Genomic DNA, 114,315 nt, shown 5'->3' with positions numbered 1-114,315 from the left:
GCGATCCACGTCGTCCGATCCGGACGGGTACCGACCCAGGTGCAGCATCCCCGGATGCGGGTGTCCGTTGGCGACGACCACGCCCGGCTCCAGGTGGGTGGCGGGCAACCAGACGCAGACCGGGTGCACCCGGTCGAAGAGCCGCAGCGCCGCGGGCTCGTTGGCCACCCCGTTCTGCGCGGTGAACAGCGGCAGCCGTTCGGCGGCCGTCCCGCCACCGTCCACCGGGGCGTCCGCCCAGACGGCCAGCGCGGCCGGGGTGTCCTGGGACTTGACGGTGAGGACCAGCACCGTGTCGGCCGGCAACGGCCGCTCCCCCGGCCCGTCGACGGCCGGGCCGCGCCAGGCCACCGGGCCGTCCGGGGTACGCAGGGTCAACCCGTCCCGCCGGATCGCGTCCAGGTGCGCGCCGCGGGCCACCAGCGTCACGTCGTGGCCCGCCTCGCTCAGCCGTACGCCGATGGTGCCGCCGACCGCGCCCGCCCCGATGATCACGTAGTGCACCCGCTCATTCTGCCGGTGCACTCCGACACCGCGAGGTGGACGAGCCGGCGGTGCCCGGCCGGCGGGGCAGCGCGGTGAGGCCGGCGCCGGTCAGCGAGCTGCTCGCTCAGCGGGGTGCTCGGCGGTCAGCGGGTGAGGCCGGCGTCGGTGAGGATCGGACCGGCGAGCAGGGCGGCGCCGACGACGAGGGCGGCCAGGTTGACCAGGCCGAAGACGGTCACCCAGAAGAACGCCGGGAAGGGTGTCAGGTGGGCGAGCTGGTCGGCGTCGGACTCCGGCATCCGGCCCCGGCTGCGCAGCCGCTGCAACTCGAAGACCGGGCGTACGCCACCGAGGAGCAGGAACCACACGCCGGTCCAGGCGAACGCGGCCTGCACCTGCGGCGAGGCGTACCAGGAGACGGCGAGCACCACCCCGCCGGTGACCAGCAGGGACAGCACGCCGAAGACGTTGCGGACCAGCACCAGCATGGCCAGCAGCAGCGCCACCGCGACCCAGAGCAGCAGGGTGATCCGGTTGCCGCCGAGCAGCCATGCCCCGGCGAGGCCGACCAGCGAGGGCGCGACGTAGCCGGCCAGCAGCGTGAGGATCATCCCCGGGCCGCTGGGGCGGCCGGCGGAGAGGGTCAGGCCGGAGGTGTCCGAGTGCAGCCGGATGCCGTGCAGCCGGCGCCCGGTGAGCAGCGCCAGCAGGGCGTGCCCGCCCTCGTGGGCGATGGTCACCGCGTTGCGGGCGACCCGCCAGGGCAGTCGGGTGGCGACCACCGCCAGCGCGACGACGGCGGTGAGCAGGACGAGCAGGGGCGGTGGGTCCGGCTGCGCGCTGAGGAGCTTGTCCCAGAGGTCACCGAGGCCGTCGATCGACACCATGGGCGGGGAGCCTACCTGCCTCGGTCGTGTCGTTCGACGGTCGTGATCTCGTATCGGGTGAGACTGACCGGGTGGCGATCGGATCGGGAGGTGAACGCCGGTGAGCGCGGCACCCCTGGAGCCTCACGTCGGCCTCTGGACTGAGGCCGACTACCTCGCCATGGGCGAGACCCCGAACCGGATCGAGTTGCTCGACGGCAGCCTGATCGTGAGCCCTGCTCCCAGCAAGCGTCACCAGTTGGTGTCGTGGAATCTCGTCGACAGCCTGCGCCCCGCCGCGCGACCCGAGGCCCTTCTGGTCTTCGAGGCGGTGAACGTCCGACTCGGGGTGGACCGGATTGTCATTCCGGACGTGGTCGTAGCGGACACGGACGACGAGGGCAACTTCGTGGAGGCGCGCGAGGTAGGGCTCGTCTGCGAGATCGTCTCGCCGGGCAACGCCGCCGCCGACCGCCTGGTCAAGATGCAGCTCTACGCGATTGCTCGGATCCCCTTCTATCTGCTGGTGGAGCAGGACGGTGAAGCGCATTCGCTGCGGCTGTACCGGCTCGACGGTGCGCACTATGTCCAGGACCAGGTGGCGAAGGCCGGCGAGACGCTGACCATCACCGAGCCGTTCCGCTGGCAGCTCGACCCGGCCTCGCTGCGCTGACGGGTATCGCCAACCAGACCGCCATCGATCGCCGCTGATGAAAATTTTCTCTATGACTCTTGCGCGTGGAGGCAGTTACCTCCAAAGATTGTCGTCAATCGATCGGCGTCCTGTGGAGGCATCCATGACCCGTACCAGGTTCTCGCTGCGCCGGCTGCTCGCCGCCGGCCTCACCGTCGTCGCCACCGCGGCGGCGGCCCTCGTCGCCACCGCCGGACCGGCGGCCGCGGCCACCGTCCCCGGCATCGACGTGTCGCGCTACCAGGGCACCATCAACTGGACCAGCGTCCGCAACGCCGGCATCCAGTTCGCCTTCATCAAGGCGACCGAGGGTACGAGCTACAAGGACCCGAACTTCAACGCCAACTACGTCAACTCCTACAACGCCGGGGTGATCCGGGGGGCGTACCACTTCGCTCGGCCGAACATCTCCTCCGGCGCCACCCAGGCCAACTACCTGGCCTCGAACGGCGGCGCGTGGTCGGCGGACAGCCGTACCCTCCCCGCGGCGCTGGACCTGGAAGCGAACCCGTACAGCGGCGGCTACTGCTACGGGTTGAGCACGACCGGCATGCGTAACTGGGTGCAGGACTTCCTGAACACCTACCGGTCCCGCACCGGCCGGTACGCGGTCATCTACACCACCACCAGCTTCTGGAACCAGTGCACCGGCAGCTGGACCGGCCCGTGGGCCAACCACCCGCTCTGGATCGCCCGCTGGTCGAGCAGCCCCGGCACCCTGCCCGCCGGCGCCCCGTTCTGGAGCTTCTGGCAGTACACCGACAGCGGCAGCGTCCCGGGGATCAGCGGCGGCGTCGACCGCAACTACTGGAACGGCGACCGGACCCGACTGATCGCGCTGGCCAACAACACCTGACCGGAGACGGACACAGGTCGGCGGCAGCGGGATCGGTCAGCGTAGGTCGATGACCGGTCCGGCTGCCGCCGTCGTCCTCCGTCGGATCAGGCCCTGCGTCGCGCGGTCACGGGCACCGGCACGGCGTCCTCGCCGGCCAGCTCGCCCCGCCGGGCGAGGCGCCAGGCGGCGACTCCGGCGGCGGTGACCGTCACGACGGTGAGCAGCGCGACCAGCACCGGCATCCCGGCACTGACCAGCAGCAGAGCGACGTCGCCGAGCGCGACCAGCATCCACAGCGCGAGCCGGGGACGAGCGTCCTTGCGTCGGTAACCCATGTCGTGCCTCCTTCCGTCGTCGAAGGACAGTTACCCCCTACGACGGAAGGTCATGCGAATCAACTTCGCACCGGTGCGAATCCCGTGGATCAGTTCACCCGGTCGGGCTTGAAGCCCTTGACGACCTGGTCGAAGTTGGCGAGGTTGGCCTGCCAGTCCTTCGCCGCCACCTCCCACCGGATCGCGTAACCCCGGTTGGTGGCGGTCGCGAAGCCCCGGTTGCGTACGTGGATCCGGGTGTTGTCCCGGGTCTCCAGCCACTCCCAGTCGGCGCAGGTCCGGTACCAGTCGCAGCGCTCGATGCTGAGGTACTGGTAGTTGCTGACCCGGCTCTTGCGGGCCGGTTCCTGCTGCTTCCAGTCGGCGACTGCGTCCTTCTTCGGCGAGGAGCCCCACTGGATCAGCATCTCGCCGACCCCGTTGCTCTGCCGGAAGACCGCCGTGTTGGAGTTGATCTGCCCACCGCGCCAGCCCGGTGGCAGCGGCACGAAGAAGGTCGGCCCCTCGTGCAGGGTCCAGCCGGCCGGCAGGGCGTTCGGGTCGGCGGACGGGCTCGCCGAGGGCGTCGGGCTGGGCGGCGCGGCGCTGCTCGTCGCGGGTGCCGGCGCGGCCGGCGCCGTGGTGGGGGCGGCCGTCGAGGGCGCCGCCGAGCTGCCCGAGCCGGCCCGCGGGGTGTCGTCCTTCGGGTCGTCGCCGCTGGTGAGCAGCGGCACGAGCACCGCGAGGCCGACCAGCAGCACCGCCACCAGGGCGCCGATCAGCAGGTTGCGCCGCTTGTGGTCACGCTTCGTCCCGTCGTACACCGAACCGGTGACGGGCTCGGCCGGCGCGGCCGGCGGGCTCACCGGGGCCGGCATGACGGAGGTGGGGTTGCTCGGCTTCGGCGGCTCGACCTTGCTGGTCGGCTCGGCGTCCGCCGACGGCGGGTCGACCTCCGCGGGGGGTGCGCTGTCAGCGCTCGCCGGCACCTTCGCGGTCGCGTCGTCGGTGGCGGTGGCCGCAGCGGCGGCCGCCCCCGCCGCGGCCTGCTCGGCGCGCGGCGCCGGCACCTTCGGCTCGGCGATCTCCTCGGCTGGTCGCGGCGCCGGCACCACCGGCGGTCGCGGTTCGCGCGGACCGTTCGGCCCCGGCCGGCGTACGCCATCGAGCAGCGAGATGCCCTTCGCGCGCTTGCCGCCGGCCCGGCGCAGCAGGCGCTCGGCCACCTCGGCGGTGATCCGGTCCTTCGGATCCTTGCGGAGCAGGCCGTTCAGGACCGGCTTAAGCGGCCCGGCGTTCTTCGGCGGCGGCAACGGTTCGGTGGCCAACGCCGCCAGCGTGGCGATCGCCGACGGCCGGGCGTACGGGGACTTGCCCTCCACGGCCGCGTAGAGCGTCGCGCCCAGCGACCAGAGGTCGGCCTCCGGGCCGGCGGTGCCGTCCTTCGCCCGCTCCGGCGCGATGTACGCGGGGGAACCGAGCACCATGCCGGTGCGGGTCACGTTCGGGTCGCCGGGGATGGTCGCCAGACCGAAATCGGTCAACACCACCCGGCCGTCGGTGCCGAGCAGCACGTTGCCCGGCTTGATGTCGCGGTGCATCACGCCGGCCTTGTGCGCCGCCTTCAACGCGCCGAGCACACCCAGCCCGATCTCCACCGCCTTGGCCGGCGACACCGGACCGTCCTCGGCGAGGGTGTCCTGCAAGGACTTCGACGCGACGTACTCCATGACGATCCACGGGTCGCCGTCGGTGCGCAGCACGTCGAAGATGCGGACGACGTTGACGTGGTTGAGCCGGGCGATGGCCCGGGCCTCGCGCAACGAACGCTCCCGCATCTCCCGACGCTCGTCGTCGGTGAGACTGGGCGGCGGGACCAGCTCCTTGATCGCCACGTCCCGGTGCAGCACCTCGTCGCGCGCCTTCCAGACGCGGCCCATGCCGCCCTGACCGAGCGGCGAAATGAGCCGGTACCGGTCGGCGACGAGTTGGGGAAGCGGGTTGGACATCGGTGAGACGGTACCCGGCGCCGACAATGGTCACACCGCCGGCACGCCACTGTGCGGGAAAGGTCAAGCTCCCGACGCGTACTCTGACGCCATGTCTGCCGAAGAGCCGCTGTTCCGGGTCGTCCGAGGTGTCCCCACCGCCGATGAACTGGCCGCGCTGGTGGGCGCGATCGTCGCCCGGTCCCGTCCGGTCGCCGCGCCCGCGCCGGTGCGGACCTCCGCCTGGGCCCGCAGCGCCCGACCGGCCGCCGCGACGCCCGCCGCCGGCCCCGGCGCGTGGCGCGCCTCTGGCCTCCCCCGCTGACCCTTCCCGGGGTACGGACCGGTTGAGCTGGGGATAAATCGTCGGGGCTGCCGAGATCGCGTCGCAGCCATTAACCTCACTCAGGGAAACGGCGCCGTGACGGTAGGGAGGGTCGATGATCCCCGAGGAGGACCGCCCAGTTTCCTGGCTGGGCGACTACGGCGGCATCGAGGCCGACATCCGCCAGATGCGGGAGTTCGCCGACCGGCTCCAGGCCGAGGTCGAACGGAACTACGCACCCCACCTGCGCTACATCGTCGACGACATGACGGCGGCCATCCCGAACCCGTGTGACGCCTTCATCGAGCTGGTGCAGTTCCTCCACGCGCACTGGGAGAACCAGCAGGCCACCAGCGACATGGTCCACGCGCTGGGTCAGGCGACCGGCCGACTCGCCAGCGCCGCCGGCACCATCGCCCAACGGTACGAGGGCGCCGACGCCTTCTCTTCCGCCCGCGTGGCCGACGTACGCCAGGCGCTCGCCGACCCGTACGCGGCCCTGCCCGGCCGGCAACCCGTGTTCCGTGACCCGACCGGCCCGGACGGCGGGCCGGTGGTGCTGCCGTGATCGAGAGGGGCAGCGGCCGCACGTCCGGCCTCACCGACTGGCAGCTGATGGACGTGCTCAGCATGTGGGCGTGTCTCCAGGACCACGACACCAGGGGGCACTGGAAGCAGGTCCAGGGCTGGCGGAAGGTCTGCGACCTCGCCCAGACCCACCTGGACCGGCTCCGGCAGTACCGACGCGGCCTGGCCGAAGCCTGGCCGCCGGAGACCAACACCGCCGCGCAGGCATACGTCGGCGAACTGGACGAGCTGATCGACCGGGTGCAGCGCACTCACGACGCCGCCGCCGCCAACTACGACGCGCTCTCCGCGGCCACCCGCGCCATCGACAGCGCCCGGCCCGAGCTGAAGCGGGTGTACGAGGAGTACGCCACCAAGCTCCAGCAGAAGCAGGGGTACGAGGCGACGGCCGCCGACCCCAAGGCGGTGACGGGCAACCGGGTCGTGAAACCGCCGGTGACCGAGGCGGAGCTGGAGCAGTTGAACGTACGGGCCCGGGGGATCATGTTCGGGCTCAGCGGAGAGCTACAGCAGGCACAGGTGATGCTCCAAAAACCACCGCCGACGCCGAAGCGGCTGCCGGGAATAGACCATGACAACCCTGACGTATACGGCTCACCTTCGCCTGCGCCAAATATTCCGCCGATAGTGCCGGTGCCAATAGCTTCATCCAGCACCTCATCTCCAGTTAAGCGGGCAAAAGAGTCAGCTCGAGCAGTTCCTTTGCCGACTGCCCCGAGCGCAGGGCCGGTACTTGGCGGGGTTGGACCTGGCCTTGCGCCACATCCCGCCAACCCGGGAACACCAGGTATCACGCCCTCAGCATCATCTGGGTTGTCTCCCAATCCGGGCGCCCCGCCCTCGTTTCCACCCCTGTCGGGCTCAGTCGGTCGCACTGGCTCGGCTTCACCTCCAAGTGGACGTCCCGGCCCCACGACTCGGTCAGGCTTTATCAACGCCGACGGTCTCCCGCACGGCACGTCTCCACGCCCAGTGCCACCCAGCGGTCTAATCGGAGGGCTCCCGGGGACGGGTCTCGGGCAAACAGGCGGCACCAATCCTCCGCGGCGTGTCAACCCCATTGGCGGCGTAATCGGAGGCGGCGGAGCAGGAACGGCACCAACGGGTTCCGCAGGTTCGCGCCCAGGCGGCGGAAAGACCAGCCAATTCGGAAGCATGCACGGCATGTCGCCGATCGGTGGGGCACCCGGGCAATCAACCAGCTCAGGCATCGGCGGTACGCCAGCGCGGCCAGGGCGCCGGGAGGGCTCGGGGGACGAATCGCGTCGTTGGGATCCCGATCATCCGTGGCAGACCGACGAGGGAGTAAACCCGGTCGTTCGCCCACCCGATGACGAGGGGCCCATTGACCCAGGACCAGCTATTGGCTTTGGTCGGTGATGAGGCACATCGGGCGGTTCCTACTAGGGGCACTTGTTCTCCCAGCCACTATCGCACTGAGCCAACCAGCTGTAGCCCAGGAAGTCCCAAATGGAGACGGCCGGGTGCGCGATGACCAATGGCATCTGCGGTATCTGCAAGTCCAGAAGGCCCACCTGATTAGCCGAGGGGCGGGAGCAGTAGTCGCGGTGCCAGACACGGGCGTTGCCCCGCACCCCGATTTGCGAAGAAATTTGCTTGCAGGAACCGACATGATTCGGAATGGAGGCGGCGACGGACGCCAAGACCAAGATAGTCATGGCACCGGCATGGCAGGGCTAATCGCCGCTCATGGTCGAGGGAATACTGGCGCGCTGGGCATCGCACCTGAGGCGAAGATATTGCCAATTCGCATCAAACAGAGCAACGAGCAAGGCAACCAAGACGACTTGATCTCTGGCATCAAGTATGCAGTAAGTCAAGGGGCAGATGTAATTAGCATCTCCGCAACGACTGACGCAAGTGCTGAGTTGCAGCAAGCTATAGCATCTGCCGTGCACGCCAACACCGTAATCGTCGCCGGGGCGGGCAACCAACCACGGCAACGCCACGTCGGCTTTCCTGCAGCCTATCCCGCCGTAATCGCCGTGGGAGGCGTGGACCGGGCCGGGGAACGCGCCAGCGTCGCCGTCACAGGCCCCGAGATTGATGTCGTCGCACCGGCCGTAGAGATCTACAGCACGAGCATCGATGGAAAGTATCGACAAGGGACCGGAACCTCCGATTCCACAGCGATCGTCGCCGGAGCCGTTGCACTCCTCCGCTCTAAATACCCCTACCTCCCGGCGGAAGAAATCGTGCATCGCCTCACGGCGACTGCGATCGACAAGGGTCCTCCTGGCCGAGATGACGAGTATGGCTATGGCGTCATCGACCTGGTAGCCGCCCTGACTACAGACGTACCCCCAATCGGCTTTGAGTCTCCGTCGGCGAGCCCACCCGCCGGCGGTGGGATGACCTCGACAGCGGTCGCGGCCTCCAGGGGCAGCGGGGATGGGGCGACCACACGTGGTCTCGTCACGCTCGCCGTGATCGTGGCGGCTGGCGGCGCTGCTTACGCACTGGTCAGGCGGCGCCGACGGGCCGATGATCCACCACCACGGATGAGCCGTTGAGCGGGGACGCCTTGCTGGTGGGACCTACTCAGTGATCAGCGGTCGGCTCTGGGGAGGGCGGACGGGTGTTCGGACGAGATCTCGGCGACGCCGAGCAGTGGGTGGCCGAGTGGTCCGCCTCGATTTCTGAGCGCGCTGAACGGACGCAGCGTCTGGCTAGCCGAGTCGCCGGAACCAGTGCCATGGCGAGTTCCCCGGACGGACTGGTCGAAGTCAGAGTGGACAGCGGCGGCGCTCTTTCCGGTCTTCACCTGGACAACCGGATCACTGGTTGGCCGGCCTCCCGAGTCGAAGCGCTGATCATAAGAACCATGCGTCAGGCCCAGGCAAAGCTTGTCGCAGAGGTGGCCGCCGCCGTCGCAGAAACGGTCGGCGCGGACACCGAGACAGGCCGGGCTGTGCTGGAGGGGTACTCGGGGCGCTTCGGGGTCGAGCCGGATGGGCCAGACCCGGATGGTGGCCGACGTGCAGGGTGATGCCCATCTCGGCGTTGATCCTCTAGCGCTGTGCCGTCACGCGCAAAATGTGGACCGCGTCGCTGAGACCGTGCAGCAGAGCCTCTCGGCGGCGCGGTCGGTGGGGCTCGGCGCCGAAGCCTACGGCCACCTGTGCGCCGCACTGCCGGCAATGCTCGCGCCACTACAACAAGCTGCGGAGCGGGCGCTACGAGAGTCGGCAAGTGCCATCGAAGAATCAACGGCAGCGCTACGGGTGATCGCTCGGCGTTACCAGGAGGCCGATGAGCAGGCAGCCGACCGCTTCGAGTCAACCCGGTGACCAGCCCGAACCCGCTCATGGTGGGACGGTCGGACAGCACTACCGGATGGTCGGGCATCGGCCTCGCAGAGGACATCGACCTGCTGGCTACCTCGTTCCGCAGCGGCTCGTGGATCGACGGTTCGATTGGTGGCTTCGCCGCCGGGATGGACGCCCTCGCGCTCGTCGTGGATCCGCTCGGCCAGCTCGTCTCGTGGGGCGTCGGTTGGCTGATCGAACATGTCAAACCCTTGTCAGACGCACTGGATTGGCTTGCCGGCGACCCCGATCAGATCAGCGCCTACGCCGCCACCTGGGCGAATGTCGCGGCAGCAATGCGTTCCTCGGCGGCGGACCTCAGGCTCTCGGTCGTCGGCGATCTGACCGGGTGGACCGGCGACGCCGCTGCCGGCTACCGGGCGCACGTCATGAAGGAGCAGGAAGCGCTGAGCACGTTGGGTGCCGGCGCCGAGGCGATGGCGACTATCACCACTGGCGCCGGGCTGGTCGTGGCCCTGGTGCGGGAGACGGTCCGAGACTTGATCGCCGATTTCGTCTCCGTACTTGCGGTGCGGCTGTGGGAGTGGTTGGCCCTCGCGGGCGGCACCCTGGGGGCGGCCACGCCTTGGGTCATCACCCAGGTCTCCACGCTGGCGGCTCGGTGGGCGGCGAAGATCGCCCGGCTGGTCACCGGCCTGCTCAACAGCCTGCGGCGGCTGGCGCCGACGCTTCGTCGCCTTGACGACATCCTGACTCAACTCGATCACCTGCTACGGGGTCTCGCTCGGCGCGACCCGACCAGCCCTGTGCCCCGCGGCGATCTGCACTCTCGGGGCGGCACGCGGACGAACAGGGACGTGCTCGACAACGGATCGGGTACGCCGATGACCGTCGAGAACGCCGAAGCTGTTGCCGCACGCCTGGGCATCGACCTACGAGGTATCGAGCTGCACCTCGTGAACGAGCCTGACGAGGTGCGGTATCTGGACTCGATGGAGGCGTGCGCCTACACGCCGACCGAGATGGCGGGTAGAGCCATTCGCCTCGGGCCTGCCAGTTTCGCTGACGAGGAAACCCTCGCCGTTACCATCGCTCACGAGTATCACCACGTCGTCCAGCTGAGGAACGGCGATCAGTTCCGCCGCACCTGGAGAGAGCTTGAGGACGAGGCGTACGCCGTCGAACCAGGTGCGTTGGAACGGTTCAGGGGAAGCAGATGAGTCAACTGATGTTCCGGGTCGATGAGGTGTTCGACCTGCCGGCGCGACAGGGCCTGGTGGTCTGCGGCACGATGCTCGCCGGCTCGTTGCAGGGGGTGCCGGACTTCGTGGACGAGTTGAGCGGGGAACGGCTCCGGGTCCTCGGCGTCGACTTCCCCACGCCGAGGACTCGACGAACCGGCCAACAACTTCTGGTCGTCGCCAGGGAAGATGCCGCCCTGGTCGCCCCCGGCCGCGTCTGGACGGCACCCTCGACTCCCGACGCATGATCTGATCTTTCTCATTAGCAAGCCCCCGAGCCAGCATCCCGACCGGCCTGCCCGGCTGGTCGTGCGCCCGGCCTGCACGCCAGCCGGTAACGTCGAAGGCGTGTCGAACTCCCTGCCCTTGCGCCTCGTCCTCGCCAGTCAGAGCCCCGCCCGTCGCAAGCTCCTCCAGGCCGCCGGTATCGAACCCGACGTGCTGGTCAGCGGGGTCGACGAGTCCCAGGTGACCGCCGACCGGGCCGAGGATCTCTGCCTGGAGTTGGCGAGGTTGAAGGCGTTGGCGGTGCTCGACCGGCTGCGTGCCACCCCGGACGAGCGGACTCTGGTGCTCGGGTGCGACTCGGTGCTCGCCTTCGACGGCGAGATCCTGGGCAAGCCGGCGGATGCCGCTGATGCGACGGAGCGCTGGCGGCGGATGCGGGGGCGCAGCGGGGTGCTGCACACCGGCCACTGCCTGGTCGATGTCGTTCACAAGGCCCGCGGGGAGGCGGTGGCCTCGACGACCGTGCACTTCGCCGACATCAGTGACGAGGAGATCGCCGCCTACGTGGCGACGGGCGAGCCGCTGGCGGTGGCGGGCGCGTTCACCATCGACGGGTTGGGTGGCGCGTTCCTCACCGGTATCGAGGGTGATCCGGGGACGGTGGTGGGGTTGAGCCTGCCGCTGCTGCGTCGTCTGCTGGCCGAGTTGGAGCTGAACATCACCGATCTGTGGACGAAGGTCGCGCCGGGGGGCCAGGAAGTCGAGCATCTCGGTTAGCGTCCGGTGATGACCTCGAAGTCGCCGCCGCTGACGCCGGAACTGCACGCCTATCTCGTCGCGCACGGATCACCGCCGGACGAGATCATGCGTGATCTGGCCGAGGAGACGATCGCGGTCCTACCCGACGAGGCCACGATGCAGGTGGCGCCGGAACAGGCCGCGTTCCTGACCTTCCTCACCCGGTTGCTGGGCGTACGGCAGGCGGTGGAGGTGGGCACCTTCACCGGGCTCTCCGCGCTGGCCATCGCCCGTGGGCTGCCCGACGAGGGCCGCCTGACCTGCTTCGACATCTCGGCGGAGTACACCGGCATCGCCCGGCGGTACTGGGCGCGGGCGGGGGTCGCCGACCGGATCGACCTGCGCATCGGGCCGGCCGCCGACGGGCTGCGCGAGCTGCCCCAGGAGCGCTACCTGGACTTCGCGTTCATCGACGCCGACAAGACCGGCTATCCGATCTACTGGGACGAGTTGGTTCCGCGGATGCGCCCGGGGGCGGTGATCGCGGTGGACAACACGCTCCGTGGTGGTCGGGTGATCGCCCCGCAGAACGCCGACGACCGGGCGATCGCCGCGTTCAACGACGACGTCCTGGCCGACGTCCGCGTCGACGCGGTCATGCTTCCCCTCGCCGACGGCGTCACCCTCGCCCGGGTCCGCTGACCGCCGGATCCACCCAGGGCGCCGATGCCGGCGGCGTCCGATACCAGCGATGAGTCGCGTTCAGGCGGTCCAGTAGTAGTCACCGGCCGGCAGGCTGGGCGGGGGAGCTGTGTCGAATGCGCGGATCTCCTCGCCGTCGACGATCACATAGCGGATACCACCGTGGTGGCTGAGCAGGTGCTCTTCCAGGTGGATCAGAGCCAGGCGATAGCGCGCGTCGGCCAGTGTCACGTCGGGCCCGAAGACTCCGGCGACGTCCTCCGCGCTCATTCCGCGGAGGTATCGCTCCACGTCGTCGTCCACCAGATGGAGAAACGCTTCGGGCACACCGGCGCGCGAATCCGCGGCGAACCAACCATCACCGACCTCGTCGAGGGCAACTCCGTTCCGACGAAGGTCGGCGATGATTCGCTGCGCGAGATGATCCATGATCGAGATTAACCTGCGGCCGGGCTCGCAAGCACACCTTCGATGGCCTGCGCCGGAGCGGAACACCCCGACCCGGCGCCACCGCGGCTGCGGCGAGTGGGCCGGTCAGACGGCGACGGGAACCGGGCGGTCGTCCGGCGCGGCCGCGTTCCGCAGCGCACGGCCGAGTCGCACGGTGAGCAGCACGGCCGCCGCGATGAAGCCGGGCAGCGCCAGGAAGGCCAGGTGGGGTCCGACCCCGTCGGCCACCGCGCCCAGCGCCACCGGCGCGATCCCGAAACCCACCCCCATCGAGTACGACGACCAGCCGGCCGCCTTGTCGGCGGCCGCTCCGGCGACGTTGAGCGCGATCGAGATCGCCAGGGGGTAGTGCAGCGCGTTGCCCAGTCCCAGCACCACCAGCCCGGTGACGGCGAGCCAGCCGACCGACGCCAGCCAGAAGATCGAGAACCCGGCCAGGGAGAGGGCGAGCGCGCCGAGCAGCAGCGGCACGGGCGGCCAGCGCAGGGCGATCCGGCCGCCGATCAGCCGGCCGAGGAACATCCCGCAGACGATGGCGGCGACCGCGGCCGACGCGGCGGCGGCGGTCATCCCGGCGTGCGAGCGCAGCACGTCGGCGGTCCACAGCGACAGGCAGACCTCGATCGAACCGGTCATCGCCATCAGCAGCCAGGCGATCCAGTACGCCCGCGGCAGCCGACCCGCCGCGGCCGGTCCGCCCACGCCGCCGGGCTGGACCGAGGTCGACGGGGTCGGCCCGACCCGGCCGGGGGTGACCGCCGGCCCGGTGACGCTCCCCCGCTCCGCCGAGGCCGCGAGGGGCACCCCGATTCGGCCGGCGGCCGGGGCGGCGGCGTCCGGCAGGCGTACGCGGAAGACGCGGGCGGCGAGCGCGACCAGCGCGATCAGCCCGACCTCGACGGCCATCACCGGTCGCCAGCCGAGGCCCGCGTCGACGCTGGCGCCGATCACCAGCGGGGCGAGGATGCCCATGCCGGCACCGACGGCGTTGGCCTCGGTGAGGGCGGCCGGCGCGGCGGCGCCGTGCCGGGCGGTGAGGACGACGGCCACGCCACTGATCACCATCATGCCGCCGGTCGCGATGACGGCGACCGTGGCGAGGGTGGCCGGCAGGGGGCGGAGCAGGCCGAATGCCGTGACACCGGCGGCGACCCCGGCCAGGCCGGCCCAGATCGCCGGGCCGCGGCCGATGAGGCGGGCGAGTGGCGCGAAGAGCGCTCCGCCGAGGATGGCGCCGACGGCGATGGCGGTGCTGTGCAGGCCGGCGACGGCGGCGCTGGTGCCCTGCTCGTCGCGGAGCAGCGGTACGACCGGGCCGAACCCGTAGAGGAAGAAGCCCCACAGCCCCAGTTGGGCGTAGGTCAGCCAGGTGATCCTGTCATGGGTGAGGCGGGGCACCGGCCTCACGCTACAAGCGCCGGACCGGTGCCCCGCCTTTGTGAGAGGCAACTCTCGCCGGGGCGGTGTCAGTGGGGGCCCGGCTCAGGCCGGGCCCCCGCTCCTCACCGGACGCTGCGGGCGAACTGGCGGGCGGCCCAGAACACGCCGGCGGCGGCGAGCACCGCGGTGATGGTGAGGCCCTGCCAGACCTTGTCGTCGCCGAGGTCACCGGCGAAGAGGGCCCGGGTGCCGTCGACCGCCCAGGAGAACGGGTTCCAGTTCGCGACGCCCTGCAACCATCCCGGGGCGAAGGTGAGCGGCAGCAGGATGCCGGAGAGCAGGAGCACCGGCTGGGCGACGGTGTTCATCAGCGGAGCGAGCGCGTCCTCGCTCTTGACCTTGAGCGCGACGCCGTACGAGACGGCCGAGGTCATCAGCGCGATCAGGGCGAGCATCAGGTACGCCAGGAGCAGGTCGCCGATGAAGACGCGCAGGTCGAACAGGAGCGCCAGCAGCGTGATGATGACGGCCTGGGCGATCAGCGAGACCACGTCCCGCAGGGAGCGGCCGAGCAGCAGGGCGAGCCGGCTGACCGGGGTGACCCGGGACCGTTCGATCACCCCGGCGCGCAGCTCGGCAATCAGGCCGAAGCCCTGGAACAGCCCACCGAAGATGGCCAGCAGCACCAGCAGGCCCGGTACGAAGATCTTGTAGGCGGCGGCCTGGGTGGGCGCGTTCAGGGCCGGCTTGAGCAGCGGGGCGAAGAGCAGCAGGTACATCACCGGCTGGAAGACACCGACGAAGACCCAGACCGGGTTGCGCAGCAGCAGCTGGAGCTGGCGCTCGAAGATCAGCCAGGTGTCGCGGGCGAGTTTCATGAGGTTCTCTCCGTAATCTCAGGACTCGCGCAGCGAGCGGCCGGTCTTGGTGAGGAAGACGTCGTCGAGGCTGGGTCGGTGCAGCTCGATCGAGCGCAGGTCGATGCCGCCCTGGTCGAGCCGGCGGAGGAGCTGCGGGATGACGGTGGCGCCCTCGTCGACGTAGAGGCGCAGGCCGCCCTCGTCGACGGTCTCCAGCTTGTTGACGTACTCCTCGCCGTCGAGCAGCTTGGCGGCCTGCGGGGTGGCGGCGAGGTCCAGGCCGACCAGCACCACGTCGCCGGAGATCTCCCGCTTTAGTGCGGTCGGGGTGCCCTCGGCGACCACCTCGCCGTTGTCCATGATCGCGATGCGGTCGCAGAGCGCGTCGGCCTCGTCCAGGTAGTGCGTGGTGATGAAGACGGTCATCCCCTCGGTGCGCAGCCGCCGGATCTCGTCCCACATGTGCGCGCGGCTCTGCGGGTCGAGGCCGGTGGTCGGCTCGTCGAGGAAGACGACCTTCGGCTCGTGGATGATGCCGAGGGCGATCTCCACCCGCCTGCGCTGCCCGCCGGAGTACGTCTTGCACTTGCGGTCGGCGTACTCGGTGAGCTGGAAGGCGTCCAGCGCGCGGGCGGCCCGGCGGTGGGCGTCGGCCTTGCCGATGCCGTACATCCGGGCGTGCAGGACCAGCTCCTCGCGGGCGGTGGACTCGTCCCAGGTGCTGCCGCCCTGGGGTACGTAGCCGATCCGCCGGCGCACCTCGGCCGGGTCCTTGCGCAGGTCGGCGCCGGCGATGCTGGCCTCGCCGCCGTCCGGCTCGATCAGTGTGGCGAGCATCCGCAGGGTGGTGGTCTTGCCGGCGCCGTTGGGGCCGAGGAAACCGAAGATCTCCCCCTCGGCGACGTCGAGGTCGACCCCGCGCACGGCGTCGACCGTCTTCGTCTCCCGACCCTGGCGGGAGCGGAACGACTTCCGCAGCCCTCTGGTCTCGATCATTTCTGCTCCTGGTCGTCCGGGCCGGACGCGCCGGCCGTCTGCCCCCTGGGGCGACGCCGGACGGCGTGCTCCCCCGTTGTGCCGCGAGCAGGCTAACGCGATATAGCTTTTATGGTCAACGTTGATTATTGCGCGTCGGGTCGGCTGGCCGGCTCACCGTCCGGAAAGCCCGACCAACCCTCCGCCCCGACCAGTCCAGCAGGCAGGTACGACACCCCGGACTCGATTCGCTCAGCGATCCGCTCGCACCAGCCGATCTCCGCCTCGGCGCGGGCCGCCCAGAGCTCGAACATCCAGGCCACGTGCACCGGCTTGGTGTCGCGCATCCAGTCCGAGTCCACCGAGGCCCGCATCGACTCGACGCCGGCCCGCAGCAGGTTGGCCCGGTTGCGCAGGGCGGCCGCCGCCTCCTCGCGGGGCATCGCGGGCAGGAAGGAGAAGGCGGCCACGAAGGGGTCCGGCGTCTCGTGCAGCTGCCACCAGTGCCCCCGCAGCAGAGTCTCGAACTCCTCCTCGCCCTTCGGTGTGACCTCGTAACTGGTCCGCGCCGGCCGGGCGCCGACCTGCTCGGTGGCGACCGCCCGCAGCAGCCCCTCGTCGGCGAGCTTGCGCAACCCGTGGTAGATCGAGCCGGGCTGCACGTTGGCCCACTTGTCGGCGTTCCAACTGAGCAGCTCGCGGCGCACGTCGTAGCCGTGCACCGGCTGCATCCAGCGCACCAGGCCGAGAATCATCATCCGAGTCGCAGACACCGGGCAAGCGTAATAACCAAACTTGACTAGGGCCCGGTGCGACAGTGCCACATCCCACACTGAGCGATCGTTAGGGCGATCAGAGTGGCCGATACACTCCCGGTCAACGACCCCGGGAGGAGCCACAAGGTGCGCAAGGTACTCATCGCCAACCGCGGAGAGATCGCCGTCCGCGTCATCCGCGCCTGCCGCGACGCCGGCCTGGGCAGCGTCGCCGTCTACGCGGACTCGGACCGGGACGCCCTGCACGCCACCCTCGCCGACGAGGCGTACGCCCTCGGCGGCGACACGGCGGCGGAGAGCTACCTGCGCATCGACAAGCTCATCGACATCGCCGCGAAGGCGGGCGCGGACGCGGTCCACCCCGGCTACGGCTTCCTCTCCGAGAACGCCGACTTCGCCCAGGCCGTCATCGACGCCGGGCTGACCTGGATCGGCCCCACCCCACAGGCCATCCGCGACCTGGGCGACAAGGTGACCGCCCGGCACATCGCCCAGCGCGCCGGCGCTCCCCTGGTCCCCGGCACCCCCGACCCGGTCGGCAGCCCCGACGAGGTGATCGCGTTCGCGGTCGACCACGGCCTGCCGGTGGCCATCAAGGCCGCCTTCGGCGGCGGCGGGCGCGGGCTCAAGGTGGCCCGCACCATAGAGGAGATCCCGCACCTGTTCGAGTCGGCCACCCGCGAGGCGGTCGCCGCGTTCGGCCGGGGCGAGTGCTTCGTCGAGCGGTACCTGGACAAGCCCCGCCACGTCGAGGCGCAGGTCCTCGCCGACCAGCACGGCAACGTGGTCGTGGTCGGCACCCGGGACTGCTCGCTCCAGCGCCGGCACCAGAAGCTGGTCGAGGAGGCCCCGGCGCCGTTCCTCACCGAGGCGCAGCGCGCCCAGATCCACGACAGCGCCAAGGCGATCTGCCGGGAGGCCGGCTACCACGGCGCCGGCACCGTCGAATACCTGGTCGGCGTCGACGGCACCATCTCCTTCCTGGAGGTCAACACCCGGCTCCAGGTCGAGCACCCGGTCACCGAGGAGACCGCCGGCATCGACCTGGTCCGCGAGCAGTTCCGGATCGCCGACGGCGAGAAGCTGCGGCTGGCCGAGGACCCCACCCCGCGCGGGCACTCCATCGAGTTCCGGATCAACGGCGAGGACCCGGGGCGCAACTTCCTGCCCGCCCCGGGCACCGTCACCGCGCTGCGGCTGCCCACCGGTCCGGGCGTCCGGGTCGACACCGGCATCTCGGCCGGCGACGTGATCGGCGGCAACTTCGACTCGTTGCTGGCCAAGGTGATCATCACCGGCGAGACACGGGCCGAGGCGATCGAGCGGGCCCGCCGCGCGCTCGACGAGATGGTCGTCGAGGGCATGGCCACGGCGCTGCCGTTCCACCGGCTCGTGGTGCGGGACGAGGCGTTCACCGCCGAGCCGTTCACCGTGCACACCCGGTGGATCGAGACCGAGTTCGACAACACCGTGCCGCCGTTCACCGCCGCCGCCGGCGCCGCCGAGGCGCCGGCCGAGCGCGAGACCGTCGTGGTCGAGGTGGGTGGCAAGCGGCTGGAGGTGACCCTGCCCGCCGGCCTCGGCGCGGGTACGGCCACCGCCGCGCCCGCCGCCAAGAAGCCGGGCCGCCGGGGTGGCGGCGCCAAGGCCGGCGCGGCGGTCAGCGGTGACACGCTCACCTCCCCCATGCAGGGCACCCTCGTGAAGATCGCGGTCGCCGACGGGGACACCGTCGCCGAGGGCGACCTGGTGGTGGTGCTGGAGGCGATGAAGATGGAGCAGCCGCTGCACGCCCACAAGGCCGGCACGGTCAGCGGCCTCTCCGCCGAGGTCGGCGCGGTGATCACCGCCGGCGCGGCGATCTGCACCATCGCCTGACCCCGGTCCCCCGTCCTCCCCGGCACGCCGGGGAGGACGGCGGCAGCACGAGCGACCTGCCTCCGAGTCACGTTCCTGCCCCTCCGGCGCGTCCTTCGCCACTCAGGCCGGGTGCCCACCGAACGCCCCCATCCACCCCGCTGCCGACGGCTCGGCGGGCCGGGGCGGGGTGGTTTGGGCCACCAGCGACGGCGGAGTGGGCCGGGAGCAGGAATGATTGCCAGGTGCGGTTCCTTCATGGCGCGGTCCCCGCGCACGACCTGACCTACAACGACGTCTTCATGGCGCCGGCCCGCTCCGAGGTGGGCTCGCGACTCGACGTCGACCTGGCCACCAGCGACGGTACGGGCACCACCATCCCGCTGGTGGTCTCCAACATGACGGCGGTGTCCGGCCGGCGGATGGCCGAGACCGTCGCCCGGCGCGGTGCGATCGCGGTCATCCCGCAGGACATCCCGATCGAGGTGGTGGCCAACGTGGTCACCTGGGTCAAGCAGCGGCACCTGGTGCACGACACCCCGATCACGCTCGGCCCGACCGACACCGTCGGCGACGCGATCCACCTGCTGCCGAAGCGGTCGCACGGCGCGGTGATCGTGGTCGACGACGCGGGCCGCCCGGTCGGGGTGGTCACCGAGGCGGACACCGTCGGGGTGGACCGGTTCGCCCAGCTCCGGCACGTGATGTCCACCGAACTGCACACCGTTTCGGCGGACGCGGACCCGCGTACCGGTTTCGACCGGCTCTCCGCGGGCCGCCGCCGGCTGGCCCCGGTGGTGGACGCGGACGGCCGCCTGGTCGGGGTGCTGACCCGGCAGGGCGCGCTGCGCGCCACCCTCTACAAGCCGGCCCTGGACGACCGGGGCCGCCTGCGGGTCGCCGCCGCCGTGGGCATCAACGGCGACGTGACCGGCAAGGCCGAGGCGCTGCTGGCCGCCGGGGTGGACACCCTGGTGGTGGACACCGCGCACGGCCACCAGGAGCGGATGATCTCCGCGCTGCGGGCGGTCCGCAAGCTCGACCCGGGCGTCCCGGTGGCGGCCGGCAACGTGGTCACCGCCGAGGGGGTACGCGACCTGGTGGAGGCGGGCGCGGACATCGTCAAGGTCGGGGTCGGACCGGGCGCGATGTGCACCACGCGGATGATGACCGGGGTCGGCCGGCCGCAGTTCTCCGCGGTGCTGGACTGCTCGGCCGCGGCCCGCGAGCTGGGGCGGCACGTCTGGGCCGACGGTGGCGTACGGCACCCGCGTGACGTGGCGCTGGCGCTGGCGGCCGGGGCCTCGAACGTGATGATCGGCTCCTGGTTCGCCGGCACCTACGAGTCCCCCGGTGACCTCTACACCGAGCCGGACGGCCGGCGCTACAAGGAGAGCTTCGGCATGGCCTCGGCGCGGGCGGTCAGCGCGCGTACCGCCGAGGACAGCGCGTTCGACCGGGCCCGGAAGGCGATCTTCGAGGAGGGCATCTCCTCGGCCCGGATGTACCTGGACCCGACCCGCCCCGGCGTCGAGGACCTGATCGACGAGATCATCTCCGGGGTGCGCAGCGCCTTCACCTACGCGGGCGCGCGCAACCTGGACGAGTTCCACGAGCGGGCCCTGGTCGGCGTGCAGAGCGCCGCCGGCTACACCGAGGGGATGCCCCTGCCCACCAGTTGGTGACAGGCCCGCCCCGGTGCCTCCTGCCGAAGTTGTCACCGTGGGGGCGTCTCTGAACTCGGGTACGAACAAGTTGGCGGCTGGCGGACCGGCTCGGGGCGACAGCTCTACCTGTCGAAGTAGCCCACGTTCGGCGGTGCCCCCCGGCGGGCCCACCCGAGGAATCGCGGATACAGGTCCATCGGGTCGGGCGGCTTCGGGCAGATCCGGGTGAGGTCTTCGCTCGCCTCGGACATCAGCCCGGCGAGGTCGAGCGCCATGGTCTTCCGGTCCCCGTGGTACTCCACGAGCAGGTTCAGTCGGGCGTTCCCGCACGGCCAGGGATGAGCGCAGGCCGCGCAGATCCAGATCGGTTTGACGGGTGCGTGCCGCTGCACTTCGGCCTCCCGGGTGGGGTCGGTTTCTGCGGCACCCCGATCCACCAGGGTCTGCCTCGACCGGGCCGAGGGCACCGCGCAATCCACCTCACACCTCGCCCCACCCCCCCCGTCAATATGGGCAGGCCAGATAAGGCGCGCAAATATGGGTAGGTCTTCCTGTGCCTACCGTCGTGCGCATGGGTGAGGTGCCGGGTCCACTCGTCGGGCCAGCGGAGATCATGGACATGCTCGGGGTGAGCCGGTCGCGGTTCCGCCAAATCGCCATGCAGCCGCACTTCCCTCGTCCATTCCAGACCCTGCAAGCCGGTTCGGTCTGGCTACGGTCCGAGGTCGAGGCGTACATCCGGGATCACCGCCGCCCCCGCCCACCAGCGGACGACGAGGAGTAGAGCGGACGAGGCAGCCGGGACGGTCGAGCTCCATCCGGCCTCGGGTCAGTGGGGGGCGGCGGGGGCGGGTGCGGGCCGGCCGATCGGGGCGGCGTAGGTCCCGGGGCGGTCCCTCGGCAGGCGGGCGCAGGCGATCAGGCCGATCAGCAGGAAGCCGGCGGCGGAGAAGGCCGCGTACCGGGTGGCCTGGGAGAAGGCGATCTTGGCCTCCTCGGCGACCGGCGCCGTACGCGGATCGCCGGCCAGGCCGCCGATGGCCGCGCCGGCGCTCTCCCGCACCGCCGTGACCACCTGGTCACGCTGGGCCGGGTCGAGTCCCGGCTGGTCGGCGAGGCGGTCGCCGAGGATGCCGCCCAGGCTGGCGAAGAGCACCGTGCCGAGCACCGCGATGCCGAGCGCCGAGCCGACCTGCCGCGCGGTGCTCTGCACCCCCGAGCCCTGCCCGCTCTGCCGCACCGGCACCTCGCGCAGGCAGACGCCGGTGAGCTGCGCGGTGGCCAGGCCGACGCCCACCCCGTAGACGAACAGGAAACCGAGCGGCGCCCACCAGGACGTGTCGGGCGCCACGACGACGCCGAGCCCGGCCACGCCGACCAGCTCGGCGGCGACGCCGAGCTGCACCACCCGGACAGCGCCCCGGCGCCGGGTCAGCATCGCGCCCACGCCGCTGGCCAGGAAGCTGCCCAGCGCGAGCGGGAGCAGGGCCAGACCGGTGCCGAAGGCGCTGTAACCGAGCACGTTCTGGTACCACAGCGGCAGCGCGAAGAGCAGCCCGAACTCGCCGAGGCTGACGATCGCGACGGCGACGACGCCGTTGCGGAACGAGCCGATGCCGAACAGCGACAGGTCGAGCAGGCCCGCCCGCCCCATCCGGTTGCGGCGGAGCTGCTGGCCGACGAAGGCGGCGAGGGCGAGCAGTCCCAGGCCGCCGGCGACCGGCACCGGGGAGATCCCACCGGTCCAGTCGACGCCGAGGAGGCGGAACGGCTCCTCGCGTTCCCACCAGCCGTAGGTGCGCCCCTCGATCAGGGCGAAGACCACGCCCGTCAGGCCGAGCACCGAGAGCAGCGCGCCGAGCCAGTCGACGCCGCGCTCCGTCCGCTCGTCACGCGACTCGGCGACCAGGACGAGGGTGGCGGCGATGACGACCGCGCCCACCGGGACGTTGATGCCGAACGCCCACCGCCACGAGTGCTCGGTGGTGAGCCAGCCGCCGAGCAGCGGGCCGAGGGCGGCGGCACCGCCGATGGTGGAGCCCCAGATCGCGAACGCGACGGCCCGCTCCCGACCACGGAAGTTGGCGTTGAGCAGGGAGAGCGAGGCGGGCAGGATCATCGCGGCGCCGACGCCCTGGAGCACCCGGGCACCGATCAGTGCCGCGCCGGAGCCGGCCACCGCGGCCAGCACGCTGGCCGCCACGAACACCACCACCCCGACGACGAACATCCGCCTCCGCCCGGCGCGGTCGGCGAAGCGGCCCGCGACCAGCAGCAAGGCCGCGAAGGCCAGGGTGTACGCCTCCTGCACCCACTGCGCGTCGGTCGAGGTGATCCGGAGGTCGCGAATGATCTCGGGCACCGCGACGTTGACGATCGTCGCGTCGACGATGATCGCCGCGACGCCGAGGCTGATGGCGAACAGACCCCACCAGCGCCCACGGCCCTGCTCACGCATGCGTGCCTCGCATTCGCTAGATTGTCTAGCTACCCGACGTGCTAACTTCAGCCGGTGAACGGGGTCACGTCAACCGCAAGGCCGGGAAACGCCGATGGACACGCCGGCGTCGCGTCGACCAACGAATCGGCCGGGACCAGCGAAGCCGCCCGCGCACTGCGCGACGTGCTCCGGATCGCCCGGGACACCCGCGGCGCGCTCGCCCGCCGGTTGGACATCGGGATCACCGACGCGGCGGCCATCGACCACCTCGTCTCCAGCCCGGAGACGCTCGGCCCGGTAGAGCTGGGCAACCGCCTCGGCATCCGCTCGGCCTCGGCCACCACGCTGGTGGACCGGCTGGTGCGCGCCGGCCATGTCGAGCGGACCCCGCACCCGCACGACCGGCGCCGGTTGGCGCTGCGGGTCACCGACCAGGCGCACGAGGAGGTGCTGGCGGCGCTGCGCCCGATGCTGGTCGGCATCGACCGCGCGGTCGACCGGCTGACCCCGGAGCAGGCCGCGGCGACCGCCGGGTTCCTGCGTGAGATCGCCGAGGTGATGCGCGACTACGTCGCCACGGCCCCCGACGATCCGCCCGCCTCCCGCTCGGCCGGCTGACCCGCCGTCAGCGGGCGGCGAAGAGACGGCGGATGACCGCCCTCGCCGCCTCCCGGGGATCGTCGCCGACCCGCTCCGGCAGCGCGCCGGCCAGCCAGAGCGTGGCGAAGCCGTGCACGATGGACCAGGCGGCGAGGGCGTCCCCCTGCGGGTCGCCGGCGCCCGCCCGCTCCGCCGGCAGCGCCGCAACCCCCGACCGCAGGGCCGCGCCCGCGCGCTCCCGGGCGGCCCGCACCTCCGGCGCGTCGGCCCGGTAGAGGTCGGGGCGGAACATCACGTCGAAGTGCGCGCGGTGTCGGACCGCGAAGTCGACGTACGCGACGCCGGCTTCGTGCAGATCCCCACCGGCGCCGCACAGCGCCTCGGCCAGCAGGTCGAAGCCCTCGGCGGCGAGCGCGGTGAGCAGGCCGGGCTTGTCACCGAAGTGGTGCGCCGGGGCGGCGTGCGAGACGCCGGCCCGCCGCGCCAGGTCACGGAGGCTGAGCGCCCCCGGGCCCGACTCCTCGATCACCGCCACCGCCGCCGCGAGCAGGGCGCGACGCAGGTCGCCGTGGTGGTAGCCGCGCGTTCCGATCATGCCGTCATCCTATCTTGCCATTGACAAGTTAACCTCCCCCGAGGCATCTTGTCGATGACAAGTTATTGTCCAAGGAGGTACCCGTGGCTCCCCTGATCGCGCTCGTGGCCGGCACCGCGCTCGCCCGACTGGCCGGCCTGGCCGGCGTGGCCCCGCTCGACGGCTGGCACCCCGCGCTGCGGGTGGGGCTGGCCCTGATGTTCACGCTGACCGGCGTCGCGCACTTCACCGGCCGCCGTGCCGACCTCGTCGCGATGGTGCCTCCGGCGCTGCCCCGACCGGACCTGCTGGTGACCCTCACCGGGGCGCTGGAACTGCTCGGCGCCGCGGCGCTGCTCGTCCCGGCCACCGCCCGCTGGGCCGCGGCCGGACTGGCCCTGCTGATGCTGGCCATGTTCCCGGCGAACGTCTCCGCGGCCCGGCGCGGCCTGACCCTGGCCGGGCGACCGGTGACCCCGCTGGCGACGCGGACCGTGCTCCAGGTCGTCTTCGTCGCGGCGGCGGTCGCAATCTCGTTCGGGGCCTGAGCCAGAGGCCCCCGGACCCCGTCGGTCCAGGGGGCGCTCTCCTCGTGACCGGCTCAGGCGGCGGCCGGCAGCAGGTCGGTCGAGCGGGCGGCCACCACCGCGCCGACCAGCCCGAGCGCGTCGGCGACCGGCATCGGGGGCAACCCCCGGCCGTCGCGCAGGCGCAGCGACACCGACCCGTCGGCCACCTCGCGGGCGCCCAGCACCCCGACGTACGGCACCCGCCGCCGGGCGGCGTCCCGGATCCGGGCGCCCAACGAGCCGGCCCGGTCGACCTCGACCCGCAGGCCGGCCGCGGTCGCCCGGCGGGCCAGCTCCTCCGCCGCACCGGCCTGCCCCTCGTCCACCGTGAGCAGCACCAGCTGCACCGGGGCGTACCAGGCCGGGAAGGCGCCCTGGTGCACCTCGATCAGGTACGCGAAGAGCCGTTCCATGCTGCCCACCAGGCTGCGGTGCACCATCACCGGCCGGCGTCGTCGCCCGTCGGCGTCGACGTACGACAGGTCGAACCGCTCCGGCTTGTCGAAGTCCAGCTGGACGGTGGAGATGGTCGACTCCCGACCGGCGGCGTCGACGATCTGGACGTCGATCTTCGGGCCGTAGAAGGCGGCCTCCCCGGGCGCCTCGGTGAACTCCGCCCCGTCGAGGGCGGCGCGGAGCAGCTCCTCGGCCCGCGCCCATCGCGCGTCGTCGCCGGCGTACTTCTCCCCCGGTCCGCGCAGCGACAGCCGGAAACCGGCCGGGCGGACGCCGAGCGCCGCGTGCGCCTCGCGGATCAGCCGCAGGATCTCCCGGACCTCGGCGTCGACCTGGTCGAGGGCGCAGAAGTTGTGCGCGTCGTTCAGCGAGATGGCGCGCACCCGGGACAGCCCGCCCAGCACGCCGGAGCGCTCCGGCCGGTACATCCCGCCCAGCTCGGCGATGCGCAGCGGCAGGTCCCGGTAGGACCGGCCCCGGGCCCGGTACACCAGCGCGTGGTGCGGGCAGAGCGCGGGGCGGAGCACGAACTCGTCGTCGGGACTGAGCCGCAGCGGCGGGAACATGTCGTCGGCGAAGTAGCCCAGGTGCCCGGAGAGCTCGAAGAGCTCCCGTTTGCCGAGCGGCGGTGAGTAGACGTGCCGGTAGCCGGCCCGGCGTTCCAGCTCCCGGACGTACTCCTCGACCGCGTGCCGGGCGGCGGCGCCGGCCGGCAGCCAGATCGGCAGGCCCGCGCCCGCCAGAGGGTCGGAGACGAACAGGTCCAGCTCCCGGCCGAGCCTGCGGTGGTCGATCATGTCGCTCTCCTTGATCGGGTACGACCCGGAGGCGACCTGGCCCGGAACGCCGCGAGGCCCTCGGGAGCGGATCGCCCCGGGGCCTCGTCGACGTCGGACGTCAGTGCGGCGCGCCGGGATCTCCCGGCGTCGTGGTGGGTGCCGCGCTGCGCATGTGGCGACGGTACGGCCGCGGCGGTGGCTGGCGCGACCGGATTTCCCGCCCGGATCAGGGGTGCGGGCCGCCGGCACGGGACCTGCCGGCGGCCCGCGGCGGCCCACTCGTCAGGAACGGGGGACCCGACGGGTACCGGGCCGCGCGCCGACAACGGTACGCCGACGGCCGCCGATCCGCCGACCCGTCCGGGTACGGGTTTCCCGACGTCGGGGGCGTAACCCACCGCCAATCTGCCTCGTTGCACCCCGGTGTCCCTCTGGTGTCCGTGATCACCACCGGCCGGCCCTGTCCGTGGTGACGGCGGCCATGCCGTCAGGCTCGGTGCATCCGATCGGCCTTGACCGGCGAGGTGGCAGCCGTGCCCGAACTTCTCACTGACGTCGCGTCGCCGACGTGGGCCTACCTCCTGCTGCTGGGGCTGCTGATCGCGGACGCGTTCGTGCCGGTCATCCCCACCCAGGTCGTGATGATCACCGGGGGTGCGCTCACCGTGTACGGCGGGCTGAGCCTGCCGGTCACCATCGCCGTCGGCGCGCTCGGCGTCTTCGCCGGCGACCTCGCCTGCTACCTGCTGGGCCGGGGCGCCCCCGACCGGCGCGAGCCCCGGCACGCCGAGGCGAGCCGGGCCCGCCGGATGGCCGGCCGGGTGACCCGGGGACTGCGCACCCCGGGACCGCTGGTCATCCTGCTCTGCCGGTTCGTGCCGGGTGGTCGGATGGCGGCCTGCTTCTCGGCCGGCCGCAGCCGCTACCCGTACCGGCTGTTCCTCTCCTACGAGGCCGCCGCGGCCGTCGGCTGGGCGACCTACGGCGGACTGGTGGGTCACCTGGGCGGCACGGCGCTGACCGGCTCGGCCTGGCGGCTGGCGATCATCGCGGCGGCCGCGGCGGCCGGATTCGCGGCGGCGGGATGGGCGATGACCGCGGTCGCCGGCCGCACCACCCGCGCCGAGGTCCCGGTCGACTGACGGTTCGTAGGGGTCGTCCCGGGGATCGATGTGGGTGGGTGTCCCGCATCCGCTTCGGGTGGTCCCGGCGACAGGCTGGGGCATGGTCGAAAACCGGACGAACGGGCTGCCGGCGGACGGGCGGGCGGCGGGACGGGGCGCCGCACCGCTCCTGCTCGCCTGGGTCGCCGGGCTGCTGGTCGCGGCGGTCGTGCCGACCAACGAGCCGGGCCTGCCGATGGACACCGCCGTGTACCTGCACCGGTACGCCTCAGTGGTCGCCTTCCTGGCGCTGCCGGTGGGCGGCTGGCTGCTCGCCCGGCACCTGCCCGGGGTGACGGCCGGCCGGTGGGTACGCGCACTCGCCCTGGCCAGCCTGGCCCTGGCGGCGGCGATGGTCTGGTCGGCCTACCCCGGCGACCGGATGCTGCTCGGCCTCGCCGAACGACTGCTCATCCTCGCCGAGGTGGGCCTGCTCGCCGTCGTCGCGCTCGCCCTCGCCCGGCCCGGTGCCGTGACCGCGCCACCCCGGGCTGCCCTCGGCGGTTGACCTCAACCGGACTTCAGCTCTTAGCGTCCGTGGGTGACGCCGACGGCCGGCGTGGCGGGACGAAGGGAGCGGAGATGATCCTGGTGACAGGGGCGACCGGCACGGTCGGCCGAGAGGTGGTGTCGCTCCTGCGGGCGCGGGGGGAGCCGGTGCGGGCGGTGACGCGCGACCCGACGACCGCCGGGCTGCCCGCCGACGTGGAGTTGGTGGCCGCCGACCTCGCCGATCCGCCGTCGCTCGCGCCGCACCTGGCCGACGTCGACGCGGTGTTCCTGATCTGGCCGTTCACCGACCCGGCGGTGGCCCGCAGACACGCCCCCGAGGTGGCCCGGCTGATCGCCGCGCGGGTCCCCCGGATCGTCTACCTCTCCGCACTAGGCGCCGACCAGCCGGAGTCGAACTGGGCGGTCGTGGAGCGGGCCGTCGAGGCGTCCGGGGCGGGGTGGACCTTCCTGCGCCCGGTCGGCTTCGCCGCCAACACCCTGATGTGGGCGGACCAGATCCGCGCCGGGGACGTGGTGCGCTGGCCGTACGGGGAGGCGGCCCGGTCACTGGTCCACGAGCGGGACCTCGCCGAGGTGGCCGTCGCGGCGCTCACCTCGGACGGGCACCGGGGCACCCGGTACCTGCTCAGCGGGCCGGCGGCGCTGACCCAGCGGGAGCAGGCGCACAGCATTGGCCGGGCGATCGGGCGGGACCTGCGCTGGGTGGAGATGCCCGTTGACGAGGCCCGGGAGATGTTGACGGCGGCGTTCGGCGACGCCGACTTCGCCGAGTTGGCGTTGCGCGGCTGGGCCGCCTTCGTCGACCACCCCGAACCCGTCACCGACACGGTCGAGCGGATCACCGGCCATCCCGCCCGCCCGTACGCCGAATGGGCCGCCGACCACGCCTCCGCCTTCCGCTGACCGGCCGCCGCCCGGCCGGCCAGCGGGCCGGCCGGGCGGCGCGGTCACTCCAGTTCGTGGAGCATGAGCTGGCGGGCGGCCTCGGTGATCGACCCCGACAGCGAGGGGTAGATGGTGATGGTCTGGGCCAGCTCGTTGACGGTGAGGTTGTTCTCCACCGCCATGGTGATCGGGAGGATCAGCTCGCTGGCCTTCGGCGCCACCACCACGCCCCCGACCACCTGACCGCTGGCCGGGCGGCAGAAGAGCTTGACGAAGCCGTCGGCCAGGTCGTCCATCTTCGCCCGGGCGTTGCCCGACAGCGGCAGCATCACCTGACGTGCGGGGACCTTGCCGGCGTCCACCTCGTCCTGCGAGACGCCGACGGTGGCCAGCTCCGGGTCGGTGAAGACGTTCGCCGCCACGGTCCGCAGCCGCAGCGGTCGGACCGCCTCGCCGAGCGCGTGCCACATCGCGATCCGGCCCTGCATCGCCGCCACGCTGGCCAGCGGCAGCACGCCGGTGCAGTCGCCGGCCGCGTAGATGCCGGGGACGTTGGTGCGGGACACCCGGTCCACGGTGACGTAGCCGCCCCTGGCCAGCTCGACGCCGTACTCGGCGAGCCCCAGGCCGGCGGTGTTGGGGATCGAACCGACGGCGATCAGCGCGTGCGAGCCGGACACCAGCCGGCCGTCGGAGAGCTCGACCTCGACGCCGTCGCCGGTGCGGCGGACCGCGTCCGCGCGGGAGTTGTTGAGGATGCTCATGCCGCGGTTGCGGAAGACCCGCTCGATGGCCATCGCCGCGTCGGCGTCCTCGTGCGGCATCACCCGGTCCCGGCTGGAGACCAGGGTCACCTTGACCCCCATCGCCAGGTAGGCGCTGGCGAACTCGGCGCCGGTCACGCCGGAGCCCACCACGATCAGGTGCTCGGGCAGCTCGGGCAGGTCGTACACCTGCCGCCAGGTGAGGATGCGCTCGCCGTCGGGCAGCGCGGTGGGCAGCTGACGGGGGGTGGCGCCGGTGGCGACCAGCACGGTGGAGGCGGCGATCGACTGCTCCTCGCCGCCGTCGGCGGGGGTGACGATCACCCGGTGGGTGTGACCGAGCGTGTCCTCGCCCAGCCGGGCGGTCCCGGCGACGACGGTCACCCCGGCCTTGACCAGCTTGGCGTGGATGTCGTCGGACTGGGCCAGGGCGAGTCGCTTCACCCGCGCGTGGACCGCCCGGGCGTCGACCGTCACCGCCTCCAGCCCGTCGGAGTGCACCCCGAACTCCTCGGTGTCCCGGTAGCCGGTCACCACCTGCGAGCTGGCGATGAAGGTCTTCGACGGGACGCAGTCGGAGAGCACGCAGGCACCGCCGGCGCCCTCCGCCTCCACGACGGTGACATCGGCGTCCAGCTGAGCGGCGACCAGCGCCGCCTCGTAACCGGCCGGCCCCCCGCCGATGATCACGATCCGGCTCACAACGCTCGCCCTTCGTCAGTGCTCACAGTGACTTTCTTCTCCCGAACGTGTTCGACACGCACCGTCGTATTCTCCCCCACCCGCCCGCCGGGCTATCGTCATCGCCGTGCGTCACTACGCCGCTTACGGCTCAAACCTGGACCCCGCCCGGATGCGCGCCTACTGTCCGCATTCTCCGATGGTGGGCATCGGCTGGCTGGAGGGCTGGCGGCTGACCTTCGCGGGCGAGGACGTCATCGGCTGGGAGGGCTCGGTCAGCACCGTGGTCGAATCCCCGGGCGACCGGGTCTTCGTGGCGCTGTACGACATCCACCCGTACGACGCCGCGCAGCTTGACGAGATCGAGGGCGTCACCGCCGGCACGTACCGCAAGCTGCACGTCCGGGTCTCGACCCTGGACGGGGACGTGACCGCCTGGATCTACGTGTTCGACGGCTACGAGGGCGGCCTGCCGACCTCGTGGTACCTGTCGGAGATCGCGAACGCGGCCGAGAAGGCGGGCGCGCCGGACGACTACGTCACCGAGCTGCGGTCCCGCCCCACCGGCACCGCATCGGCGTAGCGCGTATCGCACACCTCCAGTGTGCTCCCGGCAGCCGCGGCAACCGCCGCCGGCCCCGGCGAGGGTCGTGCATCACACACCGGCGGCCGGGACGATCCGCTCGTACATGTCGGTCCAGCGCACTTCGCGCAGCCCCACCGAGCGGTAGAGGGTGACCGGGGCGGTCGGATTGGTCAGGTCGACGCCCAGGCCGGCCGAGGTGCGGCCCTTCGCCGCGTAGACCGCGAAGGCCCGCTGCAGCAGCGCCGCCCCCACCCCGCGCCGCCGGTACGCCGGCAGCACCGACAGCGTGCGGACCCAGCCCATGTCCTGGTCCAGCGCCTGGTCGGAGGAGACGAGGGCACCGGCCGGCGCCCCGTCCACCTCGGCGACGAACCACTCGTCCCAGGCCCGGCACGAGACAGGGATGTGCTCCCGCCACCGGTCGAAGTCGAGCGGCTCGTAGTCCGGGGTGTCCCGGAACGCGGTGTCGTAGATCCGGTGGAACTCCCGCAGGTCGGACTCGTCGTCGGCGCGCACCGGCCGGACCGTCACGCCGGGCGGTGGCGGCGGCTCGGCGGGCAGGTCAGCCAGGTCGCGGCGCATCCGGACGTACCGCTTGGCCCGGGTGAAGCCGGCCTCGGCGAGCTCGGCCGCCCAGCGGGTCTCCGGCGCGAAGACGGCGGTACGCACGGTGAGCGCCGGCACCCCACGCTCCGCGGCTCGCTCGGCCACCCGGTCGAGCTGCCGGGCGAGCAGCGGGGCGCGCAGCTGCGCCCCGCGCTCCGGGTCGACGTAGACCTCGACGAACTCGCGCCCCACCCCGCTCGGGTTGTCCACCGTCGCCCAGGCCACCACCGTGCCGTCCGGGTCGACGGCCAGCCAGGAGTCCCGGGCGGGGTCGAAGAAGGGCGCGGTCAGGCAGGCCCGCACGTCCTCGGCGTCGAAGTCGGGATGGCCGATGGCGAAGGTGTCGGCGGCGTGCACCACGGCGAGGATGGCGGGGACGTCGTCCAGGGTGGGTCGGCGGGCGGTCCAGCCGGCGGGGAGCGTCACGCCGGAGATCGTGACAGCGGGCCCCGATCCGCGCTGCCCATTTTCCGACCGATCGGGAAGCCGATCCGGCGGGCCGGCGCCCGCCCACCGACGGGCTTCACCCGGCCGGGGTCCGCAGCCGGGCCCGGACGGCGGTGAGCAGCTCCACCAGCTCGGCGCCCTCGGCGGGTCGCAACGCCCGGAACGCGGTGGACGCCAGCCGGTCGGTCACCGCCTCGGCCCAGAGCCGCCGCCGCACCAGCGGCCCGACCGGCGGGTACGGCGGCGGCCAGCCGCAGGCCGCCGCACCGGCCTCCCCCTCCGGTCCGGCGAGCACCGCCTCCAGCGGGGTCATCCCGCCAGCCCGCACCGCGAGCAGGTACGCCCCGGTGAAGTGTTCGCGGAGCAGGAGCAGCGCCACGGCGGCCCGGGCGCCGGCGGCGTGGTCCGGAACCGGCATGGCCCGCCAGGCGGCGAAGAGCGGCATCCCGGTCGCGTCGGCGGCGGTCACCACCCGCTCCAGCAGCGCGGCGAGCCGGGGCATGCCGGGCAGGTCGTCGAGGTGCTGGGCGCCCCACCGGCAGCACTCGGCGAGGTTGGCGGAGGCGACCTCCAGCGGACGGACCACCCGGCCGGCCGCGTCCCAGCCGTCGGCGACCGCCTCGGGAGCGATGAAGCCGAGCGCCGCGGCCACCGTCTCGGCGCCGACGTCGCCGAGCGCGCCCGCCCGTCCGGTGATGTAGAAGGCCCAGCCGGAGATGCCGAGCAGCCGGGCCCGGCGCAGCGTGCCCGGGCAGCGGCTGAAGACCTCTCCCAGCTCCAGCACGGCCGGCTTGCTGGCGGCCGCCACCTGTTCCGGCGTCATCCCGGACGCCCGCTGCACGCATTCATCGCGCTCAGTGTGCCTCGTCGTCGCCCGCCGCGGCATCCTCCTCCTCGGCGTCCAGCGCCTCGACCGCCGCCTCCACCTCGCCGGCCCGCCGGCGCGCGGCGGTCAGGGTCCGTTCGGCGCCGCGTCGGGCCAGCCTGGCCCGGCTCAGCTCCTGCTCGGCGACGGCCCGGCGGCGTTCCAGCTCGGCCAGTTCGGTCTCGATCCGGTCCAGGGCGGCCGTGCCGTCCCGCTCGGCCGCCACCGCGCTGTCCAGCTCGGACTCCGCCCGCTCCTGATCGGTACGCGCCGACGCCAACTCCCTGCGCAGCGCCCGGCGGCGGGAATCCCGCTCGGCCCGGGCGGCCCGCTCCGCCGCCCGCTCGTCACGGGCCCGGCGCGCCTCCGTCCGCTCCCGGTCGGGCGCCCGGGCCGGTTCCTCCGCGCCCCCGGTGACCAGCCGTAGCTGCGGCCGGGGCACCTCACCGAACCCGGCGTAGTGGACGGCCTTCAGCAACCGTCCGGAACGGACCTGCTCGGCCACCTCGGCGTCGGCCAGGGCCGCGTTGAGGGTGGCCTCCACCTCGGCCAGCGGCAGCTTCCCGGCCGACGGGGCGTCGGGGGTGGCGGCGGCGATCCGGCGCACCTCGGCGACGAGGGCGGAGACCACCGCCCGCCGCTGGGCGGAGAGTACGCGGAGCTTCGCCCCCTTGAGGTCGCGCTGCACGGCGCGCAGCGCCTCCGCGAGCGAGGCCAGGTCGGCGACGAGTTCGGGGCGTTCCAGGGCGAGCAGGTTGACCAGCCAGGCGGCCACGGTGGGGCGCTTCAGCCGGGCGATCTGACGGGCCGCGGTGGCGTCACCGGTCCGGCGGGCCTCGGCGACGGCGGCGTCGCGGGCCGCGACGAACCGGTCCGGCGGCGTGCGGTAGAGCCGCTGGACCAGGTCGGACGGGACGGTGGGCACGGGTCAGTCGATCCGGCTGCCCGGTTCGCCCACGCCCGGGGCGATGACCGGCACCGCCCCGTCGTGCTCCACCCGGAGACACGAGTGGGCGTACTTGGTGAGCTGCATCGTGACTCCTCGCTTATCGAATCGTGACGTCCTCAGCGCAGTCTGCCGGAACCGACGCGATGCCGCGTCGCGTCCGAGCTATCGCCCCGGGTGCCGGGGCTGTCAGAGGACGGAGCGGGGATGGGCGTACGGATGGCGCGACACCGCGGGGTGGCCGCGGTGGCGGTCGGGTTGGCGGCGCTGCTGCTGGCCGGTTGCGGAGCGGGCGGGGAGTCCACGGACACGGCGAATTCCCGGGCGGAGGCGCCCGCCGGTGGCGCCCCGGCCGGTGCGGCCGGCGAGCAGGACCAGGCCGGCGCGGGCGCGCCGGACCTGCGCGTCGAGCAGCGGTCGATCATCTACACCGGGACGATGCGGGTGCAGGTGGACGACGTGGAGGGCGCCGCCCGTCGGGCGGTGGCCGCGGTGACCACGGTCGGTGGGTTCGTCGGCGGGGACAACCGGCGCAGCGTGGCCGCCGACGCGGAGGCGGAGCTGGTGCTGCGGGTGCCGGCGGCGAAGTTCACCGCGTTCGTCGACGAGCTGGCCACCTACGGCAGGCAGCAGCGCCGGGAGGTGAGGACCGAGGACGTCACCGAGCAGACGGTGGACCTGGACGCCCGGATCGCCACCCAGCGGGCGCGGGTGGACAGTGCCCGCAAGCTGCTCGCCCGGGCCACCTCGGTCTCCGAACTGGTCTCGCTGGAGGGCGAGGTGGCGAAGCGGGAGGCCGACCTGGCGTCGCTGGAGGCGAAGAAGCGGAAGTTGTCCGACCTGACCGCGCTCTCCACCATCACCGTGACGTTCGTCGGCCGGGACGCCTCGACCGCCGAGGAGGAGACCGAGACCGGCTTCATGGTCGGGCTGCGCGGCGGCTGGAAGGTCTTCCTGGTTTCGATGAGCGTCCTGCTCACCGTGCTGGGGGCGGTGCTGCCGTGGCTGCTGACCTTCGGCGTACCCCTGGGGGTGCTGATGGTGGTGCTGCGGCGGCGCCGGCGGCGTCCCGCGCCACCGACGCCGCCCACGACGCCGTTCGGCGGGGGTCACCCGCCGGCTCCTACCGCGCCGCCGCCAGTGCCCGCAACGCGGTCTGCACCATGAGTCGGATCCCGGCGGGGATGGCCCGCTCGTCCACGTCGAACGAGCCGCGGTGCAGGTCCACGTTGGGCCCGGACCGGCCGACGCCGAGGCGGGCCAGCGCGCCGGGGACGTACTCCAGGTACCAGGAGAAGTCCTCCCCGCCCATGCTCTGCGGGGTCTCGGCGATGCCCTCGGGTCCGAGCGCCGCCGCGGTGGCGGCGGTCAGCACCTGGATGGCCCGGGCGTCGTTGCTCACCGGCGGACGGCCGCGCAGGTATTCGAGGTCGACCGTGGCGCCGGTGGGCGCGATGACGTCCCGGACGACCTGAGCGACGATCTTGGGAGCCTCCTCCCAGGTGTCGCGGTCCATCACCCGCAGGGTGCCGGAGGCGCACGCCTCGGACGGGATGACGTTGTACCGGGTGCCGGCCGAGGCGTGGCCGAACACCAGCAGCAACCCGCTGTTGGCCGGCACCCGGCGGCTGACCAGGGCCGGCACCTCGGTGACCAGCCGGCCGAGCGCGTCGACCAGGTCGACGGTCAGGTGCGGCCGGGCGGTGTGCCCGCCGGGGCCGGTCAGGCGGACGGTGACGTTGTCCGCGGCGGCGGTGATCGGGCCGACCCGCAGGCCCACCTGACCCACCGGGAGGTTCGGGTCGCAGTGCACCGCGAAGATCTGCACCACGTCCTCCAGGCCGCCGGCCTCGATGACCTCCAGCGAGCCGCAGGGCAGGATCTCCTCCGCCGGCTGGAAGATCAGCCGGACCCGCCCGTCGAGCTGGCCGGCGTCGCGGAGCTGGGCCAGCAGCATGCCGACGCCGAGCATCACCGTGGTGTGCACGTCGTGGCCGCAGGCGTGGCAGACCCCGTCGACGGTGGACCGGTACGGGACGTCCTTCGGGTCGGTCAGCGGCAGCGCGTCGATGTCGGCGCGGAGCGCGATCACCGGCCCGTCGGGGCGCCCGTCGATGTCGCAGATGACCCCGTTGCCCTTGGGCAGCAGCCGCGGGTGCAGGCCGGCGAGGGCGAGCTCCCGCGCGACCAGCGCCGCCGTCTCGAACTCCTCGCCCGACAGCTCCGGATGGGAGTGGATGTGGCGACGGGTGGCGATGAGGCCGGGTACCCGCAGGGCGAGCAGGTGGTCCAGCTCGAAGGGCAGGGGGTGGGATCCGGACAACGCCTCTGGCCTGGACAACCCCGGATGGCTGCCGTTCGGCAGCGTCAACGCACTCGTCACGTCGAAGTCTCGATCACTAGGAATGGATGAATCATCGGGGAGGACAGCAGACAGCCTAGACCTCCGCCGGTGACGCTGCGCAACCTCGTTACGGTAGTGATCGGACCGCGTAGCGTCACGTAAACCCTGGTGAGAGGGCTCGAATATCTGCGGGACAGCAGGTAGATCGCGGTCGGAAGACGTCATCTGCCCCACACCTCCTACACCGCGTAACCGATTGGGCGGTCGCGAAATCGGCGTCGATCCGGGGCCGTCGTTCCGAATTGTCGCAAAAGTCGCCACAATTAACTGCCGCTCCGACAAATAGCCGACGACCCTCGGCAGCCGAGCGACTCCCGACGGTGACACGATCGCCCCGTGCGTGGCCGGACATGCTGTCCGTTCCGTCCACCTGTTCGGGTTTACCCACGAACCCCGGGGGCACACACCGCCCGCCCGGAGGGGCCACGCTGCCCGGCCGACATTGGAGGCGTCGCAACCGGGGTCTTCCCCCGACGGTAGCTCCGCCAGGTCGCCGTGACCAGCGGCGGAAGGCCCCCGGACACGACGACGGCGGCCCCGCCGCGCCCCAGCGCCGACGGAAGCCGCCGTGATGCCGTCGTCCCGCCGCTCCCGGCGGGCCGGGTCGGTCAGAAGCGGTCGCTGGGTCGGTACGTCCCCCACACCTGGCGCAGCGTCCCGCAGACCTCGCCCACCGTGGCCCGGGCCCGCAGCGCGTCCTTCATCGGGAAGAGCACGTTCCCGGTGCCCTCCGCCGCGGCCCGCAGCTCGGCCAGGGCCCGCTCCACCGCGCCGGCGTCCCGGTCCGCGCGCAGCTTGGCCAGCCGCTCGGCCTGGGCCGCCTCGATCGTGGGGTCCACCCGCAGCGGCTCGTACGGCTCCTCCTCGTCGATGGCGAACCGGTTGAGCCCGACCACCACCCGCTCCCCCGAGTCGATCTCCTGAGCGATCCGGTACGCCGACTGCTCGATCTCCCGCTTCTGGAACCCGGCCTCGATCGCGTCCACCGCCGAGCCGTGGTCGAAGACCCGGTCCATCAGCTCGTTGGCGGCCGCCTCGATCTCGGCGGTCATCGCCTCCACCACGTACGACCCGGCGAACGGGTCGATGGTGGCGGTCAGGTCCGTCTCGTACGCCAGCACCTGCTGGGTGCGCAGCGCCAGCCGGGCCGCCTTCTCCGTCGGCAGCGCGATCGCCTCGTCGAAGCTGTTGGTGTGCAGCGACTGGGTGCCGCCGAGCACCGCGCCGAGCCCCTGCACCGCCACCCGGACCAGGTTGACCTCGGGCTGCTGGGCGGTCAGCTGCACGCCCGCGGTCTGGGTGTGGAAGCGCAGCATCATCGACTTCGGGTTCTTCGCGCCGAAGTCGTCGCGCATCAGCCGGGCCCAGATCCGCCGGGCGGCACGGAACTTCGCGACCTCCTCCAGCAGGGTGGTCCGGGCGACGAAGAAGAACGACAGCCGGGGCGCGAAGTCGTCCACCGCCAGCCCGGCCTCCAGCGCGGCGCGGACGTACTCCACGCCGTTGGCCAGGGTGAACGCGATCTCCTGCGCGGGCGTCGCGCCGGCCTCGGCCATGTGGTAGCCGGAGATGGAGATCGTGTTCCACTTCGGCACCTCCGCCCGGCAGTAGGCGAAGGTGTCGGCCACCAGCCGCAGCGAGGGCTTCGGCGGGAAGATGTACGTCCCCCGGGCGATGTACTCCTTGAGGATGTCGTTCTGGATGGTGCCGTTGAGCGCGCCGCCGGCCACCCCGTTCTCCTCGGCGACCAGCTGGTAGAGCAGCAGCAGCACCGAGCCGGGGGCGTTGATGGTCATCGAGGTGGAGACCTTGTCCAGCGGGATGCCGTCGAAGAGCAGCCGCATGTCCTCGATGGAGTCGATGGCCACCCCGACCTTGCCCACCTCGCCGTGGGCGATCGGGTCGTCGGAGTCGTAGCCCATCTGGGTGGGCAGGTCGAAGGCGACGGAGAGGCCCATCGTGCCGGCCCGCAGCAGCTGGTGGTAGCGCGCGTTGGACTCGGTGGCGGTGCCGAAGCCGGCGTACTGCCGCATGGTCCACGGCCGGGAGGTGTACATCGTGGGGTAGACCCCGCGGGTGTACGGGTAGTCGCCGGGGGCGCCCAGCCGGGAGTCCAGGTCCTCCGGAAGGTCCGCCGCCGTGTAGACGTCCTTGATCGGGAAACCCGACTCGCTAACCCGTTCGCTCATCCCCGGATGGTAGGACGCGAGCCGGCGTCGATGGGTGAGGGATACCGCACACCCGGGCGCCGGGCGGGGCGGACGACAGGTGAACGCCCGCACACGTACCGTCGAGTAGCAGAATGGGACGCCGCGTCGGGTTTCGCATCGGGCGTCGGAACCAGCAAGATAGGGGGGTTGTGTCCCAGCCCCCTCGATCTCCCCCCGGTGGCTCTTCTGTGACTCAGATCCCGACCTGGAGCGGCGGACCCGTCAGTCCCCCCAACGGGCGTGCAGCACCCGGCACCACCATCGGTGGTCGCTACTCGCTGCGCTCCGCGGTGGGCAACGGCGGCATGGGCACGGTCTGGCGTGCCAACGACACGTTGCTCCGACGCGACGTGGCGGTCAAGGAGGTCGTCCTGCCCCCGGGACTGGCCCCCAGTGACCGGGACGCGATGTACGAACGCACCCTCCGCGAGGCCCGCGCCGCCGCCGCGATCCAGCACCCCGCCGTGGTCCAGGTGTACGACGTGGTCACCGAGGGCGGCCGGCCGTGGATCGTGATGGAGCTGCTCGACGCGCGCAGCCTGGCCGACATGGTGATCGAGGACGGGCCGGTCGCGCCCCGGGCGGTCGCCAAGATCGGCATCGCGCTGCTCGGCGCGCTGGAGGTGGCGCACGCCAACGGGGTGCTGCACCGCGACGTCAAGCCGGCCAACGTGCTGATCTGCACCGACGGCCGCTGCGTGCTGACCGACTTCGGGGTGGCCCGGATGCCCACCGACGTCCAGCTCACCACCCCGGGGATGGTGCTCGGCTCGCCGCACTTCATCTCCCCGGAGCGGGCCATGGGCCAGGACTTCGGACCGCCGAGCGACCTGTTCTCGCTCGGCGTGACGCTCTACACCGCCGTCGAGGGGCGCCCCCCGTTCGACAAGGGCGACCCGATCGAGACCATGCACGCCGTGGTCGAGGACCCACCGGCCACTCCCCAGCGCAGCGGCCCGCTTACCCGGGTGCTGATGGGGCTGCTGGAGAAGGATCCGGCCCGCCGGCTGGACGTGCACACCGCCCGGGCGATGCTCCGCGAACTGCTCGCCGGCCCGCTGACCAGCACCGCGACCGCGGTCAACTCGGTCACCGACCCGTACGCGGTGGTGCCGGTGCAGCGTCCCTCGACGCCGCCGCCCCCGGCGGCCGAGCCGGAACCGAAGCCCAGCGGGCAGATCGGCGGCCGGGCCATGCTGGCCCCCGACGAGTCGCTGACCGACCGGCTGGCCGCGCTGCGCCGGGGCGAACGACCGACGAACGCCGGCGCCGCCCCCGCCGCCGGCCTCGACGACACCAGCGCCGACGCGCTCGCCGGCCCGCTGCACACCCCCACCGGGGCGATGCCGGCGCCGGGACGGGGCGCGGGCACGACGTACGGTGGCGCCCCGGAGGCCACCCAGCGGATCGACCCGGACGCCAACCGGCGAGCCGGGGCGCCCGAGGCGACCCAGCGGATCAGCACCGGCCATCCGGACGCCACCCAGCGGGTCTACGGCGGCCACCCGGACGCCACCCAGCCGGTCCACGGCGGCCACCCCGACGCCACCCAGCCGGTCTACGGCGGTGGCCAGTGGTCGGTGCCCGGCACCGGCCAGTCGTGGACCTCGCCGGGCGCCGCCCCGGCCGGGGCCGACGGTGGCCGGCTCGGCGCCGTCACGGGCGCCGGCGGCCGGCTGGTCACCACGGTCCGGGGCTGGCCGCGCAAGCTCCAGCTCGCGGCGGCCGGCGGCCTGGCGTTGCTCCTGCTGATCGGCGTCTTCTCGCTGACCGGCGGCGACGACCCGGCGGGGACCACCTCGCCGCAGGCCCAGCCGACCGCACCCGCGGCGGGCGGCGAGCTGCCGGAGATGCAGGAGCACAACGCCCGGGGCGTGCGGGTGAACGTGCCCAAGGGCTGGAAGAAGGCGACCGGCGGCTCGTACGTCGACTACGTCGACCCGGACGACGAGGGCCGCAAGGTGCGCATCCTCGCCGAAAGGTGGGGTGGCACGCCCACCCGGTGGGCGGAGACCGCCCAGAACTTCCTGCGCACCCGGAGCACCACCTGCACCAAGCCGTACCAGCAGGTGGCCATGGGCGAGCAGGAGGTGGCCGGCAAGCCGGGCGTGCAGTTCGAGTACACCTGCGGCGAGGGCGACGGCATGCGTCACGGCGTGTGGCGCGGCGTGCTCAACGACGGGAAGATGTACTCGTTCTACCTCTCCTCCACCGACGCCAAGTTCGCCGAGAGCAAGCCGATCTTCGACGAGATGGTCAAGTCCTTCCAGCTCACCGCGGCGGGCTGAGCCGAGGGCCGAGCGGACGTGGTGATCCGCCGCCGTGCTATCCATAGGCAATGGCGGCGGAACCCACTGACCTTGACCAGATTCGCGACCAGGCTCGGCGCTGGCTCGACGACGACCCCGACCCGGTCAGCCGCGCCGAGCTGCGCGCGGTGCTGGACCGTCTCCCGGACAGCGCCCCGGAGCTGGCCGACCGGTTCGCCGGACCGCTGACCTTCGGCACCGCCGGGCTGCGCGGCCCGCTGCGCGCCGGCCCGAACGGCATGAACCTCGCCGTGGTCACCCAGGCCGCGGCCGGGCTGGTCGGCTGGCTCGCCGCGCAGGGCGGCGAGGGGCCGCTGGTGATCGGGTACGACGCCAGACACGGCTCCCGCGAGTTCGCCGAGCGCACCGCCCAGGTCGCCACCGGCGCCGGCCGGCCCGCGCTGCTGCTGCCCCGGCCGCTGCCCACCCCCGTGCTGGCGTACGCGGTGCGGCACCTCGACGCGGTCGCCGGCGTGATGGTCACCGCCAGCCACAACCCCCCGCAGGACAACGGCTACAAGGTCTACCTCGGCGCCCAGCTGGGTGGGGTGCTGGGCTCGGGCGCCCAGATCGTGCCGCCGGCCGACGCCGGCATCGAGGCCGCCATCCGGGCGGTCGGCCCGCTGGCGCAGGTGCCGCTCGGCCCGCCCGGCGAGGTGCTCGGCGACGACCTGGTGGTCTCGTACGTCGACCGGGCCGCGGCGGTGGTCGCGCCGGGCGGCCCGCGGGACCTGTCCGTGGCGTACACGCCGCTGCACGGAGTGGGCGCGGCGGTGCTGACCGCCGCCTTCGCCCGGGCCGGTTTCCCGGTGCCCGGCGTGGTGCCCGACCAGGCCGAGCCGGACCCGGCCTTCCCGACGGTGAACTTCCCCAACCCGGAGGAGCCGGGCGCGGTGGACCGGCTCGTCGCGCTCGCCAACTCCACCGGAGCGGACATCGCGATCGCCAACGACCCGGACGCCGACCGCTGCGCGGTGGTCGTCCGGGACGGCGGGACCGGCTGGCGGATGCTGCGCGGGGACGAGGTCGGCGTGCTGCTCGCCGACCACCTGATGCGGCGCGGGGTGACCGGCCTGTACGCCACCACCATCGTGTCGTCGTCGCTGCTGCGGGCGATGAGCGCCGCGCGGGGCCTGGCGTACGACGAGACGCTGACCGGGTTCAAGTGGATCGTGCGGGCCGGGGGCGGGGCGACACCGCTGGTCTTCGGGTACGAGGAGGCGCTGGGCTACTGCGTGGCGCCGGAGCACGTCCGGGACAAGGACGGCATCACCGCCGCGCTGACCGTCGCCGAGCTGGCCGCCGGGCTGAAGGCGCAGGGCCGCACCCTGACCGACCGGCTGGACGAGCTGGCCGCCGAGTTCGGCGTGCACCACACCGACCAGCTCTCCGTCCGGGTGGACGACCTGCGGGTGATCGCCGACGCGATGGCCCGGATCCGCGCGGCCACCCCGACGTCGCTGCTCGGGCACCCGGTCACCGAGGCGCAGGACCTGCTCCCCGGCGCGGACGTGGTGATCCTGCGCACCGACGCCGCCCGGGTGGTGATCCGCCCGTCGGGCACCGAGCCGAAGCTCAAGGCGTACCTGGAGGTGGTGGAGCCGGTCGCGGACGGCGACGTGGCCGCGGCCCGAGGGCGGGCGACGGCCGCGGTGGCCGCGCTCCGCACCGAGATCGCCGCCGCGCTCGGCCTCTGACGGCAGCGGCCGGAGCGGCGGCCCGGACCGGGCCACCACCGCACGCCCCGCTTTGCTCTGCTGCCCTGAACGCAACACGGGAGCGCTTCCAATGTTGCGTACGCGGCAGCAGAGCAAAGCGTGCGAGTGGGGTGTCCGCCGCCGCTGGACGGGCGGACGGCGAGCGACCACCACGGCCCGACCGGCGGCATCACGGGTGCGCCGGGCGGACCGTGCGGCAAGCGGTCGGGCAGGAGAGCGGCAGGGCCGGTTCGCCGGGCCCCGCTAGGGGCGCTTGCCGAGGGCCTGGTCGACGGCCTGGCAGAGGGCGGCGACGACCAGGCCCACCGAGGGGCGGACGACCGAGTCGTCCAGGCTGACGTTGCCGGAGAAGCCGGCGCCACCGGCGATCTCCTCCAGCCGGCGGGGGGCGTCGGCCGCCGCGTCGCCGGTCAGGCCGAGCGCCGGCTCCATCCGCAGCACCGCCACCAGGGTCGCCAGGGCGGCGGTCCGCTCGTCGGGCAGCTGACCGCTGGCCAGCGCCGCGGCGAGCCGGCCCCGGGTCTCCGCCTCCACCGAGGCGTCCGCCGTCGGGTACCGGTGCACGACGATGAAGCCCAGCTCGGTCTCCTCGACGTCCCGGACCACGCCCCGGGCCACCAGGTCACCGAGGATCCGGTCACGCAGACCGTGCCGCAGCCGCTGCACCCAGGACGACGGGGTGTGCGGGGTGTCCGCGGCGATCCGGGCCAGCACCTCGTCGATGATCGGCTCGCCGACCGGCGTGGGGTCGGTCACCGCCAGGGACCCTTCGGCGTACGCGACCCGGCCGGCGAGCGCCAGCTCCACCAGGACGGCCGCGGCCATGCCCAGGTCGAGGCTGATCCGGGGCATGGTCGCCCGACCCGTCTCGTCGTCGTACGCCAGCAGCAGCAGCTCTTCGGCGAGCGCAACACCAGTCATAGCCGCAGACGCTAGCGGGTGCCCGCACCGCGGCGCGCCAATCCGCACACCGGGGTGTCGGCGGCCACCCTGCGGCGAGTCTTCAGGGCACGGGCTGGGGCGCCTGTGGGGCCGGGTCACGGTTCATGAACCGGTCGGCGGCGCTCGGCCCCCCGAGCACCCGCCAGGCCAGGAGACCGAGCACCCCGCCGAGCGTGTTGGCGAGCAGATCGTTGAGGTCCGCCAGGCGACCGCTGCTGAAGAGAACGTTGCTGAGGAACTGCATCAGCTCGACGACGCCGCTGACGGTGAGCGACACGAGGGCGGCCTGCCGGACGTCGCGGACCCGCGTAACCAGGGGAAGCAGGACACCGAACGGGACGAACATGACGATGTTGAGCACGAACGTCGTCGGGTCGATGGTGAGCACCGGAATGAAGTTGGCCTTCTCGTACCAGGGGCTGCTGTTGCCGTGGACACCCAGCGCGACCTGCAACGGGAACAGCGTCACGGCCACCACGGCCAGCAGGTACCAGCACATCGCCCACCAGGCGAGCAGCCGCCGGGCGGACAGCGTGCCGCGACGCCGGAGCACCAGCCACGCTCCGAGCGTGAGCACGACGGCCAACGGCGGCACCACGACCGCCGCGGGAATCTCGTACAGCGCGCCGGACACGACGCCCTCCAGCCTGATCGAAATGAGATGTGCGACCGAGGGCCGAGTGGTCGCCCGCACCGGGACGGACTAGAACCGGGGCATGCCGCCGAACTGGCGGTCGCCGGCGTCGCCGAGACCCGGGACGATGAACTTGTTGTCGTTGAGGCCCTCGTCGATCGAAGCGGTGACCAGGCGCAGCGGCAGGCCGGAGCGCTCCAGCCGCTCGATGCCGACCGGCGCGGCCAGGACGCAGAGCACGGTGATGTCGGTGCAGCCCCGGTCGGCGAGCAGCCGGCAGCAGTGCTCCAGCGAGCCGCCGGTGGCCAGCATCGGGTCGAGCACCAGCACCGGCAGCCCGGCCAGGTCGCGGGGCAGCGACTCCATGTACGCGCGCGGCTCGTACGTCTGCTCGTCGCGGGCCAGGCCGACGAAGCCCATCGACGACTCCGGCAGCAGGCCGAGCGCGGCGTCGGCCATGCCCAGACCGGCCCGCAGCACCGGCACCAGCAGCGGCGGGTTGGCCAGCCGGGTGCCCTCGGTGCCGGTGACCGGCGTGGCCACCGGGTACTTCTCGACCGGGAAGGTGCGCGCGGCCTCGTACACCAGCATGGTGGTGAGTTCGTGCAGCGCGGCCCGGAACGACGAGGAGTCGGTCCGGGCGTCCCGCATGGCGGTCAGCCGCGACTGGGCGAGCGGGTGGTCAATGACGTGTACGTCCACGATCGCTCAACCTACCGGTCGCCCGGGTTGTGCACTGCGGCTGCGGGGGTGACCAGCGACGCCGCTCACGTACGCGACCCGACGGGTCGCCGTGACCAAGATCACTGCCGGTCCGGATGCGTAGTATTCGGGGCATGACGGCGACAGCGACGTCGGCCCGGTCGGACCTCTCCGAGCTGGGACGATCCGAGACCGCTCTGCGGACCTTCCTGCACGGCCTCCCCGGCGTGGACCAGGTCGGCGCGGAGCAGCGGGCGGCACAGCTCGGCACCCGCTCCATCAAGACCACCGCCAAGGCCCAGGCGATCGACCTGGCCATCCGGATGGTCGACCTGACCACCCTCGAAGGGGCGGACACCCCCGGCAAGGTGCGGGCCCTCGCGGCCAAGGCGCTGCGCCCCGACCCGGCCGACCCGTCCTGCCCGCACGTCGGCGCGGTCTGCGTCTACCCGGCGATGGTCCCGTACGTGGCCGAGGTGCTGCGCGGGTCCGGCGTGCACCTGGCCAGCGTGGCGACCGCGTTCCCCTCGGGCCAGGCGCCGCTGGAGATCAAGCTCGCCGACACCCGGGCCGCCGTCGAGGCCGGGGCGGACGAGATCGACATGGTGATCAACCGGGGCGCGTTCCTGGCCGGGCGCTACTCCGAGGTCTACGACGAGATCGTGGCCACCAAGTCCGCCTGCGGCGACGCCCACCTCAAGGTCATCCTGGAGACCGGCGAGCTGGCCACCTACGACAACGTGCGGCGGGCCTCCTGGCTGGCCATGCTGGCCGGCGGTGACTTCATCAAGACCTCCACCGGCAAGGTTCCGGTGGCGGCCACGCTCCCGGTGACCCTGGTGATGCTGGAGGCGGTCCGCGACTTCCGCGCCGCCACCGGACGACAGGTCGGCGTGAAGCCGGCCGGTGGCATCAAGACCACCAAGGACGCGATCAAGTACCTGGTGATGGTCAACGAGACCGTCGGCGCGGACTGGCTCGACCCGGACTGGTTCCGGTTCGGCGCGTCCAGCCTGCTGAACGACCTGCTGATGCAGCGCACCAAGCTGACGACCGGCACCTACTCCGGTCCCGACTACTTCACCCTGGACTGAGAGCCGATGTTCGAATACGCACCCGCCCCCGAGTCCCGCTCGGTGGTGGACATCAAGCCCTCGTACGGGCTCTTCGTCGACGGAAAGTTCGTCGACCCGACCGACGGTGGCAGCTTCAAGTCGATCAACCCGGCCTCCGAGGAGGTCCTCGCGGAGGTCGCCGAGGCCGGCGCGCAGGACGTGGACCGCGCGGTCCGCGCCGCCCGCCAGGCGTACGAGCGGGTCTGGGGTCCGATGCCGGGCCGGGACCGGGCCAAGTACCTGTTCCGGATCGCCCGGATCATCCAGGAGCGCTCCCGCGAGCTGGCCGTGCTGGAGTCCCTGGACAACGGCAAGCCGATCAAGGAGTCCCGCGACGTCGACCTGCCGCTGGTCGCCGCGCACTTCTTCTACTACGCCGGCTGGGCCGACAAGCTGGAGCACGCCGGGTTCGGTGCCAACCCCCGACCGCTGGGCGTGGCCGCGCAGGTCATCCCGTGGAACTTCCCGCTGCTGATGCTGGCCTGGAAGATCGCCCCGGCGCTCGCCGCGGGCAACACGGTGGTGCTCAAGCCGGCCGAGACCACCCCGCTGACCGCGCTGCTCTTCGCGGAGATCTGCCAGCAGGCCGACCTGCCCGCCGGTGTGGTCAACATCGTCACCGGGGCCGGCGACACCGGCCGCGCCCTGGTCGAGCACGCGGGCGTCGACAAGGTCGCCTTCACCGGCTCCACCGAGGTGGGCCGGGCGATCGCCCGGTCGGTCGCCGGCACCCGCAAGAAGCTCACCCTGGAGCTGGGCGGCAAGGCCGCCAACATCGTCTTCGACGACGCCCCGATCGACCAGGCCGTCGAGGGGATCGTCAACGGCATCTTCTTCAACCAGGGGCACGTCTGCTGCGCCGGCTCCCGGCTGCTGATCCAGGAGAACGTCGCCGACCGGGTGCTGGAGTCGCTCAAGCGCCGGATGGCCCAGCTGCGGGTCGGCGACCCGCTGGACAAGAACACCGACATCGGCGCGATCAACTCGGCCGCCCAGCTGGAGCGGATCCGCGAGCTCTCCGACGCCGGCTCCGCCGAGGGCGCCGAGCGCTGGTCGCCGCCGTGCGAGCTGCCCGAGCGGGGTTTCTGGTTCGCGCCGACCATCTTCACCGGGGTCACCCAGGCGCACCGGATCGCCCGCGAGGAGATCTTCGGCCCGGTGCTCTCGGTGCTCACCTTCCGTACCCCGGCCGAGGCCGTGGAGAAGGCCAACAACACGCCGTACGGGTTGTCGGCCGGGATCTGGACCGACAAGGGTTCCCGGATCCTCTGGATGGCCGACCGGCTGCGCGCCGGCGTCGTCTGGGCCAACACGTTCAACAAGTTCGACCCCACCTCGCCGTTCGGCGGCTACAAGGAGTCGGGCTACGGTCGCGAGGGCGGCCGGCACGGGCTGGAGGGCTACCTCAATGTCTGAGCGGGTCGCGGTGCGCAAGACGTACAAGCTCTTCATCGGCGGGAAGTTCCCGCGCAGCGAGTCGGGACGGTCGTATCTCGTGCAGGACGCGAATGTCTCCCTGGCCTCCCGCAAGGACGCGCGGGACGCGGTGGTCGCCGCCCGCGCCGCGGTGAAGGGCTGGGCCGGGGCGACGGCGTACAACCGGGGTCAGATCCTCTACCGGGTCGCCGAGATGCTGGAGGGCCGCCGCGAGCAGTTCGTCGCCCTCGGCGTGCCGGCGGACGAGGTCGACGCCGCGATCGACCGCTGGGTCTGGTACGCCGGCTGGTCCGACAAACTCACCCAGGTGTACGGCGGCGCCAACCCGGTCGCCGGGCCGTACTTCAACCTGTCCGCGCCGGAGCCGACCGGGGTGGTGGCCGTGGTGGCCCCCGAGGCCCCGGCGCTGCTCGGTCTGGTCAGCGTGATCGCCCCGGCGATCGTCACCGGCAACACCGTGGTGGTGGCGGCCTCGCCGACGGCGCCGCTGGCGGCGGTGACCCTGGCCGAGGTGCTGGCCACCTCCGACCTGCCGGGCGGGGTGGTCAACATCCTGACCGGCCGACTGCCGGAGACCGTGCCGACCCTGGCCGCGCACATGGACGTCAACGCCATCGACCTGACCGGGGTGACCGACGCGTCGCTGGCGGCCGACCTCGAGGTGAAGGCGGCGCAGAACCTCAAGCGGGTGCTCCGGCCGGCCCCGGCGGACCACGACTGGACCGCCGACCCGGGCATCACCCGGATGACCACCCTGCTGGAGACGAAGACGGTCTGGCACCCCAAGGGGGTGTGATCGCGGTCGCTGTCCGGGGTTTCCGGGGGAGCCCGCCCACTCCGGGCGGTCAGGCTTGATCCCTCCGTGGGCGGGCTCCCCCGGAAACCCGTCCCGGTCGGCGTCCGCGCGCGGGTTCAGCTCACGAGTCCTGCCCTGGGAGGGTTCTACTACGGGGGGTAGGATTACGGGGTGACTCGGTTGGGCGATCTTGAGCGTGCGGTGATGGACGTGCTGTGGGACACGGTCCCCGCCACGTCGGACGGGGTGACCGTGCGGGAGGTCGCCGACGCCCTCGACGGCCGGGAGTTGGCGTACACGACGGTGATGACCGTGCTGGACCGGCTCGCCGGCAAGGGCATGGTGCAGCGCGAGCGGGAGGGGCGGGCCTGGCGCTACCGGGCCGCGGCCAGCCGCGAGGCGCACATCGCCCAGCTCATGCTCGACGCCCTCGACCTCGGCGGCAGCCGGGACGCCGCGCTGGTGCGCTTCGCCCGCTCGGTGACCGGCACCGAGGCCGACGTGCTGCGCGCGGCGCTCGGCGCCGAGGCCGGCCTGACCGACCGGGTCGAGGACCCGCGGGGCCGGCGGACGCGGCTCGCCGACGAGGCGACGGACCGGTAGGGCGGCGGCCATGGCGTTCGCCGTGCACTTCGCCGTGTCGATGCTGGCCTGCTACCTCACCGCGCAGGTGCTCGCCGGCTCGACCTGGACGTGGCGCGCCCCCCGGGTGGCCATCGTCTGCTGGCAGTCGGTCGGGCTGGCGCTCGGCCTCTCCGCGATGGGCCTGCCGATGGCGGCCGGTCTGGCCGCGTACGACCGGCCGACCGGCAGCGCGCTGCTCGCCCTCGCCACCGACCTGAGCCACAACACGCTCCCGCCGGGACTGGGCGCCGCGCACCTCGGGCTGGTCGGGATCGGCTTCGGCATCGGCGCGGTGCTGCTCACCACGACGGTCCGCAGCATCCACGCGACCGTGCGCGCCCAGCGCCGGCACCGGGATCTGCTCACCCTGGTCGCCCGCCGGGACCCCTCCGTGCCGGGCGCCCTGGTGCTGGACCACCCGAGCGCCGCGGCGTACTGCCTGCCCGGGGTGCGGCCCCGGGTGGTGGTCAGCGCCGGGACGCTGAGCCTGCTCGACCGGGCCGAGCTGGCGGCGGTGCTCACCCATGAGCGGGCGCACGCCGACGAGCGGCACGACCTGGTGCTGCTGCCGTTCACCGCGCTCTGCCGGGCGCTGCCCTGGTTCGGCTGGGTACGCGCGGCGCACGAGCGGGTCGCGCTGCTGGTCGAGATGCGCGCCGACGACAAGGCCCGGGAGTTGCACGCGGAGATTCCGCTGGCCGGCGCGCTGCGCCGCTTCGCGGCCTGCGGCGACCGGATCACCCCGGCCGGGGCGCTCGGCATGGGCGACCGGGACCTGGACGTCCGGGTGCAGCGGCTGATGCTCCCCGACCGGCCGCCCCGCCTGATCGGGGCCGCCGCGCTGATGGTGGCGACCGTCCTGGTCGCGCTGCCGATCTCCCTCTTCCTGAGCTGACCTTCGGCGCCGCCCGGCGCATCCGCGAGATCGTGCTGGATCCGTGAAGTAGTGGCCTCTCCGCGACGGGGAGGCCACTACTTCCATGTTCGAGCGCGATCTGGCAGGCGCGAGGCTCGATCTACTACGTGCCGTCGTAGAATCTCCCACTACAAGGTGTAGTAGTTATGCGTAGAGAACCTACGTGTAGGCTTTCTACGAAAAGAGAGCCAACCTCTGGGAAGCGGTCATGGACACCCTGCTCCTCGCGCGCCTGCAGTTCGCCACCACGACCTCGCTCCACTTCCTCTTCGTGGTGGTCACCCTCGGCCTCGTCACGCTGCTGGTCGGCCTGCAGACCGCCTGGTTCCTGACCCGCAACCCGGCGTACGAGCGACTGACCCGCTTCTGGGGCCAGCTCTACGTGATCAACTACGTGCTCGGCATCGCCACCGGCATCGTGATGGAGTTCCAGTTCGGGCTGAACTGGAGCGGGCTGTCGCGTTACGTCGGGAACGTTTTCGGGGCCCCGTTGGCGATCGAGACGTTGGTGGCGTTCTTCCTGGAGTCCACCTTTCTCGGCATGTGGATCTTCGGGTGGCACCGGCTGCGCCGGGGCGTGCACCTGGCGCTGCTGTGGGGCGTCGCGCTCACCGCGTACGCTTCCGCGTTCTGGATCATGGTGGCCAACTCCTGGTTGCAGAACCCGGTCGGCTACGAGCTGCGCGACGGCGTCGCCCACCTCACCGACTTCACCGCGCTGCTCACCAACCCCAGCCTCGGCATGGCGTTCGGCCACGTCATCGCGGCGGCGCTGCTCACCGGCGGGCTGCTGATGGCCGCGGTCAGCGCCGGCCACCTGATCCGCCGCACGCCGGACTTCGCGTTGTTCCGCACCTCGCTGCGGATCGGGCTGGTCACCGCCGCGGTCGCGGTCACCCTGGTGCAGGGCTTCGGCTTCGCCCAGTTCGGCCCGGTGTCGCAGGTGCAGCCCACCAAGTTCGGCGGCGGCCCGGCCGCCGACAGGCTGGTCACCGAGTGGACGGCCCGGTTCGGCCCCGGCGACTACACGCCGCCCGTGCTGAGCAACGTCGGCCTCGGCTTCATGATCCTGATCGGGTTCATCCTCGGCTGCGTCTGGCTCCTGCTCCCCCTGCTCTGGCGGGACTGGATCATCCGGCTGCGCTTCCCGCTCTGGCTGACCCTGTTCGCCCTGCCGCTGCCCTTCATCGCGGTGATCCTCGGCTGGATCTCCCGCGAGGTCGGCCGCCAGCCCTGGGTGGCGTACGGGCTGCTGCCCACCGAGCGAGCCGTCACCGACGTCGACGCCGGGCTGATGCTCGCCTCGCTGATCGGCTTCACCCTGCTGCTCGGCGCCCTCGCCGTCACCAACTGGACGCTGCTCGCCCGGCACGCCGCCCGGGGCGCCGCCGATCCCGCGCTCGGCCGCCCACCCGGCGTGCCCGACGACGGGACCCGATCCGCCCCCGCCTTCGCCTGAGGAGACCGAGATGGACCTCGCCTGGTACGCCCTGCTCGGCCTCTTCTTCGCCACCTACCTGGTCCTCGGCGGCTACGACTACGGCGTCGGGCTGCTGCTGGCCCGGGGCGCCGACCCCGCCCGCCGGCGTGCCGCGCTCACCGCGCTCGGCCCGTTCTTCCTCGGCAACGAGGTGTGGCTGGTCGCCGCCGTCGGCATCCTCTTCGGCGCCTTCCCCACCCTGGAGGGAGAGCTGCTCTCCGGCTTCTACCCGGCCGTCGTCGGGGCGCTGTTCGGGGTGATCCTGGTGACCGCCGGGGTGCAGCTGCGCAGCCGACCCGACCGGGAGCGGACCCGCGCCCGCTGGGACCGGGTGGTGGTCGCCGGCAGCGCGCTCGCCGCGCTCGGCTGGGGAGCCCTGCTCGCCGGGCTGCTCCAGGGCGTACCCCTGCACGCCGACGGCCACGTCGCCGGGGTGACCCACCTGGCCACCCCGTTCGTCGCCGCCGCCGGGCTCGCGATGCTCGCCCTCGTCGCGGCCCACGGTGCGACCTTTCTCACCCTGCGGCTGCCGGCCGCCGACGCGGCGGTGGTCGGGCGCACCGCCCGCCGGTTGATCCCGGTGGCGCTCGCCGCGGTCGCCGCCGCCACCGCCCTCGGCCTGCTCTCCGACCGGGTACGCGACGCCGTGCGCCAGCCGCTGGCCGCCGTACTCCTGCCGTTGCTGCTGGTCGCGGCCCTGCTGGTGGCACGGGCGGCGCTCGACCGGGGGCGGCCCGGGGTGGCCTTCGCGGCGACCGGCGCGGCGCTGGCCCTGCCGGTGGCCCTGGTCGGGGCGGCGCTCTGGCCCGCGGTGCTGGTCTCCACCGTCGACCCGGCGGCCACCCTGACCGTGGCCGACGCGGCCGCCAGCGGGCCGACGCTGCGCCTGCTGGGCTGGCTCGCGCTACCGCTCCTGCCGGCCCTACTAGGCTTTCAGGCAATGTGCTGGTGGGTGTTCCGGGGACGGACCGACGGCAGGGCACCGGTGTACTGGTGAACCGCCGTCCCTTCGACCCGCGTCTGCTGCGTCGGGTCCCCGGGGCCCGGCGCGACCTCGCCGTGCTCGCGATCCTCGGCGGGCTCACCGCGCTGCTGGTCATCGGGCAGGCGACCGCCCTGGCCGCGCTGCTCGCCAACGCGCTCGACGGCCGGCTGGACCGGCCCGCGCTGGCCGGCTTCGTCGCCGCCGTCGGCGGGCGCGCGCTGGTCACCTGGGGGCAGGGCACGGTCGCGGCGCGGGCGGCGGCGACGGTGAAGGCCACCCTCCGCGCGGACCTGCTGGCCGCCGTCGGCCGGCACGGGCCCGGCTGGGTCGCCGGCCAGCGGGCCGGACAGCTCGCCACCCTCACCGGACGCGGCCTGGACGCGCTCGACGCCTACTTCACCGGCTACCTGCCCCAGCTCGTGCTCAGCGTGACCGTGCCGCTGGCCGTGCTGGCCCGGCTGGTCTTCGCCGACTGGGGGTCGGCACTGATCATCGCGCTGACCATCCCGCTGATCCCGGTCTTCGGCGCGCTGCTCGGCTGGCAGGCGCAGGCCGCCACCGAACGGCAGTGGCGGCGGCTCTCCCTGCTCGGCGGGCACTTCCTGGACATGGTCGCCGGGCTGCCCACGCTGCGCGCCTTCGGCCGGGCCCGCGCCCAGGTCGAGGTGGTGCGCCGGATGGCCGACGGGCACCGGGTCGCCACCATGAAGACGCTGCGGATCGCCTTCCTCTCCGCGCTGGTGCTGGAGCTGGTCGCCACCCTGTCGGTGGCGCTGGTCGCGGTGCCGGTGGGCATCCGGCTGCTCAACGGCGGGATCGCCCTCTCCACCGCGCTGCTGGTGCTGCTGCTCACCCCGGAGGCGTACCTGCCGCTGCGGGCGGCCGGCAGCCGGTTCCACGCCAGCATGGAGGGGCTCACCGCGCTGGACGAGGCGTTGACCGTCTCCGCCACGCCGGCCACCGCACCGGCCACCGCGCCCGTCCCCGCGCCGGCCGGCAACGGCGAGATCCGGTTCGAGGCGGTGACCGTCGAGTACGAGCGGACCACCGCGCTGCGGGACGTCACGCTGACCGTCCGCCCCGGCGAGCGGATCGCGATCATCGGGCCGAGCGGCGCCGGCAAGAGCACCCTGCTCGGCCTGCTGCTCGGCTTCGTCACCCCGACCTCCGGCCGGGTCACCGTGGACGGCGTCGACCTGGCCGGCGTCGACCTCGACGCCTGGCGCCGGCAGCTGGCCTGGGTGCCGCAGCGGGCCCATCTCTTCGCCGCCTCGCTGGCCGACAACATCCGACTCGGCGCCCCCGACACCCCGGACGCGGCGCTGGCCACCGCGATCACCGACGCGGCGCTGGACGACGTCGTCGCGGCCCTGCCCGAGGGGCTCGCCACCACGCTCGGCGAGCGCGGGCACGGGCTGTCCAGCGGCCAACGGCAGCGGGTCGCCCTGGCCCGGGCGTTCCTCCGGGACGCCCCGCTGGTGCTGCTCGACGAGCCGACCGCGCGGCTGGACACGGCGAGCGAGGCGGTCGTCCTCGACGCCACCCGGCGGCTGGTGGCCGGGCGTACCGCGCTGCTGGTCGCGCACCGGCCCGCGCTGCTCGCCGACGCCGACCGGATCCTGCGCGTCGAGGAGGGCCGGGTCACCGAGCTGACGGCGACGCCGGCCGGGGAGGCCACCCGATGAGCACCGGACCCGCCCGGGCCGCTGAGCGGGCCGTGCTGCGGCTGGCCCGGCCCTACCTGGGCCGGCTGGTCGGCGCCGGGCTGCTGGCGGCGGCCACCGAACTCGCCGGGCTGGCTCTGATGGCCACCGCCACCTGGTTGCTGATGAGCGCCGCCGGCCGGCCGCCGCTGGACCGGCTGACCGTGGCCATCGTCGCGGTCCGGGCGCTCGCCATCAGCCGGGGCGTGTTCCGGTACTCCGAACGGCTCGCCGGCCACGACGCCGTGCTCCGCCTGATCACCGACGTCCGGGCCCGGGTCTTCGCCACCCTGGCCGCCCGCCGGGCACCCGCCGGGCAACGCACCGGGGACGCGCTGAGCCGCCTCGTCTCCGACGTCGAGGCCGTCCAGGACCTGCTCCTGCGGGTGCTCGTACCGGCGACGGCCGCCGCGCTGGTCGGGGTGCTGGCCGTGGGCGGGGCCGCGCTGGTCTCGCCGGCCGCGGCCGGGGTGCTCGCCGCCGGCCTGGTGGTCGCCGGGGTGGTGCTGCCGGCGCTGGCCACGATGCTCACCCGGCGGGCCGCCGACGAGGTCGCGCCGCTGCGCGGGGCGCTCGCCACCGACGCGGTCGACCTCACCCACGGCGCCGCCGACCTGGCCGCCTTCGGCGCCACCGGGCAGGCCCTGGCCGGCGCCGAACGGCACGCCGAGCGGCTGGCCCGGCTGGAACGCCGGCTCGCCGCGACCGGCTTCGCCGTCGACGCGGCCGGGGTGCTCGTCGCCGGGCTGACCGCCGGCGGCGTGGTGCTCGCCGCGCTGCGCGCCGGGGTGGACGGCGTCCTGGTCGGTGTGCTGGCGGTCGGCACCCTGGCCGCGGTGGAGATCGCCCTGGCCCTGGTCGGCGCGGCCCGGCAGCACAGCCAGCTCCGCACCGGCCTGGCCCGGGTCGCGGCCCTGCTCACCGAGCCGCTCCCGGCCCCCGAGCCGACCGGCCAGTCGGCCGCCCCGGCCGCCCCGGGTGCCGTGCCGACCGCCGCCGGTGCGCCGGCCGACGGCACGACGGGAGCCGGCACCGGCGCGGCGACGGTGAGCGTCGCCGCCCCGCACGACGTCCGCTTCGAGGGGGTCACCGTCCGCTACCGGGAGGGCGCGGCACCGGCGCTGGACGGAGTGGACCTGGACCTGCCGGCCGGGCGCCGGGTCGCCGTGGTGGGGCCGAGCGGCGCCGGCAAGAGCACCGTGGCCGCCGTGCTCACCGGGGTGGTCCGCCCCGCCGCCGGCCGGGTCACCCTGGACGGCGTCGACCTGTCGGCGTACCCCGAGGAGGAGCTGCCCCGGGCGATCGGCGGGCTGCTCGCCGAGGCGTACGTCTTCCACGCCTCGGTCCGGGAGAACCTGCTGCTCGGCCGCGCCGCCGCCGGTGAGGAGGAGCTGGCCGCGGCGACCCGGGCGGCCGGCCTGCTGGACTGGGTACGCGAACAGCCCGACGGCTGGGACACCGTGGTCGGCGAGGAGGGCGGGCAGCTCTCCGGCGGGCAGCGGCAACGGCTCGCGCTGGCCCGGGCGTTGCTCGCCGCGCCCGGGGTGCTGGTGCTCGACGAGCCCACCGAGGGGCTGGACCCGGCGGCCGCGGACGCGGTGCTCGCCTCGACGCTCGCCGCCACCCCGGCCGGGCACTCGGTGCTGCTGATCAGCCACCGGCTCAGCGGCCTCGACGGGCTGGACGAGGTCGTCGTGCTGGACGCCGGCCGGGTCATCCAGCGCGGCCGGCACGCCGAGCTGGTGGCCGCCGCGGGCTGGTACCGGGACCAGTGGCTGCTCCAGGAGGCGGCCGAGCGCGGCTACCTCGCCCTGGCACCCTGACCCCGGTTTCCGGGGATCTCCCCGAGGTCACCGCCCTCCCCGGGTGGCAGGGTGGGTCCATGCGCGGGTGTGACGACGTACGGGTGGAGCAGCGGCTGCGCGAGCTGGACGACCGGCTGCGCGGGCCGGCCCGGCTCAAGGCGGAGCTGATCGCCGAGCTGCGGCACGCGCTGACCGACGCCGCCGAGGCGTACCGGCAGGGTGGGCTGTCCCCGGCGGAGGCCGAGCGGCGGGCGGTGGCCGAGTTCGGCACCGCGGCGCAGCTGGCGCCCGCCTACCAGGTCGAGCTGGCGGCGGGGGCGCTGCGCGGCCTGTCGCTGCGGGCGCTCGCGATCGCCCTCGTGCTGGTGTCGGCCGGCGACCTGACCTGGCGGGGGTCGAGCTGGAGCGACGGCCCCCCGCCGCCGCAGGGTTACCAGCTGCTCTCGGCGTCGATGAACTGGATCTGGCTGGTCGTCGCCGGGTTGGCGGCGGTCGGGCTGGTCGCCGGCTTCGCGGCGGCCCGCGGCGGTCGCGTCGCGGTGCCGGGCGGGCAGCTGCTCGGGCTGGGCCTGACCGGCGCGCTGGCGCTCGGCGTGGTCAGCGGGGTGGCCCTCTTCGCCTGGTCGGTGGAGCTCTGGGACGCGGCCCTGACCTGGCCGCCGATGATGATCGGCGTGGTCGTCGCGAGCGCGGCCTACTTCTCGCTCGCGCGGGCGGCCCGGTCCTGGCTGACCGCTGCCCGGTGACCCGGACGCGAGGGGTCGGGGGCCGACCCTCGCCCGCCGTCAGGCCGGGGTGGCCGGCGGCTCGTCAGGGCCGAGGAAGCGCGCCACGGTCGAGCTGAACTCCCGCCACCCGGCCCGCTCGTCGGAGAGCGCCCGGCGGCCGGAGCCGGTGAGCTCGTACGTCCGCCGTTCCCGGCCGTTGACCGTGCTCCAGGAGCTGGCGACGTGCCCGGCCCGCTCCAGCCGGCGCAGGGCCGGATAGATGGTGCCGGTGGGCAGATCCAGGTTGCCGTCGCTGCGGACGCGCAGCGCCTCGATGATGGCGTAGCCGTGCAGGGCGCCCTGTTCCAGGACCGCCAGCAGGAGCGCGTCGAGGTGTCCGTGCAGCGCCTGAGCCTTCATACGTAGCAAGCCTACTTGTCCGCCGAACGGACCGCCACCGGGGTGCGGGGTCCGGCACCGCCCGGCCGACCACTAGGGTATGTGCCCAGAGTCACTCGGCGGCCGCACGCGCCGCCGGGTGCGCAACCCGACGCACACGGAGGTCAGCGTGGCCCGCCAGTCGCCCCAACGGCCCGACGCCGACGAGCCCGAGCTCGACACCACCGACGGGCCGGTCGAGCCCGAGGTGGCACGCGGCGAGGCCGACCGTTCCCTCTGGGACGAACTGCGCATCGACCCGGTGGAGATCGCGTTGCCCGCCGGCACCGGCTTCACGCTGCGGGCGTACCGGCCGGCCCGCGAGCTGACCCCGACGGACGTCACCGAGCGCGACGAGGACGACCCGTTCCTGGCCCGTCGCCAGGCCGTCGAGATCGAGGACGACGAGGCGGTGGTGATCCTCGACGAGGAGTTCGCCGCCCTCTCCGCCGAGGAGGAGGAGGACGCCGAGCGGCCCGACCGTCGCAAGCCCGCCGCCACCGGCGCCGCCACCGACACCGAGGTCGACACCGACGAGGACGTCGACGACGCGGCGGGCGACGAGGAGGTGCCGGCCTTCCTGACCCACAAGGGCCGGCTGCTGCTCTTCAAGACCCCCGAGGCCCTGGTCAGTTTCATCCGTTCCGGTGCGCCCAACGATCTGTCCCAACTGGACGGTTGGAATGAACTGTCCGAACGGGTGGAACCGGCCCACATCGCCCCGCTCGACGAGGACACCTACGAACTGGACCTGGTCGTGGAGAACCTGCGCGGCGGGCACGACACCTGGGATCCCACGCTCCTGATCGAGGCCGGCGAGGTCGCCCGTGACCTGGCGTACGCGCTGCGGCTACCGGCCGTGCTGGACATGCTCTCCACCGGCTCCAGCCTGGACGATCTCGATGAGGCGCTGCGCGCCTCTGTCAACGGCGGAATCGGTGCATTCCTCGGCCGGCGACGGTTGAAGAAGATCGGCGCGCAGACCGCGAGTTTGGGTTGGCGCACCATTGTCGGCAAGATCTCTGCCGTCGTGGACTGGCGCGACTGACCCCGAGCGGGGAGCATCAGTCTCTGGCAGATGGAAGACCTGTGTCCCGGGAGGGAGGACGACGCCGTGGCGCTCGTGCGCGTGTACTGCGGTCTGGCCTCGGCGGATCCGGCCGACCGATCGGCATCGGCCGGTTCGTCGCTGACGTCCGCTGTGGTCGATGACGCAGGTCGTCTGCTGCACGTCTGCGAGATCAGCGACGACGCGGCGGGCTACGCCCAGCTGGTCACGCTGCTCGTGGAGCGTTCGGGCGGACCGAGCGGCGCGGCGATCGCGGCGGACAGCGACGACCACTCGGTCACCTCGCTGCTCATCGCCGCGGGGCGTCCGTTGGCACTCGCCGACGACGACTCGGTCGACGACTTCGCCGAGCGGTTCGCCGACGACGACTCCCTGGAGGAGATGCAGTCCCCGCCGGCCGAGCGGCGGGCGGTGGGCCTGGCCCGCGCCCTCCAGGCCGGCGCGCTCTCCGCGGTCACCCTTCCGGCGCCGGGCGGCCTCGCCGGCTACAAGCAGGTCCTGGCGGCGCACGCCGCCCTCTCCAGCGGCCGGCACTCCGCGGCGGTGGCGCTGCGCGAGGTGCTCCGCGAGCTCTACCCGGCCGCGCTCCGGGCGTACCCGGACCCGGCCGAGCGGGTGGCGCTCGCCGTGCTGGACGCGCTCCCGGAGCCGAGCATGCTCACCGGCACGGTGACCCGCGGCCGCGAGGTCTCGGTGGCCGCGGACGCGGTGGCGGCGCACCTCGCCGCCGACGGCGTCGCCGAGGCCGACGAGATCGACGCCGCGGTGACCGCGCTGCGGGTCGCCATCTCCGAGACCCCCCGCCGGGCCACCGTCAACCGGGCGCTCACCTCCGCGGTGGCCGAGACGGTCCGACAGGCCGTCGCCTCGGTGCGGGCCTGCGACGCGGGCTGCGAGGCGCTGGTCGGCGCGCTCAGCGCCCGCGTCACCACGCCGGCGCCGGTCACCGGCCGCCGCGCCGCCGCCCGTCGTGGCGAGCCGGTCGGTGAACTGCCGGGCCTCAGCAGCACCGGTACCGGCCTGCGTACCGTCCGCTCGGCCAACCCCGAGCCGCCCGCCCCCACCGGACGGCGCAGCCGCCCGGAGCCGGTCTCCGGCGGGGCGCTGCCGCCGTCACCCCGGCCGCTCGGCCCCCCACCGGTCGCGCCCCCACCGGTCGCGCCGCCGCCCGTCGCCCCGCAGCCGCTCACCCCGGCCGCCTCGGCCGGCACCCCGATCTCCGCCCCGCCGGCGCGTACCGACCCGGCCATGCCGGTGGTGCGCCGCGGGGTGGAGGCCCCGACCAACCGTCCGGTCTCCGCGCCACCGCCGCCGCCACCGGGGATCACCCCGATCGCCCCGGCCCAGCGCGGCCCCGTACCCCCCGCCGAGGCGGGTGAGCCGTTCCGGCCCACCCTGACCACCGCCGCGATCAACAACGCCCGCGCCGAACGCGAGCGCCAGCGCACCGTGATCCCGCCACGCCCGAAGACCACCGGCGCGCTCTCCGCGCCCACCGGTGGCTTCAGCGCGACCGACCTGAGCGTGCCGGTGCCCTCCCCCCGTCCGGAGCAGGAGTCGGCGCCGCCGGGGTCCCGGGCGAACTGGCCCCTGGTCAACAACCCGGAGGATCCGGCGGACAGCTCCGCCAACAATCCGGTGGTGCCGCCGTACGGCGAGCGTGCCGGCCGGCAGGTGGACGCCCCGACCGACCCGGGCGCGGAGCGGCGGGTCACCCCGCCCTGGCTCGCCGACGACCTGCCCCAGGAGCCGCCGATGCTGCGGCTCGTCGAGCCGCCGCCACTGGCGGACCGGGCGCTGCGCGACGGGCTCGACCCGTCGGCCGATCCGCACCTGGAGACGCCGCCGCTGCGCCTGGTGGAGCGGGAGGAAGCGGCCCGTGCCGCCCGCGCCGACCGGCCGGCCCCGGAGCGCCGCCCCGAACCGGCCGAGCGCCGGACACCCCTGGAGCGCCGCCCCGAACCGGCCGAGCGCCGGACACCCCTGGAGCGCCGCCCCGAGACGCCCGAGCGCCGGACACCCCTGGAACGCCGTCCCGAGACGCCCGAGCGCCGGGCGCCCCTGGAACGCCGTCCGGAGACGGCCGAACGCCGGCCGCTGCTGGAGCGTCGCCCCGACCCGATGGAGCACCGCCCCGATCCGATCGAGCACCGACCGGCCCCGATGGAGCACCGGCCGCCACCGGTCTCCGACGAGGGCGACGGCGACCTGCTGATCTTCGCGGCGGCCAAGTCCGCGTGGTTCGTCGGGCACAGTGAAGAGTCCGACATGGACTGGTCCACCACCGCCGACACCGGCTGGCAGGCCGCCGAGCAGGCGGCCCGTCCGGCCGTCGGCGCGGAGACCTCGGCCGGCCTGCCCAAGCGGGTGCCCCAGGCCAACCTGGTTCCCGGCTCGCCGCTGCGCGAGGAGCGTCCACTGCGGATCGTCCGGGACGCGGCGAGCCTCGCCGAGAACACCACCGGCTACTTCCGCGGCTGGCGCCGCGGGCAGGAGATCGGCGGCTTCGCGGTGGGTGGGCGACCGGGCCGCGAGTCGGCCGGGGGCTGGGACTTCAGCCGCGATCCCGCGGAGCGCGACGACGACCGGGAGTACGAGTTCCGGTCCGCCGGCTACCGCTCCTGACCGTCGCCATACCGCCTTCCACCTGCGTGTTCCTACCCACACCCGGATAATTTGACGCCGGGTGACGGCGGCCGGGAACATACCGGCGGAACCGGCGGCGACAGGTGGCGCCGGGGTGGGAAGGCGACTCCAATGGCGACACCGGCAATCGACCCGTCCCTGCTCACCCGCCGGGGAGTGCTCGCCGCGACGGCCGGCACGCTGCTGCTCGGTGGCTGCGGGCAGGGCGCGGCGCAGGGCCGGGCGGAGCCGGGGGACAGCGCCTCACCGGGCGGCCCGGAGCTGCTGATCGGCGTCAGCCTGGAACTCAGCGGCCGGGGCGCCGCGCTGGGCGTGTTGCAGGAACGGGCCCTCCGGATCACTCTGGAGTCCCTCAACGCCAACGGTTTCCAGGTGGGCAACCTGCGCCGCCGCGTCCGGCTGCTGGTGCGTGACAACCGCAGCGACGCGCGGGAGGCCGCCGAGCAGGTCACCGAGCTGATCCGCCGGGACCAGGTGCACGCCCTGCTCGGCACCACGCTGACCGAGACTTCGCTGGCCGCCGTCGCGGTGGCCCAGCGGTTACGGACCCCGTTCATCTCCCTCGCCCCCGGCGACGGGATCGTGCTGCCGCTCGCCCAGCGGACGTACATCTACAAGCTCACCCCGGACGCCGGTGACGTGGCCCGGCGGATGGCCCAGCTGATCAGCGGCAAGGGCCTCCGGCGGGTGGCGCTGGTCGCCGCGGACGGCCCGCACGGCGACTCGGGCGTACGGGCCGTGTCGGCGGCGCTGCGCACCGCCGGGGTCGAGCTGGACCGGACGGTACGGCTGCCCCGCTCCGGCGTGGACTTCACCAGGCCGGCCCGCCGCGCGATGTCCGGGGACCCGGACGGCGTGATCGTCTGGGCGGCGGCGCCGGACACCGGCAGCGCCTCCCGGGCGTTGCGCCGGGCCGGGCTGAAGGGTCCGCTCTTCTTCGACCCGTCCGGGGTGGCCGAGGAGACCCTCCAGGGCAGCAACGCCTCCGCCGTGGAGGGTGCGTGCGCGGTCCACCCGACCTGCCTGGGCGGCTCCACCCTGACCAACGCCACCACCGCCGCGCTGGCCCGCCGGGACTTCGTCTTCCGCTACCTCCAGCAGCACGGCAGCTTCAGCGGCTTCGCCCCGTACGCCTCGGACGCCGTGCAACTGCTCGCCGACGCGGCACGGCTGTCCAGCAGCGTCGACCCTGGACGGATGCGGGCCTACCTCCAGAGGGAGGTCGCCGACGGGCTGGCCGGGGGGTACGCCTTCACGCCGACCCGGCACGGTGGCATGGAGCGCGACTCGCTGGGCACCTACACGGTCAGCCAGGGCAGCTGGGTCCGGGTCTCCTGACCCGTCCCGGCGTCGTCGAGGCGTCCGGCCGGCGCCGCCGGGCGGCAGCTGAGCCCGGTGCCGCCGGGCGGCAGCAGGCAGCCGGACGCGCCCGGTGGCGGCCGAAGCCACCGCCGGGCGCGTACCGGTCGATCAGGCCGGGGCGACGGCGCGCGAGCGGCGCATCGTCAGCACGTACTCGACCAGCGAGATCAGCACGTGCTTGGTCGACTCCCGGTTCCGGGCGTCACAGGCCACCACCGGCACGTCGCTGGAGATGGCCAGCGCGTCCCGGACGTCCTGCGGGTCGTGGTACTGCATGCCGTCGAAGCAGTTGATGGCCACCAGGTACGGCAGCCGCCGGTGCTCGAAGAAGTCGATGGCGGCGAAGCAGTCGGCCAGCCGGCGGGTGTCGACCAGCACCACGGCACCGATCGCGCCCCGGACCAGCTCGTCCCACATGAACCAGAACCGCGTCTGACCGGGCGTACCGAACAGGTAGAGGATCAGGTCCCGGTCGATCGAGATACGGCCGAAGTCCATCGCCACCGTGGTTGTCGTCTTGCCCGGCACCTGCCGGGTGTCGTCGACGCCCACGCCCGCGGAGGTCATGATGGCCTCGGTGGTCAGCGGCGTGATCTCCGAGACCGAACCGACCAGCGTCGTCTTACCGACGCCGAACCCACCGGCGATTACGATCTTCGCCGACGTCACGCGCCCGGCCGGGGTCGGCGGGCGGTGCGACATGTCAGAGCCTGCGAAGTCCACTCAGCACCCTCTCCAGCAGTTCAGTGCCCAACGCGTCGTCGGAGTCGTCCAGAATGGTCGGCTCGTGGACCGCGACCAGGCCGTCCGTCGCCATGTCGGCGATGAGCACCCGGGCCACGCCGAGCGGGAGCTGCAACCGCGCCGCGATCTCGGCCAGCGACTGCACACGTCCGTCACACAGCGCGGCGATGTACTGGTGTTCGCGGCCCTGGCCGCCGTTGCCGGTGGCAACGGCGCGACCGCGCACCGTCGTTTCGACGAGCGCCTCCAGGGCGATGTCGAGCCGGGGACGGGTACGACCACGGGTCACGGCGTATGGACGGACCAACGCCCCGGTCGGTTCGTCTCGATCAGCCATGTCGCCGCTCACCTCCCTCGTACCCGCCACCGGCTCTCGCCCGGTGGAACCCGTCCTGGTTGTTGTCGTTGCTGCCCTGCCGACCCGTGGTCAGCGGTCAGCCCATCATCCCGACAGCCGTACGCGGCTGCGGAGTCAGCGCGTCACCCACCCGGTCGACCAGCAGGGCCATCTCGTAGCCGACCTGACCGACGTCGCAGCTGCGGGCGGCCAGCACGGCGAACGAGGAGCCGTCCGAGATGGACATCAGGAACAGGAAGCCGTTGTCCATCTCGACCACGGTCTGCAGCACCGCGCCACCCTCGAAGCAGCGGGCGGCACCCTGGGTGAGGCTGACCAGTCCGGACGCGATCGCGGCCAGCTGGTCGGCACGGTCCCGCGGCAGGTCCCGCGACGACGCGAGGAGCAGCCCGTCCGCCGAGACGGCGACCGCGTGCGCGACACCGGGCACCCGGTCGGCGAAGTTCGCCAGCAGCCAACCGAGATCCTGCGTAGTTGTCATCCTTCTTGCTCCTTCTGCCCGCTCCCGGCGGCCGGGCCTGGGCCAGACTGCGAGGATTGCTGCCCTCCCGGAGTCGCCTCCGGGCTGGTGGGGTTGCTGTCCGAGGGGTGGCTGGTGCGGCCACGCTGCACGCCCCGATGGTAGGCGGAGAGCAGGCCACGGACGGCCTCGGGCGTGCGCCGCTGCACCGGCGTGGTCGGCTTCTCCACGGCGCCGGGCACGAGCTGCGCCATCGGCGTCCGCTTGGGCAGACCGGTCTCGGTCGTCGCCGCCACGGGCACCTCGGAGGCCGCCACCGCGGCACGCCAGCCGTCGTCGGCGGCGGTCTGCCAGCCGGCGCCCTGCTGCGCGGGCCGGCGGCCCGGCAGGGCGTCGGCGAGCCCGGGACGGCTGCCCCCGTTCGCCGTCGATCCGTTGTCCCGGGGCGCTCCTCCGGCCGTCGGAGTGTCTGCCATCGGTGCGTTACCTGTCGTCCCTGGTGCGGTGTTCTGGCCGGCGCGGGCGGCGGCGTCGGCCGGGGGCATCGGCCGGGTCGCGGTTCCGTTGGCCGCCGGCTTGGCGCCGGCCGCCTCCTCGGGCCCCGGCCGACGGGTACGGAACCAGGCCGACTCGAGCTCCCGGAATATCGGCAGCTCCATCGTCTCGTCCGCGTACCGCTGCCGGTTGGCCGCCTGCTGCGGCGTCTGCGGCCGCTCGGCCGGCGCGGCCTGCGGCGGGCGGGCCTGCTGCGGCGCGGCCGGCTGCCGACCCGCCGCCGGGGTCGCCGTGGTCGGCGCCTGCGGGGCCGGCTCGGCTCCCGCCGGCCGCGCGACCCGCGGCAGCTCGGTGGTCATGTCCAGGGCGGCGGCGAGCCGCTCGGGAACCGGCGGGGTCGCCGTCTCCCGGTCGCCGGCGGCGACCGGCGGCCAGGCCGGCGGCGCACCGGCGCCCGAGGTGGTCGGCCGCGACGGCAGCCCGGAGGCGGGCTGACCGGACGCGGGCGGCGCGGAGTACGGCTGAGCCGACGCCGGCGGAGCCGAGTAGGGCTGGCCGGACGCGGGCGGCGCCGAGTAGGGCTGACCCGACGCTGGCGGAGCCGAGTACGGCTGGCCGGAGTAGGGCTGGCCGGAGTAGGGCTGGCCGGAGTAGGGCTGGCCGGAGTAGGGCTGACCCGACACGGGCATCCCGGAGACCGGGGCGCCGGAGACCGGCGGCAGCGGCGGGGCGGAGACCGGCGGAACGGGCGGGGCGCTGTACGGGCGCGCCTCGGGGCTGCTCGGCAGCTGCCTCGGGATGACCGGCTGCTGCCCGGTGGCGTCCGGGTCGCCGTCGCCGGCCCCCCGGCGCTGCGGCAGCGGGTCGATCGACTGTCCGTTGGTGCGCGGCGCGAAGCCGTCACCGCCGTTGACACCGCTGGCGCCGGTCAGGTCGGACCAGGCCGGCATGGAGCGGGCCGCTCCGGCGGCCGGGGCGCCCGAGCCGTTGACCGGGGCCGGGTCGAAGGGCCGGCCACCGAGGGTCACCTGGTTGCCCGACTCGACCGAGCGCTGGGTCGGCGCCGGGCCGTTGCCGAGCGCGGGCAGCGCCCCGAAGACCGGAGCCGGGCCGGTGGAGTGGGAGCCGGACGCGGACGCCGGCAGCGCGGGAGGCTGCGGGCCACGGCCGGAGAGTGCGCGGGGCACCAGCACGGAGGTCGGCAGGACGACCTCGGCCACCGTGCCCCGGTCGGTGCCGGGACGCAGCTCGACCTTGACGCCGTGCCGGGACGCCAGCCGGGCGACCACGACCAGACCCATCATCCGGGAGACGGCCACGTCCACCTGGGGCGGCGTGGCGAGCCGCTCGTTGAGGTCGGCCAGCTGCTCGCCGCTGATACCGATGCCGCGGTCCTCGACGTAGAGCGAGGCCCGGTCGCCGACCCGACGCGCCTCGACCATGACCTGGGAGTCCGGCGGGGAGAACGCGGTGGCGTTGTCGAAGAGCTCGGCGACGAGGTGCACCATGTCGTTGACCGCGTGCGCGGCGACCTCGATGTCCCGGTCGATGATCCCGAACTCGATCCGGGTGTAGTGCTCGACCTCGGACTGCGCGGCGCGCAGCACGTCGATCAGGGCCGCGGGCTCACGCTGCACGCGGGTGGAGTCCGCGCCGGCGAGGACCAGCAGGTTCTCGTCGTTGCGGCGCATCCGGGTGGCCAGGTGGTCGAGCTGGAACAGCTCGGCGAGACGGTCCGGGTCCTCCTCGCCCCGCTCCAGCCGGTCGAGGTGGCCGATCAGCCGGTCGACCAGGATCTGCGAGCGGCGGGCGAGGTTGACGAACATCGTCGCGACGGAGGAGCGCAGCGCGGCCTGCTCGGCGGCGGTGCGGACGGCCTCCAGGTGGACGGCGTTGAACGCCTCGGTCACCTGGCCGAACTCGTCCTTGCTGCGCACCGGCAGCGGCTCGGCGATCTGGTTGGCCAGCTGGGTCGGGGAGAGCTGGCCGCTGACCTGCGGGTCGCGCAGCCGGGCCACCGCCTGGGGCAGGCCGTACTGGGCGATGGAGAGGGCGCCCTGGCGCAGGTCGCGCAGCGACCGGGCCATCGAGCGGGCGACCAGGTACGCGAAGAGGATGGCCAGCAGCAGCATGCTGAGCAGCAGGCCGGTCTGCAGGAACACCGTGCGCTGCACGTCGGTGCGCAGGTCGTCGGCCTGAGCGACCACGTCGCGGTCGAGCCGTACCTCGACGGTACGGATCAGCTGGGCGTTCGCGATCATGGCCGCGTCCCACTGGTCCGCCCCGAACGGGACGTTGGCGATGCTCTCGGTGTCCCGGCCGTCGATGAAGCTGCTGTAGGTCTCGGCCTGGCGCAGGTCGGAGCCGGCGACGGTCTGGTCGTGGAACTCCCGCTCGGACCGGCTGGCGACGGACTGGAAGGTCTGCAGCGCGAGCTGCTGGCCGGTGAGGCTGGCGATGTAGTCCTTGCGCAGCGGCGGGAGGTACGCCTTCTGGATGAGCACCCGGTGCACCGTGACCCGGCGCAGCGACAGGAACTCCTTGGTGCGGGCGACGGCGGCGGCGGCGCGCATCCGGTCGGAGAGGTCGTTGTTGCCGGCCAGCTGGGTGGCCGAGTCACGGACGCTGATCAGCTGGTTGATCAGCCCCTGGTACGACCCGACGGCGTCGGTGAGGGTGAGCTTGCCGTTGTAGACCTGGCTCCGGGTGGCGGGCAGGTCCTTCAGCTCCTCGTCGATCCGGTCCAGCAGCGACTCGAAGCTCGCCGGCAGGTCGTCGAGCTCGGTCCGCTGCTGCGAGTACGGCGCCTTGGACTGGTCGACCCGCGCGTTGACCCGGTTGTACGCCTCCTGGTACTGCGCCGCGGCCTGCCCCTTCTGGGAGCCGAGCAGCAGCACGGCGGCGGTGCGCTCGTCCTGCAGGCTGTTGACCAGGTCACCGGAGTAGCTGATCAGGTTGGCCAGGTCGCCGGCGCGGTTGGCGTCGTTGAGGGTCTGCAGGTTGGTGACCAGCCCGCTGGTGCCCACCACGACTGTGGCGATGGTCGGCACGATCATGATCAGACCGAGCTTGGACCAGATCGGCATGTCGCGCAGTCGGCTGGCCGGCCGACGCAGACGCGACAGGAAGGAGCCCGCCGTCGTTGGCCGTTTGCTCACGTCACCGCCCTCGTGATTACCGCGCCCCGCGTTGCCCCGGGCAACGCCCAGCGACCGACCCGGCGGGTCGGACCCCCGAGATTCCATCACGCCGTTCCTGAAAGAGAAAGCCCAGGTTGGCGGTCGCCGTGGGTGTGATGAGATGTTGATGCAATTTGATAGCAATCCGTCTGGTCGGAGTGACCCAAAGTAATGGAATACCGTCACCGCGTCGTCCTGCTTGCCGGCCCCTCGGGGTCCGGAAAGTCGTACATTGCGCAGCGAACCGGACTTCCGGTGCTATGCCTGGACGACTTCTACAAGGACGGCGATGACCCTACGTTGCCGCGCCGGAACGGCCTGGTGGACTGGGATTCACCAGAGTCCTGGGATGCCGGAACGGCCGTCGAAACGATTGCCCGACTGGCCAGCGAGGGCAAGGCCGATGTGCCGGTTTATGCGATCGGTGCCGATCGGAGGGTGGCCACCCGGCCATTTCACCTCGCCGGATCGCCACTTTTCGTCGCCGAAGGGATCTTCGCCGCGGAGATCGTCGAGGAGTGCCGTCGCCGCGGGCTGCTCGCCGGGGCGTACGCGCTGCGCCGGCCGCGCGGCACCACCTTCGTCCGCCGGCTCACCCGCGACCTGGCCGAACAGCGCAAGGCGCCGGCGGTGCTGCTGCGGCGCGGCGTGGCGCTGCTGCGCGCCGAACCCGCGGTGCTCCGCCGGCAGACCGGCCTCGGCGCGGAGGCGGCCCGGGCGAGGGAGATCCTGCGGCGGGTGGCCGGCCTGGTCGCCGGCCACCCGCACCCGTGATCAGGCCGGCAACTTCGCGTACGCCGGCTTGATCACCTCGTCGATGATCCTGAGCCGCTCGTCGAATGGGATGAAGGCGCTCTTCATCGCGTTGATGGTGAACCACTGGAGCTCCTTCCAGCCGTAGCCGAAGGCGTCCACCAGCAGCGCCATCTCCCGCGACATCGAGGTGCCGCTCATCAGCCGGTTGTCGGTGTTCACCGTCACCCGGAAGCGGAGGTCGCGCAGCAGCCCGATCGGGTGCTCCGCGATCGACGCCGCCGCCCCCGTCTGCACGTTCGACGACGGGCAGAGCTCCAGCGGGATCCGCTTGTCCCGGACGTACGCGGCGAGCCGGCCGAGCACCGGGGCCGCTCCGGGGGTGATGTCGTCCACGATCCGCACCCCGTGGCCGAGCCGGTCGGCGCCGCACCACTGGATGGCCTGCCAGATCGAGGGCAGGCCGAAGGCCTCCCCGGCGTGGATGGTGAAGTGGAAGTTCTCCCGCTGGAGGTACTCGAAGGCGTCCAGGTGGCGGGTGGGCGGGAAACCCGCCTCCGCGCCGGCGATGTCGAAGCCCACCACGCCGCCGTCCCGGTGCCGGACGGCCAACTCGGCGATCTCCTGCGACCGGGCGGCGTGCCGCATCGCGGTGAGCAGGGTGCCGACCCGGATCGGCGTACCGGCCGCGGCGGCCTCCGCGCTGCCCTCGGCGAACCCGGCGACCACCGCCGCCACCACCTCGTCCAGGGTGAGGTTCTGCTCCAGGTGCTGCTCCGGGGCGAACCGGACCTCGGCGTAGACCACGCCGTCGGCGGCCAGGTCGAGCGCGCACTCCCGGGCCACCCGGCGCAGCGCGGACGGGGTCTGCATCACCGCGACGGTGTGCGCGAAGGTCTCCAGGTAGCGCTCCAGCGAACCGGAGTCGGCCGCCTCGACGAACCAGCGGCCCAGCGCCTCGGGGTCGGTGGTGGGCAGTTCGTGGCCCACCTCGGCGGCGAGTTCGACGACCGTCGCCGGCCGCAGGCCGCCGTCGAGATGATCGTGCAGCAACGCCTTCGGGACCTTGACGATGTCCTCGTATCGGATAGCGACCATGTTCAGACCCTAGTCAGCGGGCGGCCGGCCCCGGGAACGGACACGGCGGCCCGGAGCCCGCCGGACCACCCGGCCGGCTCACGTACGCTGCCCTGGTGACCGCCGCACACCCGTCCGACCAGCCCACGGGGGCGGCACACCCGGCGGTGCTGGCCCGGCTGCGCTGCCCGGTCTGCGCCGAGCCACTGGCCGCCGCCACCGACACCCGCGCCCTGCGCTGCCCACGCCGGCACACCTTCGACGTCGCCCGCCAGGGCTACGTCAACCTGCTCACCGGACGCGCCCCGCACGTCGGCGACACCGCCGAGATGGTGGCCGCCCGGGCCGACTTCCTCGCCGCCGGCCACTACGACGTCATCTCCGCCGCCCTGGCCCGGGCCGCCGCGACCGCGGTGGCGACGGCGGGGGCCGGCGTCGGGGCGTACCCGTTGGTGGTGGAGGCCGGCGCGGGGACCGGCCGGCACCTCGCCGCGGTGCTGGCGGCGCTGCCCGACGCCGTCGGCCTGGCCCTGGACGTCTCGAAACCGGCGCTGCGCCGCGCCGCCCGGGCGCATCCCAGGGCGACCGCGGCGCTGGCCGACACCTGGCAGCGGCTCCCGCTGGCCGACGCCTCGACCGCGGTGCTGCTCGACGTCTTCGCCCCGCGCAACGGCGCGGAGTTCCGCCGGGTGCTCCACCCGGCCGGGGCCCTGCTCGTGGTCACCCCCACCGGCGGGCACCTGGCCGAACTGGTCGACGCCCTCGACCTGCTGCGGGTCGACCCGGACAAGGCGGACCGGGTCGCGGAGAACCTGGCCGGGCACTTCACCCAGGAGCGCGCCACCGAGCACACCGCCCGGCTGCGGCTCACCCACGACGAGGTGGCCACCCTGGTCGGGATGGGCCCGAGCGCCTGGCACACCGACCCCGGACGGCTCACCGCGCGCATCGCCGCGCTACCCGCCCCGATCGGCGTGACCGCGTCGGTACGGCTCACCGTCTGGCGACCCCGCTGACTCAGGTGGAGAGGTCGACCTCTTCCCAACCCGGCGGCTCGTCGTGGTACGGCCCGCGCAGCATCACCGCCCACTCCAGCGCCCAGCGCCGCTGCCCGATGGCGTTGGCGTCCACCAGCCCCGGCAGTCGCCGCCCGGCGCGCTCCACCTCCAGGTACGCCCAGTCCAGGCAGTAGTGCAGGTCGAGCAGGGCCGCCGCGTCGGCGGGGTGCTGCGGCGCGGTCAGGATCCGGGACCGCCACTGGCCGAAGGTCTCCCCCGCGGCGATGTGCGGCAGCCGCTCCACCAGCCGCTCGTCCACCGGCACCGTCGGGTCGAGCAGCTTGGTCAACCCCAGCACCCAGCACAACGAGAAGAGCGCGTCGTGGTGCAGCACGAACGAGCGGTGGTCGCCCTTGCCGCCCATCACGAACTGCCACTCCGGCGGGGTGACCATGTCGACCAGGTGCGAGCCGAGCAGCCAGCTCATGCCCGCCTGCGGCGGCATGCCGAAACAGCGCGCCAGGATCAGGTGCAGCACCGCGATGCGGGCCTCGATCTCGACGGTGGGACGCAGCTCGATCTCGTCACCGGGCTCCCAGACGAGCGGGAACTGGGCGGGCGGCAACGGCAGGCCGAGCCGGTCCAGTTCCTCCAGGCTCGCCTCACGGACTTCCCGAGGGTCGGGGGCGGGTACACGCACGGCTGAAGTCCCTGTCTGCTCACGGCGTCACGACGCCGGTCTGTCCCCCTGGGCAGGCAGGATAGCCCTCCCCGGGGGCCGGCACCATGCCGCCCCGCCGCCCCGGTCCGACCGGCCGCCGGCGGTCGCCCGTTCAGCCGATCCGCTCGATGACCAGCGGCGCCACCACGGGCGCGGCCGAAGCGATCCGGACCGCCCGCTCGGCCTCGGCCCGCGCCGCCGGGATCCGGGCCGCCTGGTCGGCGCGCAGCTCGAAGAGGGGGTCGCCGGCCCGCACCGGATCGCCGGGACGCTTGTGCAGCACCACACCGGCGGCGACGCTGACCGGGTCCTCCTTGCGGGCCCGTCCGGCGCCGAGCCGCCAGGCGGCCACCCCGATGGCGTACGCGTCGATCGAGGAGACGAAGCCGTCGGCGTCGGCGCGGACCACCTCCACCTCGTTGGCGGTCGGCATCGGGGCGTCCGGGTCGCCGCCCTGCGCCCGGATCATGGTGCGCCAGGAGTCCATGGCCCGCCCGTCGCGCAGCGCGGCGGCGGGATCGGCGTCGGGCAGGCCGGCCGCGTCGAGCATCTCCCGGGCCAGTGCCAGGGTCAGCTCCACCACGTCGGCGGGACCGCCGCCGGCCAGCACCTCCACCGACTCGGTCACCTCGACCGCGTTGCCGACGGTCAGGCCGAGCGGGGTGGACATGTCGGTCAGCAGGGCCACGGTCCGCACGCCGTGCGCGCCGCCCAGCTCCACCATCGTCCGGGCCAGCTCACGGGCGTCGTCGACGGACTTCATGAAGGCCCCGGAGCCGACCTTGACGTCCAGCACCAGCGCGCCGGTCCCCTCGGCGATCTTCTTGCTCATGATCGAGCTGGCGATCAGCGGGATCGCCTCGACGGTGCCGGTGACGTCGCGCAGCGCGTACAGCTTGCGGTCGGCCGGGGCCAGCCCCGCCCCCGCCGCGCAGATCACCGCGCCCACCTCGCGCAGCTGCGAGATGAACTCGTCGTTGCTCAGCGCGGCCCGCCAGCCGGGGATCGACTCCAGCTTGTCCAGGGTGCCGCCGGTGTGGCCGAGGCCACGGCCGGAGAGCTGCGGGACCGCGCCCCCGCAGGCCGCCACCAACGGGGTGAGCGGCAGAGTGATCTTGTCACCGACGCCGCCGGTCGAGTGCTTGTCGACGGTCGGCCGGGTGACCGGGGAGAGGTCCAGCCGCTCGCCGCTGGCGATCATCGCGGCGGTCCACCGGGCGATCTCCGGCGCGGTCATCCCGCGCAGCAGGATCGCCATGGCCAGCGCCGACATCTGCTCGTCGGCGACCAGCCCCCGGGTGTACGCGTCGACCACCCAGTCGATCTGGGCGTCGCTCAGCACACCTCCGTCCCGCTTGATCCGGATGACGTCGACCGCCGTGAACGCACTCATCGTCGAGTTCCTCTGTCTCGTGGTGAAGCTGATCCGCTGACCCCGGAGGGCTCAGCCCTGCCAGCGGGCCGGGATCTCCATCGGCGGCTCGCCCTCACCGGCCCAGAAGATGGTGCCCGTGGCGTCGACCACCACCACCCGGGGCGTCCGCGCGTGGCCCCAGGCGATCGCCTCGGCCGAGTCGCCCCAGCTCGGGCCCTCCTCCAGCACCCCGGTCTCGGCGCCCGCGTCGTCCCCGGCCGACCGCTCCCAGTACGCCGTCCACACCTGCCGGCCGGCGGAGAGGTCGGGATGCACGAAGACGGTGCCGCGGCCCCGCCAGGCGGCGAGGCGGTCCGGCACCACCGGCACCGGGGCCTGCGCGACCACTGCCTCGATGTCGGCCACGTCGAAGGCGTGCGGCAGCAGCTCCGCCATCCGCAGCGGCCCGCCCTTCGCCTCGACCAGGCACTCCGGGCCACCGTTCTCCCAGAGCAGCTGCCGGCAGCGCCCGCACGGCATCAGCGGTTCACCGGTGGCGTCGACGCACGACATGGCGACCAGCCGGCCGCCGCCGGTGGCGTGCAGCGAGGAGACCACGCCGCACTCGGCGCAGAGGGTGACGCCGTAGGCGGCGTTCTCCACGTTGCAGCCGACCACGACCCGGCCGTCGTCGACCAGCGCGGCGGCGCCGACCGGGAACTTCGAGTAGGGCACGTAGGCGTGCCGCATCACCTCGGTGGCGGCGGCCCGCAGCCGCTCCCAGTCGATCTCGGTCATCCCATCATTCTGCCGAACCCGCCCCGGTCGGGCGCGGGAAGGGTGACCTCCGGTGGCGGTCGACACCCGGCCGGCGGCGGCCCTGGGCGGGTCCGGGCCGGCCGGTGGCCGGAAAGGACCGTGCCCGGCGGGGAAATCCCCACCGGGCACGGACCGTCAGCGCACTCAGCCCTTGATGTACGGCTTGCCGTCCGCCGCCGGCGCCCGGACCCTGCCGACCAGCCCGGCCACCGCCAGGATCGTCGCCAGGTACGGCAGCATCGCCAGGAACTGGCTCGGGATGCTGCTGCCGATCGCGCCGAGGTAGGTGGCGAGCTGGTCGGCGAAGCCGAAGAAGAGCGCCGCCAGCAGCGCGCCGGTCGGGCTCCACCGGCCGAAGATCAGCGCGGCCAGGGCGATGAAGCCCTTACCGCCGATCATGTTCTTGGTGAAGGTGTAGAGCGCCAGGGTGTAGGAGGCGCCACCGATGCCGGCGACCACCCCGGCCAGCAGCACGTTGCGGTAGCGCAGCCGCAGCACCTTGACGCCGAGGGTGTCCGCCGCGGTCGGGTGCTCGCCGACCGAGCGGGTCCGCAGGCCCCACCGGGTACGGAAGAGCGCGATGTGGAGCACCAGCACCAGCAGCAGGCCGAGGTAGAGGAAGATGTTGCCGCGGAACAGCGCCGGCCCGATCAGCGGGATGTCCCGGAGCAGCGGGATCTCCCAGTTGGAGAACCGGGGCGCGCTGTTGTAGTTCTCGGCGTTGGTCTGCATCAGCCGCTCGTAGAGGAAGCCGGTGACGCCGACCGCCAGCAGGTTCAGCACGATGCCCATGACCACCTGGTCGACCAGGTAGCGGATGGCGAAGACCGCCAGCAGCAGCGAGATGAACGCGCCGCCGATCGCGGCGGCGACCAGCCCCACCCAGACGCTGTTGAAGATGCTGCCGAAGAGCGCGCCGCTGAAGGCGCCCATCAGCAACTGCCCCTCGATCGCCACGTTGACCACGCCGGAGCGCTCGCAAAGCACGCCGGCCAGGGCCCCGAAGATCAGCGGCAGGGCGAGGATGAAGGTGCCGCGGACGACGTTGACCAGCGGCATGAAGTTGCGCCCCTCGGGGGCGGCGGAGACCTGCCAGCAAAGGAAGCTCAGCACGAAGCCGACCAGGCCCACGCCGAGCACCAGGGTGAACCAGCGCTTCGGCACGCCCGCCAGCAGGGCGCCCCCGGCCGCGGCGGCGACGACGCCGAACAGGATCGCGCCGACCGTGCCGTTGATCTCCAGCGCCGCGCCGCCCTCGGTCTCGCTGAGGGTGAACCGGGCCTGCTGGTCGGTGGCGAGCGCCCCGAAGAGCACGGTGGCGAGCACGCCCAGCGCCAGCAGGACCGCGCCGATCTTGCGGTTGCGCGTCCAGAATCCCTCGTCGACCGTGGCCACGGCGACGTCGGGGACAGCGGTGGTGGACATTGCCTTACCAGCCCTTCGCCAGGCTCGTCTGCAACCGGGCGGCACGGGCGGCCCGGAGCTGGAAGATCGCCTTCACCAGGGCCGGTGCGGCGATGAAGATGACGATCAGCGCCTGGAGCACGGTGACCAGCTCCAGCGAGATCCCCGCGTACGACTGCATCCGGTTGCCGCCGGCCTGGAGCGCGCCGAAGAGCAGCGCCGCCAGCAGCACGCCCCACGGCTTTACCCGGCCGAGCAGGGCGACCAGGATGCCGTCGAAGCCGATCTGCGCGACCACCTGCGGGGTGAGCGCGTCCGCGGTCGTGCCCAGCACCTGGTTCGCGCCGCCGAGCCCGGCGAGCAGGCCGGCGATCACCATGATCAGCACATACGTCCGGGTGACGCTGATGCCGGCGGTCCGCGCGGCGTCCGGGTTGGCGCCCACCGCGCGCAGCTCGAAGCCGAGCGTGGAGCGGTTGAGCAGCCAGGCGACGAACCAGGTGGCCAGCACGGCGAGCAGGATGCCGCCGTGCACCCGCAGGTCGGCGCCGAGCAGCCGGGGCAGCTGGGCCGAGGCGTCGACGGGCTTGCTGATCGCGTCGGCGCGGCCCGGGTTCTGCACCCCGTTCTGGATGATGATCCAGGACAGGAAGTAGACCGCGATGTAGTTGAGCATGATCGTGTTGATCACCTCGTGGGCGCCGGTGCGCGCCTTGAGGATGCCCGGGATGAAGCCCCAGATGGCACCGCCGATCGCACCGGCGAGCAGCGCGACGAGCAGGTGCAGCGCCGGCGGCAGCGGCAGGGCGAAGCCGGCGACCGCGGCCAGGATGACGCCCATGGTCGCCTGGCCCTGGGCGCCGATGTTGAACAGGCCGCCCCGGAAGGCCAGCGCCACCGACAGGCCGGTGAAGACCAGCGGCGCGGTGTACGTGAGCGTCTCCGAGATCGGGCTGAGCGCCGCGGTGAAGCCGACCGCCTCGGGGTCGAAGACCGCGCCCTTGAACAGGTTCGCGTACGCCTCGCTGACCACCGCCCAGCTGGCGTTGATCGCGTCGGCCGGCCGCGCGGTGATGTAGCTGTAGGTGGCCAGCACCTCCGGGTCCGACACGATGATCAGGATCGCGCCGATCACCATCGCCAGCAGCAGCGCGAGCACCGTCACGGTGACCGTGTTGGCGGCCCAGAGGTTGTCCAGGAAGAGCCGGCCGAGCGACGGCCGGGGCTCGGCCGCCGGGCGGGTCGTCGCGGTGGCGGGCACCGCGCGCCCGCTGTCGCCGGCTGGCACGGTCGGGTTCGCCCGTGCCTCGCGCCGCGCCTCCTGCGCCTTGGTCGCCGGCTCCTTTTCCGGGGAGCCCGACCCGGGGTTGGGGTTGCTCATGCCTCGTCCTCGCTACCAGGGCCCTCGGGGGCCGCAGCCGCCGGGCCGTCGCCGGGCGCCGCGGTGGCACCGGGGGTCGCTGCGCCTTCGGCGGCGTCGGGGGTGATGCCGGCCATCAGCAGGCCGATCTCCTCGCGGGGGGTGTCCGGGCCGACGATGCCGATGATCCGGCCGCGGTACATCACCGCGATCCGGTCGGCCAGGCCGAGCACCTCGTCCAGTTCGCTGGAGACGACCATGACGGCGGTACCGACGTCCCGCTCCCGGATGACCCGGCTGTGGATGAACTCGATCGAGCCGACGTCGACGCCGCGGGTCGGCTGGGCGGCGATGAAGAGCTTCAGCGGCCGGGAAAGCTCCCGGGCCACGATCACCTTCTGCTGGTTGCCGCCGGAGAGGGTGCCCACCGCCGCGTCGGCCGACGGGGTACGCACGTCGAACTGCTCGATCCGCTCCTTCGCCGACTTCGCGATCGCGTCCGGCTTGAGCGACAGACCCTTGCCGAAGGGCGGCCGGTCGTAGATGTCGAGGACCAGGTTCTCGGCCACGGAGAACTCCTTGACCAGGCCGTCGACGCTGCGGTCCTCGGGGACGTAGCCGACCCCGGCGCGGAGCACCTTCTTGGTGGACCAGCCGTGGATCTGGTCGCCGTCGAGGCTGATGCTGCCGGCGAGCGCGGGGCGCAGGCCCATGATCGCCTCGATCAGCTCGGTCTGGCCGTTGCCCTGCACACCCGCGACGCCGAGCACCTCGCCGGCGTGCACGGTCAGGTCGACGCCGTCGACCGCCCGGACCTGCCGGTCGTCGTCGACGACGAGGCCACTGACCTCCAGCATCGGCCGACCCGGGGTGGCCGGCTGCTTGTCGACGGTGAGCCGGACACTGCGGCCCACCATCAGGGCCGCCAGCTCGTCCCGGCTCGCGGTCGGCGAGGCGGTGCCGACGGTCTTCCCGCGCCGGATCACGGTGATCCGGTCGGCGATGGCCTTGACCTCGCCGAGCTTGTGGGTGATGAACACGATCGACTTGCCGGCGGCCTTCAGCGCCCGCATGACCGTGAGCAGTTCCTCGGTCTCCTGCGGGGTGAGCACGGCGGTCGGCTCGTCCAGGATCAGCAGGTCGACGTCGCGGGTGAGCGCCTTGACGATCTCCACCCGCTGCTGGATGCCGACCGGCAGGTCCTCGATCACCGCGTCCGGGTCGACCCGGAGGTTGTACCGCTCGGAGACCTCGGTCACCTCGCGGCGGGCGCGGCGACGGTCGAGGAAGCCGGCCAGGCCCCCCTTGACCTGCTCCGCACCGAGCATGATGTTCTCGGCGACCGTGAAGACCGGCACCAGCATGAAGTGCTGGTGCACCATGCCGATCCCGGCCGCGATCGCGTCCGACGGGCCCTTCAGCTTCAGCGGCTTGTCGTCGACCAGGATCTCGCCCTCGTCGGGCTGGTAGAGCCCGTAGAGCACGTTCATCAGGGTCGACTTGCCGGCACCGTTCTCGCCGAGCAGGGCGTGGATCTCTCCAGGCTCCACCGTCAGGTCGATGTGATCGTTGGCGACCAGATCACCGAACCGCTTGGTGATGCCGCGCAGTTCGAGTCTCAGCGCAACCTCCTGGAGTGCGAGCGATGGTGCAGCGTAGCTGCCGGTGGGCCCGGCCGCCCGGGACGGCCGGCCTGGGGGATGGAGCGGATCGGCCGCCCCGGCGGTCGCGGGTTGTCCCCACGTACGCCGAGGCGGCCGATCGTCATGCCTGGTGCCCGCCGGCCCCCGTGAATGGTCTCACCGTGGCGCCGGGGCGGTTGGTCACTTGGTCGGCTGGGCCTTCGAGGTGACCGTGATGGTGCCGGCGGCGATGTCCGCCTTGAGCTTCTCGACCTCGGCCTTGAGGTCGGCCGGGACCTTGCTCTCGAACTCGTGGTACGGGGCGATCGAGACGCCGTTGTTGGCCAGGTTGCCGACGAAGCCCGGGGTGGCCTGGAGCTTCTCGCCACCGGCGGCCTTGAGCACGGCGTCCTTGACGGCGTCCGGGATGTTCTTCACCACGGTGGTCAGCAGCGCCGAGCAGTCCGGGGTGCTCTCGCAGCCGTCGACGTCGACCCAGACGACCGAGTACTTGCCGCCGGAGGCCTTGGCCGCGCCCGTGGTGCCGAGGCCCGCACCGCCGGCGACCGGCATGACGATGTCCGCGCCCTGGGCGACCAGCGCGTCGGAGACCTTCTTGCCCTCGTCCTGCTTCTGGAAGTCGTTGGTGAAGGAACCCTTCTGGGTCTCCTTGTTCCAACCCAGCACCTGGACGTTCTTGCTCTTGGTCTTGTTGTAGTGCGCCACGCCGTCGGCGAAGCCGTCCATGAAGATGGTGACCGGCGGGATCGGCAGGCCACCGTAGGTGCCGACCTTGCCGGTCTTGCTCATCCCGGCGGCCAGGTAACCGGCCTGGAAGGCGGCCTGGGCGGTGTCGAACTGCATCGGGTAGACGTTGGCGACGCCCGGGTTCGCGTCCACGATGCCGAACTGCTGGTTCGGGTTGGCCGCGGCGATCTTCTTGGTGGCGTCCTGCATCAGGCCACCGACGGCCAGGATGAAGTCGCACTTCTGGTTGACGTACCCGGTCAGGTTGACCTCGTAGTCCGCCTCGGCCTTGGACGCGACGTACTTGATGTCGATGTCCTTGTTCGCCTTCTGCGCCTCCTGGAGGCCCTTCCAGGCGGAGGTGTTGAAGGACTTGTCGTCGATGCCACCGACGTCGGTCACCATGCAGGCGCTGTACTTCTTGCCACCGGTGCCGCCGGCGTTGTTGTCGTCCTCGGGAGCCTCGCCACACGCGGCGGCGCCCAGCACGAGCCCACCCACCGCGAAGGCGGAGGCGATCCGCATCCCACGCACAGAGCGCAAGACGTCTCCTTCCCACTGCACACCGCGCCTCGTGCGGTGGCATGCCCTTGTACCGACGAGCGCTGTGCTGCCGGCTTCCCACGTTACGGACGGGAGCGTACGCCCGCGCCCACCCACCGGCCGCCAATCGTGCACGACTGTTGAACGCCTGTTATCCCGGCGTAACCCTGGGGTGGGGCAGATCACTCTGAGTGCTGGGAGGCGAACCACCGGGTGTCGGGAAGGTCCGGTTCACCGCCTCCCCGACGAGCCCTCGACGTCACCGCCAGAAGATCGCCACGGCGGCGTTGACCAGGGTCAACCCGACGAGCGCGAGGAAGTGCCCCCGGTTGACGGACTCCCGCTTGCGGGAGAAGAACACCATGACAAAGATCAGCAGGGCGAGCACCAACTTGGTAACAAGTTTCGCGGGTGCCGGCTCGTCGCCGTCGCGCAGCGGCGCGGAGAGGCCGATGCCGGTCAGCAGCCCGATCACCGAGCCCCAGAGCATGGCCGCGTTGATCCGCAGCCGACCGCTGACGTACTGGGCGATCGCGCCGCCGAGCAGCAGCGCGAACCCGATCAGATGGACGTACAGAAGTACCAGTCGGAGAGCTTCCACGCCGGCCATCCTCCCCTATCAACGACAGTTTGTAGTAGGGGGGCCCGCCGGGCGAGCTCATTCCGTGATCTCCGCGCCGCTCGCCGGGCGGCCTGGCCGCACCACACCAGGGCGGCCCCTACGCGCGTCCGGCGAGGCGCCACACCTGGAAGGTGGGGCCGTCGGCCGGGAGGGTGACGGTGCCGTCGCGGTCGGGGCGCAGCGCCGGGGCGCCGCCGTACGTGTTTTCCCCCGCCGGCAGCCCGGTCAGCCGGACCGGGGTGCCGGCCGCCCGGCGGGCCAGCACCAGCACGGTGCCGGTGGGGGCCTCGCGCAGGAAGACCAGGGTGTCCGGGTCGGCGTGCACCCGGCGCAGCCCGCCGTGGCGCAGCGCCGGCTCGGCCCGGCGCAGCGCGAGCAGCGCCCGGTACGCGGCGAAGGTCCGCCGGTCCCAGCTCTCCGGCCGGTGCCACGGCATCGGGGTCCGCGAGCCCTCGCCGTTGGCGCCGGTCAGCCCCAGTTCGTCCCCGGCGAAGACGACCGGGGTGCCCGGCATGGTGGCGAGCAGGCCCGCGGCGACCTCCTGCCGGGCCGCGTCACCGACCACGGTCCGGATCCGGGCCGAGTCGTGCGAACTGAGCAGCTGCCAGGAGTGCACGTACGACCGCCAGGAGATCAGCGAGCGGTAAATGTCCATGGTGGCCAGCACCGCGCCGGCGTCCCGCCGGAGCACCCCGCCGGGAGTGCCCAGGAAGTTCGGCAGCGGGTCGTCGCCGTGCCGCAGCCAGGACCAGACCGGGTCGGTGAAGCCGACGTAGTTCATCGTCCCGTGCCAGCCGTCGCGGTCCAGGTCGCCGGTGTGGTCGTGGCCGTGCTCGGCGAGCAGCAGCCCGTCGGGGCGGGTGTCGGCGACCACCTCGCGCAGCAGCCGCGCCACCTCGTGGGTGTACGCGTCCGCGCCGCGCCGGCCGGTCATGTTGGCCACGTCGACCCGCCAGCCGTCCAGCCCGTACGGCGGGCGCAGCCAGCGGCGCAGCAGCGAGTCGTCGGCCGTGGCGAAACGGCGGCGCAGCTCGGCGCTGCCCCAGTTGAGCTTCGGCAGCGACTTGACCCCGTTCCAGGACTCGTACTCGCCGGTGATCTCGTCGAAGTAGTACAGCTCGCGCTCGGCGGCGCGCACGTCCGAGGCGGCGGTGGTGAACCACTCGTGCGCGTCACCGGTGTGGTTGCTGGTGATGTCGCCGAGCAGCCGCCAGCCCCGGGCGTGGACCGCGTCGGCCAGCCGGGCCAGCGCGGCGTCCCCGCCGAGCAGCGGGTCGACCGTGTCGAAGCTGGCCGCGTCGTACCGGTGGTTGGAGCGGGCCGGGAAGATCGGGGTGAGGTAGACGGTGTTGACGCCGACGCGGTCCAGGTGGTCCAGCCGCTCGGTGACGCCGTCCAGGTCACCGCCGTAGAACTGGCGCGGCGTCTCCGGGCCGCTGCCGATCACCGGGGTGTCCCAGTCGCACGGGATGGCCCAGTCGGGGGCGGCGCGGCCGTCGGCGGCGGCGGAGCGGGCGAACCGGTCCGGGAAGATCTGGTAGATCACCGCGTCCCGGGCCCAGGCCGGCGGCGGGGCGTAGCTGACCAGCTTGAAGTCGCCGTTGTCGGGCACGTCGTGGTCGACCACGCCAGCGGCGTTGAGCCAGTGGTGACCCCTGGTCCCGGAGAGCAGGAAACGGTAGTTGCTGACCGGGTTGCGCACCTCGACGTCGGCTCGCCACCAGACCTCGCCGCCCTCGGTGCGGTCCACGGTCGCCTCGGCGAAGCGCGGCTCACCGTCCCCGGTGGTCCGAAGGTGCACCTGGCGCACGTCGGCACCCTCGGGCACCCGGACGAAGACCGGCACCTGCTGCCCGAGCGACGGCTCCTGCTCCGGGACGTAGGTGGCCGATCCGTCGTGGTGCGGCAACAGGGACATGACAGAACAACCCTTTCCGTACGTCGAAACGGGAGAGATGGGGCCCGCGACCGCTCCCGCGTACGTCGTCCCTACGCCCTCACCCCGTTTGCGGCGTGTCGCGGCTTCCCCGCCCGAGGACACCCCGACACACCGCAAACGGCGCCTCCCCCGCCCGGACCCGGGCCCGTCGCCCCAGCCCCCGCACGAACCCGGACCACTCAGCCCGTGTCGCGCGAAGAGCGGCCACCTATCCGATTCACCCTTTGACGGCGCCGGCGGTGAGGCCGGAGACGATGTAGCGCTGGAGCAGTTGGAACACCAGCACCGTGGGGATCGCGGTGAGCAGGGTGCCCGCCGCGAACATTCCGAAGTTGTTGTTGCGCTCCCCGGCGACCAGGCCGAACATGCCGACCGCGAGGGTCTTCGAGTCGGTGTTGGTGAGGAACACGTTGGCGAGGATGAACTCGTTGATCGAGCCGATGAAGGCGAGCAGCCCGGTCACCGCCAGGATCGGCGCCACCAGCGGCAGCATGATCCGGAAGAAGACCTGGGCGTGCGACGCGCCGTCCATGGTGGCCGACTCGTCGAGCTCCTTCGGCAGCGTGTCGAAGAAGCCCTTCATCAGCCAGGTGTTCGCCCCCAGCGCGCCACCCATGTAGAGCAGGAACAGGCCCCACGGGGTGTTGAAGCCGAGCGACGGCCACAGGTCGGTGACCGTGGTGAAGATCAGGAAGATCGCCACGATGGCCAGGAACTGCGGGAACATCTGGATCAGCAGCAGCGAGAGCAGGCCGACCCGGCGGCCGGCGAACCGCATCCGGGAGAACGCGTACGCGGCCAGCGCCGACAGGAAGATCGACGCGAAGCTGGCCACTCCGGCGAGCAGCAGCGAGTTCAGGAACCAGTGACCGAACGCCGTCCGGGAGAACAGGTTGGTGAAGTTCTCCAGCGACGCGCCGGTCGGCAGCAGCTCGGTGGAGGAGAGGGTGCCCAGCGGGTTGAGCGCGGCGGAGATGACGAACAGGATCGGGAAGAGGCTGAACGCCACCGCGAGCACCCCGACCAGGTGCCGCCAGCCGACCTGGGTGAACCAGCGGCCCTTCGACCTGCCCGGCGCGGCGCGGTTGGCGACGGGCGCCTCGGCGTGGGTGGTCATGAGTACACCTCCTCCTGCTTGCGGGTGCGCGAGAAGCTGACCGCGGACACGACGGCCACGATCGCGAAGATGAAGATCGAGACGGTGGCGGCCGTGCCGTACTCGGCGCCCTGCGCGCCGAAGGCCAGCCGGTAGGTGTACGTGATCAGCAGGTCGGTGGCGCCGCTGCGCGGGTTGTCCGCGGGGAACGGCCCGCCCTCGGTGGTGAACCAGATCGCGTTGATGTTGTTGAAGTTGTAGGCGAACGAGGCGATCAGCAGCGGCGAGATGGCCACCAGCAGCAGCGGCAGGGTGACCGCCTTGAACGACTGGAAGGAGCTCGCGCCGTCGACCGAGGTGGCCTCGGTCAGCTCCCGCGGGATGGCCTGGAGCGCGCCGGTGGCGACCAGGAACATGTACGGGTAGCCGAGCCAGAGCTGCACCAGCAGCACCGCGATCCGGGCGGACCAGGTCTCGCCGAACCAGTCGACGCCCAGCCCGAACAGGTTGTTGATCAGGCCGAAGTCGGTGTTGAACATGTCCCGCCAGACCAGCAGCATCGCGAACGACGGCATGGCGTACGGGAGGATCAGCAGCACCCGGTAGAGGTTGGTGCCGCGCATCCGGGGCGAGTGCAGGGCCAGCGCGATGGCCATGCCGAGCAGGAACGTGAAGCCGGTCGAGCCGATCGCGAAGGCGAAGTTCCAGACCAGCGTGCCGAAGAACGGGCCGGAGATGTTCGGGTCGGTCAGCACCCGGCTGAAGTTCTCCAGCCCGACGTTGACCTTCCAGCCCTGCGCGAGCCGCTCGCCGTCGGCGGCGACGAAGGAGCCGACCGACTCGTCGGCGGTCCAGGTTCTGCCGCTCTCGCTGTCCCTGATGCAGTCGCAGCCCTCGTCGTACGCGCGGACCGCCGTCCCCTCGTAGGCGCGGGACAGGCCGGCGGAGCGCAGCGCGCCGCCGGAGGTCGGCACCACCAGCTCGGTGATGTCCTTGCTGCGGGCGCTGGCCTGGCCGAAGTTCAGGATGGTGTAGCCCTCGGCGGCGGTGACCTTGCCGCCCGTCGCCACGGTGACCTGACCGGGGTCGAGCGCCCTGAGCCCCTCGGTGTCGCCGACCGAGACCGCGCCGGTCTTCGGGTCGGTGACCAGGAAGACCAGCGGCCCGGTGGCCGGGTCGCCCTTGGTGGCGACGGAGAGGGGGTACTGGGTGGAGCCGGGTACCTGCTTCACCGACGAGCTCTGGATGGCGACGATGGCGTCGGACTTCTCGCCGCGGTGACCGTCGCCGAAGTTCGTGAAGGCGGTGCTGGCGGTGTAGAGCACCGGGAAGACCTGGAACACGATCAGGAAGATGGTGCCCGGGATCAGGTACTTGGCCGGGATGTGCCGGGGAGTCAGGTAGAGGTAGAACAGGGCGACGGTGGTCGCCACCAGGATGGCCAGGCCGATCCAGAGCTTCGCCTCGATGAGCGGGAAGGCCGCCCAGATCGCGATCCCGGCCACCAGGCCGAGCAGGACCACCTTGACGACGAGGCCCGTCAGGGTGATCGGCGCGTGGTTCCGCGCGGTACGGGACTTGCGCGGGAGCCCGGAGCGGGCGGGCTCCCGGCCCGGGTTCTGCATGGCAGATCCCGGGCCGGACAGCGACGTGCTCATTACTTGATCTGGCCGGAGATCGTCTTGCCGGCACCGGTGATCGTCTTGGCCGGGTCGGCGCCACCGATGACGGCGGCCTGCGCCTTGCCGAACGGGTCCCAGATCGCGGCCATGGCCGGGATCGCCGGGAGCACCTGGCCGTTCTTGCCGGCCTCGGAGAACTTGGCCAGGTCCGGGTCGCTGCCCTTGACCTGGTCGAAGGCGGCGGTCAGCGCCGGCGGGCGCGGCTCGGCGTTGTACAGCGCCACGGCCAGCTCGGGGGTGGTGACGTAGTTGGTCACGAACTCCTGGGCCAGGGCCTTGTTCTTGCCCTTGGCGGCCACGTAGAAGGACTGCACGCCGACGAAGGGCGCGGCGTCCTTGCCACCGGCGAAGCCGGGGACCGGGGAGATGTCGTACTTGATGCCGGCCTTCTTGGCGTCGGCGATCGCCCAGGGGCCGGAGACCAGGTAGGCGCACTTCTTGCCGGTGAAGGTGGCGATGGAGTTCTCGGGGGTGATGGAGCGTTTCAGCGCACCCTCGCCCTTCTCACCGAGCTTCGCGATCTTCTGGAACGCCGCGATCGACTCCGGCTTGCCCACGCCCAGGTCCTTCGGGTCGTAGTCGCCATTGGCGGCGGTGCCGAAGAGGTAGCCGCCGGCCGAGCTGTACAGCGGATAGATGTGGTACGCGTCGCCGTTCTGCCCGGACTGGAGGCAGAGGATCTCGCTGGCCTTCTTCTCCGCCTTGAGCTTCTTGCCGGAGGCGACCAGGTCCTCGATCGTCTTCGGGGCCTCGGGGGCCAGCTCGGTGTTGCGGATCAGCGCGATGTTCTCCATGGCGTAGGGAACGCCGTAGAGCTGGCCGTTGAACGTGACGGCCTTGATGGCGGTCTCGTTGAAGGCGCTCTTCTGCTCGGCGGCGAGCTGGACCGGGTCGATGGCGCCGTTCTGCACCAGGTTGCCGATCCAGTCGTGCGCGCCGACCACGACGTCCGGGCCGCTGCCCTGCTGGGAGGCGGTGACGAAGTTGGTCTGGAGGTCCTTGGAGACGGCCTGCACCTCGACGGTGACGCCGTTCTCCTGGCCGAACTTGTCGCCGAAGGGCTTGAGGGCCGCGGCGCGCTTGTCGTCGGCCCAGATGACGAGCTTGCCGCTGGCGGCCTTGGGGGATTCCTTCGCGGCCGGCTCGTCCTTGCCGCTGTCACCGCAGCCGGCGGCGGCGAGCGCCAGACCGAGAACGGTGACCACACCCGCGGTACGGATGCGCATCGGTACTCCTGTCGTCATGGCGGCCCGCGGGGGGAAGGGCGGCCCGCCAGTGGAAACCTCTGAAAGTTCTTGCCCACCGGCGCCCGGGTACGGCGCCGCTGCTCTCGCATGTTGCGGGGACGTTAGCAAGAGGTTGCAGAGAATGGAAGAGCTTGCAGGACCGTACGCAAGAACTTGCCCGTGAGCTAAAGTGCCGCCATGCGCGCTCGACTGTCCGACATCGCCCAACAGGCCGAAGTCAGCGAGGCCACGGTGTCGCGGGTGCTCAACGACCGCCCCGGAGTGGCCCCCGAGACCCGGCAAGCCGTCCTGACCGCCCTCGACGTGCTCGGTTACGAGCGCCCCGCCCGGTTGCGCAAGCGCAGCGCCGGGCTGGTCGGCCTGGTCGTCCCGGAACTGGAGAACCCGATCTTCCCGGCGTTCGCCCAGGTCATCGAGTCGACGCTGGCGCAGAGCGGGTTCACCCCGGTGCTCTGCACGCAGACCCCCGGCGGGGTGACCGAGGACGAGTACGTCGAGATGCTGCTCGACCGCCAGGTCTCCGGGATCGTCTTCGTCTCCGGCCTGCACGCCGACACCGCGGCCAACCACGACCGGTACCGGGCACTGATCGCCCGCCCGCTCCCCATCGTCATGATCAACGGGTACGCGCCCGGGATCGCCGCGCCCTTCGTCTCCTGCGACGACGGTGAGGCCACCGAGCTCGCCATCGCCCACCTGGTCGCGCTCGGGCACCGCCGGATCGGCCTCATCACCGGCCCGGACCGGTTCGTGCCGGTGCAGCGCCGGGTCGGCGGCTTCCGGGCCGCGATGGCCCGGCTGACCGGCGCGACCGAGTCGGACCTCGACGAGCTCGCCGAGCTCTCCCTCTTCGGCGTCGAGGGCGGCGAGGCCGCCGCCGGCCGGCTGCTCGACCGCGGGGTCACCGGGATCGTCTGCGGCTCCGACCTGATGGCGCTCGGCGCGATCAGGTCGGCCCGGCAGCGCGGCCTCTCCGTCCCCGCCGACCTCTCCGTGGTCGGGTACGACGACTCCCCGCTGATGGCCTTCACCGACCCGCCGCTGACCACCATGCGCCAGCCGGTGGCCGCGATGGCGGTCGCCGCGGTGCGCGCCCTGGTCGACGAGATCAACGGGCACCCCGCGCCGCACTCGGAGTACCTGTTCCGCCCGGAACTGGTGGTCCGGGGCTCCACCGCGGTGGCCCGCGCGGCTGGCGCGACGCCCGTCGCCGGCGGCAAGAAGCGGCAGCGCCCGCAGCCTCCCGCCTTCGCCGTCCCCGCCTGACCGCCCCCGCCACCCCGCCCGCGGCCGTCGGGACGGGTCCGCCCCGGACCGTCCCATGCCGCGACGCGGTGGGCCCGGCAACGCCTTCGCGCCGGCCCGCGTCGCCCGGCCGTCGCGCGGCCGGACCGTCGCGCGTGGCCGGGCCATCGCGTGGCCGGGCCATCGCGTGGCCGGACCGACGCGTGGCCGGACCGACGCGTGGCCGGGCTCAGTCGTCGACGACGACCGAGGCCATCGCCCGGACGCTTTGGAGCTGATGACGCAAACGACTCACCCAAGGGCTCGCCAGGTGAGTCGCTGACGTCATCAGCTCCAAAGGGCCGTTGCGGGCCGGGTGGGGTCGGGGCGGACAGCGCTCCGCGCCGATGCGGACCGTCCCGCCATGTGGCGACGGCGGCGTGCCCCCGCCAGTGGGTCCGCCCCGACCCGGGAGGGGACGTCCGGCGGGCAGGCGCCCCGAGGGATCGGCGACGGGTTCGACCTGACCGGGACGCCGACCGGCACACCCGCCGAGGACCGGCGTCCCGAGCAGTGGGACGGGCCGGCACCTCACGCTATCCTGGCCGAGGGCGACGGACGTCATTTCTTGCGCAAGGATTGCTTGACTCTTGCAGCGCTTGGGCGTCATTCTGCTCTGACACCCGCGCCATCACCCACGCCGCGCGAGGCCGCCGTCCCGCGCCACAGAACGGGGATCGTCACCGATGACCGCCACCACCCCCACGCCGCTGACCTCCGACGACGACTGGTGGCGTTCCGCGGTCGTCTACCAGGTCTACGTCCGCAGCTTCGCCGACGCCAACGGTGACGGCGTCGGCGACCTGCAGGGCATCCGGGAGCGCCTGCCGTATCTTCGCGAGCTCGGCGTCGATGCGCTCTGGCTGACCCCCTTCTACACGTCGCCGCAGGTCGACGCCGGGTACGACGTCGCCGACTACCGCGACGTGGACCCGCTCTTCGGCTCGCTCGCCGACTTCGACGCCATGATCGCCGGTGCGCACGACCTCGGCCTGCGGATCATCGTGGACCTGGTGCCGAACCACACCTCCAGCGCGCACCCCTGGTTCCAGGCCGCGCTGGCCGCCGCCCCCGGCTCGCCGGAGCGGGAGCGCTACCTCTTCGCCGACGGCAAGGGCGCCCACGGGGAGCTGCCGCCGAACGACTGGGAGAGCATCTTCGGCGGCCCGGCCTGGACCCGGGTGCCGGACGGCCAGTGGTACCTGCACCTGTTCGACCCGGCCCAGCCCGACCTGAACTGGCGGCACCCCGAGGTGCGCGCCGAGTTCGAGGACGTCCTCCGCTTCTGGCTCGACCGGGGCGTGGACGGATTCCGGATCGACGTGGCGCACGGCATGATCAAGGCCGAGGGACTGCCGGACGTCGGATTCAGCACCATGACCACCGGCCAGCGTCAGGTGGAACTGCTCGGCAAGGGTCGGCTGCCCTACTTCGACCAGGACGAGGTGCACGACATCTACCGCGCCTGGCGGCCGATCCTGGACAGCTACCCGGGCGGCCGGATGGCGGTCGCCGAGGCGTGGGCCGAGACCCCGCAGCGGCTGGCCCGCTACATCGGCCCGGACGAGCTGCACCAGGCGTTCAGCTTCGACTTCCTCGACGCCACCTGGTCGGCCGACTCGTTCCGCAAGGTCATCGACACCGCGCTGGCCGAGTCGACCATCGTCGGCGCTCCGACCACCTGGGTGCTCTCCAACCACGACCGGCAGCGGCACGTCACCCGGTACGGCGACGGCGAGGTCGGGCTGCGCCGGGCCCGGGCGGCCGCCCTGCTGATGCTCTCCCTGCCCGGCTGCGCCTACGTCTACCAGGGCGAGGAGCTGGGTCTGCCGGAGGTGCTGGACCTCCCGGACGAGCTGCGCCAGGACCCGGCGTTCCTGCGTACCGGTGAGAGCCGCGACGGTTGCCGGGTGCCGATCCCGTGGAGCGGCGAGCTGGCCCCGTACGGCTTCGGGCCGCACGGCAGCGAGCTGAGCTGGCTGCCGGCCCCGGCGACCTGGCGTGCCCTCTCGGTGGCCGCGCAGACCGGCGTCGCCGGCTCGACGCTGGAGCTGTACCGCGCCGCGCTGCGGATCCGCCGCGAGCACCCGGCGCTGGCCGGCACGGCCGGCGGGGTGACCTGGCTGGAGGCCGGGCCCGGCCTGCTGGCCTTCACCCGCAGTGGCGGCGACACCACGCTGACCTGCGTGGTGAACATCAGCGGCGCCCCGGCCCGCGTCGAGGGGTACGGGCGGCCGCTGGTCGCCAGCGAGGAACTCACCGAGCAGGGGTCCGGTCACCTCCTGCCGGTCGACTGTGCCGCGTGGTTCGAACGGCCCTGAGCCGGGTAACCCGCCATCGACCTGGTCGTCCGTTGTGCCCCGCGCCGACGGGCGACTGGGCTGCCGACCCCTTGTGGTGGGGGGTGAGGTGGCACCGGCGCCTCGGGGTTCGCCCCGGGGCGCCGGTGTCCGTTCCGGGTCAGCGGCCCTTGCGCCGCAGCACCTCCGCGATCCGCTCGAAGCCGGCCCGCAGCTCCTCCTCGCTGGGCGCCGGCTGCTTCGCGACCGGCTGCTCCGTCCGCGCGGCCGCCTGCTCCAGCTCCTCGTCGAGCACGTCCTCGAAGTCGCCGTAGAGGTCGGACTCGTCGATCCGGGCCGCCTCGTCGGCGGCGGCGAGCTGCGCGGCGGCGATCTCCCCGCGCACCTCCTCGGCCGACAGCGCCGGCACCAGCGGCTCGACCACCGCCATCAGCTGCTCCTCGGCCACCACCGCCTCGGCCAGGGCCAGCGCGTGCGGGCGCTCGTACGGGCCGCAGACCACCGGCTCCCACTCCGCCGGGTCGCCGAGCGGGCCGAACGTGATGATCCACGGCAGGCCGAGCATCGGCGAGTCGTCCGGCAGGTCCAGCGTCACGAGTGCCCCCACCGGATCATCATGGCCGGTCGCGGCGGAGACGTGAGTGGCATTTGCGGCAACTGCCGGTTCCCGCATCGTCGGTTTCCCGACCTCTGTCCCGGGTCGCGCCGCTCAGCCGGGGCGGGCGGCGGCCAGAGCGGCGCGGACCAGGGCCAGCGCCTCGTCCGGCGGCACGCCGAGCCGGAGCGCCTCGTCGGCGTACCGGGTTGCCGAACGCTGCAACCGGTCCACCGCGTCGTCGCGGCCCGGGGCGACGAACGTCCCGTGCCGGCCCCGGGTCTCGAGCAGACCGGCCGCCTCCAGCTCCCGGTACGCCCGGGCCACCGTGTTCACCGCCAGCCCCAGTTCGCCGGCGAACTGCCGCACCGGCGGCAGCCGGGTGCCCACCGCCAGCCGTCCCTCGCCGATCATCGCGGCCAACTGGCCGCGCACCTGCTCGTACGGGGGCGTCGCCGCACCCGGGTCGATCTCGATCAGCACGTCAACCCGCCCCTCCCGGCGTACCCGGATCGGTCTCCTCGTCGACCTCGAGGTCGAGGTCCGCCGGGGCGGGCCCCTCGGCCAGGTCGACCACCCGCCCGTACCGGCTGGTCGCGGCGAGCGCGGCGCCGAAGAGCACCAGCTGGTTGAGCAGGTACAGGTAGAGCAGCACGGCCACCGCGCCGGTGACCACGGTGTACGCCGGGTTCCGCTCGGTCCGCACGATGTAGTACCGCCCGACGGTGTTGAGCAGGGTGATCCCCACCGCGACGAAGAGCACCACCGGGCGCAGCCGGCGCCGGCTCATCCGCAGCCGGGGCACCGCGACCAGCAGCGCGGTCGCGAGCACGGCGTTGACCAGCACGCTGAGCACCGCGCTGACAGCGGTCAGGGTGCCCGATCCGGTGGCCCGCATCAGGAAGCGCAGCAGCGACTCCAGGGTGTCCACCGCGGCCACCGAGAGGCCGAGCATCACGAAGACCAGCAGCAGCACCCCGAGGTCGACCAGCCGGCGCACCACCAGGTTGCCCGGCTGCTGGTTGAAGCCGTACATCAGCCGCTGGGAGGAGCGGATCGCCTCCACCCAGCCGATCCCGGTGAGGACCAGGATGACCAGTCCGATCACGCCGACCGCATTGCTGCTCTCGGCGATCTGCCCCGGATCGAGGAACGGGAGGTTCTCCTTCAGGAAGTCGGCCGCCGCGTCGCTGACCTCGTCGTTCTCCTCGAGGATCGCCCCGAAGACCGAGTACGCGACCAGGGCGAGCGCGAAGACGGCGAAGAACCCGTAGTAGGCGATCGCCGCGGCGAGCCGCCCGCCCAGCACGTCGGCGTAGAGGTCCACCGCCCGCCACAGGTGGTCGAAGCCAGGCCAGCGGTGCCGGGCCGCGGCCAACCGACGATCGATGCCGGCCGTCAGCCGGCCCCACGCGTCCACCACGTCATCCTCGCCGATCTCTGGTCGCCGGCTGCGGGTGGGCGGCCACCGGCCGGGCTCAGCCGCCGAGCCGGAAGTCCCGGCGCGGCTGCCACCGGGTCTCACCACTGTGGGAGAAGAGGGTGAAGCCCTCCACCTCGAACATCGCCGAGAAGTCGGCCAGGTCCTCGTACGCCCGGTCCAGCGCCTCGGGGGCGACGTCCTGAGCGACCGTGACGTGCGGATGGTACGGGAAGCGGGTCTCCCGGTGCAGCTCCGGCGCGGCGTTGATGGCGGCGGCGAGCAGTTCGCACTCGCTGATCCCGGCCGCCACCGCCACGAAGACCACCTGAGTCACCGGGCGGAAGGTGCCGGTGCCGCGCAGGTGCAGGGTGAACGGCAGGTGGGCGGCGGCGACCCGGGTCAGGTGGGACTCGACCGCCGGCATCGCCGCCACCGGGATCTCGGTGGGCCCGAGCAGCGTCACGTGCGCCGGGACCACCTGCGGGTCCCCGGCCTGCATCCGGCGCCGGGTGAGCATGCCGCCCCACGGCTCCGGGATGTCCACCGCGATCCCGATCTGGATGGTGCCACCGGCCCCCGGCGCCCCGTCCCTGCGATCCACGCTCGCCGCCACCCCTCCGGCCACCGACTCCACCCGCACCCGTCGACCCGGACCGCTACTCGGAGCGGACGGGCGGGAAGAACCCGATCCGCTCGTACGCCGCACGCAACGTCGGCGCGGCCACCGCGCGGGCCTTCTCCGCGCCGGCGGCGAGGAGCTTGTCGAGCTGGGCGGGGTCGTCCAGGTAGCCGCGGGTGCGCTCCTGGATCGGGGTGACGAAGTCCCGGACCACCTCGGCGAGCTCCTTCTTGAGGTCGCCGTAACCCCGGCCGGCGTACGCGGCCACCAGGTCGTCGATGCTCCGGCCGCTCAGCGCCGAGTAGATGGTCAGCAGGTTGGAGATGCCCGGCTTGGTCCCGGTGTCGAAGACGATCTCACGGCCGGTGTCGGTGACCGCCGAGCGGATCTTCTTGGCCGAGCGGGCCGGGTCCTCCAGCAGGTCGATGATGCCGGCCGGGGAGGAGGACGACTTCGACATCTTGGCCGTCGGGTCCTGCAGGTCGGTGATCTTGGCAGTGTCCTTGACGATGTGCGGCGCGGGCACCGTGAAGGTCGGGCCGAACAGCGAGTTGAACCGCTGGGCCAGGTCGCGGGAGAGCTCCAGGTGCTGGCGCTGGTCCTCGCCGACCGGCACCGCGTTGGCCTGGTAGAGCAGGATGTCCGCGGCCTGGAGGATCGGGTAGGTGAAGAGGCCGACGCTGGCCCGCTCGCTGCCCTGCTTCTGCGACTTGTCCTTGAACTGGGTCATCCGGCTGGCCTCGCCGAAACCGGTGATGCAGCCGAGCACCCAGGCCAGCTGCGAGTGCTCGGGCACCTGCGACTGGATGAACAGGGTGCTGCGGTCCGGGTCCAGACCGACCGCGAAGAGCTGCGCGGCGGCCACCCGGGAGCGCTGCCGGAGCACCTTCGGGTCGTGCCCCGCGGTGATGGCGTGCAGGTCGACCACGCAGTAGAACGCGTCGTGGGTCTCCTGCAACGCCACCCAGTGCCGCACCGCGCCCAGGTAGTTGCCGAGGTGGAACGAGTCGGCCGTCGGCTGGATGCCGGAGAAGACGCGCGGGCGGGCGGGAACGTCGGACATGACGGCAATTCTGTCAGCACCGCCGGGCGTACGTCATGACGGGCCGGCGGGTCGGCTCGCCGCCGGCCCGGCCGGAGCGGTGACCTCGCGGCGCTGTTCGGGCAGGCGCGCCGTGGAGACCGCGATCCGGGACACCCGGCGCCCCTCCAGGGCCAGCACCCGCAGCAACCAGCCACCGCCGGGCCCCTCGGACTCCGCCCCGTCGGCCACGGTCACCGGCACCTCGTCGCCGGCCACCGGCAGCCGGCCCAGCGCCGCCATCACGAAGCCACCGACCGTCTCGTACGGCCCGGCCGGCAGCACCACCCCGGTCCGTTCGGCGAAGTCGGCCAGGTTGAGCCGCCCGTCCACCACGGCGGGCAGGCCGGCCAGCACCGGCTCGGGCGGTCCGTCGTGCTCGTCGTGGATCTCCCCGACCAGCTCCTCGATCAGGTCCTCGCAGGTGACGATGCCCGCCGTGCCGCCGTACTCGTCGACCACCACGGCCAGGTGGTGCCCCTCGCGGCGCATCTCGGTGAGCGCGGCGAGCACCCGTTTGCTGCCGGGCAGCCGCTTCACCTCGCGGGTCAGCTCACCCACCCGGGCGCACGGGTCGGCATCGGGGCGGAGCAGCACGTCGCGCAGATGCACGAAGCCGACCACGTCGTCGTGGGTGCCGTCGATCACCGGGTAGCGGGTGTGGGTCTCGGCCCGGACCACCCGCTGCGCCTCGGCGATGCTCAGCCCGGCGGAGAGGAAGACCACCTCGGTGCGGGGCATCATCACCTCGCGGACCAGGCTCGCGCCGGCGACCAGCACCTCGTGGATGATCCGCCGCTCGTCGGGATCGAGCACGGTGTTGGCCGCGACCAGGTCGCGCAGCTCGTCCTCGCTGATCCGTTCCCGGCCGGCGACCGGGCTGGCGCCGAGCAGGTCGGTGACGAGCCGGGTGGCCCCGTCGGCGGCGCGGACCACGAGCCGGGCGACGCTGCGGGCGACCGGTCCGGGCGCGCGTCGGGTGCGCGTGGACGCTCGTCTCCGGAGCCCGGGGCCGGCCGCCTCCCGCATGCAAGTGATGGTAGAGCGGCGACCGCCGGCAGGCCGTCGATGTTTGGATCTGTTCAATCATGAAGGTTTGTGATGGAATAGTGGAGGTAGCGACGCGAAGCGCAGGCACCGCGTCCGGCCGTAGGGTGATCACGACAGCCGCGGCGGGACGCGGCCAGGCAGGAGGACCCGACGTGAAACTGCTCGTCACCGGCGGCGCCGGCTTCATCGGCAGCGTGGTGACCCGGCTGCTGCTCGACAACGGCCACGACGTGACGGTCCTGGACGACCTGCGCACCGGGCACCGGGAGGCGCTCGCACCGGAGGCGACCCACGTCGACCTGCCCGTGCACGAGGCCGCCCGGATCCTCACCCCGGAGGCGGGCTTCGACGGCGTGCTGCACTTCGCCGCGCTGATCGCCGCCGGCGAGTCGATGGTCAAGCCGGAGCTGTACTGGCACGGCAACACGGTCAGCTCGATCGCCCTGATCGACGCCGTCCGCGCGGCCCGGGTGCCCCGGCTGGTCTTCTCCTCCACCGCCGCCGTCTACGGCAACCCGACCGAGCTGCCCATCCCGGAGACCGCGGTCAAGGCTCCCACCAACACGTACGGCGCCACCAAGCTCGCCGTCGACATGGCGCTCACCTCCGAGGCGATCGCCCACGACCTGGCCGCCGTCTCGCTGCGCTACTTCAACGTCGCCGGGGCGTACCTGCGCGACGACGTCGCGATCGGCGAGCGGCACGACCCCGAGACCCACCTGATCCCGATCGCGCTGGACGTCGCCGCCGGACGGCGGGAGAAGCTCCAGCTCTTCGGCGACGACTACCCCACCGTCGACGGCACCTGCGTGCGCGACTACATCCACGTCGAGGACCTGGCCCGGGCCCACCTGCTGGCACTCACCGCCGCCGTACCGGGCCGACACCGGATCTACAACCTCGGCAACGGCAACGGCTTCACCAACCGCCAGGTCGTCGACGTGGTCCGCGAGGTCACCGGGCACCCGCTGCCGGTGGAGGTCGCGCCGCGCCGCGAGGGCGACCCGGCCGAGCTGGTCGCCTCCTCGGCGCTGGCCCGCGAGGAGCTGGGCTGGACGCCGGAGAAGCCCACCCTGCACGACATGGTGACCGACGCCTGGGCCTTCTACCGCACGCACATCCTGGAGCAGTCGTGACCGACGTCGCCGCACGCGCCACCGCCGGCTTCCGCGCCGCCCACGGGACCGAGCCGACGGGCCGCTGGGCGGCCCCCGGGCGGGTCAACCTGATCGGCGAGCACACCGACTACAACGACGGCTTCGTGCTCCCCTTCGCCCTGCCGCTGCGGACCGTCGCCGCCGCCGGGCCGCAGGACGGCGAGCGCTGGACCGTCTCGTCGGAGCTCTCCGACTCCGCCGTCTCGTTCGACGCCGGCGACCTCGCCTCCCCGGGCCGCGTCACCGACTGGGCGGCGTACGTCGCGGGAGTGGTGTGGTCACTGCGTGAGGCCGGGCACCGGGTGCCCGGGGCGCGGATCGCGATCGCCTCCGACGTGCCGCTCGGCTCCGGGCTCTCCTCGTCGGCCGCGCTGGAGGCGGCGGTGCTCGCCGCCCTGGTCGACCTGGGCGGGCTGGACCTCCCCGCCGACCGGCAGCCCCGGCTGGCCCAGCGCGCCGAGAACGACTACGTCGGCGCGCCGACCGGGATCATGGACCAGTCGGCGGTGATCCGCTGCCGGGCGGGGCACGCCCTCTTCCTCGACTGCCGCGACGAGTCGATCGAGCACATCCCGTTCGACCTCGACGCCGCCGGCCTGGCCGTGCTGGTCATCGACAGCCGCGCCCCGCACCGGCACGCCGACGGCGAGTACGCCTCCCGCCGCGCGTCCTGCGAGCGGGCGGCGTCCCGGCTCGGGGTGCCGGCGCTGCGGGACGTGGCCGTCGCCGACCTCGACGACGCCCTGGCCCGGCTCGACGACGACGAGACCCGCCGCCGGGTCCGGCACGTCGTCACCGAGGACCAGCGGGTGCTCGACACCGTCGAGCTGCTGCGCGCCGGCCGGGTACGCGAGATCGGCCCGCTGCTCACCGAATCGCACATCTCGATGCGCGACGACTTCGAGATCACCGTGCCGGAGATCGACACCGCGGTCGAGGCGGCGCTGGCGGCCGGGGCGCTGGGTGCCCGGATGACCGGCGGCGGCTTCGGCGGCTGCGTCCTCGCCCTCGTCGACGCGGACCGGGCCGACGCCGTCGCCGCGGCCGTGACCTCCGCGTACGCCGAGCGCGGCTTCGCCGCCCCCGGCACCCTGACGGTCCTGCCGGCCGCCGGCGCCACCCGCCTGGACTGAGGGACCGCGCGCCCCGCCCGCACGATCACGCGATTGCCTGGATGTGGTGGCCTCGAAGAGCGTTCGAGGCCACTACATCCTGGATCGAGCGCGATCATCGACGCGCCCGGAGCGGCTCGGTGCGGGGTTACTGGGCCTCGACGATCATCGCGGCGCCGACCGTGCGGTTGGTGGTCTCGTCGATGATGACGAAGCCGCCGGTGGTCCGGTTGCGGCGGTACTCGTCGGCCAGCAGCGGCACCGTGGTCCGCAGCCGCACCCGGCCGATCTCGTTGAGCTTCAACTCGCCGGCCGCCTCGTCCCGGTGCAGGGTGTTGATGTCCAACCGGTAGTGCAGCCCGCGCACGATCGCCCGCGCCGAACGCGTGGTGTGCTTGATCGCGTATTTGCCGCCGACCTGGAGCGGGCGGGTCTCGTCCATCCAGCAGACCATCGCCTCGATGTCCTGCGACACCGCCGGCGCGTTGTTCGGCCGGCAGATCAGGTCGCCGCGGGAGATGTCGATCTCGTCCTCCAGGCGGACGGTGACCGACATCGGCGGGAACGCCTCGGCCACCGGGCCGTCCGCCGTCTCCACCGAGGAGATCCGGCTGGTGAAGCCGGACGGCAGCACCATCACCTCGTCGCCCGGCTTGAGCACGCCCGAGGCCACCTGACCGGCGTAGCCGCGGTAGTCGGTGACGGTGGTCGACTGCGGGCGGATCACGTACTGCACCGGGAACCGGACGTCCACCAGGTTGCGGTCGCTGGCGATGTGCACCCGCTCCAGGTGGTGCAGCAGCGACGGCCCCTCGTACCAGGGCATGTTCTCCGACCGCGAGACGATGTTGTCGCCCTTGAGCGCGGAGATCGGCACCACGGTCAGGTCCGGCACGTCGAGCTTCGCGGCGAACGCGGTGAACTCGTCGGCGATCCGGTCGAAGACCTCCTGCGAGAAGTCCACCAGGTCCATCTTGTTGACACAGAGGACCAGGTGCGGCACCCGCAGCAGCGAGCAGAGGAAGGCGTGCCGGCGGGACTGCTCGACCAGGCCCTTGCGGGCGTCCACCAGGATCAGCGCCAGGTCGGCGGTGGAGGCGCCGGTGACCATGTTCCGGGTGTACTGGATGTGCCCCGGGGTGTCGGCGATGATGAACTTCCGCCGCGGCGTGGCGAAGTAGCGGTACGCCACGTCGATGGTGATGCCCTGCTCCCGCTCGGCGCGCAGGCCGTCGGTGAGCAGCGCCAGGTTGGTGTACTCGTCGCCGCGGGCCGCGCTGACCGCCTCGACGGCGGCCAACTGGTCGGTGAAGAGCGACTTCGTGTCGTAGAGCAGGCGGCCGATCAGGGTCGACTTGCCGTCGTCCACGCTGCCGGCGGTGGCGAAGCGGAGCAGGTCCATCGGCCGGACCTCCGGCCCGCCCCCGGAGGCGGCGCGGCTGTCCGCCGCACCTCCGGCGATCGTCTCGGTGGTCATCAGAAGTAGCCCTCCCGCTTGCGGTCCTCCATGGCGGCCTCGCTGACCCGGTCGTCGCCGCGGGTCGCGCCGCGCTCGGTGATCCGCGTCGCGGCCACCTCCTCGATCACCTTCTCCACCGTGTCGGCGTCCGAACGGACCGCCGCGGTGCACGAGGCGTCGCCCACCGTGCGGTAGCGCACCTGGGCCTTGAGCCGCTCCTCCCCCGCCCGGGGGTGGAAGAACTCGTTGACCGCGTAGAGCATGCCGTCCCGCTCCACCACCTCGCGCTCGTGCGCGTAGTAGATCGACGGCAGCGGGATGCGCTCCCGGGCGATGTAGTGCCAGACGTCCAGCTCGGTCCAGTTCGACAGGGGGAAGACCCGGATCGACTCACCGGGGTGGTGCCGCCCGTTGTACAGCGACCACAGCTCCGGCCGCTGGTTCTTCGGGTCCCACTGGCCGAACTCGTCGCGGAAGCTGAACACCCGCTCCTTGGCGCGCGCCTTCTCCTCGTCCCGCCGGGCCCCGCCGAAGAGGGCGTCGAAGCGGTGCTTCTCCACGGCGTCGAGCAGCACCGGGGTCTGGATCCGGTTGCGCGTGCCGTCACCGGACTCCCGGACCATGCCGCTGGCCAGGGCCTCCGGCACGCTCGCCACGATCAGTTGCAGGCCCAGCTCGGCTACCCGCTGGTCCCGGTATTCGAGCACCTCGGGGAAGTTGTGCCCGGTGTCGACGTGCATCACCGGGAACGGAATGTTGGCCGGTGCGAACGCCTTCTGGGCCAGCCGGAGCATCACGATCGAGTCCTTGCCACCGGAGAAGAGCAGCACCGGGCGCTCCATCTCGGCCACCACCTCGCGCATCACGAAGATGCTCTCCGCCTCCAGGGCGTCGAGGTGGGAGACCTGGTAGAAGCGGGCGGGGGCGGTCATGACACGGGCTCGATCGGGGCGGATCCGCACATGGATTCCAGACCTTTCCGGTCGGACAAATCAAGAACTGGCGCTCAGGCTACCCGGAATGCCTCTGCAGCGCTGCAAGCAACCGGCTGGCGAGATCCTTGCGGCAGACCAGCAGGTCGGGCAGGCGCGGATCCGCCTCGTTGTATTTCAGCGCAGAACCATCGATCCGGGAAGCGTGCAGTCCGGTGGCCGTCGCCACAGCCACCGGCGCCGCCGAGTCCCACTCGTACTGACCGCCCGCGTGGATGTAGGCGTCCACCTCACCGGTGACCACCGCGGCGATCTTCGCCCCCGCCGACCCCATCGGCACCAGCTGCGCGCCCACGTCGTCGGCCAGGTCGGTCAGGAAGACCGGGGGCCGGCTCCGGCTCACCGCCAACCGGATCGTCCGCCCGCCCCCGGCCGTCGCCGCCTCCAGCGTCATCGGCGGGTACCCCGGCGGGTAGTCCGTGCCCAGCACCCGGTGCTGCGCCGGCAACCCCACCGCCCCCGCCACCAGGCCGTGCGGGGTCGGCGCGCTGCGCGCCCAGAGCGCCACGTGCACCGCCCAGTCCGCGCGCCCCTCCTCGGAGAACTCGCGGGTGCCGTCCAGCGGGTCGATGATCCACACCCGGTCGGCGGTCAGCCGGGGCACCGCCCCCGCGTTCACCTCCGCCGCCCAGGCCAGCCGCGAACCCTCGTCCTCCTCGGAGAGCACCGCGTCGCCCGGCCGCCACCGCGCCAGCTCGGTACGGATCAGGTCGTGCGAGACCTTGTCCCCCGCCGACTTCAACGCGCCCGCATCGGCGAACCCCAGCTCCGAACGGAGCTCCAGCAACGCCTGCCCGGCCCGGGCCGCCAGCCACCGGGCGAACGCGCCGTCGATCATCGGAGGACTGCCCACGTCTTCGCTCCCGTCGCCTCGCCACGACCCGCGCTGGTCACGCCGGCCAGGTAGGCGCAGATTACCGGCCCCGCCAGCTTTTCCCGAGCACCGCCTACGCCCCGTGGTACGCGTTCTGCGTCGGCTCCACACCCTTGGTGACCACCGACTCCACCACGTCCGCCGCCCGGTCCACCAGGAAATCCAACTCCTTGCGCTCCGCGCCGCCGAAATCCGACAGCACGTAGTCCGCCGGGTCCTGCCGCCCCGGCGGCCGGCCGATGCCGAACCGGACCCGGACGTACTCCTTCGTCCCCAGCGACTTCGACATCGAGCGCAAGCCGTTGTGCCCGCCCTCGCCCCCGCCGATCTTGACGCGCAGCTGCCCGTACGGGATGTCCAGCTCGTCGTGTACGGCGACCACCCGCTCCGGCGGCACCTTGAAGAACTGCGCCAGGCTCGCCACCGGCCCGCCGGAGAGGTTCATGTACGTCAACGGCTTGATCAGCACCAGCTTCGGACCACCGAAGCCCAGCCGCCCCTCGGCGACGTCCGCGACCGCCCGCTTGTGCCGGCCGAACTTCGCGCCCGTCCGCCCCGCCAGCAGGTCGGCGACCATGAAGCCGACGTTGTGCCGGTTACCGGCGTACTCCCGGCCCGGATTGCCCAGGCCGACCACCAGCCACGGCCCCGCCTCGTCCGTCACGTTCCGCCCCTCCCGCTCGCCGCCATCCGTGCCCCGATACGCCGACAGGCGCCCCCACCGTGCGGGGACGCCTGTCGCAATGCTGCGAACCGATCAGGCCTGGGCCTTCGCCTCGGCGGTCTCCTGGCCGGCGGTCGGAGCACCGGACTCGGCACCCTCGGACGCCTCGGCGGTCGCCTCGCCGACGCCGGCCTCGGCCTCGGCGTCGGCCTGCTCGGCCTCGGGCATGGTCGCCTCGAGCTGCTCGGCGGTCGGGGCGGCGGTCACCGAGGCGACCGTCTGGTCCGCGTCGGCGGCCAGCTCGACGCCGGCCGGCAGCTGCACGTCGGCGGCGGTCACCTGGGTGCCGGCCTCCATGCCCTCGATCGAGGCCTCCAGGTGGTCCGGCACCTTGGTGGCGTCGGCGGTCACCGAGAGGGTGTCGTGGTCGTGCACGATCAGGGTGTTCCGCGCGGCCTCACCGGTCAGCTGGACCGGGACCTCGACGGTGACCTTCTCGCCGCGGCGGACCAGCAGCAGGTCCACGTGCTCGAAGGTGTCCTTGATCGGGTCACGCTGGATCGCCTTCGGCAGCGCCAGCACCTGGGTGCCGTCGCTCACCTCGATCGCGAAGAGCTGGTTGGCGCCGCCCTTGCGGATCGCCGCGGCGAACTCGCGGGACGGCAGCGCGATGTGCTTCGGCTTCTCGCCGTGGCCGTACAGCACGGCGGGCACCTTGCCGGCCCGGCGGGTACGGCGGGCACCACCCTTGCCGAACTCGGTGCGGGGCTCGGCGCTGATCTTTACCTCGGACACGGGGAAACTCCTGATGCTTTTCGCGGCGGCGGGTTGTCGACTGGCGGTGCTGGGCGAGGGGCTCGCTGGGGCTCATGCGTCATGAACGACTGCCCGGAGCACCGCGTCGATGACGGTGCCTCCGTGCGGCGCTCTTTCAGCGGCCCGCCGGGCACCCTCGCCGTGGCAACCGTGCCAGTCTACCCGAGCCGGATCAGAGCTTTCGGGCAGTCCCCACTATCACCGTCGCGGCCCGTCCGCAGGCCGAAGCGGGAAGGCCGGGACGCCCACGCGCCCCGGCCCACCGGTCAGCTCAGGCCGCCGAAGAGGGTCGTCACCGAACCGTCGTCGAAGACCTCACGGATCGCCCGCGCCAGCAGCGGCGCGATCGACAGCACGGTGAGCTTGTCGAGCTGCTTCTCGGGCGGGAGCGGCAGCGTGTTGGTCACGACGATCTCGCTGATCGGGCTGTTCTTCAGCCGCTCGGTCGCCGGGTCCGACAGCAGCGCGTGGGTGGAGGCGACCACGATCTCGGCCGCGCCCGACTCCTTGAGGATGTCGGCGGCCTTGGTGATCGTGCCACCGGTGTCGATCATGTCGTCGACGATCAGGCAGACCCGACCCTCGACCTCACCGACCACCCGGTTCGCCACCACCTGGTTGGGCTTGAGCGGGTCCCGGGTCTTGTGGATGAACGCCAGCGGGCAGCCGCCCAGCCGGTCGGTCCAGCGCTCGGCCACCCGCACGCGGCCGGAGTCCGGCGCCACCACGGTCATCGGCCGGCCGGCGTACTTGTGCTCCACGTACTCGGCCAGCACGTCCATGGCGAAGAGGTGGTCCACCGGGCCGTCGAAGAAGCCCTGGATCTGCGCGGTGTGCAGGTCGACCGTGAGGATCCGGTTCGCGCCGGCGGTCTTCAGCAGGTCGGCCACCAGCCGCGCCGAGATCGGCTCCCGACCGCGGTGCTTCTTGTCCTGCCGGGCGTACGGGTAGAACGGCAGCACCACGGTGATCCGCTTGGCCGAGCCCCGCTTCAACGCGTCGATCATGATCAGGGTCTCCATGACCCAGGTGTTGACCCCGTGCGTCACGGACTGCACCACGAAGGCGTCCGAGCCACGTACCGAGTCCTTGAACCGTACGAAGATCTCGCCGTTGGCGAACTCGTACGCGTCGGAGGGGGTCGGCGCGACGCCGAGCACCTCACCGATCTCCTTGGCCAACTCCGGAAAGCCACGTCCGGAAAAGAGCATCAGGCTCTTGCGGTTTTCGGCGACGATGCTGCCCATGGGCCCGTCTGCTCCCGTTGGTCGGTGGTTCCCGGCGGCGGTGGGCGCCGGGGCCTATTCGGTTGCAGTATCCCCCGTGCGGGATGGGCCCCCCACCGTCTCGGTGCCCTCGTGGATTGGCTCACCTTCGCTTGCGGCAGCCGCCGCGCCCGACGCACCCTCGGCGCCCCGCTGGGCCCGCTCGGCGGCCGCCGCGGAGGCGGTGCCGGCCCGCCTGCGGGCCACCCAGCCCTGGATGTTGCGCTGCGGCGCCCGGGTCACCCCGAGCGCGCCCGGGGGCACGTCCTGGGTGATGGCGCTGCCCGCCGCGACGTACGCTCCCGCGCCCACCTCGACCGGCGCGATCAGGCTGGTGTCGCAGCCGACGAAGGCCGCCTCGCCGACCGTGGTGCGGTGCTTGTCGACCCCGTCGTAGTTCACGAAGATCGTCGCCGCGCCGATGTTGGCCTTCGCCCCGATCGTCGCGTCACCCACGTACGACAGGTGCGGCACCTTGGCGCCCGCGCCCACCTCGGAGTTCTTCACCTCGACGAACGTGCCGACCTTGGCCTTCTCGGCCAGCCGGGCGGCCGGCCGCAGGTACGCGTACGGCCCCACGCTGGCGCCGGGGCCCACCTCGGCGCCCACCGCGTGGCTGCGCAGCACCGTCGCCGCCGCGCCGACCACCGTGTCGATCAGGGTGACGTCCGGCCCGACGACCGCCTCGGCGCCCACCACGGTGCTGCCCCGCAGCTGGGTGTTCTGGTCGATCACCGCGTCCCGCTCGACCGTGGCGGTCACGTCGATCCAGGTCGTGTCCGGGTCCAGGATGCTCACCCCGGTCCGCATCCAGGCCGCGTTGACCCGGTCGCGCAGCAGCTTCCGCAGCCCCGCCAACTCCACCCGGTCGTTGCAGCCCAGCGTCTCGGTGTGGTCGGCGGCGACGTGCACCGCCACCGGCTCACCGGCGGAGCCGAGCAGGCCGAAGACGTCGGTGAGGTACTCCTCGCCCTGGTCGTTGTCGGTGGAGAGCTTGCCCAGGGCGTCGCGCAGCCGGGCCACGTCGAAGGCGTAGATGCCGGCGTTGATCTCCCGCAGCGCGCGCTGCGCCGGGGTGGCGTCGCGCTCCTCGACGATCTGCTCCAGCCGACCCGCGGCGTCCCGGACGATCCGGCCCAGGCCGGTCGGGTCGGGCACCTCGGCGGCGAGCACGGTCGCCGCCGCGCCCTCGCCCTCGTGGGCGGCGACCAGCGCGGCCACCGTCTCGGCGCGCAGCAGCGGGACGTCCCCGTTGATCACCACGACCGTGCCGGAGGCCTCCGGCACCGCCTCCAGCGCGATCCGCACGGCGTGACCGGTGCCGAGCTGCTGGGCCTGGAGGACCGGGGTGGCGTCGGGGGCGATCTCGCTCAGGTGCGCGCGGACCCGCTCGGCGCCGTGGCCCACCACGACGACGGTCCGGTCCGCGGCCAGCGGCGCGGCCGCCGTCAGGACGTGGCCGAGCAGCGTACGACCGAGCAGTGGGTGCAGCACCTTGGGCAGCGCCGACTTCATCCGCTTGCCCTCACCGGCGGCGAGCACGACAACGGTGCGGAGGTGGGGCTGGGGCACGACGTGGCTCCCGTCGGGACGGCGACAGTCTCGCGGTCATGCTAACCAGACAGCTCGGATAGTTCGTCCCATACCCCGACGGAGGGGGTTGGACAGCAGACGGACGGCTCGGCCGCCAGGGTTCGAACCTGAAACACGGGTACCAAAGACCCGGGTGTTGCCAATTACACCACGGCCGACTGTGACGCAAGACAGCTTAGCGCTTTCCCCCTGCGGTGGCTCGACCCCTGGCCGTCCGGCGCCGGATCGGACCCTGCCCCCGGACGTTCACCTGGCAGTATGGCCGGGTGACCGACACGGACGGGCACAACGGCAGGAACATCCCACGACAGGGCGTCACCGAGCGCCGGCGAGGTGACGACATGGCGGACGGGATCCCCGAGCGGCCACGACGGGCGGTGCCGGCGGCGACCGCGAAGCCCGCCTCCCGGGTGCGCATGTCCGCCGCCCAGCGTCGCGAGCAACTGATCTCGATCGGCCGGCAGGTCTTCGCCGAGAAGGGCTTCGACGCCACCTCCATCGAGGAGGTCGCGTCCCGCGCCAAGGTCTCCAAGCCGGTGGTCTACGAGCACTTCGGCGGCAAGGAGGGCCTCTACGCGGTGGTGGTCGACCGCGAGGTACGGGCGCTGCTGGACCGGATCACCACGGCGCTGACCGCCGGGCACCCGCGCGAGCTGCTGGAGCAGGCGGCGTTGGCGCTGCTCACCTACATCGAGGAGGAGACCAGCGGGTTCCGGGTGCTGGTCCGGGAGTCGCCGCTGATGTCGGCGACGGGCAACTTCAGCAGCGTGATGAACGACGTCGGGCACCAGGTGGAGCACATCCTGGCGGCCGAGTTCTCCGGCCGGGGGTACGACCCGAAGCTGGCCGAGCTCTACTCGCAGGCGCTGGTGGGCATGGTGGCGCTGACCGGCCGGTGGTGGCTGGAGGTGCGCAAGCCGCGCAAGGAGACGGTGGCCGCGCACCTGGTCAACCTGGCCTGGAACGGGTTGTCGCACCTGGAGGCGAAGCCGGGCCTGATCACGGTGCGGAAGCGTGCCTGAGCCGGCTCAGCGGCTGTTGGTCTCGGCTATCGGGTGGCGGCGGCTGGCCTTCTCCTGCTCGGCGTGTTCCTCGGTGCCGACCTTGTCGTAGAGGCCGGTGGCGAGCAGCGTCAGCCCGAAGACCATCGAGATGATCACCGTCGACATGGAGAAGTTCAGGAAGTTGGCGGTGGTCTGCAGGACGGCCATCATGGCCACGCCGGTGACCATGAAGACCACCCCGGCGGTCAGGTTCATGTAGTGGCCCAGGTTGCTGCGCCGGGACGCGCCGATGATCAGGACCACGCCGAAGACCACCGACACGAGCGAGAACGCGAGGTTGGTGCGGAGCCCGAGGGCCCAGGTGCTGCCCCGGTCGAACAGCGGCTGGTCCCAGGTCAGCGCGACGCCCCAGACGCCGAAGACCAGGATGTAGAGCCCGACCAGGCCGGCGATGGCCCGGTACAGCGGGCGCGCCGGGTGGTTCACCGGAAAGTGCACCATGACTCCCCCATCCGAATACGGCCGGTTCGGAGGAATTGTCGCTCAGCCGGGCGGCCACTGTCCGTCAAACGGCGGTCGCCGGGGCCCGCCCCGGTCCGGGTCGGGCCCCGGCGACAACCGCGGGCGCCATCGGCGGCGGATCAGAGCACGAGGCGAGCCTTCTGCCAGGCTTCCTTGTCCTCGTCGGTGCCGACCTTGCCGTACATGCCGACCATCAGCAGGACCAGGCTCAGGGTCAGCACCACGATGACGGTGATGATGGTGAAGTTGAAGATGTTGGCGTCGGTCTGGATGAAGGCCAGCTGCGCCAGGCCCAGCACCATCAGGCCGTACGCCAGGACCTGGTTGATCGCCACGTCGAGGTTGCGGCCGATTGCGGTGCCGGCCAGCACGGCGAGGCCGATCAGGATGCTGAGCAGCGAGAATCCGAGGTTCGTGCCCTGACCGAAGACCTTGGTGTCATCCTGGGCGAGGATGTCGTTGCCGGCGCTCGCGATGATGCCGAGCACACCGAAGACCACCAGGTACAGACCAACGAGCCCGCCGATCGCCCGGTAGACCGGCCGCGCGGGGTGGTTGACGGGGGTATGGGCCATGACTGTGTCTCCAACGCCGTTCGGGTGAGGGTCGCCGACGATTCTCCCGCACGCCGGCATGTGACGCCGCACACGGGGCCCCGTCCGGGCCGGAACCGCCTCAGACCGGTGGGATCTCGTCGGCCAGGGCCAGCCACGTCTCCTCGGTCCGCTCGCGTTCGGCCCGCAGCTCCTTGAGCTGCGCGTCGAGCTCGGCCACCTTGGCGTAGTCGGTGGCGTGCGTGGCGAGCTGGTCGAGCAGCGCGGTCTCCTTCTGCTCCAGCTTGGCGACCTGACGCTCCAGCCGGGCCAGTTCCTTGCGGGCCTGCCGGGCCTCGGCGGCCGACATGCCGGTCGGGGCGGCGACGCCCGGCCCGGCCGTGGGGGCCGTGGGGGCCGCCGGGGTACGCGCCGGCTCCGCGCCACCGGCCCGCGCCAGGTACTCGTCGACGCCGCCGGGCAGGTGCACCAGCCGGCCGTCGCCGAACATGCCGTACGCGACGTCGGTGACCCGTTCGATGAGGTACCGGTCGTGGCTGGCCACGATGATCGTCCCGGGCCAGGAGTCGAGCAGGTCCTCCAGCGCGGCCAGGGTGTCGGTGTCCAGGTCGTTGGTCGGCTCGTCGAAGAGCAGCACGTTCGGCTCGCCGGCGAGCAGGCGGAGCATCTGCAACCGGCGGCGCTCCCCGCCGGAGAGGTCGCTGACCGGCGTCCAGAGCCGCCGGTCGTCGAAGCCGAAGATCTCGGCGAGCTGAGCGGCGGAGACCTCCCGGTCGCCCAGCTGCACCCGGCGGGCGACCTCCTCGACGGCCTCCAGGACCCGCAGGTGGCCGGGGAGTTCGGCCAGCTCCTGGGAGAGGAACGCGGGCCGGACGGTGGAGCCGGTGTGGAAGCGCCCGCCGTCGGGGCGGGTGACCCCGGCGAGCATCCGCAGCAGGGTGGTCTTGCCGGCGCCGTTGCGGCCGAGGACGGCGATCCGGTCGCCGGGGCCGACCTGCCAGGTGGCGCGGTGCAGGATCTCCTTCGGGCCGGCGAGCAGCCGGACGTCCTCCAGGTCGTACACCTGCTTGCCGAGCCGGGCGGTGGCGAGCCGTTGCAGCGACATGGTGTCGCGCGGCGGCGGGACGTCGGCGATGAGCGCGTTGGCGGCGTCGATGCGGAACCGCGGCTTGGAGGTACGGGCCGGTGGGCCGCGCCGCAGCCAGGCGATCTCCTTGCGGAGCAGGTTCTGCCGGCGGGCCTCGGTGGCCGCGGCGACCCGCTCGCGCTCGACACGGGCCAGGGTCCAGGCGGCGAACCCGCCCTCGTAGGCCCGGACCGTCTGGTCGGCGACCTCCCAGGTGGTGGTGCAGACCGCGTCGAGGAACCACCGGTCGTGGGTGACCACGACCAGGGCGCCCTTCCGGCCGACCAGGTACTTCGCCAGCCAGTCGACGCCACCGACGTCGAGGTGGTTGGTGGGCTCGTCGAGGATCAGCAGGTCGGACTCGCGGACCAGCAGGGCGGCCAGCGCCACCCGGCGGCGCTCGCCGCCGGACATCGGGCCGACCGGCTGGTCGAGGCCGAGGTGGGGCATGCCGAGCCCGTCGAGGATGGCCCGGACCCCGGCGTCGCCGGCCCACTCGTGCTCGGCGCCCATGCTCTGGTCCAGCCAGGCGGTGCCGAGCACCACGTCCCGGACGGTCGCCTCGGGGGTGAGAGTCAGGCTCTGCGGCAGCCAGGCGACGCGCAGGTCGCGGCGGTGGGTTACCCGGCCGTCGTCCGGTTCCTCCTGCTTGGTGAGCAGCCGCAGCAGGGTGGACTTGCCGGCGCCGTTGAGGCCGACCACGCCGATCCGGTCGGCGTCGTCCAGGCCGAGCGAGACGTCGGTGAGCAGCGGCCCGGCGGCGCCGTACCCCTTGGACACCCGGTCCAGGTTGACGATGTTGGCCACGACCTCACCTCCCATGATCAAGGCGTCCCGGTGCCGGCGGGCACCTGGGGACGCCTGGCCCCAGGGTACGCGGGCGCTCGAGCCGCCCGCGCCGCCCGCCTCCGCCCGGCGCGCACGATCAACTCCGTGCCGCCGGAACGGGGGTGTCCCCGCCACCCGGAGACCCCCACGTCGCCGACCTGGAGTCGATCTCGCCTGCCCGACGTGCCGGGCGAGGCCGGCATCCGACGTGCCGGGCGAGGCCGGCGTCCGAGATGTCGGGTGCGCGGGGCTCGCCGGTCAGATGATGCGGGCTCCGGCGACCGGCCCGTGCGCGACCCGGGCCTCCCGGCACACGTCGGCGGCCTCCAGCTCCCCGGCGATCCGCTCGGCGTCGGCCGCGTCCCCGGCCAGGAAGACACAGGTCGGGCCGGAGCCGGAGACGAGGCCGGCGAGCGCGCCGGCCGCCTCGCCGGCCTTGAGGGTGTCGACCAGCGACGGGCGCATCGCCAGCGCGGCGTCCTGGAGGTCGTTGCCGAGGGTCGCGGCGAGCACCCGCGGATCACGCTGGCGCAGCGCGGCGAGCAGCGCGTCGGTGCTGCCCAGCGGCGCACCGGCGGCACCGGCGTCGCGGAGCCGGTCCAGCTCCCGGTAGGCGGCGGGGGTGGAGAGGCCGCCGTCGGCCACGGCCACCACCCAGTGCCAGGAGGTGGGGCGGGCCAGCACCGGGCTGACCGCCTCGCCCCGGCCGGTGCCGAGCGCGGTGCCGCCGTGGATCAGGAAGGGCACGTCCGAGCCGAGGTCGGCGGCGATGCCGGCCAGTTCGTCGCGGGAGAGCCCGGTCCCCCAGAGCGCGTCGCAGGCGACCAGGGTGGCCGCCGCGTCGGCGCTGCCGCCGGCCAGCCCGCCGGCGAGCGGGATCTGCTTGCGCAGGTGCAGCCGGGCGTGCGGCAGCACGCCGGCGTACCCGGCGAGGGCGTGCGCGGCCCGGATCACCAGGTTGGTGTCGTCCAGGGCCAGCTCGCCGGCGCCCTCGCCCTCCATGGTCAGGGTGAGCGTGTCGCCCCGCCGGGCGGTCAGCTCGTCGAAGATCGAGATCGCGTGGTAGACGGTGTTCAGCTCGTGGTAGCCGTCGCGACGCAGCGGCCCCACCCCGAGGTGCAGGTTGACCTTCGCGGGCACCCGGACCTTGACCGGACCGCTGGCCCCGCGCCGCTCGTCCTCACCCTCGGGTCGCCAGGCCTCGGTCACGGGGCGATGTCCCGCACACGCAACCGGATGTCGAACGGCTTTTCCACGATCAGCTCCTCGGCGCAGTCGGCGGCCGGCTCGTACCGGCCGTCGACGAGGTCGTACGCGTACACGTGCGGCGGGCCCTCGGCGGACACGCCGCCAGACTACTGCGCGGCGGGCGCGACGGACGGAGCCGACGCGGCGATGGCGGCGAACTGTTCGACGGTGAGTGACTCCCCGCGTGCGCCCGGGTCCACCCCGGCGGCGGTGAGCGCGGCGGCGGCCCGGTCGGCCCCACCGGCCCAGCCGGCCAGCGCGGCGCGCAGCGTCTTGCGGCGCTGCGCGAACGCGGCGTCGACCACCGCGAAGACCGCCTCCCGGGCCACGTCGTCGCGGGGCGGTTCCCGGCGGGTGAAGGCGACCAGGCCGGAGTCGACGTTCGGCACCGGCCAGAACACGTTCGGCGGCACCTTGCCGGCGGCGCGCGCCCGGGAGTACCAGGCGAGCTTCACCGACGGGATGCCGTACACCTTGGAGCCGGGACCGGCGACCAGCCGGTCGGCGACCTCCTTCTGCACCATCACCAGCCCGTGCCGCAGGCTGGGCAGCTCGGCGAGCAGGTGCAGCACCACCGGCACGGCGACGTTGTAGGGCAGGTTCGCCACCAGCGCGGTCGGAGCCGGGTCGGCCAGTTCGGCGGCGCGGACCCGCAGCGCGTCGGCCCGGTGCACGGTGAGCCGGGCGGCGTCCGGGCCGGCGTGCCGGGCGGCGGTCTCCGGCAGCGCCCCGGCCAGCACCGGGTCGATCTCCACGGCGTGCACGTGCGCGGCGACCGGGAGCAGGGCCAGGGTGAGCGAGCCGAGCCCGGGGCCGACCTCCAGCGCCACGTCGTCCGGGGCCAGCCCGGCGGCGGTGACGATCCGGCGGACGGTGTTCGGGTCGTGGACGAAGTTCTGGCCGAGCTTCTTGGTGGGGGCGACGCCCAGCCGGGCGGCCAGTTCCCGGATCTCCGCCGGGCCGAGGAGACCGGTCACGCCCCGTAGCGTAGCGGCGGGGTCGGGCCCGCTCACCACGGGCCGAAGACGCGGTCGCCGGTGGCGGAGATGGCGGCGCAGAGCTCGTCGAGGTCCGCGCCGGTGGTCGCGGCCAGCGACCGGACCGTCAGCGGGATCAGGTACGACGCGTTCGGCCGTCCCCGGTGCGGCATCGGGGTCAGGTACGGCGCGTCGGTCTCCACCAGGATCTGGTCGATCGGGGTGAGCGCGGCGGCCTCGCGCAGCGCCGCGGCGCTGCCGAAGGTGACCGTGCCGGCGAAGCTGAGCAGGTGGCCCCGGCGCACGCACTCGGCGGCGAACTCGGCGTCGCCGGAGAAGCAGTGCAGCACCACGGTGTCCGGGGCGCCCTCGTCGTCGAGGACGCGCAGCACGTCGGCGTGCGCGTCCCGGTCGTGGATGACCAGCGCCTTGCCGTAGCGCTTGGCGATGGCGATGTGCGCCCGGAAGCTCTCCTCCTGCGCGGCCCGCCCCTGGTCGCCGGTGCGGTAGAAGTCCATCCCGGTCTCGCCGACGCCGCGTACCCGGTCGCGGGCGGCGAGCGTCTCGATCTCCCGCAGCGCCTCGTCCAGGTCGGCCAGGCGGGGCGCCTCGTTCGGGTGCAGCGCGACGGTGGCCAGCACCGCCGGGTACTTCTCAGCCACGTCGGCGCCCCAACGGGACGAGGCGACGTCCACGCCGACCTGCACCAGCCGGTCCACGCCGACCGCGGCGGCCACCTCGATCGCCACCGCGACCGGGTCGTCGCCAGGCCCACCACCGGGGACGCCGGCCTCGCTGACCGTGATGTCCAGGTGGGTGTGGCTGTCCAGCACGGGGCGGGGCAGCGGCTCCGGCGCGGGCGGGAACTCCCCGGCGCGGCGGGCGGCGCGCTGCTTGCGGGTCTCGGTCGGCTCACTCATCGCTCGCCAGCATCACACACCGGGCACGGGCGACGTTCCCGGGACGCCATCACCTGTTCACCGGCCCGGCATCTGGCCGGCTTAGCGTCGCCGGCGTGAGCGTCACCCCGCAGGCCGACGGCGCCGCGTCCGAACGGGCCGGGCTGCACGTGACGTACCACGGGGCGGTGTACCCGGCGGAGGAGATCGCCCGAGGCGCCGCGTACGAGTTGTTCAGCGCCGAGGAGGCGGCCGGGTTCGAGTGGGCGCCCCGCCCGGGCGGCGCGCCGCCGTGGCGGCGCTTCGCGCACGTCACCGAGGTGACCTCGGTGCACGGCGCGACCGAGCCGGCCGAGGAGCCGGAGTCGCCGCTGCTGGTGCCGCTGCACCGGGACCGAGGCTGGTCGGACGTCCACCAGCTCAGCCAGCAGCCGACGGCGGCGGGCGACCCGACGCTGGCCGCGGTACGGGCCTCGGCGGTGATCCGGCGCGGCACCCGGATGGTCAAGGTGCTCTCCGCCCGGCAGCTCGCCGGTTACGTGCGCGGCTGGCTGCCGCACGGCTTCTGCTACCGGGAGCACGACGTGGCGCACCTGCGGACACCGGCGGCGCTGGCCGTGCTGCGCGGCGACGGTGAGGGCGGGCGGGACGGCGTCGACGTGGCGTACGCGCTGCGCTGGCGGGCCGCCGACCCGGCCGACTACGACGTGCCGGTCGGCGAGGCGCACCGGGGGCTGCGGGCGTTGCCGCAACGGGACCGGCTCGGTCCGCCGGTGCTGGGGACCGGTTTCGTCCCCAGCAACCTCCAGCTCATCCCGGAGTTCGTCACCCGGGACCTGGCCGACCTGCCGCTGCCGGCGAACGCCACCCTGCTCGCCTACACCGCCGACGGGGTGGAGGTGGTGCTCTACAGCTACCAGGCGGAGCAGCGGGGCTGGCTGCGGATGGTCGGCCCGCAGTGGCGGCACCTGCTGGCCGCCGTGCCGGGCCTCTCCCCGGACCAGGAGTACGTCCCGACCGGCGACGCGCCCCGCTCCACCCAGCTCGTCGGCGGCCACGCCGGCGGCGAGTACGAGGCGGTGGCCGACCTGCCGGGCGGGTTCCGGGTGCTGGCGATGACCCGGGCCGCGCGTTACCCGGTGGATTCGGTGGCCCGCCGGCTGCGGTACGCGCACTGGCGCGGCGCCCCCTGTCTGGTGCTGCGGGAGGAGGCGGGCTGGCTGCGGCTGCGGCTGTGCCGGCCGGATCCGGACTCGGTGCTGGCGACCGGGGCGCAGTGCCACGAGCGGGGGGTCTACGAGGCGTGGGCGCCGGGGGCCGAGGTGACCGACGACCGGGTGGTGGACCTGCCGTACGCGGTGTGAGGGGGCACGCATAACGGGCAGTGGCCCGGGAAAGCGCGGGCGTCCGACGTCGCAGATCAGGAGACCGCCATGCCCTTCATCACGGTCGGCGCGGAGAACTCCGCCCCCATCGACCTGTACTACGAGGATCGCGGTTCCGGTCAGCCGGTGGTGCTGATCCACGGGTTCCCGTTCAACGGCGCGACCTGGGAGAAGGTCGCCGGCCAGCTGCTGAACGCCGGCTACCGGGTGATCACGTACGACCGGCGGGGTTTCGGCGCGTCCGGCCAGCCGGCGACGGGGTACGACTACGACACGTTCACCGCCGACCTCGACGTGCTCATGACGCAGCTGGACCTGCGCGACGTAATGCTGGTGGGCCATTCGATGGGCACCGGTGAGGTGACCCGCTACCTGGGCACGTACGGCTCGGGTCGGGTGAGCCGGGCGGTGCTGCTCGCCCCGCTGGCGCCGTTCCTGCTGAAGACGGCGGACAACCCGGAGGGCGCCGACAAGTCGCTCTTCGACGGGTTCCAGCAGGCGATCCTGGCCGACCGGTTCGCCTACCTGACCTCCTTCTGCGAGGCGTTCTTCAACTACTCGGAGAACAAGGGCGGGTGGGTCAGCGAGGAGGCGTACCGGGCGCACTGGAACATCGGCACGATGGCCTCGGCGCGGGGCACCCACGACAGCGTGGGCGCCTGGCAGACGGACTTCCGGGACGACCTGCCCCGGATCGACGTGCCGGTGCTGATCGTGCAGGGCGACAAGGACAACGTGCTGCCCTTCCCGTTGACCGGGCAGCGGCTCCAGCCGATGCTGCCGAACAGCCGGCTGGTCGTCTTGAAGGGCGCCCCGCACGGCACGCCCTGGACGCACGCCGACGAGGTCACCCAGGAGCTCCTGAGCTTCTTCGGCCAGCCCAGCATGGCCGGCGCCTGAGCGGCGACCGGCCGACGGATCGGCGGCGCGGCCCCGGGGAGACCCCTGGGCCGCGCCGCCGTACATGGGTTCAGCCGGCCAGCCGGGCCAGCTCCTCCTCGACGATGACCGGGTCGAGCTTGCGGAAGACCGGCTTCGGCGCGGCGAGCGGCCGCCCGGCCTCCAGCGGTACGGACGCCCAGCGCGCGCCGACGGTGTAGTCACCGGTGAGCACCGGGTACGCCGGCCCGCCGTCGAGGTCGTCGACCTCCTCGATCACCGGCATCGGCGCGTGCACGCCGGTGCCGCCGAGCAGCTCGTGCACCTTCTGCGCGGAGTGCGGCAGGAACGGGGTGAGCAGCGTGTTGGCGTCGCTGACCACCTGGAGGACGACGTGCAGGATGGTGCCCATCCGGGGCTTGTCCGCGGCGTCCTTGAGCTTCCACGGGGCCTGGTCGGAGAGGTAGCGGTTGGCTTCGGCGACCACCTTCATCGCCTCGCCGATGGCCTGCTTCTGCCGGTGCCGGGCGATCAGGTCGCCGACCGTGTCGAAGCCGGCCCGGGCGGTGGCGAGCAGCGCCTCGTCGGCCTCGGTGAGCCCGGCCGGGTCGACCGGCGGGATCGCGCCGAAGTTCTTCGCCGCCATCGAGACGGACCGGTTGACCAGGTTGCCCCAGCCGGCGACCAGCTCGTCGTTGTTGCGGCGGAGGAACTCCGCCCAGGTGAAGTCGGTGTCGTTGCTCTCCGGGCCGGCGGCGGCGATGAAGTAGCGCAGCGCGTCGGCGTCGTACCGCTCCAGGAAGTCCCGTACGTAGATCACGACCTTGCGGGACGAGGAGAACTTCCGGCCCTCCATGGTCAGGTACTCGCTGGAGACCACCTCGGTGGGCAGGTTGAGGCGGCCCAGCTCGCCCGGCTCGCCGTCCCGCGAGCCCTCGCCGGAGTAGCCGCTGAGCAGCGCCGGCCAGATCACCGAGTGGAAGACGATGTTGTCCTTGCCCATGAAGTAGTAGGCGCGGGCGTCTCCGCCGACTCCGTCGGCCGACGGCACACTGCCCTCGGCGTCCTTCGAGTTCCAGAACCTGCGCCAGGCCTCCGGGTCGCCGGAGCGGCGGGCCCACTCGATGGAGGCCGACAGGTAGCCGATCACCGCGTCGAACCAGACGTAGATCCGCTTGTCGCCCCGGTCCCGCCAGCCGTCGAGGGGGATCGGGACCCCCCACTCCAGGTCCCGGGTGATGGCCCGGGGCTGGAGGTCGTCGAGCAGGTTCCGGGAGAACCGCAGCACGTTGGGCCGCCAGCCCTCCCGGGTGTCCAGCCACTGCCGCAGCACCTCGGCCAGGGCGGGCAGGTCCAGGAAGAAGTGCTCGGTCTCGACGAACTTCGGGGTCTCCCCGTTGATCTTCGACTTCGGGTCGATCAGGTCGACCGGGTCGAGCTGGTTGCCGCAGTTGTCGCACTGGTCGCCACGGGCGCTGTCGTACCCGCAGATCGGGCAGGTGCCCTCGATGTAGCGGTCGGGCAGGGTCCGCCCGGTCGACGGCGAGATGGCGCCCATCGTGGTCTTCGGCACGATGTACCCGTTGCGGTGCATCCCCTCGAAGAGCTCCTGCACCACGGCGTAGTGGTTGCCGGTGGTGGTGCGGGTGAACAGGTCGTAGGAGAGGCCGAGCCCGTGCAGGTCCTCGACGATCACCCGGTTGTACCGGTCGGCCAGCTCGCGGGGGGTGACCCCGTCCGCGTCGGCCTGCACCTGGATCGGGGTGCCGTGCTCGTCGGTGCCGGAGACCATGAGCACGTCGTGGCCGGCCATCCGCATGTACCGGGCGAAGACGTCGGAGGGAACGCCGAAACCGGAGACGTGGCCGATGTGGCGCGGGCCGTTGGCGTACGGCCAGGCGACCGCCGCGAGAACGTGACTCATGACCAGCAAGCCTAGTGCGCTCCCCGGTGCCCGCGAATCAATAGGCCCCCCGGTGGCGCGGCGGCCCGGACGGACCACCCCGCCACCCCGACCATTCGTCCGATTTGTCGCCGACACGCGGCGCGAGCTGCCCGACAGCTGCCGGCCGGCGGTGTCCAATGAACGCCGTGACTGGCAGACGAGCGGCACCCGGGCACGACGACCCGTCCCCCGCGACGGCGACGGACCCGGCCGGCACCGGGGACGCCGCCCGGCGCGGCGGCGTGGTCCGGCCGGCCCGCGGCGGCACGGACCCGGCGACCCGCGGCCGCCCGGCCCAAGTCGGA

106 protein-coding genes, 1 tRNA gene and 2 pseudogenes (1 of these 109 only partly in view) are annotated in these 114,315 nt (G+C 72.9%); 46 read left to right on the top strand and 63 right to left on the bottom strand.

Annotated features, from left to right (window positions below):
* Window positions 1-504, bottom strand: the 5' portion of a protein-coding gene (locus V6U79_RS17340; RefSeq protein WP_334523532.1) for a ketopantoate reductase family protein. The gene continues 480 nt to the left of window position 1, outside the view; only the first 504 of its 984 coding nucleotides appear in the window; its start codon is at window positions 502-504; the stop codon falls past the left edge of the window.
* A 125-nt stretch (window positions 505-629) separates the two neighbouring features.
* Complete coding sequence (locus tag V6U79_RS17335; protein ID WP_334523529.1) at window positions 630-1,373, bottom strand: M50 family metallopeptidase; 744 nt, start codon at window positions 1,371-1,373, stop codon at window positions 630-632.
* Window positions 1,374-1,473: 100 nt separating this feature from the next.
* On the opposite strand from V6U79_RS17335, the gene V6U79_RS17330 reads away from it, so the two are divergent.
* A complete protein-coding gene (locus V6U79_RS17330) occupies window positions 1,474-2,025 on the top strand; it encodes a Uma2 family endonuclease (RefSeq protein WP_334523526.1) in 552 nt (183 codons plus the stop codon).
* 124 nt (window positions 2,026-2,149) lie between these two features.
* On the top strand, window positions 2,150-2,902 hold the full coding sequence (locus V6U79_RS17325; protein WP_334523523.1) for a GH25 family lysozyme: 753 nt from the start codon (window positions 2,150-2,152) through the stop codon (window positions 2,900-2,902).
* Between the two features lie 86 nt (window positions 2,903-2,988).
* On the opposite strand, the gene V6U79_RS17320 is transcribed toward V6U79_RS17325, so the two are convergent.
* Window positions 2,989-3,219 (bottom strand): hypothetical protein, encoded by a 231-nt coding sequence (locus tag V6U79_RS17320; protein ID WP_334523521.1) that lies wholly within the window; start codon window positions 3,217-3,219, stop codon window positions 2,989-2,991.
* A gap of 89 nt (window positions 3,220-3,308) precedes the next feature.
* Window positions 3,309-5,207: a serine/threonine-protein kinase gene (locus V6U79_RS17315; protein WP_334523519.1), complete on the bottom strand. Its 1,899-nt coding sequence runs from the start codon at window positions 5,205-5,207 to the stop codon at window positions 3,309-3,311.
* A 91-nt stretch (window positions 5,208-5,298) separates the two neighbouring features.
* On the opposite strand from V6U79_RS17315, the gene V6U79_RS17310 reads away from it, so the two are divergent.
* Both V6U79_RS17310 and V6U79_RS17305 read left to right on the top strand, forming a co-directional pair.
* Entirely contained in the window at window positions 5,299-5,511 is a 213-nt protein-coding gene (locus V6U79_RS17310) for an acyl-CoA carboxylase subunit epsilon (protein WP_334523517.1), read from the top strand.
* 115 nt (window positions 5,512-5,626) lie between these two features.
* On the top strand, window positions 5,627-6,079 hold the full coding sequence (locus V6U79_RS17305; protein WP_334523514.1) for a hypothetical protein: 453 nt from the start codon (window positions 5,627-5,629) through the stop codon (window positions 6,077-6,079).
* Between the two features lie 292 nt (window positions 6,080-6,371).
* Here the strand turns inward: V6U79_RS17305 and V6U79_RS17300 are convergent, their stop codons facing one another.
* Entirely contained in the window at window positions 6,372-6,584 is a 213-nt protein-coding gene (locus V6U79_RS17300; RefSeq protein ID WP_334523511.1) for a hypothetical protein, read from the bottom strand.
* Between the two features lie 894 nt (window positions 6,585-7,478).
* Here V6U79_RS17300 and mycP point away from each other — a divergent pair.
* From mycP to V6U79_RS17270, 7 genes are all read left to right on the top strand, one after another.
* Window positions 7,479-8,633 carry a type VII secretion-associated serine protease mycosin gene (gene mycP, locus V6U79_RS17295; protein ID WP_334523598.1) on the top strand — a complete coding sequence of 385 codons (1,155 nt, stop codon included), beginning with the start codon at window positions 7,479-7,481 and terminating at the stop codon, window positions 8,631-8,633.
* A gap of 65 nt (window positions 8,634-8,698) precedes the next feature.
* Window positions 8,699-9,109: a YbaB/EbfC family nucleoid-associated protein gene (locus V6U79_RS29825; RefSeq protein WP_442933298.1), complete on the top strand. Its 411-nt coding sequence runs from the start codon at window positions 8,699-8,701 to the stop codon at window positions 9,107-9,109.
* Window positions 9,072-9,410, top strand: a complete 339-nt coding sequence (locus V6U79_RS17290; protein WP_334523508.1) for a type VII secretion target — start codon at window positions 9,072-9,074, stop codon at window positions 9,408-9,410. Before V6U79_RS29825 ends, V6U79_RS17290 begins: the two co-directional genes overlap by 38 nt.
* Complete coding sequence (locus V6U79_RS17285) at window positions 9,407-10,609, top strand: WXG100-like domain-containing protein (RefSeq protein ID WP_334615192.1); 1,203 nt, start codon at window positions 9,407-9,409, stop codon at window positions 10,607-10,609. The genes V6U79_RS17290 and V6U79_RS17285 overlap by 4 nt, the downstream gene beginning before the upstream one ends.
* A complete protein-coding gene (locus V6U79_RS17280) occupies window positions 10,606-10,878 on the top strand; it encodes a hypothetical protein (RefSeq protein ID WP_334523502.1) in 273 nt (90 codons plus the stop codon). Before V6U79_RS17285 ends, V6U79_RS17280 begins: the two co-directional genes overlap by 4 nt.
* A gap of 100 nt (window positions 10,879-10,978) precedes the next feature.
* Window positions 10,979-11,635 carry a Maf family protein gene (locus tag V6U79_RS17275; RefSeq protein WP_334523499.1) on the top strand — a complete coding sequence of 219 codons (657 nt, stop codon included), beginning with the start codon at window positions 10,979-10,981 and terminating at the stop codon, window positions 11,633-11,635.
* Between the two features lie 9 nt (window positions 11,636-11,644).
* Complete coding sequence (locus V6U79_RS17270) at window positions 11,645-12,298, top strand: O-methyltransferase (protein ID WP_334523496.1); 654 nt, start codon at window positions 11,645-11,647, stop codon at window positions 12,296-12,298.
* A 60-nt stretch (window positions 12,299-12,358) separates the two neighbouring features.
* Here V6U79_RS17270 and V6U79_RS17265 read toward each other — a convergent pair whose 3' ends face one another.
* The 5 genes from V6U79_RS17265 to V6U79_RS17245 all read right to left on the bottom strand — a co-directional run bounded on the left by V6U79_RS17265 (window position 12,359) and on the right by V6U79_RS17245 (window position 16,721).
* Entirely contained in the window at window positions 12,359-12,727 is a 369-nt protein-coding gene (locus V6U79_RS17265) for a hypothetical protein (protein WP_334523494.1), read from the bottom strand.
* Between the two features lie 105 nt (window positions 12,728-12,832).
* Window positions 12,833-14,146: an MFS transporter gene (locus V6U79_RS17260; RefSeq protein ID WP_334523491.1), complete on the bottom strand. Its 1,314-nt coding sequence runs from the start codon at window positions 14,144-14,146 to the stop codon at window positions 12,833-12,835.
* Window positions 14,147-14,250: 104 nt separating this feature from the next.
* Window positions 14,251-15,006 (bottom strand): ABC transporter permease, encoded by a 756-nt coding sequence (locus V6U79_RS17255; protein WP_334615191.1) that lies wholly within the window; start codon window positions 15,004-15,006, stop codon window positions 14,251-14,253.
* Window positions 15,007-15,024: 18 nt separating this feature from the next.
* Entirely contained in the window at window positions 15,025-15,984 is a 960-nt protein-coding gene (locus V6U79_RS17250) for an ATP-binding cassette domain-containing protein (RefSeq protein ID WP_334523487.1), read from the bottom strand.
* Window positions 15,985-16,109: 125 nt separating this feature from the next.
* Entirely contained in the window at window positions 16,110-16,721 is a 612-nt protein-coding gene (locus V6U79_RS17245) for a PadR family transcriptional regulator (protein WP_334615209.1), read from the bottom strand.
* Between the two features lie 144 nt (window positions 16,722-16,865).
* Between V6U79_RS17245 and V6U79_RS17240 the strand changes: the two genes are divergently transcribed.
* Window positions 16,866-18,617, top strand: a complete 1,752-nt coding sequence (locus tag V6U79_RS17240; RefSeq protein ID WP_334615190.1) for an acetyl/propionyl/methylcrotonyl-CoA carboxylase subunit alpha — start codon at window positions 16,866-16,868, stop codon at window positions 18,615-18,617.
* 224 nt (window positions 18,618-18,841) lie between these two features.
* The gene (locus V6U79_RS17235; protein WP_334523468.1) at window positions 18,842-20,281 is read left to right on the top strand and encodes a GuaB1 family IMP dehydrogenase-related protein; all 1,440 of its coding nucleotides are present in this window, start codon (window positions 18,842-18,844) and stop codon (window positions 20,279-20,281) included.
* 104 nt (window positions 20,282-20,385) lie between these two features.
* Here the strand turns inward: V6U79_RS17235 and V6U79_RS17230 are convergent, their stop codons facing one another.
* Window positions 20,386-20,655, bottom strand: a complete 270-nt coding sequence (locus V6U79_RS17230) for a flavin reductase (RefSeq protein ID WP_334523465.1) — start codon at window positions 20,653-20,655, stop codon at window positions 20,386-20,388.
* A 179-nt stretch (window positions 20,656-20,834) separates the two neighbouring features.
* On the opposite strand from V6U79_RS17230, the gene V6U79_RS17225 reads away from it, so the two are divergent.
* Window positions 20,835-21,047, top strand: a complete 213-nt coding sequence (locus V6U79_RS17225) for a helix-turn-helix transcriptional regulator (protein ID WP_334523462.1) — start codon at window positions 20,835-20,837, stop codon at window positions 21,045-21,047.
* A 45-nt stretch (window positions 21,048-21,092) separates the two neighbouring features.
* On the opposite strand, the gene V6U79_RS17220 is transcribed toward V6U79_RS17225, so the two are convergent.
* The gene (locus V6U79_RS17220) at window positions 21,093-22,721 is read right to left on the bottom strand and encodes an MFS transporter (protein WP_334523459.1); all 1,629 of its coding nucleotides are present in this window, start codon (window positions 22,719-22,721) and stop codon (window positions 21,093-21,095) included.
* Window positions 22,722-22,886: 165 nt separating this feature from the next.
* Between V6U79_RS17220 and V6U79_RS17215 the strand changes: the two genes are divergently transcribed.
* A complete protein-coding gene (locus V6U79_RS17215; RefSeq protein ID WP_334523456.1) occupies window positions 22,887-23,321 on the top strand; it encodes a MarR family winged helix-turn-helix transcriptional regulator in 435 nt (144 codons plus the stop codon).
* A 7-nt stretch (window positions 23,322-23,328) separates the two neighbouring features.
* Here V6U79_RS17215 and V6U79_RS17210 read toward each other — a convergent pair whose 3' ends face one another.
* Complete coding sequence (locus tag V6U79_RS17210) at window positions 23,329-23,898, bottom strand: TetR/AcrR family transcriptional regulator (protein ID WP_334523453.1); 570 nt, start codon at window positions 23,896-23,898, stop codon at window positions 23,329-23,331.
* Window positions 23,899-23,981: 83 nt separating this feature from the next.
* Between V6U79_RS17210 and V6U79_RS17205 the strand changes: the two genes are divergently transcribed.
* Window positions 23,982-24,425, top strand: a complete 444-nt coding sequence (locus tag V6U79_RS17205; RefSeq protein WP_334523450.1) for a DoxX family protein — start codon at window positions 23,982-23,984, stop codon at window positions 24,423-24,425.
* Window positions 24,426-24,478: 53 nt separating this feature from the next.
* Here V6U79_RS17205 and thrS read toward each other — a convergent pair whose 3' ends face one another.
* On the bottom strand, window positions 24,479-25,699 hold the full coding sequence (gene thrS, locus V6U79_RS17200) for a threonine--tRNA ligase (protein WP_334523448.1): 1,221 nt from the start codon (window positions 25,697-25,699) through the stop codon (window positions 24,479-24,481).
* 515 nt (window positions 25,700-26,214) lie between these two features.
* On the opposite strand from thrS, the gene V6U79_RS17195 reads away from it, so the two are divergent.
* From V6U79_RS17195 to V6U79_RS17185, 3 genes are all read left to right on the top strand, one after another.
* A complete protein-coding gene (locus V6U79_RS17195; protein ID WP_334523446.1) occupies window positions 26,215-26,823 on the top strand; it encodes a DedA family protein in 609 nt (202 codons plus the stop codon).
* Window positions 26,824-26,905: 82 nt separating this feature from the next.
* Entirely contained in the window at window positions 26,906-27,352 is a 447-nt protein-coding gene (locus V6U79_RS17190; RefSeq protein ID WP_334615189.1) for a DUF998 domain-containing protein, read from the top strand.
* 74 nt (window positions 27,353-27,426) lie between these two features.
* Complete coding sequence (locus V6U79_RS17185) at window positions 27,427-28,260, top strand: SDR family oxidoreductase (protein ID WP_334523440.1); 834 nt, start codon at window positions 27,427-27,429, stop codon at window positions 28,258-28,260.
* A 44-nt stretch (window positions 28,261-28,304) separates the two neighbouring features.
* Here the strand turns inward: V6U79_RS17185 and V6U79_RS17180 are convergent, their stop codons facing one another.
* A complete protein-coding gene (locus tag V6U79_RS17180; RefSeq protein ID WP_334523437.1) occupies window positions 28,305-29,708 on the bottom strand; it encodes an NAD(P)H-quinone dehydrogenase in 1,404 nt (467 codons plus the stop codon).
* Window positions 29,709-29,814: 106 nt separating this feature from the next.
* Between V6U79_RS17180 and V6U79_RS17175 the strand changes: the two genes are divergently transcribed.
* Window positions 29,815-30,270: a gamma-glutamylcyclotransferase gene (locus tag V6U79_RS17175; protein ID WP_334451523.1), complete on the top strand. Its 456-nt coding sequence runs from the start codon at window positions 29,815-29,817 to the stop codon at window positions 30,268-30,270.
* Between the two features lie 72 nt (window positions 30,271-30,342).
* Here V6U79_RS17175 and V6U79_RS17170 read toward each other — a convergent pair whose 3' ends face one another.
* The 3 genes from V6U79_RS17170 to V6U79_RS17160 all read right to left on the bottom strand — a co-directional run bounded on the left by V6U79_RS17170 (window position 30,343) and on the right by V6U79_RS17160 (window position 33,116).
* Window positions 30,343-31,305, bottom strand: a complete 963-nt coding sequence (locus V6U79_RS17170) for a GNAT family N-acetyltransferase (protein WP_334523432.1) — start codon at window positions 31,303-31,305, stop codon at window positions 30,343-30,345.
* A gap of 97 nt (window positions 31,306-31,402) precedes the next feature.
* Window positions 31,403-32,149, bottom strand: a complete 747-nt coding sequence (locus tag V6U79_RS17165; RefSeq protein ID WP_334523431.1) for an SCO6745 family protein — start codon at window positions 32,147-32,149, stop codon at window positions 31,403-31,405.
* A 31-nt stretch (window positions 32,150-32,180) separates the two neighbouring features.
* Window positions 32,181-33,116, bottom strand: coding sequence for a hypothetical protein (locus tag V6U79_RS17160; protein WP_334615188.1), 936 nt, complete (start codon window positions 33,114-33,116; stop codon window positions 32,181-32,183).
* Window positions 33,117-33,323: 207 nt separating this feature from the next.
* On the opposite strand from V6U79_RS17160, the gene V6U79_RS17155 reads away from it, so the two are divergent.
* A complete protein-coding gene (locus V6U79_RS17155) occupies window positions 33,324-34,304 on the top strand; it encodes a DUF4349 domain-containing protein (RefSeq protein ID WP_442933297.1) in 981 nt (326 codons plus the stop codon).
* Here V6U79_RS17155 and V6U79_RS17150 read toward each other — a convergent pair.
* Together V6U79_RS17150 and V6U79_RS17145 are read right to left on the bottom strand one after the other, a co-directional pair.
* A complete protein-coding gene (locus V6U79_RS17150) occupies window positions 34,261-35,520 on the bottom strand; it encodes an amidohydrolase (RefSeq protein WP_334523424.1) in 1,260 nt (419 codons plus the stop codon). The genes V6U79_RS17155 and V6U79_RS17150 overlap by 44 nt on opposite strands.
* 629 nt (window positions 35,521-36,149) lie before the next feature.
* Window positions 36,150-37,730, bottom strand: a complete 1,581-nt coding sequence (locus V6U79_RS17145) for an acyl-CoA mutase large subunit family protein (RefSeq protein ID WP_334523422.1) — start codon at window positions 37,728-37,730, stop codon at window positions 36,150-36,152.
* Between the two features lie 209 nt (window positions 37,731-37,939).
* On the opposite strand from V6U79_RS17145, the gene V6U79_RS17140 reads away from it, so the two are divergent.
* Together V6U79_RS17140 and V6U79_RS17135 are read left to right on the top strand one after the other, a co-directional pair.
* Window positions 37,940-40,039 (top strand): serine/threonine-protein kinase, encoded by a 2,100-nt coding sequence (locus tag V6U79_RS17140; protein WP_334523419.1) that lies wholly within the window; start codon window positions 37,940-37,942, stop codon window positions 40,037-40,039.
* Window positions 40,040-40,089: 50 nt separating this feature from the next.
* Window positions 40,090-41,757, top strand: a complete 1,668-nt coding sequence (locus tag V6U79_RS17135; protein ID WP_334523416.1) for a phospho-sugar mutase — start codon at window positions 40,090-40,092, stop codon at window positions 41,755-41,757.
* A 264-nt stretch (window positions 41,758-42,021) separates the two neighbouring features.
* On the opposite strand, the gene V6U79_RS17130 is transcribed toward V6U79_RS17135, so the two are convergent.
* The 3 genes from V6U79_RS17130 to upp all read right to left on the bottom strand — a co-directional run bounded on the left by V6U79_RS17130 (window position 42,022) and on the right by upp (window position 44,056).
* A complete protein-coding gene (locus V6U79_RS17130) occupies window positions 42,022-42,699 on the bottom strand; it encodes a GOLPH3/VPS74 family protein (RefSeq protein ID WP_334523413.1) in 678 nt (225 codons plus the stop codon).
* A gap of 82 nt (window positions 42,700-42,781) precedes the next feature.
* A complete protein-coding gene (locus tag V6U79_RS17125; protein WP_334523410.1) occupies window positions 42,782-43,354 on the bottom strand; it encodes a VanZ family protein in 573 nt (190 codons plus the stop codon).
* Window positions 43,355-43,423: 69 nt separating this feature from the next.
* Window positions 43,424-44,056, bottom strand: coding sequence for a uracil phosphoribosyltransferase (gene upp, locus V6U79_RS17120; RefSeq protein ID WP_334523407.1), 633 nt, complete (start codon window positions 44,054-44,056; stop codon window positions 43,424-43,426).
* A 134-nt stretch (window positions 44,057-44,190) separates the two neighbouring features.
* On the opposite strand from upp, the gene deoC reads away from it, so the two are divergent.
* The 10 genes from deoC to V6U79_RS17070 all read left to right on the top strand — a co-directional run bounded on the left by deoC (window position 44,191) and on the right by V6U79_RS17070 (window position 55,663).
* Window positions 44,191-45,150 carry a deoxyribose-phosphate aldolase gene (gene deoC / locus V6U79_RS17115; protein WP_334523404.1) on the top strand — a complete coding sequence of 320 codons (960 nt, stop codon included), beginning with the start codon at window positions 44,191-44,193 and terminating at the stop codon, window positions 45,148-45,150.
* 6 nt (window positions 45,151-45,156) lie between these two features.
* The gene (locus V6U79_RS17110; protein WP_334523401.1) at window positions 45,157-46,587 is read left to right on the top strand and encodes an aldehyde dehydrogenase family protein; all 1,431 of its coding nucleotides are present in this window, start codon (window positions 45,157-45,159) and stop codon (window positions 46,585-46,587) included.
* The gene (locus V6U79_RS17105) at window positions 46,580-47,404 is read left to right on the top strand and encodes an aldehyde dehydrogenase family protein (RefSeq protein ID WP_334523399.1); all 825 of its coding nucleotides are present in this window, start codon (window positions 46,580-46,582) and stop codon (window positions 47,402-47,404) included. Before V6U79_RS17110 ends, V6U79_RS17105 begins: the two co-directional genes overlap by 8 nt.
* A gap of 171 nt (window positions 47,405-47,575) precedes the next feature.
* The gene (locus V6U79_RS17100) at window positions 47,576-48,007 is read left to right on the top strand and encodes a BlaI/MecI/CopY family transcriptional regulator (RefSeq protein WP_334523397.1); all 432 of its coding nucleotides are present in this window, start codon (window positions 47,576-47,578) and stop codon (window positions 48,005-48,007) included.
* A gap of 10 nt (window positions 48,008-48,017) precedes the next feature.
* Window positions 48,018-48,923 carry a M56 family metallopeptidase gene (locus tag V6U79_RS17095; protein ID WP_334523395.1) on the top strand — a complete coding sequence of 302 codons (906 nt, stop codon included), beginning with the start codon at window positions 48,018-48,020 and terminating at the stop codon, window positions 48,921-48,923.
* A 229-nt stretch (window positions 48,924-49,152) separates the two neighbouring features.
* Entirely contained in the window at window positions 49,153-50,403 is a 1,251-nt protein-coding gene (locus V6U79_RS17090; RefSeq protein WP_334523392.1) for a cytochrome ubiquinol oxidase subunit I, read from the top strand.
* A gap of 10 nt (window positions 50,404-50,413) precedes the next feature.
* A complete protein-coding gene (locus V6U79_RS17085; protein ID WP_334523389.1) occupies window positions 50,414-51,421 on the top strand; it encodes a cytochrome d ubiquinol oxidase subunit II in 1,008 nt (335 codons plus the stop codon).
* Window positions 51,418-53,094 carry a thiol reductant ABC exporter subunit CydD gene (cydD, locus tag V6U79_RS17080; protein ID WP_334523386.1) on the top strand — a complete coding sequence of 559 codons (1,677 nt, stop codon included), beginning with the start codon at window positions 51,418-51,420 and terminating at the stop codon, window positions 53,092-53,094. The genes V6U79_RS17085 and cydD overlap by 4 nt, the downstream gene beginning before the upstream one ends.
* Window positions 53,091-54,935 (top strand): thiol reductant ABC exporter subunit CydC, encoded by a 1,845-nt coding sequence (gene cydC / locus V6U79_RS17075; RefSeq protein ID WP_334523383.1) that lies wholly within the window; start codon window positions 53,091-53,093, stop codon window positions 54,933-54,935. The genes cydD and cydC overlap by 4 nt, the downstream gene beginning before the upstream one ends.
* 59 nt (window positions 54,936-54,994) lie before the next feature.
* Window positions 54,995-55,663: a permease prefix domain 1-containing protein gene (locus V6U79_RS17070; protein ID WP_334523380.1), complete on the top strand. Its 669-nt coding sequence runs from the start codon at window positions 54,995-54,997 to the stop codon at window positions 55,661-55,663.
* Between the two features lie 39 nt (window positions 55,664-55,702).
* Here V6U79_RS17070 and V6U79_RS17065 read toward each other — a convergent pair whose 3' ends face one another.
* The gene (locus V6U79_RS17065; RefSeq protein WP_334615187.1) at window positions 55,703-56,044 is read right to left on the bottom strand and encodes a PadR family transcriptional regulator; all 342 of its coding nucleotides are present in this window, start codon (window positions 56,042-56,044) and stop codon (window positions 55,703-55,705) included.
* Window positions 56,045-56,162: 118 nt separating this feature from the next.
* On the opposite strand from V6U79_RS17065, the pseudogene V6U79_RS29820 reads away from it, so the two are divergent.
* The 4 genes and pseudogenes from V6U79_RS29820 to V6U79_RS17050 form a co-directional block, all read left to right on the top strand.
* A pseudogene (locus V6U79_RS29820) lies at window positions 56,163-56,517 on the top strand (DNA primase); the annotation flags it as partial.
* Between the two features lie 74 nt (window positions 56,518-56,591).
* Window positions 56,592-57,110: pseudogene (locus V6U79_RS29815) on the top strand (SatS C-terminal domain-containing protein); the annotation flags it as partial.
* Between the two features lie 30 nt (window positions 57,111-57,140).
* Complete coding sequence (locus tag V6U79_RS17055; RefSeq protein ID WP_334615186.1) at window positions 57,141-59,756, top strand: transposase; 2,616 nt, start codon at window positions 57,141-57,143, stop codon at window positions 59,754-59,756.
* 132 nt (window positions 59,757-59,888) lie between these two features.
* Complete coding sequence (locus tag V6U79_RS17050) at window positions 59,889-61,115, top strand: ABC transporter substrate-binding protein (RefSeq protein ID WP_334615185.1); 1,227 nt, start codon at window positions 59,889-59,891, stop codon at window positions 61,113-61,115.
* A 132-nt stretch (window positions 61,116-61,247) separates the two neighbouring features.
* On the opposite strand, the gene V6U79_RS17045 is transcribed toward V6U79_RS17050, so the two are convergent.
* The 4 genes from V6U79_RS17045 to V6U79_RS17030 all read right to left on the bottom strand — a co-directional run bounded on the left by V6U79_RS17045 (window position 61,248) and on the right by V6U79_RS17030 (window position 66,354).
* Complete coding sequence (locus V6U79_RS17045) at window positions 61,248-61,841, bottom strand: GTP-binding protein (RefSeq protein WP_334523368.1); 594 nt, start codon at window positions 61,839-61,841, stop codon at window positions 61,248-61,250.
* A 1-nt stretch (window position 61,842) separates the two neighbouring features.
* Complete coding sequence (locus V6U79_RS17040; protein WP_334523365.1) at window positions 61,843-62,220, bottom strand: DUF742 domain-containing protein; 378 nt, start codon at window positions 62,218-62,220, stop codon at window positions 61,843-61,845.
* 97 nt (window positions 62,221-62,317) lie between these two features.
* A complete protein-coding gene (locus tag V6U79_RS17035) occupies window positions 62,318-62,722 on the bottom strand; it encodes a roadblock/LC7 domain-containing protein (protein ID WP_013283992.1) in 405 nt (134 codons plus the stop codon).
* Window positions 62,719-66,354: a nitrate- and nitrite sensing domain-containing protein gene (locus tag V6U79_RS17030; protein ID WP_334615184.1), complete on the bottom strand. Its 3,636-nt coding sequence runs from the start codon at window positions 66,352-66,354 to the stop codon at window positions 62,719-62,721. The genes V6U79_RS17035 and V6U79_RS17030 overlap by 4 nt, the downstream gene beginning before the upstream one ends.
* Window positions 66,355-66,546: 192 nt before the next feature.
* Between V6U79_RS17030 and V6U79_RS17025 the strand changes: the two genes are divergently transcribed.
* Entirely contained in the window at window positions 66,547-67,149 is a 603-nt protein-coding gene (locus tag V6U79_RS17025; protein ID WP_334523358.1) for a uridine kinase family protein, read from the top strand.
* Here V6U79_RS17025 and V6U79_RS17020 read toward each other — a convergent pair whose 3' ends face one another.
* A complete protein-coding gene (locus V6U79_RS17020; RefSeq protein ID WP_334523355.1) occupies window positions 67,150-68,226 on the bottom strand; it encodes an adenosine deaminase in 1,077 nt (358 codons plus the stop codon).
* 146 nt (window positions 68,227-68,372) lie between these two features.
* On the opposite strand from V6U79_RS17020, the gene V6U79_RS17015 reads away from it, so the two are divergent.
* Entirely contained in the window at window positions 68,373-69,221 is an 849-nt protein-coding gene (locus tag V6U79_RS17015) for a putative RNA methyltransferase (RefSeq protein ID WP_334615208.1), read from the top strand.
* A gap of 1 nt (window position 69,222) precedes the next feature.
* Here the strand turns inward: V6U79_RS17015 and V6U79_RS17010 are convergent, their stop codons facing one another.
* The 12 genes from V6U79_RS17010 to V6U79_RS16955 form a co-directional block, all read right to left on the bottom strand.
* Window positions 69,223-69,903 carry a DUF4272 domain-containing protein gene (locus V6U79_RS17010; protein ID WP_334523349.1) on the bottom strand — a complete coding sequence of 227 codons (681 nt, stop codon included), beginning with the start codon at window positions 69,901-69,903 and terminating at the stop codon, window positions 69,223-69,225.
* A 133-nt stretch (window positions 69,904-70,036) separates the two neighbouring features.
* Complete coding sequence (locus tag V6U79_RS17005; protein WP_334615183.1) at window positions 70,037-71,317, bottom strand: thymidine phosphorylase; 1,281 nt, start codon at window positions 71,315-71,317, stop codon at window positions 70,037-70,039.
* A 51-nt stretch (window positions 71,318-71,368) separates the two neighbouring features.
* Window positions 71,369-72,076, bottom strand: a complete 708-nt coding sequence (locus tag V6U79_RS17000; protein ID WP_334523343.1) for a cytidine deaminase — start codon at window positions 72,074-72,076, stop codon at window positions 71,369-71,371.
* A 165-nt stretch (window positions 72,077-72,241) separates the two neighbouring features.
* Window positions 72,242-73,522 carry an ABC transporter permease gene (locus V6U79_RS16995; RefSeq protein WP_334615182.1) on the bottom strand — a complete coding sequence of 427 codons (1,281 nt, stop codon included), beginning with the start codon at window positions 73,520-73,522 and terminating at the stop codon, window positions 72,242-72,244.
* 4 nt (window positions 73,523-73,526) lie between these two features.
* Window positions 73,527-74,882: an ABC transporter permease gene (locus tag V6U79_RS16990; RefSeq protein ID WP_334523338.1), complete on the bottom strand. Its 1,356-nt coding sequence runs from the start codon at window positions 74,880-74,882 to the stop codon at window positions 73,527-73,529.
* Window positions 74,879-76,423, bottom strand: a complete 1,545-nt coding sequence (locus V6U79_RS16985; RefSeq protein ID WP_334615207.1) for an ABC transporter ATP-binding protein — start codon at window positions 76,421-76,423, stop codon at window positions 74,879-74,881. Before V6U79_RS16985 ends, V6U79_RS16990 begins: the two co-directional genes overlap by 4 nt.
* Window positions 76,424-76,684: 261 nt before the next feature.
* Complete coding sequence (locus tag V6U79_RS16980; RefSeq protein ID WP_334523478.1) at window positions 76,685-77,755, bottom strand: BMP family lipoprotein; 1,071 nt, start codon at window positions 77,753-77,755, stop codon at window positions 76,685-76,687.
* A 277-nt stretch (window positions 77,756-78,032) separates the two neighbouring features.
* Window positions 78,033-78,374, bottom strand: a complete 342-nt coding sequence (locus tag V6U79_RS16975; RefSeq protein WP_334523336.1) for a hypothetical protein — start codon at window positions 78,372-78,374, stop codon at window positions 78,033-78,035.
* 118 nt (window positions 78,375-78,492) lie between these two features.
* On the bottom strand, window positions 78,493-80,313 hold the full coding sequence (locus V6U79_RS16970) for a glycoside hydrolase family 13 protein (RefSeq protein WP_334615181.1): 1,821 nt from the start codon (window positions 80,311-80,313) through the stop codon (window positions 78,493-78,495).
* A 238-nt stretch (window positions 80,314-80,551) separates the two neighbouring features.
* Window positions 80,552-81,451, bottom strand: coding sequence for a sugar ABC transporter permease (locus V6U79_RS16965; protein ID WP_334523331.1), 900 nt, complete (start codon window positions 81,449-81,451; stop codon window positions 80,552-80,554).
* Entirely contained in the window at window positions 81,448-83,088 is a 1,641-nt protein-coding gene (locus V6U79_RS16960; protein WP_334615180.1) for an ABC transporter permease subunit, read from the bottom strand. The genes V6U79_RS16965 and V6U79_RS16960 overlap by 4 nt, the downstream gene beginning before the upstream one ends.
* Window positions 83,088-84,338: a sugar ABC transporter substrate-binding protein gene (locus V6U79_RS16955; protein ID WP_334615179.1), complete on the bottom strand. Its 1,251-nt coding sequence runs from the start codon at window positions 84,336-84,338 to the stop codon at window positions 83,088-83,090. The genes V6U79_RS16960 and V6U79_RS16955 overlap by 1 nt, the downstream gene beginning before the upstream one ends.
* A gap of 198 nt (window positions 84,339-84,536) precedes the next feature.
* Between V6U79_RS16955 and V6U79_RS16950 the strand changes: the two genes are divergently transcribed.
* A complete protein-coding gene (locus V6U79_RS16950; RefSeq protein WP_334615178.1) occupies window positions 84,537-85,625 on the top strand; it encodes a LacI family DNA-binding transcriptional regulator in 1,089 nt (362 codons plus the stop codon).
* Window positions 85,626-86,329: 704 nt separating this feature from the next.
* Window positions 86,330-87,964: a glycoside hydrolase family 13 protein gene (locus V6U79_RS16945; protein WP_334523320.1), complete on the top strand. Its 1,635-nt coding sequence runs from the start codon at window positions 86,330-86,332 to the stop codon at window positions 87,962-87,964.
* A gap of 139 nt (window positions 87,965-88,103) precedes the next feature.
* Here the strand turns inward: V6U79_RS16945 and V6U79_RS16940 are convergent, their stop codons facing one another.
* The 6 genes from V6U79_RS16940 to V6U79_RS16915 form a co-directional block, all read right to left on the bottom strand.
* On the bottom strand, window positions 88,104-88,550 hold the full coding sequence (locus V6U79_RS16940) for a hypothetical protein (RefSeq protein WP_334523317.1): 447 nt from the start codon (window positions 88,548-88,550) through the stop codon (window positions 88,104-88,106).
* A gap of 102 nt (window positions 88,551-88,652) precedes the next feature.
* Window positions 88,653-89,021 (bottom strand): GntR family transcriptional regulator, encoded by a 369-nt coding sequence (locus V6U79_RS16935; RefSeq protein ID WP_334523315.1) that lies wholly within the window; start codon window positions 89,019-89,021, stop codon window positions 88,653-88,655.
* A 1-nt stretch (window position 89,022) separates the two neighbouring features.
* A complete protein-coding gene (locus tag V6U79_RS16930) occupies window positions 89,023-89,958 on the bottom strand; it encodes a YhjD/YihY/BrkB family envelope integrity protein (RefSeq protein ID WP_334523312.1) in 936 nt (311 codons plus the stop codon).
* A gap of 58 nt (window positions 89,959-90,016) precedes the next feature.
* Window positions 90,017-90,595: a 2'-5' RNA ligase family protein gene (locus tag V6U79_RS16925; protein WP_334523476.1), complete on the bottom strand. Its 579-nt coding sequence runs from the start codon at window positions 90,593-90,595 to the stop codon at window positions 90,017-90,019.
* A gap of 22 nt (window positions 90,596-90,617) precedes the next feature.
* A complete protein-coding gene (trpS, locus tag V6U79_RS16920) occupies window positions 90,618-91,643 on the bottom strand; it encodes a tryptophan--tRNA ligase (protein WP_334523309.1) in 1,026 nt (341 codons plus the stop codon).
* A 33-nt stretch (window positions 91,644-91,676) separates the two neighbouring features.
* Window positions 91,677-92,690 carry a hemolysin family protein gene (locus tag V6U79_RS16915; RefSeq protein WP_334523306.1) on the bottom strand — a complete coding sequence of 338 codons (1,014 nt, stop codon included), beginning with the start codon at window positions 92,688-92,690 and terminating at the stop codon, window positions 91,677-91,679.
* A gap of 173 nt (window positions 92,691-92,863) precedes the next feature.
* On the opposite strand from V6U79_RS16915, the gene galE reads away from it, so the two are divergent.
* Window positions 92,864-93,847, top strand: a complete 984-nt coding sequence (gene galE, locus V6U79_RS16910) for a UDP-glucose 4-epimerase GalE (RefSeq protein WP_334615177.1) — start codon at window positions 92,864-92,866, stop codon at window positions 93,845-93,847.
* Window positions 93,844-95,001 (top strand): galactokinase, encoded by a 1,158-nt coding sequence (gene galK, locus V6U79_RS16905; protein ID WP_334523302.1) that lies wholly within the window; start codon window positions 93,844-93,846, stop codon window positions 94,999-95,001. The genes galE and galK overlap by 4 nt, the downstream gene beginning before the upstream one ends.
* A 127-nt stretch (window positions 95,002-95,128) precedes the next feature.
* Here the strand turns inward: galK and cysN are convergent, their stop codons facing one another.
* From cysN to V6U79_RS16865, 8 genes are all read right to left on the bottom strand, one after another.
* Window positions 95,129-96,457, bottom strand: a complete 1,329-nt coding sequence (cysN, locus tag V6U79_RS16900) for a sulfate adenylyltransferase subunit CysN (protein WP_334523299.1) — start codon at window positions 96,455-96,457, stop codon at window positions 95,129-95,131.
* Window positions 96,457-97,371, bottom strand: coding sequence for a sulfate adenylyltransferase subunit CysD (cysD, locus tag V6U79_RS16895; protein WP_334523297.1), 915 nt, complete (start codon window positions 97,369-97,371; stop codon window positions 96,457-96,459). Before cysD ends, cysN begins: the two co-directional genes overlap by 1 nt.
* Window positions 97,372-97,450: 79 nt before the next feature.
* A complete protein-coding gene (locus tag V6U79_RS16890) occupies window positions 97,451-98,269 on the bottom strand; it encodes an inositol monophosphatase family protein (protein ID WP_334523473.1) in 819 nt (272 codons plus the stop codon).
* Window positions 98,270-98,378: 109 nt separating this feature from the next.
* A complete protein-coding gene (gene pth, locus V6U79_RS16885; RefSeq protein WP_334615176.1) occupies window positions 98,379-98,969 on the bottom strand; it encodes an aminoacyl-tRNA hydrolase in 591 nt (196 codons plus the stop codon).
* Between the two features lie 93 nt (window positions 98,970-99,062).
* Window positions 99,063-99,764 (bottom strand): 50S ribosomal protein L25/general stress protein Ctc, encoded by a 702-nt coding sequence (locus tag V6U79_RS16880; protein ID WP_334615175.1) that lies wholly within the window; start codon window positions 99,762-99,764, stop codon window positions 99,063-99,065.
* A gap of 287 nt (window positions 99,765-100,051) precedes the next feature.
* A complete protein-coding gene (locus V6U79_RS16875; protein WP_334451417.1) occupies window positions 100,052-101,032 on the bottom strand; it encodes a ribose-phosphate diphosphokinase in 981 nt (326 codons plus the stop codon).
* A gap of 54 nt (window positions 101,033-101,086) precedes the next feature.
* Window positions 101,087-102,622 (bottom strand): bifunctional UDP-N-acetylglucosamine diphosphorylase/glucosamine-1-phosphate N-acetyltransferase GlmU, encoded by a 1,536-nt coding sequence (gene glmU / locus V6U79_RS16870; RefSeq protein ID WP_334615174.1) that lies wholly within the window; start codon window positions 102,620-102,622, stop codon window positions 101,087-101,089.
* Between the two features lie 107 nt (window positions 102,623-102,729).
* A tRNA-Gln gene (locus V6U79_RS16865) sits at window positions 102,730-102,801 on the bottom strand.
* 183 nt (window positions 102,802-102,984) lie between these two features.
* Here V6U79_RS16865 and V6U79_RS16860 point away from each other — a divergent pair.
* On the top strand, window positions 102,985-103,665 hold the full coding sequence (locus tag V6U79_RS16860; protein WP_334615206.1) for a TetR family transcriptional regulator: 681 nt from the start codon (window positions 102,985-102,987) through the stop codon (window positions 103,663-103,665).
* Window positions 103,666-103,671: 6 nt separating this feature from the next.
* Here the strand turns inward: V6U79_RS16860 and V6U79_RS16855 are convergent, their stop codons facing one another.
* The 7 genes from V6U79_RS16855 to V6U79_RS16825 form a co-directional block, all read right to left on the bottom strand.
* Window positions 103,672-104,148 (bottom strand): DUF4383 domain-containing protein, encoded by a 477-nt coding sequence (locus V6U79_RS16855; protein WP_334615173.1) that lies wholly within the window; start codon window positions 104,146-104,148, stop codon window positions 103,672-103,674.
* A gap of 140 nt (window positions 104,149-104,288) precedes the next feature.
* Entirely contained in the window at window positions 104,289-104,744 is a 456-nt protein-coding gene (locus tag V6U79_RS16850; RefSeq protein ID WP_334523284.1) for a DUF4383 domain-containing protein, read from the bottom strand.
* A gap of 100 nt (window positions 104,745-104,844) precedes the next feature.
* Window positions 104,845-106,656: an ABC-F family ATP-binding cassette domain-containing protein gene (locus V6U79_RS16845; protein ID WP_334615172.1), complete on the bottom strand. Its 1,812-nt coding sequence runs from the start codon at window positions 106,654-106,656 to the stop codon at window positions 104,845-104,847.
* Between the two features lie 279 nt (window positions 106,657-106,935).
* Window positions 106,936-107,886 (bottom strand): 4-(cytidine 5'-diphospho)-2-C-methyl-D-erythritol kinase, encoded by a 951-nt coding sequence (locus V6U79_RS16840; RefSeq protein ID WP_334615171.1) that lies wholly within the window; start codon window positions 107,884-107,886, stop codon window positions 106,936-106,938.
* Complete coding sequence (locus V6U79_RS16835) at window positions 107,883-108,023, bottom strand: hypothetical protein (protein WP_334615170.1); 141 nt, start codon at window positions 108,021-108,023, stop codon at window positions 107,883-107,885. The genes V6U79_RS16840 and V6U79_RS16835 overlap by 4 nt, the downstream gene beginning before the upstream one ends.
* Window positions 108,024-108,032: 9 nt before the next feature.
* Complete coding sequence (rsmA, locus tag V6U79_RS16830) at window positions 108,033-108,902, bottom strand: 16S rRNA (adenine(1518)-N(6)/adenine(1519)-N(6))-dimethyltransferase RsmA (RefSeq protein WP_334615169.1); 870 nt, start codon at window positions 108,900-108,902, stop codon at window positions 108,033-108,035.
* A 32-nt stretch (window positions 108,903-108,934) separates the two neighbouring features.
* The gene (locus tag V6U79_RS16825; protein ID WP_334615168.1) at window positions 108,935-109,822 is read right to left on the bottom strand and encodes a TatD family hydrolase; all 888 of its coding nucleotides are present in this window, start codon (window positions 109,820-109,822) and stop codon (window positions 108,935-108,937) included.
* A gap of 95 nt (window positions 109,823-109,917) precedes the next feature.
* Between V6U79_RS16825 and V6U79_RS16820 the strand changes: the two genes are divergently transcribed.
* Together V6U79_RS16820 and V6U79_RS16815 are read left to right on the top strand one after the other, a co-directional pair.
* The gene (locus V6U79_RS16820) at window positions 109,918-111,165 is read left to right on the top strand and encodes a hypothetical protein (RefSeq protein ID WP_334523271.1); all 1,248 of its coding nucleotides are present in this window, start codon (window positions 109,918-109,920) and stop codon (window positions 111,163-111,165) included.
* 69 nt (window positions 111,166-111,234) lie between these two features.
* Complete coding sequence (locus V6U79_RS16815; RefSeq protein ID WP_334615167.1) at window positions 111,235-112,086, top strand: alpha/beta fold hydrolase; 852 nt, start codon at window positions 111,235-111,237, stop codon at window positions 112,084-112,086.
* Window positions 112,087-112,156: 70 nt separating this feature from the next.
* Here V6U79_RS16815 and metG read toward each other — a convergent pair whose 3' ends face one another.
* The gene (metG, locus tag V6U79_RS16810) at window positions 112,157-113,989 is read right to left on the bottom strand and encodes a methionine--tRNA ligase (protein WP_334615166.1); all 1,833 of its coding nucleotides are present in this window, start codon (window positions 113,987-113,989) and stop codon (window positions 112,157-112,159) included.
* Window positions 113,990-114,315 lie beyond the last annotated feature (326 nt).

The organism is Micromonospora psammae (assembly GCF_036902725.1).
GTDB lineage: Bacteria > Actinomycetota > Actinomycetes > Mycobacteriales > Micromonosporaceae > Micromonospora.
The sequence above is the reverse complement of the archived record's forward strand: the minus strand, read 5'-3'. Positions and strand labels throughout refer to the sequence as shown.

Coding starts and splice junctions, on each gene's coding strand:
- V6U79_RS17335 (WP_334523529.1), bottom strand. CDS start 1,373: ATGGTGTCGATCGACGGCCTCGGTGACCTCTGGGACAAGCTCCTCAGC.
- V6U79_RS17325 (WP_334523523.1), top strand. CDS start 2,150: ATGACCCGTACCAGGTTCTCGCTGCGCCGGCTGCTCGCCGCCGGCCTC.
- V6U79_RS17320 (WP_334523521.1), bottom strand. CDS start 3,219: ATGGGTTACCGACGCAAGGACGCTCGTCCCCGGCTCGCGCTGTGGATG.
- V6U79_RS17315 (WP_334523519.1), bottom strand. CDS start 5,207: ATGTCCAACCCGCTTCCCCAACTCGTCGCCGACCGGTACCGGCTCATT.
- V6U79_RS17310 (WP_334523517.1), top strand. CDS start 5,299: ATGTCTGCCGAAGAGCCGCTGTTCCGGGTCGTCCGAGGTGTCCCCACC.
- V6U79_RS17305 (WP_334523514.1), top strand. CDS start 5,627: ATGATCCCCGAGGAGGACCGCCCAGTTTCCTGGCTGGGCGACTACGGC.
- V6U79_RS17300 (WP_334523511.1), bottom strand. CDS start 6,584: ATGATCCCCCGGGCCCGTACGTTCAACTGCTCCAGCTCCGCCTCGGTC.
- mycP (WP_334523598.1), top strand. CDS start 7,479: ATGAGGCACATCGGGCGGTTCCTACTAGGGGCACTTGTTCTCCCAGCC.
- V6U79_RS17290 (WP_334523508.1), top strand. CDS start 9,072: ATGGGCCAGACCCGGATGGTGGCCGACGTGCAGGGTGATGCCCATCTC.
- V6U79_RS17280 (WP_334523502.1), top strand. CDS start 10,606: ATGAGTCAACTGATGTTCCGGGTCGATGAGGTGTTCGACCTGCCGGCG.
- V6U79_RS17270 (WP_334523496.1), top strand. CDS start 11,645: ATGACCTCGAAGTCGCCGCCGCTGACGCCGGAACTGCACGCCTATCTC.
- V6U79_RS17265 (WP_334523494.1), bottom strand. CDS start 12,727: ATGGATCATCTCGCGCAGCGAATCATCGCCGACCTTCGTCGGAACGGA.
- V6U79_RS17255 (WP_334615191.1), bottom strand. CDS start 15,006: ATGAAACTCGCCCGCGACACCTGGCTGATCTTCGAGCGCCAGCTCCAG.
- V6U79_RS17250 (WP_334523487.1), bottom strand. CDS start 15,984: ATGATCGAGACCAGAGGGCTGCGGAAGTCGTTCCGCTCCCGCCAGGGT.
- V6U79_RS17245 (WP_334615209.1), bottom strand. CDS start 16,721: ATGATGATTCTCGGCCTGGTGCGCTGGATGCAGCCGGTGCACGGCTAC.
- V6U79_RS17225 (WP_334523462.1), top strand. CDS start 20,835: ATGGGTGAGGTGCCGGGTCCACTCGTCGGGCCAGCGGAGATCATGGAC.
- V6U79_RS17220 (WP_334523459.1), bottom strand. CDS start 22,721: ATGCGTGAGCAGGGCCGTGGGCGCTGGTGGGGTCTGTTCGCCATCAGC.
- V6U79_RS17210 (WP_334523453.1), bottom strand. CDS start 23,898: ATGATCGGAACGCGCGGCTACCACCACGGCGACCTGCGTCGCGCCCTG.
- thrS (WP_334523448.1), bottom strand. CDS start 25,699: ATGATCGACCACCGCAGGCTCGGCCGGGAGCTGGACCTGTTCGTCTCC.
- V6U79_RS17190 (WP_334615189.1), top strand. CDS start 26,906: ATGGTCGAAAACCGGACGAACGGGCTGCCGGCGGACGGGCGGGCGGCG.
- V6U79_RS17185 (WP_334523440.1), top strand. CDS start 27,427: ATGATCCTGGTGACAGGGGCGACCGGCACGGTCGGCCGAGAGGTGGTG.
- V6U79_RS17165 (WP_334523431.1), bottom strand. CDS start 32,149: ATGACGCCGGAACAGGTGGCGGCCGCCAGCAAGCCGGCCGTGCTGGAG.
- V6U79_RS17145 (WP_334523422.1), bottom strand. CDS start 37,730: ATGAGCGAACGGGTTAGCGAGTCGGGTTTCCCGATCAAGGACGTCTAC.
- V6U79_RS17135 (WP_334523416.1), top strand. CDS start 40,090: ATGGCGGCGGAACCCACTGACCTTGACCAGATTCGCGACCAGGCTCGG.
- V6U79_RS17130 (WP_334523413.1), bottom strand. CDS start 42,699: ATGACTGGTGTTGCGCTCGCCGAAGAGCTGCTGCTGCTGGCGTACGAC.
- deoC (WP_334523404.1), top strand. CDS start 44,191: ATGACGGCGACAGCGACGTCGGCCCGGTCGGACCTCTCCGAGCTGGGA.
- V6U79_RS17110 (WP_334523401.1), top strand. CDS start 45,157: ATGTTCGAATACGCACCCGCCCCCGAGTCCCGCTCGGTGGTGGACATC.
- V6U79_RS17105 (WP_334523399.1), top strand. CDS start 46,580: ATGTCTGAGCGGGTCGCGGTGCGCAAGACGTACAAGCTCTTCATCGGC.
- V6U79_RS17095 (WP_334523395.1), top strand. CDS start 48,018: ATGGCGTTCGCCGTGCACTTCGCCGTGTCGATGCTGGCCTGCTACCTC.
- V6U79_RS17090 (WP_334523392.1), top strand. CDS start 49,153: ATGGACACCCTGCTCCTCGCGCGCCTGCAGTTCGCCACCACGACCTCG.
- V6U79_RS17085 (WP_334523389.1), top strand. CDS start 50,414: ATGGACCTCGCCTGGTACGCCCTGCTCGGCCTCTTCTTCGCCACCTAC.
- cydC (WP_334523383.1), top strand. CDS start 53,091: ATGAGCACCGGACCCGCCCGGGCCGCTGAGCGGGCCGTGCTGCGGCTG.
- V6U79_RS17070 (WP_334523380.1), top strand. CDS start 54,995: ATGCGCGGGTGTGACGACGTACGGGTGGAGCAGCGGCTGCGCGAGCTG.
- V6U79_RS17065 (WP_334615187.1), bottom strand. CDS start 56,044: ATGAAGGCTCAGGCGCTGCACGGACACCTCGACGCGCTCCTGCTGGCG.
- V6U79_RS17055 (WP_334615186.1), top strand. CDS start 57,141: ATGGAAGACCTGTGTCCCGGGAGGGAGGACGACGCCGTGGCGCTCGTG.
- V6U79_RS17050 (WP_334615185.1), top strand. CDS start 59,889: ATGGCGACACCGGCAATCGACCCGTCCCTGCTCACCCGCCGGGGAGTG.
- V6U79_RS17045 (WP_334523368.1), bottom strand. CDS start 61,841: ATGTCGCACCGCCCGCCGACCCCGGCCGGGCGCGTGACGTCGGCGAAG.
- V6U79_RS17040 (WP_334523365.1), bottom strand. CDS start 62,220: ATGGCTGATCGAGACGAACCGACCGGGGCGTTGGTCCGTCCATACGCC.
- V6U79_RS17035 (WP_013283992.1), bottom strand. CDS start 62,722: ATGACAACTACGCAGGATCTCGGTTGGCTGCTGGCGAACTTCGCCGAC.
- V6U79_RS17025 (WP_334523358.1), top strand. CDS start 66,547: ATGGAATACCGTCACCGCGTCGTCCTGCTTGCCGGCCCCTCGGGGTCC.
- V6U79_RS17020 (WP_334523355.1), bottom strand. CDS start 68,226: ATGGTCGCTATCCGATACGAGGACATCGTCAAGGTCCCGAAGGCGTTG.
- V6U79_RS17005 (WP_334615183.1), bottom strand. CDS start 71,317: ATGAGTGCGTTCACGGCGGTCGACGTCATCCGGATCAAGCGGGACGGA.
- V6U79_RS17000 (WP_334523343.1), bottom strand. CDS start 72,076: ATGACCGAGATCGACTGGGAGCGGCTGCGGGCCGCCGCCACCGAGGTG.
- V6U79_RS16995 (WP_334615182.1), bottom strand. CDS start 73,522: ATGTCCACCACCGCTGTCCCCGACGTCGCCGTGGCCACGGTCGACGAG.
- V6U79_RS16990 (WP_334523338.1), bottom strand. CDS start 74,882: ATGAGCAACCCCAACCCCGGGTCGGGCTCCCCGGAAAAGGAGCCGGCG.
- V6U79_RS16980 (WP_334523478.1), bottom strand. CDS start 77,755: ATGCGGATCGCCTCCGCCTTCGCGGTGGGTGGGCTCGTGCTGGGCGCC.
- V6U79_RS16970 (WP_334615181.1), bottom strand. CDS start 80,313: ATGTCCCTGTTGCCGCACCACGACGGATCGGCCACCTACGTCCCGGAG.
- V6U79_RS16965 (WP_334523331.1), bottom strand. CDS start 81,451: ATGACCACCCACGCCGAGGCGCCCGTCGCCAACCGCGCCGCGCCGGGC.
- V6U79_RS16960 (WP_334615180.1), bottom strand. CDS start 83,088: ATGAGCACGTCGCTGTCCGGCCCGGGATCTGCCATGCAGAACCCGGGC.
- V6U79_RS16955 (WP_334615179.1), bottom strand. CDS start 84,338: ATGCGCATCCGTACCGCGGGTGTGGTCACCGTTCTCGGTCTGGCGCTC.
- V6U79_RS16950 (WP_334615178.1), top strand. CDS start 84,537: ATGCGCGCTCGACTGTCCGACATCGCCCAACAGGCCGAAGTCAGCGAG.
- V6U79_RS16945 (WP_334523320.1), top strand. CDS start 86,330: ATGACCGCCACCACCCCCACGCCGCTGACCTCCGACGACGACTGGTGG.
- trpS (WP_334523309.1), bottom strand. CDS start 91,643: ATGTCCGACGTTCCCGCCCGCCCGCGCGTCTTCTCCGGCATCCAGCCG.
- V6U79_RS16915 (WP_334523306.1), bottom strand. CDS start 92,690: ATGCGGGAGGCGGCCGGCCCCGGGCTCCGGAGACGAGCGTCCACGCGC.
- cysN (WP_334523299.1), bottom strand. CDS start 96,457: ATGACCACCGAGACGATCGCCGGAGGTGCGGCGGACAGCCGCGCCGCC.
- cysD (WP_334523297.1), bottom strand. CDS start 97,371: ATGACCGCCCCCGCCCGCTTCTACCAGGTCTCCCACCTCGACGCCCTG.
- V6U79_RS16890 (WP_334523473.1), bottom strand. CDS start 98,269: ATGATCGACGGCGCGTTCGCCCGGTGGCTGGCGGCCCGGGCCGGGCAG.
- V6U79_RS16875 (WP_334451417.1), bottom strand. CDS start 101,032: ATGGGCAGCATCGTCGCCGAAAACCGCAAGAGCCTGATGCTCTTTTCC.
- V6U79_RS16860 (WP_334615206.1), top strand. CDS start 102,985: ATGGCGGACGGGATCCCCGAGCGGCCACGACGGGCGGTGCCGGCGGCG.
- V6U79_RS16855 (WP_334615173.1), bottom strand. CDS start 104,148: ATGGTGCACTTTCCGGTGAACCACCCGGCGCGCCCGCTGTACCGGGCC.
- V6U79_RS16850 (WP_334523284.1), bottom strand. CDS start 104,744: ATGGCCCATACCCCCGTCAACCACCCCGCGCGGCCGGTCTACCGGGCG.
- V6U79_RS16825 (WP_334615168.1), bottom strand. CDS start 109,822: ATGAGTGAGCCGACCGAGACCCGCAAGCAGCGCGCCGCCCGCCGCGCC.
- V6U79_RS16815 (WP_334615167.1), top strand. CDS start 111,235: ATGCCCTTCATCACGGTCGGCGCGGAGAACTCCGCCCCCATCGACCTG.
- metG (WP_334615166.1), bottom strand. CDS start 113,989: ATGAGTCACGTTCTCGCGGCGGTCGCCTGGCCGTACGCCAACGGCCCG.